This is a genomic window from Ruegeria sp. AA3 (genome assembly GCF_056542905.1).
The window spans coordinates 56,026-166,727 of sequence record NZ_JBQGAQ010000003.1 but is presented as its reverse complement, the minus strand read 5'-3'; the positions used below and the strand labels follow the sequence as shown (position 1 = coordinate 166,727).

The window sequence follows — 110,702 nt, the reverse complement described above, 5'->3', positions numbered from 1 at the left end:
GCTCTGTCCTGCCTTCGACATCAGCCAGTTGCTACGCTTCGATCCATACCGGTGTCACACCGCAAGAGCATGGCTGCACCGGTAATGGCAACGTGTTTCGGCTGTCTCACAAGGACGTCTTCAGTCAGGTACGAGAAGGGGGCGGTGTGACCGGTGCGGTCACGCATAGCTACTGGTCGCAATTCTTCAACCGTCACCCCTTCGACTACGTTCGTGATGTGGAATATGACGAGCCTGACAGCAAGACCATCAACCATGGCAGATTCCATTCGATGACTGGCTACGGCAAAGCCAACCAGATGACGCCATCCGACGTTGATCTGTTCGCCACGCTGACCAACCTCTGCCTTCGGTTTGGGCTGGATTACGGTATTCTACACACCTGCACGCTGGACAGTTTGGGGCACCGTTTCTACCACGACTGTGAGGAAATGGACCACGCCTGTTTCGTCATAGACGAAATGCTGGCACCATTCATCCCGCGTTGGCGGCAGCTTGGCTACGATGTCATCGTAACCGCCGATCATGGCCAAGATGAACGCGGCCATCATGGCGGGCGCGGCCCGCTACAGCAGGAAACGGCTCTTTACTATTTTGGTGACGCCGAAGGGCCTGACACCGAGACCGTGATCGACCAGCTTCAGCTTGCGCCAACCATACTACAGCGCGTCGGTGCGCCTGTGGCAGATACTATGAAGGCCAAATCGTTCCTGAACTGAGGCATTTGTTAGTCGTAAGCCCAGATCCCCTGCCCTAGCGCCTCAATCGCTACCGAGATACGCTCAAAGCTGTCAGCGGCGCGCCTGACCGAAGTTCGGGCGCGCAGATACCCATGAACCAACCCCGGTTCATTAATGCAATGGGCCAACCCACCTGCCGCAGTTATATGCTTACAATAGGCCGGTCCGTCATCCCGCAGTGGATCGCAATCAGCCGTCACAACAACCGTCGGCGGGAGGCCAGAAAAATCATCATCCTGCAACGGAGCGAATGAGGGATCGTTATCCGGTGCAGGCCCACCGCAGCGTACAGTTTGGTAGAACCGGATGTCGTCCAGGGTCAAAAGCGGCGCATTTGCATGTTCGATATACGAACCCTTTGACATGTCACCGCCCAAACCAGGATAGATCAGAACCTGACCCAGCACGTTGTCCAATCGCCCTCGGGCATAATGCGCAACGGTTGCAGCCAGATTACCGCCTGCACTGTCTCCCGCCAGAACGATTGGATCGCCATATTCCTGGACCACCCAGCTCACAGCAGTCCAACTGTCCTGAAACTGCGCCGGGTGCACATATTCAGGGCACAGGCGATAATCGACAGAGATGATCCGATAGCCAGTCTGAACACAGATTTCAGCACAGACATCGTCATGACTGTCCAGACCGCCCACGACGAACCCACCGCCGTGAAAGTAAATCACATTTCGAGTGGGATCACCGGCAGTGTAAACGCGAACAGGCACGCCATCGGCGGACCTGTCCTGAACATCAACACCCGGAGGTCGCGGTTGGCGAAAATCCTGACACATCGTGTCATAGACCCGACGTTGGTCAGCAATGGACATTTCGACTGTATCATCGGGATAGCTCTCGGCAGTACGCCGGATGAAATCCCAGGTCTCTTCGTCGATCAGACGTTCATAGTCCATTGTCCCTCCAAATTATTCAGACCACTCCCACGGTCGGGTAAACGAACCCAGCACCTTGGCCACATCGTCCTCGGACGCGCCGTTCGCGTCAAGCTGCGCGACGAGCCCGCGTTTCTTGTCGTCGATGACAGAAACGACCCGTGCCGCGACGCCGGCGGCTTCCAAAGCACCATTGTATATACGCGTGATCGCGTGCTTGCGCAGATCAGGCTTGAATACTTTGCCTACTGCGGTTTTCGGCAGTTCATCGAGAATGGTCAAATGCTTGGGCTGTGCAGCGCGTTCGTGGACGTGAACCTTGCAGAACTCCAGCAGCTCTTTGTCCGTGGTCGAGGCCCCGTCGACCAGCTCAACAAACGCACATGGCAGTTCGCCTGCGTGTGCATCCGGTTGACCGATCGCGCCCGCAAAGGCGACAGCTTCGTGCCCCAGAAGCGCCTCTTCAATTTCGGCGGGGTCGATATTGTGGCCGCCGCGGATGATCAGGTCTTTGGCCCGACCTGTGATCCAAAGATAACCATCCTCATCAAAGCGGCCCAGATCGCCCGTGCGCAGGTACTTGTCGAAATGGTAGAGATCTACGTTCTTATCAACCTCGGTGTAGGTGTTGCCCGCATAAACGCCAGGGTTCGAGATGCAGATTTCGCCGACCTGATCGACACCGCATTCGGTCGGACCATCTGGCCCGTCCTGCAGGATTTTGACATCTGTATATGGGAACGGAATACCGATCGAACCGATCTTTTTCTCTCCATCCACCGGGTTGCACGACACAAGGCAAGTGGCTTCGGTCAGACCATATCCTTCGACGATGGTCACGCCTGTGGCCTCTTCGAACCGGCGGAAGAGTTCAACCGGCAGCGGAGCCGAGCCCGAAAACGCGGTTTTGACGGATGAGATATCCGCATCCACCGGGCGTTGCATCTTGGCAGAAATCGCGGTGGGCACCGTAATGATGAACGAGACTTTCCAGCGCTCGATCAGCTTCCAGAAATTGTCGAAGACACCGTCACCGCGATACCCCGCAGGTGTCGGGAATATGACATGGGCACCCGACGATACGGCTGCCATCACGATCACATGCACCGCAAAAACGTGGAACATCGGTAGCGGGCACATGATGACGTCATTCTCGTCAAACAGAAGTGTCTGCCCCAGCCAGCCGTTGTAAATCAGACCGGAATACTTGTGCTGCGCCACCTTCGGCATGCCTGTGGTGCCGCCGGTGTGGAAATAGCACGCGACGCGATCTTCCTTGCTGTCTTCGAATGTCAGCGTTTTTGGCTGTTTGTTCAGCTCAGCAATGAAATTCTTATAGGTCGCGTGGGCCAACTTTTCCTTGTCACCCATCTTGGGGCGCAGGAACGGTACCAGCCAGGATTTTGGCGGCGTCAGATAACGGTTCAGGTCGATCTCAAGAATCGTGTGAACGCCAGGTGCGTGGCGCACAGCCTCTTCAACCTTCTGGGCCACGTCCGTTTTGGGGAAGGATTTCAGAGTGACCACGACCTTCGCCTTGGTCTCGCGCAGGATCGCCGCAATCTGTTCGGGTTCGAGCAATGGGTTGATCGGATTCACAATCCCCGCCACCGCTCCGCCCATCATCGTGACCAGGGTCTCGTTACAGTTGGGCAGCACATAGGCCACCACATCCTTTTCGCCGATCCCAAGCGAGCGGAACAGATTGGCCGCCTGATTGACTTTGCCTAGCAGTTCCGACCAGGTCAGCGTCTCTGCTTTGTCGGTCGGGCCAGATAGCAACTGAAAGCTGATCGCCTTGTGGTTCGGGAACCTGCCCGCCGTCCGCGACAAAAGCTGGTGGAAGGTCACAGGCACATCCCGGTCCTCCCATGGCATCTCCTGTTCCATACGCGCCTTGTCTTCGATTCCCACAAAGGCCATGTGGCTCCTCCCCTGATCTCTCTCCCGTGTCACGCCCGGGTTTTCGTTGCCTCCAAGATGGAAGTAAAACTCAACTCGCGCAAGCAAGGGCTTATCGATCAGCTGTGAGAAAATGTAGAATGACGCAACGGCGATTCCGGATGTGCCGGTGCGTCACTTTATTCTGCGGCCACCCCGTCAGTGAACTGCAGACGCGCCAATCGGGCATACAAACCGTCCTGCGACACCAGATCGTCATGCGTTCCCTGCGCCACAATGTGCCCGGCCTCAAGCACGATAATCCGGTCCGCCTTCTTCACGGTCGCCAGACGGTGCGCCACGATCAGCGTGGTACGCCCGGCCCGCATATTATCGACAGCCCCCTGCACCGCGCGCTCGCTTTCTGCGTCGAGTGCCGAGGTGGCCTCATCCAGCAGCAGGACCGGCGCGTCGCGCAGAATGGCGCGGGAGATGGCGATGCGCTGTTTCTGCCCACCCGATAGCATCACGCCGCGTTCACCCACAAAGCTGTCGTAGCCCTCAGGTAGCGCCGAGATGAATTCATGCGCGGCAGCGGCGCGCGCCGCTGCCTCAACCTCGGCATCCGAAGCATCCAGGCGGCCAAAACGAATGTTTTCACGCGCCGAGGCGGCAAATATAACCGGGTCCTGTGGAACCAACGCGATGTGCTGGCGAAAATCGTTGCGGTCTAGTTCGCGCAAATCAAGCCCGTCGAGGCTTACCTGCCCAGAATCCGGATCATAGAACCGCTGGATCATCTGGATCACGGTTGTCTTGCCTGCGCCGGAGGGTCCGACAAAGGCAACGGTTTCACCGGGGGCGATCTGCAGTGAAAACTGATCCAGCGCTACCACGTCTGGGCGTGCGGGATAGTGGAAAGTCACGTCGTCAAAGCGAATCTCGCCCCGCACCGGAGCTGGCAGCGTCTTGGCTTGCGCAGGGTCGTTAACCGTATCCTCTGCGTTTAGAAGTTCGACCAGCCGCTCAGTTGCTCCGGCTGCGCGCTGCAATTCGCTCCAGATTTCCGAAAGGGCGGCGACCGAGCCTGCCATGATGATCGAGTAGATCACGAATTGGATCAGAACACCTTCGGTCATCGCTCCATTGCGCACGTCATTCGCACCCATCCACAGCACGCCGACGATACCAGAAAACACCAGGAAAATTACGATCACAGTAAGGACCGCACGGGTCTGAATACGGCGCAGAGAAACTTCGTACGAAATTTCTGTCATTTCGCCAAATTGCGCACGGCTGGCTTGTTCATGGGTGAAGGCCTGTACAGTTTGCACCGCCCCAAGCGCCTCACCTGCATTGCCAGAAGACGCCGCGATCCAGTCCTGATTTTCCCGGCTGATGGTTCGCAATCTGCGGCCCAGAACCAGTATAGGCACGATCACCGCGGGGATTAGCAACAGGACCATCCCTGTCAATTTGGCCGATGTCAGCAACATCAAAATAAGCCCGCCGACAAACATCAGCATGTTGCGCAACGCGATCGATACCGATGATCCGAGAACCGATTGGATCAGCGTCGTATCGGTCGTGATCCGGCTGAGCACCTCTCCAGTCATGATCCGTTCATAGAACTCGGGGCTCATACCAATCACGCGATCGAACACAGCCTTCCGGATGTCAGCGACAACACGCTCGCCCAGCCGCGTCACCAACGCATAGCGAATACCCGTCCCGACCGCGAGAATGCCTGCAATACCAAGAGCCGCCAGAAAGTACCAATCCAGCAGCTCGCCATCTTCGATGCGAAAATTGTCAACGACCCGGCGTACTGCCAGCGGCAGCGTCAGCGTCATAGTCGCCGTCAAAATCAACGCAAGTGTCGCGCCAATCATCAGTAATCGGTAAGGCTTCATGAAGGGCCACAACGATGCCAGAACACCTATTTTTCTGGATCCCGCGCGCTCTTCCTGAGTGCCCGGAGCCGGTTTGTTCGCTGGACTGGCGGAGCGTGAATTTGCCATGTCTGGCCCTTACGTTGTGGTCATTCGCCCCAAAACGGGCGTCAATCACTGCTTCTTGGCGGCAGCGACGGTTATGGTCAAGCTGAAGGCAGAGATTTGCAGCCCGATAAGGGCCATTTGACGCAACTGGCAGGGGGAAAGAACTGGAGTGGGCGGCGGGAATCAAACTCGCGTCATTAGCTTGGAAGTCTATTATGATAAATGCAAATACGCCAATATTTTCATAGCCTTAGAAAGTAACATGAACATTTTTTGCAGGCGACTTATCGGAAAAGATTTTTTGGAGCGGGCGGCGGGAATCGAACCCGCGTCATTAGCTTGGAAGGCTAAGGTCTTACCACTACACAACGCCCGCTCAACTGGATCGTGACCTAATCCATCGTTTTTTGGGCGTCAACCCCGTTATCTGCAAAGTCACACCTTCCAACAAAAATTCTGATCGAAAACACCCTGACCGTTCATTGAAGAAAGGCGCAACAAACCACTGTTTCGCTCCCCCTCCAGAGCTCCGCCCTTTCACTCAGCATTGCCACGAAGGGCGGAAAGCAGACGTTCGCGGCACCTGCGACGAGTAGGAGCCGTCGCGGCAAAGCGGACATCCAGTTTTTGCCATGACAGCCAAATTGGTTGAACTACCTGAAGGGCACGCATTGTCGCGACTTCGTGACATCCGTTAGACTGCGAACAGGAGGGTCCTATGCAGCGCCGACTCGCCGCGATCATGGCTGCCGATGTCGTTGGGTATTCGTCGTTGATGGGCAGCGACGAGGCAGGGGTATTGTCCGCCCTCAAAACGCTGCGTTCAGAGATTTTTGATCCCACAATTGCAAGACATCACGGGCGCCTCGTAAAGGTGATGGGGGACGGTGCTCTTGTCGAATTTGCTTCGGTTGTCGATGCCGTAGCCTGCGGCGTTGCGATCCAGCGGGCAATGGCTGAGGCCGCTCCGACCCTCGCCAGCGGGTCGCGGTTGCAACTTAGGATCGGGATAAACCTCGGTGATGTCATGATCGCTGATGGGGACCTTTATGGTGACGGCGTGAATGTTGCCTCTCGCATTGAAGGTTTGGCTGATTCAGGCGGTGTCGCGATTTCTGAGAGTGTGGCGCAACAGGCGATGGGCAAGGTGGATGCGGGATTTGAGGATCTCGGTCTGAAAAACCTAAAGAACATCGCTGAACCGGTTCGAATATTCCGCGTCATGCCCGACAGAGCGCCCGCCTCCAAACCGCGATCAAACAAGCTACCATTGAAGACCGGTGCATCGGTGCTGGTTGGTCTGGGCGTTGCGGGTTTGTTAACGTGGTGGATCAGCTTTGGTCCCGAGCCGCCCGACGCCCTGACCATTGATGAAGCCGCTTTGTTGACAGAGCCAACAGGTCCGACCATTGCGGTTCTGCCATTTCAAAACCTTAGCAATACGGACGCCCGCGATTTATTGGCTGTAGGCATTGGTGAAGACATCATTGTTGAGCTGGGGAGCTACCAGGACCTCAACGTACTGTCCCGCCAATCCACCCATTCCGTTGGACCGGACGAAAGTGACCTGCGCAGTATCCGGCAGAAATTCGGCGCGGACTATGTGCTGGAAGGTTCTGTTCGGCAGGTTGCAGATCGGCTGCGCGTGACAGCGCGACTGATAGACACAACCTCGGGGCTTCAGGTCTGGTCTGAGGCGTATGACGAAAGCCTCACGACTTCAAATATTCTGGACGTTCAATTGAACATAACCGAAAAAGTGGCCTCGGCTGTGGGCGACGCGGGCGGAGCGATCAAGCGCATTCACGCTGGTCATGCGCGTGCGAAACCTCCGGAACATCTCTCGTCTTATGAATGCTCCCTACTGCGCGTTGGTTTTCTGAACCGGCGGGATATGCAAGAGCGTGTCCGCGGCTGTATCCTGCGGGTTGTCGAAGACGAACCCGAATATTGGCGCGGGTGGGCGCAATTGGCCGAGGCACTGCTGACGGATGTGAAGCTGTTTACCGGGCTGTATCCAGGGGCGCAGGACGAGAAAATCCAACGCGCTGAAGAGGCGGCGCGGAACGCGGTGTCGCTGAACCCGTATTCTGCGCGCGCTCACTTCCTTTTGGCGCTTGTGCTTCAGATTCAGCGTGATCTTGACGGTTTCTTCTCGTCCGCCGAAACAGCGCTTGCATTGGGGACAGATCGGTATCTGCAAGGGCAGATCGGATACGAGTTCATTTGGTCCGGGCGTCTGGAACTGGGCGCGGCTCTTGTCGAGAACGCAATTGCACTGGACCCAAATGCAGCAGACCCAAACTGGTATCAGTCACTGGCCGAATATCATTTCCTGAACGGAGATTATGAAACGGCGCTGAGTACCTATCGCCAGGGGGCACAGCCGGACATTTGGTGGTCGGTTTCCATTGAGGTTGCAATCTTGGCCGAACTGGGTCCGCGCGATGCTGCCATTGCCGCGCGGGACAGGCTGAACAAAGTCCGTCCGGGTATAAAAATTGCTGACATTGTCTGGATGTATCGGCGCTTTGCGCGCCCGGATGCACACATACTGCCTTTCGTCGAAGCCTACAGAGCTGTGGACATGCCCGAGGGACAGTTTGCCCCGCTTCAGGAGAGTGCAGGCTGAACGACAGGGCGCGGTAAGGCATAGGGTTGCGCCAAGTCTGGCATCGATGCTTATTCGGGAACGCCAGCCCTTTGCAGGCTTGCCAGCCAGATCCGTCGGTTCTCGGGGTGGTTTCTTGATCCTGCGAATTGCCTGCGCATCGCTGAGATTGACAGTTTAGGGTTAATCTCGAGCGCATCGTTAACAGCCTTTTGGGCATCGTCTTGTCTGCCCATCTCAGCAAGAGTGGCCGCGCTCAACAGGTGATGAAACAGCCGCCAAGTATTGCTTGTTGCCACCGCGCCCAATTGCCGGGCTGCGTCCAGCGCTTCTTCGTAGCGTTCGAGGTGAAACAAGATATGACCCTGGTAGAAGTACATGTTTTGCAACATCGGGTCGCGTGGGCTTAGCCGGATCGCCATCTCGATCTCGGGCAGGGCGCGGTCCTGCATGCGGAACCAGTCATAAGTATGCGCCAATTCCAGCCGTATAGCGCCCATTTTATCTTTGCGTCGTTCTGCGAGAGCAGACGCTCGCCTTCCGTGATGGCGGAAATATTAGCGTTGCGAATTTTTTCGAGGCACGACACCAGCGACCCCATTAAGCCAGCGTAGTTTTTGGCGTCCCAGCGAGATACGTCATGCGTATCGCTGTTGCCCCTTTTGTCGCACTGCGGCGGGCCTAAAATGCTTCCGCATCCGCGCCACCTGGATGATCACGTCGCTTGGCGCCTTCATTTCGATCCTCTCAATGACCTCGTATCCGTTAGCGCCATATAGAAGCTCACCAACCGGGGTGGCTATCAATTCCAATTGGGATATCCCTGCCATGCGGGCAGAAGTCTCGCAGAAGGACAAAACACTTTGTCCCAGTCCCCGTCGCGCGTAAGCCGGGTCGGTGTACATTGCCCGGATTCGCGCCTTCCCAGCCTCTTCACTCTGAACTTGCCGAGATTGAGAGTTGGGGTCGTGGATCAGAGGAGACCGGCGGCTCCATCCGCCCGAAGCGCAGAGCACGCCACCGATTTCGAAAACATAATATGTTCCATCCTCAATGAGCCACGGATCAAGCGGCGTGAAGGCCGATGTCGCCTCCCGTTGCTCAGCAGAGAGAAATGGGTTGAGCAATTCTTGGGTGGCGTGACGTGCCAAACACTCTATCGCCGCAAGGTCGGCTCCGGTCGCCGGTCTAATGCAAACCGACGCCGGAGGTTCGTGGGGCGTGCTCCGGTTACCAGATCCGAACGGTTTCAAAACCAGTCTCCGAGAATGTGACCTCGCGATACGTTCCGTTCGCATCGCCTTCGATCGTGAATTCAACAGCGCTTGCGCCGACATAATCGACCTCCCCACCCTGCGCGAGAATGTGCATGCCTCTCTCAATCTCACCTGGGCCGATCTTGATACCCGGCGTGTTCGCAACACGAAGCATAGCTTCTGATACAGCATTGCTGTCTGTTGTTCCGGCCGCTTGCATCGCCAAGGTCAGAACCGCCGCGGCGTCATAAGCCTCGGCGCAAAACGGTGCCTGGCTGGTGATATCGTGCGCCTGCAACATGCGTTCAAATTGATCGGTTCTTTCGTCGTCGCCACCGGGCAAGGTCCCGATCGATCCGACCAACGCCGCACCGAACTCCTCGATCAAGGAATCTGAAACCATGCCGTCAGGCAGCACAAACCGATCAAATGCACCTGTATCAAGAGATGCCTGAATGATGGCGCGACCGCCCTGGTCGGCATATCCGGCAACCAGCAAGATATCGGCACCACTGGCTGCGAGGGTGGCAACTTCAGCTGCGTAGTCCGCTTTGCCATCGACATGAGCAGCTGCCACAAGTACCTCACCACCAAGTTCTTCGAAAGCGGCGGCGAAGGTAGAGGATAATCCGACGCCGTAGTCGTTGGAGGTATAAGTCACCGCAATCTTTCGAATGCCCTTTTCGATCAGCAATTCGGCAATAACCTCACCCTGTCGTGCATCAGATGGAGCGGTACGGAAAAAGAGCCCGTTGTCTTTCGCTTCGGTCAATCCGGGTGATGTGGCAGTGGGCGATATCGTTATAACGCCATTGGGAAGCGCGACATTTGCCAAAACGGCGGCAGCCGCGCCGGAACAGCCTGCCCCAATGATCGCGGAGATATTGTCGGCCGTCACCAACCGTTCGGCTGCCGCAACCGCTAAGGACGTATCCACGCAGGTGCTGTCGGCCCGGACGGGGACGATGTCACGGCCACCTAGAAAGACGTCAGAGCTCGCAGCTTCGCGCAAAGCCAGTTCTGCGGACTCGGCTATAGCAGGCGTCATCGACTCAATCGGCCCGGTAAAGCCAAAGAGAACACCGATATGCACCGGATTTTCTTGGTCTGCGGATGCAACCGAGGCGCTTGCGCATATTGCTGTGGTCAAGAGTAAGTTTTTGGTCATTGAATCCTCGCTTGGGTCGTACGAGAGGCGGCGTGAAGGCCAAAGGAACGCTCTACTCGATGCTGAGCAATCGGAATATTGCCAGTTTGTTGGGAGCCGATCGGCTACGGTTCCAAACTAGTCGGAGCAACCATGTGATGCTTGTAGACGATCTGCAGAATTCCGGGAGAAATCGGGGATTTTTGACCAATCAAATAGGCTGATGATTTCCTATCTCGCATTACACACAGACAGAACGGGCAACCATTTGACGCTTCCGCCGCTGCCTGACAGAATCCCGTCAGATCGGCAGTGCAAAAAACTGGGCGACCCCGAGAAAGCGAAACGTGCTCAGACGGAGCGGACCATGATTTATGGGTTTGGCGACTTCGAACTCGACACAGATGCATTTGAACTTCGCAAAAACGGAGACAAGGTTGCGGTCGAACCTCAGGTCTTTGCCGTCATTCAGTTTCTGATCAAAAACAGAGATCGAATGGTTTCGAAATCAGAAATAATGGATGCCATCTGGAATGGGCGGATCGTTTCTGAGGCTGCAATCAGCAGTCGCATTCGCTCCGCGAGGAAAGCGCTGGGAGATACCGGCAAGACGCGGCAAATGATACAGACGATCCACGGCAGAGGTTTTCGGTTCATCGCCCCAGTGACTGAAGCGGTTTCCTCATCTGCAATTCACTCACAACAAGCCAAACCGACTGCGCATTCCTTGGCATTGCCTGAAAGAAAAGATCGGCCAGCAATCGCAGTGCTACCTTTTGAGAATTTTGGCTCCGACCGCGAAGACGATTATTTTGCTGCCGGATTAACAGAGGAGATCATAGCGAACCTCTCTCGGTTCCGCGACCTCTTTGTCTTTTCGCGCTCGACCACAGCTGCACTCTCGCGCGAGCAGGCAACCATCAGTGACGTCAGGCAAACGCTTGAAGCGGATTTTGTAATAGAGGGAAGCGTACGAAAGTCAGATACGAAGGTTCGCATTACTTTTCAGCTTATTGACACAGAGACAGACGGGCACATTCTTGTCGAAAAGTATGATCGTGCATGCACGCTCGAGAACATCTTCGATATCCAGGACAAGATCGCTTTGCTTATCGCGGCTCGAGTCGCAAATCGGCGCGACTTACTGGACGACGCGGCCACACATTCTGGTCGCCATAGCCGACCAGCAACCTGGCAGACGTATCGATCAATCGCCCAGTACTACGAATATGCCAGAATTCGAGATCCCCGGATGCATGCTGCGGTGCAGGACGAATTGCGCAATGTACTTTCAAAGGATCCAACTTCTTCGGATGCTTGTGCAGCCCTTGCCGTCGTGCTGCTCGACGAATACCGATTTCCAGTTAGGGCAAATGACAGTAGCTCCATTTTGGGTGAGGCCTTTAGATACGCCCGACACTCTGTATCGCTCGATCCGGACAATGCATTTGCCCATCAGGCAATCGCGATTGTTCAGTTCTATCGCGGCGAATTCGAGAACTTCTTAAGCGCGGTGGAAAAGTCAATTGCACTCAATCCCGGCAAGTCGGATGCGATAGCCGAGTTCGGATATTGCTTCTACATGGCCGGCGACATTGATCGCGCGCTTTACTTTCTTGATCGGTCTTCCGAGCTCAACCCACTGGAGGATCGCATCCCACGCCTTTTCCGCGCCGCGTGTTATTTCATGCAGGACAGGTTCCAGGATGCGTTGATCGAAATTTGCAGGTCTCCGATGTCAGGTGCATACTGGTATCACGCTTACGCGCTCGCCATTTCGCATGCAGCCGGCAACCTCAAAAGAGCAAAGAAAGAAGCCGCCAAAATGCGAAAGCACTTCCCGGATTTCATGACGGAACGGTCGGCAATAAATGCAGTGTTGCGTGTCTCGCGCGACGTCGACGAAAAATTCGCACGAATCTGGCAGCTTTATCTTTCCTGAAAATAAACAGCTTTCGGTTGCTCAAATTCGATAATGGCCAAGGTCTCAAGCGCGGCCAAAAGCCAGCCTTCGCTTCACCCGCAACGATTATCGCCCAACTGGATAGGTGGGCATGGAACAGTGGCATAGGAGCAATATACGCAACAGTCACCTTCCAACGGCGTAAGAACCGTTTTGCACGACCTGCACTCGTAGAACCATTGGCAGGCGTCAATCGACATTTCTTCGGTTTCGCCATGCCCACACTTTGGGCAAGTCAATGTGCTTTCAAGCACTACGTTTTGGTCCGTCATTATCTCACTTTTGCACAGTCAGGATATCGTTGATCCGAGCCTCACATAATACGATAACCCAAGACAATCCGGTCGAGGTTGCTATCAACTCCAAGAACCGATTGTTGGTTAATTCCGATTATCTGTCCAATGACTTTGCGAGATCAGCAAGTAGGATAGGCTTCTAATCTTGAATGGATCCCGCTGCTGATATCGACAGTCTGATAGCCTGCGCACAATACCGACACTAAATCACCTTTGGCGGCCTATCCTTTGGGGCGGATCGAAAAACAGTAAGGCTTGGGATAGCCAAATGCCCAATAATTTGGTGGAATGGGTAAAAACTCATTGTTAACTGCCCCTGAGACAAGGTGTCCTTGTCTGCGTCGACTTGCCGCCATTCTAGCCGCTGATGTTGTTGGATTTTCCGCACAGATGTCGCGAGACGAACAAGGCACGTTGGAACAGCTGATCGCTTTTCGGCGAAATTGCTTCGATCCGCAGATTGCCCAGCACAATGGCAGAATTGTTAAACTTATGGGCGATGGAGCATTGGTCGAGTTCGCGAGCGTTCTGGATGCGGTCGCTTGCGCGATTGCCATCCAAATCAACACCAAAGCTCAAAGCGCCGACCGGTTTCAACTTAGAATTGCCGCTGTCATCTACCTCCTCAGGCGCTCCCAAACCAAAATACCCCGTCCTTTCTTTCCTCCGAAAATGACCCCTTCCGCCGTCAATTCCAAAAGCTCGCCGATTGGCGCCATAGTTCGCAACTTATCCTGCCCGGCCCAAGATGCCTCAGTCGCAGCATGAACCCGGTGCCGAACGACTGCGCCTTCTATTGACCAATCACCGCAATACGAGAAGTAGCTGGGGTCTTCACTTGAGTGGGTTCCCTCAACATGCCTGTCGGGGTTCCAAAGGTGAGCCGACATGAACCCATCGCTCGAGTAGACAATCCGGCCTTGCGGGTTGTCGCCATAGGGCAGAAGAGTGAAGCCGTCGTCAAACTCGGTGACGAAACTCTTCAATACCCATGTTCCGATTATCGTGATGGTCTCGCTCATTCTGACAAAGCTAACCCAGCAAATGGTTACACGGCAATGACCGGGTTGAACTCAGAGCTGCGGACGAAGCTGACATTGAAAATGCTCAAACTAACGGTCTCTCACCAGTGAACAGCCTGGTCCAAGATAGATCACCGAATTCCACATCTCTTCCGTCACTTTGCAGTTGTCCGTTCCTCTTCGTTGGTCGTCTGTTGGGCTGAGTCCTCCTGAGGCGGACCTCTTTGGAATGGTCTGCTTTTCAGTGTCGAAAAATATACTCCAAACTGCGTTCATCTTCACTAATACCTCCAGCGGGCTACGTGCCCCTGAAGACTGCGCGACATTTTTCGTTGGGCGTGAGTGGCGGAACAGCTAAAAAGGGGGCAAATTCACCACTTTGGGAATTTTCCCGATGCCATTTTCGGTTCAGATCGTTGCCACCCCTGAAACCAGCGCCTCCAGCGTATTTGGCCTATATGACACTTTGGTTGCCGCAGGGCGGGACTGGGAACATTTGGTGAGCGGCGAGAAACCCATGCCGGTGTTCGACGTCAGTCTCGTTGGCCCGGACATTGAAGGATTTCGTTGCGGAAGTGGCATATGGATCGCGCCAGACCAGACATTTAAGAACGCAGGCGACGCTGATATTGTGATCGTACCTGGACTGACACTTTCACCGCACGACCGGCTCGACCCCGAACAACATCCTTGTTTGGGGTGGCTTGCCAAGCGCGACTTGGCCAAGACGCGTATTGTGTCAGCCTGCACAGGTGCGGTTTATTTGGCGGAAGTAGGTATTTTGGATGGGGTTGAAGCGACCACACATTGGGCTTGGGAAGGCCTTTTTCGAAGGTTCTATCCAAATGCGCGGCTTCGCATCGACCGCGGCCTTTGCTTTGCTGATGCGGCTCGCGGACCTGTAACGTCGGGTGGGACAACCGGGTGGCAGGAACTCGCTACGTTCCTGATCGCGCATTACGGCGGCACGCAAAGGGCGGTGCGGGCAGCAAAAGTCTGGCTTATGGCCAACCGCGGAGAACTCCAGTCACCGTTCAGTTCAATGATTACTACGGCACCTCATGCTGACGCCGTTATCTCACAGGTTCAGTTATGGATTTCTGACAACTACGCCATCGATAACCCAGTCGCAGAAATGGTCAAACGTTCCGGCTTGCCGCCGACTACGTTTGCACGACGCTTCCGCAAAGCCACGAATAAGTCACCGCAAGATTACGTTTTGGCGCTGCGAATTGAAGAGGCCCGGCAGTTGCTTGAAACTACCGACTGCTCCGTGGTGGAGGTCGGAGAAGCGGTCGGCTATGCCGATACGCCGTCGTTTAGAAGGTTGTTCAAGCGAAAGACAGGACTGACCCCTGCCGAACATCGCAAAATGTTCGGCCAGTCTCGGTTTTCTAGCTACTCCTGATGGACGGTGTTCAAGATTGGCAATCCTATTGACCGCTTTGGGGTTCGTGCCGCCGGTCGGACAATTCCGCTCAAAGTCTGCAACGCGGACAGAGTCGCCGTCCACTCAGCATAAAGCAATGAACGCTCTCAGCCCAAAGCGGACCTTCAAAACCGATTTTGAAATATCCGAGATGTGAACAAGTCCGTTTATTCTCATTCACCGCTGCAATACCCGTAACCGGCCCGGCCGAGCATTTTCGGCCAAGCGTCCCTTCGAACAAACGTAAAGCCGTTTCTTAATTGGATATTGAGACAATTACGCTGGTTTCTGGGTTCAAATCATCGTTCGGATCCGTCAAAATGCCGGCTGGAAAGGAAACCGAGATAGGTCGATCTTTAGTATCAAGGCAGAGCATGTGGTTATTGTCCCCGTCACCCAGATCGGCAAGCGCGGCGGGCCTAACTGTGCGTTGAGATCCATCTTCGGCCTCTACGATGATACTATACAGATCACGTTCCACATTGCCAGGTTCCTTACCATTGGCCAGCGTAACGCCACCCGCCCAAGTTACTCTAATGGCTTGTACGATGTTTTCACTTGGACAAAGGCTTCCTCTGGTTCGGCGCGGTCCCAAATTTCCGACCAAAGTCCAATCTTCAACAACCTCGGCAAAGATCAATGACGGCCCGTCTTCCAGCGGAGTCACGGCGACAGTGGCACCTCGAAAATCAAGCGTTCCATCGATGGAATGAAGGTGTCCAATAATCTCGACTTCAACCGGTGGATCCTCGGAAACGTTACCAAAATCCCCGATGAGAAGCACAGTGCGCAATTCACCGGGATCGGTAGCAGGCATCACTGACGCGCAGTGCATTGTTCCGATCTGGCCTGACTTTGTTACGACTCTGAAGTCACCAGCTTGCAAAGTTTCCAGATCTACCTGGGTAGAAAAAATAACAGGCATCCCGTCTTTGCCCCTGGAACCTTTGCAAATCAGATTTGCTACACGGGGCAACGCCTCGAGCCCGTGGAACGCAGAAAGCAACTCGGCCTCTTGCCCTCCAGCTGAACTCGGCAATCCGAGGTTTGGGGTTGTATCTTCAAGTTCACGACTTGAGACGTCCTTTGCGCATAAAGCCGTGCCTGACAAGACAAACGCAGTGGCAGGTGCGAACAATCTGATCGCTTGGCTCCATTTCCTAAACTGCTTCAGCAATTAGGTTTTTCTCCATGTTTGGTCCGCGGCGCTGCGGGCTTTCGAGCTGTTACGTGTAGGAATTCAAGAAACACACGCAAACAAGTTTGGTCTAACTTGCTGCTATGCGGTCGCCAACAACGCATCGGAAAGCTCGTATTCCGAAAGTGCCCCAGGTGCACCTATTGCAACAAGCCTTGTTTCAGGTTTTCGGTGGCCCCATGCGCCGTCCCTTGCGATGTCCATGCGCTTTCCGACAACCTGAACAAGAATGCGATGATCCGGATCCTCCTCGCTAAAAACAAAGCCCTTGAGGCGATAAACGTCGCCCGGAAGCTTTCGAATTGCACTCCGAAGAGAAGACAAGCTTATCGGGCTTTCAGCTTTCATCATAGTTGTTGAGAAGCTGTCCGAGTGATCAGAGTGGTGGCAACCACAATCCGGTCCATGCTCGTGATGATCGGGTATTTCTGTTTCTAGCTGTTCGGCGGCAAAACGACCAACTGAAAGAAGTATATCCAGTGGGACGTCTGCGTTGACAGCTTCGACCAGGCGATATCGACGGAAGCGAGATCCGAGCCAATCGTGCACCCTTTGAACAGCCGCCCTGTCGACGAGGTCGACCTTGTTCAAAATAACCATGTCCGAAAACGCAATTTGACGGAGCTTCAGTTCCATTTGTTCCGGTGCAGCAAATAGTTGTTCCGCATCGACAAGACACATGAGGCTGTCCAAGCGGATCATGTCCCGAAACTTTTGATCTGTAAATGTCATCGCGATTGACGATGGATCCGACACTCCGCTTGCTTCAAGGACGATGTATTCTGGTTTCTCAGGCCGGGCGAGAACGGCTTCTACCGTTTCGATCAGGTCATCTCGGATCGAGCAGCAAACGCAGCCATTCGCAAGGCTCATCACATCATCTTCGAGACCGACGACCAAGTCAGCGTCAACGTTTATTGATCCAAAGTCATTCACCAGAACCGCAACCCGCAACCCGTGATTGCCGGTCAGGATGCGGTTCAAAAGTGTTGTCTTACCGGCTCCAAGAAAGCCGGTAAGGATCGTTACAGGGATTGCGGATGACGACCCAAATTCGATCATGCCGTTACTCCGCCTTCTTCTTGCGATTCGGGATGACGTCATCGACCTTGATTACGAAATCGCTGGGCCACTCGGGATCGGGAGCACGGAATACGTCAGCTGGATAGTATTCTTTCGGATCGATCTCCATATCGCGGTATTTCTGGTCCTGCTGTTCGGCACGTGATGACCGCGGTGCTGGCGGCTTGATTTCATCCGGCAAGGTGATCTTGCCTTCCGCTTCCATCTTGCCCAATTCGCGGAATGGCGCGACCGAACCAGATTTTCCGGGAAGTGTCGCCTTGCGATACCAGATTGCATCTTTGGTGACGTTGACGACAGCGACGTCCAAACCCCAAGCGAACAGCCCATCATAGTGGGCACGGATTCCCGCCAGCATTTCGGCATCGATATCCTCGTCTTGCGTATAGTGGGTTACCATTGCAAGCCGTGGGCGCGCCTCAGCCATCATCTTACCGACCGCATAGTGCGATGTATGATGCGTATCGATTGTGTAGTTGAACAGCTCTTGCGGCAGGCCGTACTTGTAGGTCATCAACTGACCGATATCCTGTCCGGACATTTCGGTCACAAACACATCGACGCCTTTTCCGTATTCAAGGCTCAGTTCATCGGGGCGGCCGTCGCCGGTCCAAACAAAGCTCAGTCCGTTCCAATCCAGCCGATACCCGACTGCACCGTCTTTGGCGTGGCTACGAGGCCAGGACCGAACAGTCACGCCATCTTCGTCATAGACGATGCCGCCTTCTTGACGGAAATCGAATTCGTTAACTTCGATCTCGTAGCCGTCCCCAATCGGGAACACATCGAAGGCCTCAAGATGCCATTTGAGCATCTGCTGCATGCCTTTCACCATTCCGGCTGTACCAAGCTCCGGTGTCCGACCAGAAGGGCCGTGAATGCGCAGCGGCGTGTATCCACCAGACCAAGCCCGGAACGGGTAGATGTAAGGGATGTCTGCATAGTGATCGACATGCAGGTGTGTGATGAAGATGTCGTTGATCAACTGCCCCGGAACCTGCATCCCGATAATGTTGCGGACGCAGCCCGAGCCGAAGTCGAAGAAGAACCTCTTTCCATTACCCAATTCGACCATGATGCAAGTCCCAGCCTGATCTTCGCGGGGCGGAAATGGCGTCGAACCACAGAACGATATCCGCATTTCGTCGGGACCGAGGTCCTCGGAAAGCGGGAAATAGTTCGCATTCGAGCCCGTCATGTATTTGGTAGGACGGAAGTACTCCGGCAGAGTGATGCCTCCGGCAGGCCTGCCGCCGTACGGGTTCTTTAGGCTTTCGCCTAGTGGCCCATCACCGGGGTGCGCCTGTGCAGTTCCTGTACCGTAGCTAACGGCACCGGTTGCGACCGCACCTGCTGCCAGTCCCTGCATAACGTGTCGCCGGGAAGGGTTTTCGATGTCGTCAGATTTCTGGATCTGTTCGTTCTTAAGTTCTTTGCCGTTGTCTTCTTTTGTCATGGCTGTGCCCTTAGTTGGAAATGCTACGAAGGTTGCGCTTCACCATCCGGCGAAGCTCGTTCACGAGTTCGGATCTGATGTGGGCCCATTCCGCGCGTTCTGTGGCTGTGATCGATGTGTCATCCAACAGCGCTGTAACTTTCTTTAGGTCTTCGATTGCCTCGCTGAGTAACGCATCCGTTTCGGTACGCCCTGAAAGCGCATCGGAAAGATCTGGAAGCTCGTCACTCAGTTCCCAAGTCACTAGATAATCCCCGGTTCCCACTATCTATTCTCACATCAAGATGAGTGCGGTTGACGACATGCGCCAAGTGAGTCACCGTGAGTTGGGGGTGAGTTTGCTTTGAACCAAGCTAATGAATTGCCGATAGATCAAAATGTTGCACCGCCATCGCCGGAGCTTGTCCGACAGGCACTTCAGAACGTTGTCTCCAGCGTCGCGTTCCAGGCTTCGCCTCGACTCCAACAATTTCTTACATACGTGGTCGAAGAAACTCTCGCGGGTCGTGGTACCCAGATCCGGGGTAAAGCAATCGCGGTCGAAGTCTACGGTCGGAGTATTGATGGCACTGGTGGTCGAAACCTTGTCCGCGTCGAAGCCAGGCGCCTGCGGCGACTGCTACATGAGTTTTATGAAGATCAATGGGACGGTGAGGGAGTTCGAATTTTTGTTGATTCCGGCGGATACAAGCCACGGTTTTCGCAAGGAAGAAAGACAGGAAGCGACGACTCAACCGCTCAGGACAGCGATCTGATTGGTGGGAATCGACGTCTGGTACAACTGCTGCCAATTGGGCTGGGTTGCCTAGTGTTGATTGCGGTGGCTGGCTTTTGGTTCACTCGGGATAACAAGGTAGCTTTGCCCTCAGCCCAATCTATCGAACAGGCTGAGCGAACTGCTCTTGGTGAGCAATCTTTGACAAGGCTTCAGGCGGCTAATCTTGCGGATCAAGCCCGAGGGATGTTTTTCCCTGTTTTTGATATCAAGCGCCAGCAAATAGCACTGGGAATGTTTCAGCATGCCGCGGAGCTCGACCCCGCACTCTCCGACGGTTATGCCGGATCGGCACAGGTCCTGGCGACTTTGGCCATGCTGTCCCCTGATGAGGCACAAAGAGACGACCTTTTTAGCCAAGCTGCCGAGATGTCGGGAATAGCGCTTGATCTATCTCCCACTGATGCGTGGGCAAACGGTGCAAATGGTTGGGTTTTGGCCGCCCAAAACAATCCAGTCGAGGCTATGAAATACGCAAGACTGTCGGCCAAGCTTGCGCCGAATGATGGTCATATTCTGGATCTTGTTGGCATCACTGCCATCATGGCGGGCGCCCCAGATCTTGCGGCTGAGGTTAGCGATCCAGAAAGACTCAGGTCAGGATCGGGCCGCTTTGGCGCACGAAACATTTGGGGTGTATCGCAACTGATGCTCGGAAATTACGAAGGCGTTGTGGACGCCTTCAAAGGCGCGCCTGCAGCCGGTGCGCCTGTAAGTGCTCCTTCTCTCCTGTTCCAAGCCGTTGCGCAGGATCAGTCGGGACATACCGAAGAAGCTCAGCGACTTATTTCCGAAATGCGCAAAACGTGGCCGGAGTTTCCATCTGAGTTTCTCGTCGGCAGGATTTTCCAAAATGATGACGCAACGCGGCAAGCGATACTGGATACTCTGATCAGATACTGATGAAACGCGTCGCATCGTTGTCGATGCAAAGCGTCATATTTGCTGTCGCAACGCTTGGCTGCTTATTTCCGTAATACGGGCAACGGGCATCATCGGCCAAAGTGGGCTCACACCGGTCATTCGACGAGTTCAGATTAACGACCGAAGTGCGGACTTAGCTGCCGTCAGTATTTGCCCGAAGCCAAGTTTTTGACTCTTGCAACACTTGCCCAAGGCGAACATCTGTGCTGCCTACAATGCACGAATGAATTTTTTTCAAGGTTTCTTGGAGTCGCTGGAGCAACACCTCAAACTCATTTGGTGCAGGCTACCCGAACAACTCGGTCCGCCTCGCATTCGTTTCTCTTGGTGCAATCACCTTCAGAATTTCTACCGCTCTCATAGACACACATAGGTGGATTCGTTGACCAACCCTGCTTCGTGGTGCATTCATCTTTGCCCGTGCATTGCGAGCCTCCACAAGTTTTGGGGCGCCATTGTCTGAGCGACTGATATGTTTTCCATTCACTTGGGCAAGTTCTGCTGGGAAAAGAACATACCGCTTCTCCATTTATCATTTCGGTTAACCCTCCGGCGTTGCTACACTCCACCGCTGTGGCTGCCGCACCGATAGTGGCTGAAACTGCCACAACAAGGAAGAAAGTTCCTGCAGATAGTTTTACCATATAGCACACCACTTTTTTCCCAACGCGATCATACGCAGTACGACAGCAAGAATAAGACCAAGAAAAAGCTCTCAGCCTCACTGTCAATTGGTACCATCAGTGGACGTTCAACAAGACCCGAGCGATACCTGCTCCTCACAAAAATAATCCAATGACCGAATTTTCACTCATCTGTGTGCACTCCGTTCACGCAATACTCAAATCCCAACGACTTGCCCTTTGAGGCTATATAGAATGTACCAGACTTCCTCTTGCTCCCGTTGACCAACGTCGTTTGCCTTTAGTGCGTTCACGGCGTCGTCCAATACTGCGACAAACTCGTCTCCGCTGATGTTCATGTGCCGATGCGCGCTAACCATATCCTTGCCTGCATAGATCTCAGGTCCACCAGAACCAGTAATAAAGAAGTCCCCCGCCATTTGCTTGAGGTGCTTCATATCACTTCCTGCAAATCGAGCAGAGACAACTGGGTTTTTGGAGTGATTGTCCACCAGAGTGTCAACTATTCGCCGAATACCATCCGTCCCTCCCAGGCGATCATAAAGTGTCGCAGACATTGTCTAGACACAAAGCGATGTCGATGCTCGCGTTGCCAATTTGGTCATTCAGTACTTCGACTTTTTCAGAATCAAAACTGCACTTTCTTTGCAACCGCGATCAATGACACAATCCGGGACAAACCCACCGTCTGAGTGTATTTATCGCCGTACAATTCGATCCAAAACAATCAACGCAAATCTGTGTCACGCTGCTCAAGGTCCAGAATAGCATTGAATTCATTCTCCGGGTCCATCCAGGCAACTAGGATCGCGCCTTCGTCGATGTCGTAAGTCTCGATTTCTGCTGGAGTGACATGGATAATGCGCTCATTCCCTAAGAATGCGCCTCCATGGGTTTCTCCGAACACGACGCGGATCATCCGGGACCCTGGAGCAAACATGCGCAGATACGGATCCGCGGGCTTGCCCATGTTTAAAACCTCTGCCTTGCTACGAACCCATTTTTCGCCAGCAATGCTCTGCTCAGGACTTCGCAAAGCCGAGACTGCGCCTTCTGAAACAGAAGCGACGGCTGCTGACAGCATGACCGCACCAATTGCCATCTGGGCTGCACCTGCGTTTGTCCCGCTGTAGTTCGTCCAGGCAGCAAGGCGCATCAAGCGCCGCTGCGGGTGATAGAGCACGTCGACAATGTCGCCGACCTCGACCGCGTTCCAAAGGTCTATCGGAGCGACTTCTTTTAGGGAAAATGCGCGCGGGTCATCCAAAAGTTGGAAGCGCAAAAAGTGACGTTTCGAAGGTTTGGTGCGATTCCGTTCGTCGCGACCAACGTGGCCCTTCTTGACCCATTTGTCGGTCACACGCGCCTGCCCAGGTCGACCGGCTCGCTTCAAATATGTCGAATTCAGATAGTGCCGATAGCCCCGCGCGGTGATGACCAATCCTACTACGCCGAGCGCAACCATCCCAAGAAACGGAAGCCAATTGAAGAGAATGTCAGCCACTGGATCTCCGGGTCGATATATTTCTTGGATCATGCGACTGTCTCCTGCGGTGGCACGGCCGTTAGAAGGTTGCCGGGCGGGCGTAGTCTGGAATGTAGCTAGAAAATGCCACTTCTGTACATGTCCCGGGAGTTAACCTCATATCTATAGGCCAGGTGTGGGCTGAGATCGCTAAAAAACGGAAAATGAAGCTATTACTGGATGTTCATTCACTAGGGCGGGGGCATTGGTTTGCTCCCCGTGCCCGCCCACACGTTTCTAGCGAAGATGGGGGTCATGGTCCTTCACAGACCAGCGGAAAGACCCCGACCTCCGGGATCTTGAGCGTGCCAACGGTGATTTGGTCGTCGCCTTCAACAGCCGTTATCAGCCGCACTGATGCAACAATGCGGTCAAACTCAGGATCGGTGAAATCCAGCAATGTGTGCGTGTTCTCCGCAGCCCCCTGTGCCAAAACAAGGGGTAGCGCACCTTCTGTCTCTGTCATGCTCCAGTCCTGTCCATCGGCGTGGATAGTCGCGCTGACAATCGCAAGGCCGGGTACGGATCCAAAGCCAAATGCTACCGCAACGCCTGACTCATCAGGTGCTTCACAGGACACAAGAAACGTCGCAAAAGAAGGGCTTGCAATGACGCTTGCCACAAACGCGAGTACGATTGTTCGTATAATGATTAGTTCCTCCGTTTGCAGCCCATTTCACAGCCTATGACGTTTTGGTCTCAACATGAACCGCCAATGCACTGTCGCGTTTTTGGCACTGTTGTGACATTAGCGATTAGAGGCAGTTCAAGTGAATACCGAAACTCTGAAATGTCAGCTCCGTGCTCGCATTGTGAGTCCATTTTCGGATAAGTGCTGAGGTTGTCTCTACTGACTGGTTTTGAGGCCGCGTTTCAGCACGAAAATTCGCGCACTTGCAGAAGGATTTGTGCAGCAAGTGCACGTATCGAGAATATTGAATTCACAGCGGGGGCTCGGAGTAGAACTGCGGGCAGTCCGCTTTGACAGCAGCCGTTGGTAGTGGCCCAATTCGGACCTTCACCAAACCGTACTTTCGCTACACCGCGAAAAACCCACCCTGTCGGACCATCGCGGTAGAGACTTTGTAGAAACCAATATGTCCCAGTACTGCCCACCTAAGTCCCATGGGAAAAGTCCAAATGCCAGCCTTGCCCCACATCTATATGGCGGATAGAGCACTCTTCGATTAGCTCTTCGTAGCCTGGGGGAAGGAAAGACTCCTGCCACGTTTCCCCGAACAGCGCTTGCACCGCTTTGATGTCGCGCCATACCGATGTAAAGACGACATAGTCGTCATCCATGCCGACACCGTGGCCGAAGAAATAACCCAAGTTCCCGGGGCGCCCGTGCACTAATTCCGCGGAAGTCACCCCGAATTTCGCGATCAGTTCACCCGCACGGCCAGGCTTTGTTTGGACTTGGAACAACCTCAGTATTGGCCCGGAACTTGCTGATCCATCATTCATTTCGACCTCCAAGCTGGCGTTTTTTTCAGAGCGGCATTCACCCTGCCTCGGGCTTGCGCCACCGTCAAGGACCGGCCCATTGCCGACCTTGAGCATCGTCTTCAAATGCTGCGGATGCAGCCCGCTTTCCGGACATTCGCCGCAACAGCGAACTTCGAGCGACATCAACTCACATTTCGCGAACTTTGCCACCGTTCGTTTTCCCGAACCGAAGGTCCGTTTCATTCAAAATTCTGAAGCGATCCAATCCACGATCCGCTTGATGCGGGTCTGGCCCAAATGGTGCTTTGCCCAAGAGATATAGAGCCCGTCATCAGAGGGGTCAGGATCGACCCAAACCTCCACCAGATTCTTTGACTGGAGATCATTTTCCACCATGTAGGTCGGCGCGATTGCCAGGCCGTGACCCCCGATGGCAGCATCGAGAGCCAAGGCAGATCGGTCGAAGTTGAGTATCTTATGCGTGTCTCCATACCCCGTTTCATCGATCAGCTTTTCCCACCGCCGGTGCGCGTCCTGAAGCAGCGGCAGCGTCAGCAAAGTCTCCAGCCCCATCGGCCAATCAGGTCGCAGAAAATCTGGACTGCATACGGCAATGAGCCGGATATCAGTCAAGCGGCGCGACCCAATCCAATGACCATGCGTGTGCCCGTCAAGCAAATGCCTCCAAAAGATCTGACGACATTCGCACTCTGCTCTCGCATAAGGCCGCAGGACTTGCGACAGATAGGCCTCGCTCAAGAACTCTCGATCTGGGATAGGCAGACCAGGGCATAAATGCGCACCGCGACGTGCTGGCCGTTTTCTTCCGGGTTCGGGAAGCGAGTCGTACCGGTTTTCGAAGCTCCAATCCTTATCGCGCCATTTGAGAAACAGGCGCTGAGTGTGCTCCTGGTGGAGCTTTGCTGCTGCCCCAACTTGGCTTTCAATCTCCGGACGGCACAGAGAGGCAAGACCGCTATGCCACTGCAAGCTCTGTTCACCCAGCGCCGGCGCCAAACGCCCATTCGGTCAGAACCTGCGTATCACGTCTGGAAAGACAGCAAGATCGATCTTCGGTTTATCCAATGCGCGTGCCGCATAGACATGCAAGATCTTATCATAGGGCTCCCGTTTGCGATTTGGTTTACCATCCAGGTTCGCTCGCAATGGTTTTGTTGGGTCGATCTTTCTACCCCCTGACACGGAAGTGGCCTCCCCTTGGCAATCAAAAAATTGTCCGCTCCCGCCTCGCGCGAGCGCTCAGTTCATCGCAAACAGTGTCCATCGCGGGCCTGAGCGCGTCGAGAGACGGTTTCACATAGCGCTGTCCGGTGATCGAAAGCGGTGTGTGGTTCAGCACACGGCCAACTATCTCTTCGAGTATCCCTGCTTCCATTGCCACTGTTGCAAAGGTTCGACGGTGGGCATGACAGGACCATTGCATGCGCTCAGGTCCCTTCAGATGACCTGTGGGGAATTTGGGTGACGGAAACACCCATTGCCGATGCAGACCGCGCACAGGGGCCAGTATCTCGTGATGTACCTGTGAGATGGGAAGAACAAAGCTGCGCCCATTCTTGGTCATCGGGAAATGGATGTGATCTTCATGGATCTGTCTCCATTCCAACGTCAAACCCCCGGTCTTGCGAAAGCCTGTGAACAAAAGCAGCTCGTAGAAAAACTTATGAATGGGGTTGTTGAGATGGTCCACTGTTTGACGCCAGACGCACTGATAATCGATGATCTGCCCTTTCTAGTTTTTCTTCATACCATTCAATGGCCATCGTCGGGCTTTCCAGCAAGTCATGAATATGAAGCGCATAGATCCAGACCGTCTGGAATTACTTCCAAAGGTGGCTTGCCGAAGATGGCGTTGCCGCCATCGCTCTGTGATACTTATCAATCGTCGACTTGTTGATCTCATCCAGTGGCAAGCGCAGCCAATCTTCCAAATGCAGCTCGAACTGCGGGCGCACGCACGACCGGTGAACCTCAGCCCGAAGCTTTGTGCGGGCAAGGTAGATTCCCATGGCTGTCTCTAGCGTCGGCGCTCCGATCTGAATACGCTTACGGGCTCCCCTGCCCCAGTCCAGCGCATATCCCAGTGCACCCTGGCGTTTGGTATCTGCCGAGATCATCGGATGGCGCGCGATTAATACCCGTCGCGTTTGGCCCCCAGCGTCTTTCTGATAGTACCTGGTCTTTGACTGTTTCCCGACAAAGAGAACAAGCTCCTTTATCTCGCCATCTCAGTGTTTGGCGGTGCCCTGTTTTGTCTGCGGAACCTTCAGTGCGAATGTCTCTGTGAGCTTCGACATTTTCTCGGCTTTTTGTCGGAACGGGTATGATAGCAACTGCGACCAATTGATACGCAGTGAAATTGATCATCATTGTATGGAAGAAAAGGTCTTACCACTACACAACGCCCTCTCAGCACGGACGCTGAGTATTCCATGCACTCACGATCGCCAAGAAGCGAAATCATTCCGATACACGCTTTTTCGGACGATATTCGTAGTGCCCCCAAAGCCCCGCTCAAAATGTGCTATCCTTCAAACATCCGCCGACAGGCGCTGCTCGCTCTTCCTCGGCGGATATCACACGGGGGATTGATTGATGACCGAATTTGACCTCGGCACGTATAGTCGTGCCATAACAACTTCATCCGATAAAGCTCAGGAACTTTTCGACCAGGGTCTGGTCTGGTTGTTCGGATATAATCATGAGGCCGCAGCCGCCTGTTTCGAACAAGCACTCACATATGACCCGAAATGTGGCATGGCTCATTGGGGTGTCGCCTATGCCATTGGCCCCAATTACAACAAGCCGTGGGAGTTTTTTGAGCCCGATGAAAAAGCCGCAACGCTCGAGAAAGCCCAACAGTCAATCGAGGCGGCTATGGCTTTGCGCAAAACATCTACGCAGGTCGAGGCCGCTTTGATCGAAGCGATATCACATCGTTTTCCTTCGGACCCCGATATTGAGGATTACACACCTTGGAATGACGCGTTCGCGGACTCAATGCGTGAGGTCTATTCAAACAATCCAGACGATCTTGAGGTCTCATCCGTATTTGCCGAGGCTTTGATGAACCGCACCCCATGGCAGCTTTGGGATTTGAAGAAAGGGATACCTGCCGAAGGGGCTTCGACCAAAGAGGCACAGACCGTATTGGAAACAGCGTTTGATAACCTGCCTAGCGCTTGGGACCACCCAGGGCTGCTGCATATGTATATCCATCTGATGGAGATGTCGCCTACACCCGAAAAGGCCCTGCGACACGGGGATCGGCTGGTCGATTTGGTCCCAGATAGCGGACACCTGGTGCATATGGCCACGCATATCGATGTTCTTTGTGGTGACTACCAGAATGTCGTCTGGCGCAATCATCGAGCCGCAGCCGTTGATCAGAAGTACGAATTGATGGCAGGGGGCGAGAACTTTTATACCGTCTATCGTATCCACAATGTGCATTTCGAAGCCTACGGCGCCATGTTCCTCGGGCAGCCTGAAAAGGCACTCGCTGCATCGGAAGAGCTGATGCGGATGCTGCCTGACAATGTGATCCGGTTCTTCCCAGACCTGTTTGAATCTTTCTATGGCAAGAAGGTCCATGTCATGGTCCGATTTGGGATGTGGCAGGAAATTCTGGATGAACCACTGCCCGAAGATGCCGAACTATACAGCTACACAACGGCCGCGATTCAACAGGCACGCGCGGTCGCACTTGCAAACCTGGGACAGCTGGACGCCGCCAAACAAGCACGTGAAGTGGCTGTTGAGGCGCGCAAGGCGGTGCCCGAAAGCCGTCTGGTCTTCAACAATACAGCCGAGGATGTTTTGATGATTGGCGAAGCCATGATGGATGGTGAGATCGCTTTCAAATCCGGAGACCAGGAAGGCGGACTAACCCATCTACGTCGGTCGGTCGAACTGGATGACGCATTGGTCTATGACGAACCCTGGGGCTGGATGCAGCCGACGCGCCACGCGTTGGGCGCATTGTTGATGGAGGCTGGTCAATTTGACGAGGCTGAAGCGGTCTACCGCGCCGATCTGGGCCTAGACGATACGCTGGCGCGCGCCTGCCAGCATCCGCGCAATATCTGGAGTCTTCATGGCTTGCACGAATGTCTGGTGCAGCGCGGCGAAGAGACTGAAGCGCGGCATATCAAACTCCTGCTGGATCAGGCGGTGGCGCGCGCGACGGTTCCGGTTCACGCATCCTGCTATTGCCGCAGCAAGGTGAGAGCTGCCTAGCCGTCCTCACCTATGTAGTGGTTGTAATTTGTTCAGACCCGTGGGCAAATCTGTACTGGTTTGCCCCCCAACGACGTGTAAAAATTATTTGATAAAACTATTATATTTCTGTCATGTGAGCGCCCTACACCCGCTGAACGAAATTGCATTCCGACAGCCAGGAGCTATCCATGAAAGACTTCGATCCTACAAACATGTCCGCCGATGATTGGGATGAGCTGCACTTCCCTCGCCCCGAGGAAAACGATTTTGATCGCGTCGTCGAAAGTGCTGTCTCTCGCCGCGGATTTCTGGCGGGTGTTGTAGCATTCGGATCGGGTGCTGCAGCCATGGGTGCAGGTCTATTGACCTCAACCGCAGCACAGGCTGTTGGAGCTTCGCGCTTTGCCTTCACCCCGATCCCTGCCCAGACCGATGGCACCGTCCACGTGCCCGAAGGCTATGAGTGGAAGATGCTGATGCGCTGGGGTGATCCGCTGTTTTCGGAAGCGGACGGTTATGATCTGACCGATGGTGGTTCGGTTGAGAACTCTGACAAGATCTTTGGTGAGAACACCGATGGGATGGAAACTTTTTCATTCCAGGGTCACGAGTTGATTGCGATCAACCACGAATATCCGAACCGAAAGATAAACCTGCCTGCTGCACAGGAGGGAGTGCCTGCCAGCGCAGATGACGTTCTGAAACTCCAAAACATTCAGGGCGTGACCGTGATGGAGATCAAGGAAGGCCCTGAGGGCTGGGTGGCAGTCAAGGACAGTCCTTTTAACCGCCGGATCCACCATAATACGCCGATGAGGATCGCCGGCCCTGCTGCGGGGCACGAGTTGCTGAAGACCGAATCTGATCCCACCGGCACCGCGGCGCTGGGTACGATGAATAACTGCGGCTCGGGCAAGACGCCTTGGGGCACCTACTTGACCTGCGAAGAGAATTTCAACGGTTACTTCGGCTCCTCTGACGAAAATGCCCGCTACGACCAGAAGGTTGCAGATGGCATGAAGCGCTATGGCATCAAGGCCAAAAGCTGGAATGGCTACGAGTTGTTTGATCCACGCTTTGACACCTCGAAAAACCCTAACGAACCACATCGCGCAGGCTGGATCGTTGAAATCGACCCGACCAAGCCCGACAGCACCCCGGTCAAGCACACCGGTCTGGGCCGCTTCAAGCACGAAAATGCCGAGGTGACGCTGGCAGCCGACGGTCGTGTCGTGGTCTATATGGGCGACGATGAGCGCGGCGAGTACCTTTACAAATTCGTCTCGAACGCTGCCTACGCTCCCGGTGTCGACAGCGAAAACCTGCTGAATGACGGAACACTTTTTGTCGCCAAATTTAACGACGACATGAGCGGTGAATGGCTGCCTTTGACGCCCGTTTCTACAAGTATGGATGCGGCCGAGATCCTGATCTTTACCCGTATGGCCGCTTCGGCAGTGGGCGGCACCACCATGGACCGCCCGGAATGGGTGGCCTCAAGCCCTGTTGCGGTTGAGGCCTATTGCTGTCTGACCAACAACAAGAACCGCGGCGTGAAGCCAAATGCTGGTGGCGACAATACGTCGGCCAACGGTCCAAACCCGCGCGACGCCAACAAATACGGTCAAATCGTGCGCTGGCGCCCAGCGAATGAGGATCACGCGGCCACTGGCTTTGATTGGGACCTGTATGTCATGGCCGGAAACCCGACCGTACATTCGGACGACCGCGCTGGTTCAGCGAACGTGAATGAGGGCAACCTGTTCAACTCGCCAGACGGTATGGCGATCGACTCGACAGGTCTGGTCTGGATTCAGACGGATGGCAAAGACAACAACGAAGACGATTTCGCTGGCAATGGCAATAACCAGATGTTGGTTGGTGATCCGGTCACCGGCGAGATCGTGCGCTTTATGACCGGTCCTAATGGCTGCGAGGTCACCGGCCTGGCCTGGTCTACCGATCTGCGTACCATGTTCGTGGGCATCCAGCACCCCGGCAGCAATTGGCCCGATGGAGGTACGCCACGCTCATCGGTGATCGCGATCAAACGTACCGATAACGGGCTTGTTGGCTAAACCGGTCCAATGAGTGAGAGCGCCCTCGAACTCGGGTTCGGGGGCGTTTTCAGCTTTGGCTCAGATATCCTCACCCGGCGGGTCAAGTAGCCCCCCCGGGACAAGCAGGGCACGCTCGGATAGCCAGGGATTCAATTCCAGTGCATGGTTCAGCGCCGCGCGTGCCTCATCTAAGCGCTTCAGCCCCAACAGCGACAATGCCCGCCCGCTGAGCGCCGCAACATGGTTCGGCGAGAGCGCTATGGCCCGGTCCAGATCAATCAGAGCCGCCCCATAGTTTTGCTGCAAGTAATTGACAAAGGCGCGCTGGTTGTACCCTTCGGCATATTCAGGACAGTAAGCAACGAGAGCATCGAACTCTGCCAACGCTCCAGCCAAATTCCAGGCCTCACGCATGGACATTCCACGATCCAACAAGGTTTGCGACCTCGCATCCGGAGCATCGGTCCAGAGCTGCCACATCTGGCCGGAGATGCCTCGCGCTTCTTGCTCGGTCGAAGCATCTTGAGCCTGCGCGATCAGAGAGTCGATCCCAGAGATATGGTCGGGTGCGACCGGGCAGTCAGCGGTGGCCTGCACAGCAGAGACGGCAAGCAAAACGGCAAATGCGAGTTTCATCCCCTCTAACCTGACCCCCAGAACCCATAGGTCAACCGTTTTCTAGCGGGGCGAGTAACCCCGTTTCTTTCACCGCCTCCATCGCCACGAAAGTAGAGGTATTCGCAACATGCGGCAGGGATGAGATTTTTTCGGCCAGAACAGTGCGGTATTCCGACATCGAACGGGTACGTATTTTGAGCAGGTAATCGAAGTTTGACGCGATCATGTGGGCCTGTTCAATCTCGGCAACCTTACGCACAGCCGCGTTAAACTCAGCCAGCGCCTTTTCGCGTGTATCCGTCAGACGCACTTCGACAAAGGCAACATGATCAAGGCCCAAACGGATCGGATCAAGCATGGCCCGGTATCCTGTGATGATCCCGTCCGCCTCAAGCCGCTTGAGTCGTGCTTGTGTCGGGGACTTCGATAGGCCGATCTTGCGCGCAAGATCTGTTACCGAAATGCGACCATCCTCGGCCAGCGCCGTGAGGATGGCCTGATCGAACTGATCAAGACCGGACAAGTCGTTTCGCATCATCTGCCCCCGTAAATTCGGTCTATTCGACTATCAGAATAAAAAATTCAGTCCATTCTCCCGCTCAGGACCAGTTATATTAGGCAAAAGCCCCGGAGTACACATGTCACATAGCCTGCGCACCAAAATCGATACCCAAACCTACGTCGAGCAATCCACCGTGCTGGACGCTTTGATCGCTCAAGCCGACCTGTCACAAACTGACCGCGCCGACATCTGTAAGGCGGCAGCGCAGCTCGTGCGCGACATTCGCTCCAGCACGTCGCCCGGTATGATGGAGGTGTTTCTAGCCGAATACGGCCTGTCCACCGATGAAGGCGTCGCGCTAATGTGTCTTGCCGAGGCACTGTTGCGTGTCCCCGATGCGGACACTATCGACGCATTGATCGAAGACAAGATCGCGCCATCGGACTGGGGCAAGCACTTGGGACAATCATCCTCGTCGCTGGTGAACGCCTCAACATGGGCGCTGATGCTGACCGGGCGCGTTTTGGATGAGGACAAGACTTCGCCAGTGGGCGCTTTGCGCGGGGCAATCAAACGTTTGGGCGAGCCGGTGATCCGAACTGCTGTGGGTCGTGCGATGAAAGAAATGGGGCGCCAATTCGTTCTGGGCGAGACCATTCAGTCCGCCATGAAGCGCGCTGTGGGGATGGAGGACAAAGGATACACCTATTCCTACGACATGCTGGGCGAAGCCGCACGGACCGAAGCCGACGCCGCCCGCTATCATCTGTCCTATTCCCGTGCCATCGCCGCCATTGCCGAAGCCTGCACCCACAAAGACATCCGCGAAAACCCCGGTATCTCGGTCAAGCTGTCCGCGCTGCACCCCCGCTATGAACTGGCGCAGGAACAGCGGGTCATGGAGGAGTTGGTTCCCCGCCTTCGGGCTCTGGCACTGCTTGCAAAGGCCGCGGGCATGGGGCTGAATGTCGACGCAGAGGAGGCCGATCGCCTCTCCCTGTCGCTGCAGGTCATCGAAGAAGTCATGGCCGAGCCTGCACTGGCAGGCTGGGACGGGTTCGGCATTGTCGTACAAGCCTACGGTCCGCGCGCCGGTCTCGTGTTGGATACGCTCTACGAGATGGCCGAGCGTCATGACCGCAAGCTGATGGTGCGGTTGGTGAAGGGCGCGTATTGGGACACCGAAATTAAGCGCGCTCAGGTCGAAGGCGTCGATGGGTTTCCGGTCTTCACCCAGAAGGCAGCGACCGATGTGTCCTATATCGCCAATGCCCGCAAGCTGCTGGATATGACCGACCGCATCTATCCGCAATTTGCCACCCATAACGCCCATACGGTCAGTGCAATCCTGCATATGGCTGACGACCAACCGTTCGAATTCCAGCGCCTGCACGGAATGGGAGAGACCCTGCATCAGATCGTTCGCGACAAGCAGAGCGCCCGCTGCCGTATCTACGCACCTGTCGGCGCGCACCGTGACCTGTTGGCCTATCTGGTGCGGCGTCTGCTGGAGAACGGAGCGAATTCGTCCTTCGTCAACCAGATTGTTGATGAAGATGTCGAACCGGAAATTGTAGCGGCAGACCCGTTCCAAGCCGTTCAGACACCTGCAAAACCACTGCCGACCGGACCAGAATTGTTTGCACCCGAGCGTCCGAACTCGAAAGGGTTCGATTTGCATCATACGCCGACACTGGACCGGGTCGACATTGCGCGCGATGCTTACCGCGCCCATCACTGGTACGCCCGGCCATTGCTTTCGGACGACGCTCAGCCCGATTCAGATTTGCCTGTTATCAACCCCGCCCGGCCACAGGACCGCCCGGGCTCAGTCGCTGTTGCCAGTCCGACCGATGTCGAGCTGGCGCTTGCCAGTGCCTGCCCATGGCAGGCCAAGGTAGCCACCCGCGCTGAAGTCCTGAACAAAGCCGCCGACCTCTACGAGGCGCATTACGGCGAGCTATTCGCCCTGCTCGCTCGCGAAGCCGGGAAATCTGTACCCGATGCGGTTGCCGAGCTACGCGAGGCAGTCGACTTCCTACGTTACTACGCCGCCAATATTCCGGCGGCCAAACCTGCCGGGATTTTCACCTGTATCAGCCCTTGGAATTTCCCTCTGGCGATCTTCACGGGGCAAATTTCGGCCGCGCTGGCAACTGGCAACGCCGTGCTCGCCGCCCCTGCCCCGCAAACGCCCCTAATAGCACATCGCGCTGTTCAGTTGATGCACGAAGCAGGCATCCCGCGCGATGTTCTGCAACTGTTGCCCGGAGGACCAAAAGTGGGCGCAGCGCTAACGTCGGACGAACGCGTCTCGGGTGTGGCCTTTACCGGTTCGACCGCAACCGCATTGAAAATTCGGTCTGCAATGGCACAGCATATGCGTCCCGGCACACCTCTGATCGCCGAGACCGGCGGCATGAACGCCATGATCGTGGACAGCACCGCCTTGCCGGAGCAAGCCGTGCAATCGATCATCGAAAGCGCTTTCCAGTCAGCGGGACAACGGTGTTCCGCCCTACGCTGTCTCTATCTGCAGGAGGATATCGCCGAGGATGTTCTGACAATGCTGCAAGGGGCAATGGACGCTCTGCAAGTTGGCGACCCTTGGCTGATCTCAACCGATTGTGGCCCAGTCATTGACGAGCAGGCTCGTCAGGGTATCGCAGATCACGTCGCCAAAGCGCGCGCAGAGGGGCGGGTTCTGAAAGAACTCTCTACCCCACCCGAAGGTACGTTCATCGCACCAACTCTGATCGAAATCCCCGGCATCTCAGCCTTAGAACGTGAAATATTCGGGCCGGTGCTGCATGTCGCCCGTTTCAAGGCGCAAGAGATCGACAAGGTTATCGCAGAAATCAACGCCACAGGATATGGCCTGACTTTCGGCTTACACACACGGATCGACGATCGCGTGCAGCATGTGACCGAAGCGATCCACGCCGGCAATATCTATGTCAACCGCAACCAGATCGGCGCAATCGTTGGCTCACAACCGTTCGGTGGTGAGGGTCTTTCGGGCACTGGGCCCAAAGCGGGCGGACCGAATTATATGGCGCGGTTCTGCGCCACGGATCGGCAGAATTCTTCGGGACACTGGGACAGTGCGGCAGAGATGAACGCACCCGAAGGACAACCTGCCCCACCTCGCACGCAATCGCTGCCCGGCCCAACCGGCGAATCAAACCGATTGACCGAATATGCGCGTGATCCACTCTTGTGTATGGGCCCTGGACCCGATGCAGCCGAGGCACAGGCGCAGGCTGTTATAGGCTTGGGCGGAACGGCAGTCCGGATGGCCGGAGCGCTGGATTTACACCGGCTTGAAAACCTGACCGGTTTCTCCGGCGTTCTGTGGTGGGGCGACGACGACACCGCCCGCCAGATCGAGCAGCATCTGGCCCGGCGCAATGGTCCGATTATCCCACTGATACCCGGTCATCCTGACCGTGCGCGTGTTCTTGGCGAACGCCATGTCTGCGTCGATACGACCGCTGCCGGAGGTAATGCCGCCCTACTCGGAGGTGCGGCATAACCGGGCCTTGACGCTGGGCGGTGAAAAGCCCAGCGTCGCGCCATGTTTCCGATCCGCGATCATAACCCTTCGGGGCGTACTCCGTATGTCGTCTATGCCCTTCTGGCGGCAAATATCCTGATCTTCCTCGGCTATGTAGGGATCATGAACGATGCGCGGGCCATGAATCGGCTCTACTTCGACTACGCCGTCATTCCTGCACGGATCACCGACGGCTATGGGCTCGAGACGCTTGTGACTTCAATGTTCCTGCACGGGGGCTGGATGCATTTGGCCGGGAACATGCTGTTTCTATGGATCTTCGGCGATAATCTCGAAGATGAAATGGGGCATGTTCTGTTTCTTGTATTCTATCTGCTGGCGGGGATCGGCGCGGGGCTTATCCACGTTGTCTCGGCACCTGGCTCTTTGGTGCCGACAATCGGCGCTTCCGGCGCAATTGCTGGGGTCATGGGCGGTTATCTTCTGCTTTTCCCAAAGGCGCGCGTCGATATCCTTTTGATCCTGATTGTCTATATTCGGATATTCACCATCCCGGCTTTTGTCATGCTTGGGGTCTGGCTGGGCCTTCAGTTCTTTGGAAGCCTGTCCAGCAATCCTGATGAGGGTGGCGTTGCCTATTGGGCCCATACCGGAGGGTTCTTTGTTGGCCTGATCCTGTGTGTCCCTCTTTGGCTCAAGCGCGGAGGCCCTGGATTCTGGGACCGCACCCATGGCCATCCTCCACACCCGGGACACAAGTATAAGCTGTCGCAATCACGTATTCCCAAAGTGCCGCGCAAGTAATCGCGGTTCACTGGCTGGGCGATCTACCTCCGCTCAAATGAGTAATCTCCTGTGCCGCCTTACGCACCAGTGTTCCCAACTCAGGCGCGCGTTCGCGGCCGAACCGCACAGTTGGGCCGGACACTGAGATGCCTGCGCAGGGTTCGGCGCGATCATTGAAGATCGCCGCGCCAATGCAGGACATGCCCTCGTAGCGCTCTTCATGATCGTAAGACCAGCCGCGCCTACGGGTCTCCGCCAGATCGTCATGCAGCCCTGCTTGGGGGAGATTGGTGTTCTCGGTAAAGGCAATCAAGTCAGTCCGAGCCAACACCTTGTTTAAACTTTCCTCGCTCAGAGCAGCCAGAATCGCCTTTCCCGTACCCGAAGCATACATTGGAGTTCGCGCACCTGGCGGAAAGAAGGCCCGGATCGGATTTTGTGTTTCAACCTGCCCGACAAAGACAACTTCTGGCCCATCAGGCACCGCCAGATTAGCGGTCTCACCACTGTCCAGCATCAGACGACGAAGGATCGGCCTACCAATCTCGAGAACGTTATTGCGTCGAAGGAAAGATGCACCAGTCCGGTAGGCTTCGATACCGACCATCCACTCTTGCCGCTCTTCGTCGAAACTGACGAACCCGTGCTTCTGCAATGTCACCAGAATACGGTGCGTGGTGGCAGTTGGTACATCGACCACGCGCGCCAGGTCACTTAGCGCGACACGTTCCAGCCCGGCGACGGTTGTAAGTACGCCCAGCGCTCGGTCCAGCGACTGCATGGTTCCGGCTGAGCTTTCCTTGAACATCGATTTCGGCCGACCACGAGGCCTTTTCTGAGACTCCATTTTCTAGCTCACCTTCCGATATTAGCGTCCATACTGATTCAAGTTTTTCAGATCGCTATTCCATGGGAATAAAATTGAGAAACTAAATTCCCATCCATTTCATCGCCTTATCTATTTAATGAATAAAATGAAAATGTTTTTCAAGAAAATTGCAACCTAAGCCAGTTCCAGCGACACTTATTTCCAAAGCAGAGGATTGAGTCATGTCGAACCAAAACCCGGTCTTTATCCCAGGCCCAACCAACATACCTGATCGCTTGCGCCTTGCCATGCAGGTGCAGACACAAGATCACCGCGCCCCGGATTTCGTTGAAACTTTCGCCCCGGTGCTGGAGGATACAAAGAAGGTCTTCGGCACGACCGAGGGTCAGATCATCACCTTCCCCGCCAGCGGCACCGGGGGTTGGGAGGCAGCGATCACCAATACGCTCAGCCCAGGAGACAAGGTTTTGGTTGCGCGTTACGGCGTTTTCAGTCACCGCTGGATTGACCTGTGCGAACGGCATGGGCTGGACGTTCAGATCGTCGAATGCACGTGGGGCACTGGTGCACCTGCAGACCGCTTTGAAGCGATCCTGTCAGCTGACAAAGCGCACGACATCAAGGCCGTTTTGGTAACCCACAATGAAACCGCAACCGGAGTGCGTTCTGACATCAGCTCCGTACGGCACGCTATGAACGCGGCAAATCATCCAGCGATGATGTTTGTGGATTGCGTCAGCTCGCTGGCCTCGATGCCATTTGAATTCGATCAATGGGGCGTCGATATCGCTGTCTCGGGATCGCAAAAAGGGTTCATGCTGGCGACTGGCATGGCAGTCTTGTGTGTTAGCCCCAAGGCGCTGGCGGCAATGGAAACTGCGAAACTGCCCCGGACATTCTTCGATTTTCGTGACATGATGGCGGCCAATGCCTCGGGTGGATTTCCTTACACGCCTCCGTTGCAACTGATCTACGGTATGCGCGAAAGCCTGAAGATGTTGTTCGAGGAAGGACTGGACAATGTTTATGCCCGCCACACGCGCCTGGCCGAAGGGGTTCGACGCGCGGCCAACGCATGGGGGCTGAAACTCGTCGCGCAGACTCCGGACCTATATTCTGATACTGTCAGCGCGATCTATGTGCCCGAAGGGTTCGACAGTAACGAACTGACCGACCATGCCTTTAACTCCTACGGCGTTTCGTTCGGCATCGGGTTGGGAGAGTTGAATGGCAAAGCCTTCCGGATCGGCCATCTGGGCAGTCTGACGGATGTAATGGTTCTGTCAGGTTTGGCCACGATAGAAATGGCGATGGCCGATCTGAATTATCCAATTGAGCTGGGCAGCGGCGTCGCGGCGGCACAAGAATTTTATCGCGCTGGAACATCCGGCCACGCCAAAGCTGCAGCCTGAGGAGGACCATAATGTTGGATCAAATCCCAGTTGCTGACCTGACTATTGAAGATATGCTGGCAGCGCATGAAAGGATCAGGCCACATATTCGGCGCACGCCGGTTATGACGTCTGATTACCTAAATGACCTGACTGGCGCACAGCTGTTCTTCAAGTGTGAGAACTTTCAAGAGGCCGGCGCTTTCAAAGTGCGAGGAGCCAGCAACGCTGTCTTTGGTCTAAGCGATGAGATGGCAACCAAGGGCGTTTGCACCCATTCCAGCGGTAACCACGCTCTGTCACTGTCATATGCTGCGGGTCGCCGAGGTATTCCTTGTAATGTGGTCATGCCGCGAACAGCCCCGCAAGCCAAGAAAGACGCAGTACGTCGCTATGGTGGTACGATCACCGAATGCGAGCCTTCAACCTCTTCCCGCGAAGCAACATTCGCCGAAGTTCAGGCCAGAACCGGAGGTGAATTCGTACACCCTTACAATGACCCGCGCGTCATAACTGGTCAGGCGACCTGTTCGGCCGAGTTGCTGGAGCAAACGGATGGTGTGGATGCGGTAATCGCACCGATCGGGGGCGGTGGCATGGTCTCGGGCACTTGCCTGACTGTGTCAAACCTGGCGCCGGAAACCGCAATCTACGCGGCTGAACCCGAGCAGGCGGACGATGCGTACCGTTCATTCAAAGCAGGTCACATTATCGCGGATGATGCCCCGAAAACGGTAGCGGATGGTCTTTTGGTGCCGCTCAAGGAAAACACCTGGCACTTCGTTTCAAACTACGTGACCGACATCTTCACCGCGTCCGAACAAGAAATCATCGACGCGATGAAGCTCACCTGGAAATACCTGCGGGTGGTGATGGAGCCATCTTCAGCTGTCCCGCTTGCGACCATAATCAAGAACCCCGACACATTCCGAGGCAAGCGAGTCGGAGTGATCATCACAGGCGGCAACGTGGATTTGGACAAACTGCCCTGGCTCAACGGGTAAGGAGAAACAGGATGAATAAACCGATGAACATTGATCAGCTTGAAGTTGGCTACGACATCCCTGCCGCAATCGGCATGGATGAAAGTGAAATTCAGACGCCATGCCTGATCCTCGATCTGGACGCGCTTGAGCGGAACATCAAAAAGATGGGCGATTACGCCAAGGCCCATGGGATGCGCCATCGGGTGCATGGCAAAATGCACAAATCGGTAGATGTGGCGAAGCTGCAGGAAAAGCTGGGCGGTGCCGTTGGCGTTTGCTGCCAGAAAGTGTCCGAAGCCGAAGTGTTCGCCCGCGGTGGTATCAAAGACATTTTGGTGTCCAACCAAGTGCGCGATCCGGCCAAGATCGATCGTTTGGCACGCTTGCCTCAGTTGGGTGCGCGTACGATTGTGTGCGTCGATGACATCGAGAATATCTCCGACCTGTCCGAAGCGGCGCAACGCCACGGGACCGATCTGGAAGTATTCGTTGAAATCGACTGCGGTGCCGGTCGGTGTGGGGTAACAACGACCGAGGATGTCGTTGCCATCGCCAAGGCAGCCGAAGCTGCGCCAAACCTGAAATTCACTGGCATTCAGGCCTATCAGGGCGCGATGCAGCACCTTGATACCTATGAGGCCCGAAAAGAGAAACTGGATGCCGCCATCGCTATGGTCGAAGATGCGTATGACGGCCTAAAGAGCGCTGGTATCGACTGCGAACTGGTCTCGGGCGGTGGGACAGGATCGTATTACTTTGAGGCCAACTCAGGCGTGTATAATGAACTGCAATGTGGGTCCTACGCCTTCATGGATGCCGATTATGGCCGAATTCTCGATAAGGATGGCAACCGGATTGACCAAGGCGAATGGGAGAACGCGCTGTTCATTCTGACCAGCGTGATGAGCCATGCCAAAGCGGACAAGGCGATCTGTGATGCAGGTCTTAAGGCGCAATCAGTCGATAGCGGCCTGCCCTTCATATTTGGACGCGACGATGTGGAATACCTCAAATGTTCGGACGAGCACGGGGTCATCGGTGATCCAAACGGCGCGTTGAAGGTAAACGACAGATTACGGCTTGTACCGGGGCATTGCGACCCGACCTGCAATGTCCATGACTGGTACGTTGGTGTGCGGAACGGAAAAGTCGAAGCGCTTTGGCCAGTCTCGGCACGCGGCAAGGCCTATTGATCATAACAGGAAAGGCAGGCGGCTCAGGTCGCCTGTCTAACCGTAGATCATCAGTACTCACGAAAGGCAAAATAGATGATCATCGTTCCTGAAAAGGAAATCGGCGCTCTGCTGGGCCGCAACGAAAGCTACGAGGCGATCGAACAGGTATTTGCCGCAATGGCGGCGGGAGATGCCTATAATTTTCCAGTCGTGCGCGAAGCCATTGGCCATGCAGATGCGCTTTATGGCTTCAAGGGCGGATTTGATCGGGCGGGCATGACGCTTGGCCTCAAGGCCGGTGGATATTGGCCCAACAATCTGGAGACACACGGGCTGATCAATCACCAATCCACCGTATTCCTGTTTGACCCTGATACGGGCCGGGTGAAGGCGATTGTCGGAGGCAATTTGCTGACAGCCCTGCGCACGGCGGCTGCCTCTTCCGTATCCATCAACCATCTGGCACGTAAAGACGCCAAGGTGATCGGCATGGTCGGTGCGGGTCATCAGGCCAAGTTCCAATTGCGTGCCGCGTTGGAGCAAAGAGAGTTTGAGAAGGTCATCGGCTGGAATCTGCACCCCGATATGTTGCCCAACATCGAAGAAGTCGCGTCTGAGGCTGGACTGCCCTTTGAAGCTGTTGAATTGCCCGGCATGGTCGAGGCGGATGTGATCATCACGATTACATCGTCATTTGCGCCTACTCTGATGTCGGATCATGTATCAGACGGCACACATGTCGCCTGCATGGGCACCGATACGGTCGGCAAACAAGAAGTCGGGGTCGACCTGATCAACCGCGCCACTGTCTTTACGGATGAGGTCGCTCAGTCCATCACACTGGGCGAATGTCAGCACGCAGTCTCCAGTGGATCGAAAAACGAAACCGATATCCGGCAGATTGGTGAAGTCATCAATGGCACACATCCCGGACGGCAATCCGATCAAGAGGTCACACTATTCGATGGAACGGGCGTCGGGTTGCAGGACTTGGCCGTCGCAAGCGCCGTGGTTGAGCTTGCTGTTGAGCAAGGGATCGCGATCGAAGTGGATTTCTAGACAAAAACGCGCGCTCCAATCGGGCGCGCGTTCATCTATGACGCTGGAAGAAGCCGTTCAGCCCCGGATCACTTTGGCAAAATTGTCAAAGATCGGCTCATTCGCACAAATTACTTCGCCATCTTCAAGCACGCTGCCTTCGGGGTTCAGCGCCTGAACGAAACCGCCTGCTTCTTTCACGATGATGATGCCCGCTGCAACGTCCCAAGCGTTGAGCCGGCGTTCCCAGAAGCCCTCATAACGACCTGCGGCGACATAAGCCATGTCCAGAGCAGCAGCACCCCAGCGACGCACACCAGCACAGGCTGGCATCAAACGGGCGAGATCCTGAAGGGTCGCAGGCAGGTCCGAACGGCCGCCGAATGGCAAACCGGTTGAAAAGATCGACTCGATCATGCGGTGCCGTCCCGAGACACGAATGCGCATGTCGTTCATCCACGCACCCTCGCCTTTCTCGGCAAAGAACATCTCGTCCTTGGCTGGGTCATAGATCACACCGGAGACGATCTTGCCCTTGTGTTCGAGAGCGATCGAGACTGCCCAATGCGGCAAGCCGTGCAGGAAGTTGGTGGTCCCGTCCAGCGGGTCAACAATCCAGCGGCGGGTCGGGTCTTCGCCATCAATCGCACCGCCTTCTTCGGCCAGCCAGCCATAAGTCGGGCGGGCACCCAGCAGTTCCTCTTTCAAAATTGCTTCGGCAGCAATGTCGGCTTTGGACACGAAGTCGCCCGCGCCCTTCATCGACACCTGCAGGTTCTCGACTTCACGAAAATCCTTGACCAGAGAGCGCCCCGCTTTCCGCGCGGCTTTGATCATGATGTTGAGATTTGCACTGCCAACCATTTTACATAGGCTCCTGTCCGGTCAAGCCGCGCGTATACTGGGGCAACGCGCCCTTGCCAAGAGGAATGATGCGCATGGCTGATCTGCGTCTGGCGCTATTGCGTCTGCAGCTTGCGCGCCTCAGTCCGAGCCAGTTTTACCAGCTCTTGCACAAAGGGTTTTTCAAGGTCCTCACTGCGAACTGCAGCATAGAGCCTGCGGGTGATCCCGTCTTTGGTCAGTGGGCGGGTTACATAGTCCGAATTGTACTTTACCTCACGCACGACCCAATCCGGCAGAACAGAAATACCTCGGTTCGACGCAACCAACAAAAGGATCACAGCTGTCAGTTCAACCTGACGGATTGAGGCTGGTTCAACACGAGCCGGGATTAGTAACTGGCTGAATACGTCCAGACGTGTCCGTTCGACCGGATAGGTGATCAGTGTCTGACCGCGAAAGTCCTCCGCATCTATGAATGGTTTATCAGCCAGCGGGTGCGAGGACGCCGCAACAAACACGGCTTGATAGTCAAAGAGTTCTATAAACTCGACACCCGGCAAATCTTCAGGGTCGGAGGAGACCACAAGATCTACTTCTTCCTTCTGCAACGCAGGCAGCGCGTCGAACGCGAGACCTGGGCGAATGTCTACATCGACATCAGACCAGGATTTTCGGAAGGCTTCGAGCACAGGGAACAGCCATTCGAAACAAGCGTGACATTCGATCGCAATATGCATACGCCCGGTGCGACCGTCGCGCAGCGATGAAAACTCATCCTGCATTGCCTCGACCTGCGGCAGAATTTGCTCTGCCAGCCGCAACAGTCGCAGACCGGCCGCAGACAGTTTCATTGGCTTAGACCGGCGCAGGAACAATTCAACCCCGGCTTGATCTTCCAAGCCCTTGATCTGATGGCTCAATGCTGACTGGGTAATGTTTAATTGATCAGCAGCACGCGCCAGACCACCACATTCGTGGATGGCTTTGATCGTCCGCAGATGTCGGAACTCAATATGCATATGCTGCGTGACTCATGTTGTTGTTGAATAATATGAGTTTGTCTCACAACGCCTCAGGTGGCACAAGAGCGTAAATGACAGTTACGAGGCCATTATGACCAAGCCTGAGATCTCATTCGAATTTTTCCCGCCCCAGACGCTGGAGGCCTCGTTTCGCCTGTGGGATACGGTGCAGACGCTGGCTCCGTTGAACCCTCGCTTTGTATCCGTCACCTATGGCGCAGGGGGCACGACGCGCGAACTGACACGCGATGCGGTTGCAACCCTGCACAAATCTTCAGGCCTGCCCGTTGCCGCGCATCTGACCTGTGTAGATGCCTCGCGTCAGGAAACCCTTGAGATTGCCGATACGTTCGCACGCGCAGGCGTTCAGGACATCGTCGCGCTTCGCGGCGATCCTCCCAAGGGACATGACCGGTTCCAGCCACATCCGGAAGGATTTGCCAATTCGGTCGAATTGATATCCGCGCTGGCAGAAACAGAAATGTTCAGTATTCGCGTCGGTGCCTATCCTGACATCCACCCCGAGGCACAGAACGCCCGAACCGATGTGGATTGGCTAAAGGCAAAACTGGACGCGGGTGCGGACGAAGCGCTAACCCAGTTCTTTTTCGAAGCCGAGACTTTTTTCCGGTTCCGGGATGCTTGCGAAAAAGCAGGCATTGATAAACCAATCGTGCCCGGAATTCTTCCAATCGAAAACTGGAAAGGGGCACGCAACTTCGCAAAACGCTGTGGAACCCGAGTACCCGAGTGGATCGAAAATGCATTTGAGAAGGCGATCCGCGACGATCGCGAAGACCTTCTGGCCACCGCGTTGTGCACCGAGCTCTGCTCGGACCTGATCGAAGGTGGTGTGGACAAGTTGCATTTCTACACGCTCAATCGCCCTGAACTGACCCGCGATGTGTGTTTCGCATTGGGTATTACACCTCAGACCGAATTGCAGAACGTCGCTTGATCTTGTGGCCTGTCCGGTGGCAAATCTGTCGCTGGGCACACCCACCACTACCGATGTGCGGCACGCCGATTAAAGCGCGGGCGACAATCCAGAATTGATTCCAGAAACTGTTGCTGGGATTAACGCTAATATCTAAGAAAATTTGACAATAATGTGATCGATGGCACTCTGAGCGCAGTGTAGTTTTAATGAGTGTTATCAGTATGGAGCCAGTGAGCAAAGTTAAGGCTCGGGCAGAAGCGTTTCAGGTTCTTGGCCTGCCCACCCACGCCAACGCAAACGACATCAGAGACGCCTGGCGAAATATCGCCTTTCATGATCACCCTGATCATACAGATGGTGACCATTCGGTTTTTTCCAAAGCCAAATCGGCTTACGATTTTCTGCGTAGCGAGGGTCTGACCCGAAAAGGCGTGACGAGTTCGTCGACACCACGTCGTCCACGCCTAAAGAAACGTGTGATCGAACTGGACGCCGATGAGATCAAAGCTTGCCGTGATTTGCTGAATCCCGAATACGTGCTTTCAGATATTTCTGCGATTGACCACGCCGCGACAAGCGACGACCAAGACCAGTCATATGACCATGTGCCAGATGCAATCGGCTGTTTCGGACGTGACCTGACTTACTTCGTCGCGTCTTCTGTCTGTGAGGGTGAAAACCGAGTCGCCTTGCCAACATCGGTTCTGGCAAGTTGCAGAAAAACTGAAACCGAGATTTTGACATTTAAATCCAAAGTTGCGGGTTCGGGTGAAATTGTCATTCCCGACCCCATACGCGAACGGAAGTTTCCCGGTGCTCGAAGCGTTAGGATTCGGTTTGAAGCAGACCAGCAAATGCGGGATTTGTTTGAGTTGGCAGGCTGAGAGAACCTGCCAGAAAAAAAGCCCGGCTGTTAAGGCCGGGCTTATTTTTTTTCACCAATATCAGTTGGACACTGGACCTTCCGAAGTAAATTTCGGGATCACGCTGGTAGACGCCGCGTCGGGTTCGATACCCGGCCAGTTGCCTTCTGCCAAATTGATGTTGCCGGGTACGTCCTCTTCCCAAAAGCCGACGACTACATCGGTGATGTTCAGATACAGTTTGTCATCGACGATCCGCCACAGGTTCGGGTTGGCCGGAACCTTGCCGCCACGCGACACGCCATAGGCGCAGTGTCCATCATATTGCGGCGCATAATAGGCCGGATTTTCGAGAAACTTGTCGCGGTTTTCTTCAGTCGAAAATGCCCAGGTCGCACCGTTATAATCGGCAGTGATGTCAGACTGGCCGCGAACTGCCTCGGGCTGCGATTGACCCACGGCAACTTGATCCAAGTCGCGATAGGCAACGACGTCATACCCTGACACCGCAAATCCGGTACCATCGACATATTGATCTCCTGCGAATGCAGGCATGGCGAAAGCCATAGTCGCTGCAAGGGTCAGTGCAAAGCGTTTCATGTGAATTATCCTCATGTCCTATCGGTGTCTGGGCACCCGTGCTACGGGGCTGCTCAGACAATAGGTGTTTTTGGCCTCGCGCGAAGACCCACTCGCGCCGCTGTGAAAACGAATTGGGAATTGTGAGGTGTATCCGGGGGATTGTTACAAAATTCCCGCGGTGTTTGGGGTTGGACTCCGAGTTCTGCAATATTAGCTGTTGATTTAGCGGTCCATTGGCCAGCAACGCAGGAAAGGCATGATATGAGCGAACAATCCACCTATACCCCTCCTAAGGTCTGGACGTGGGACAGTGAAAGCGGCGGACAATTTGCCAATATCAACCGGCCAATTGCTGGGGCCACACATGATAAGGACCTTCCGGTCGGAAAGCACCCTCTGCAGCTTTATTCGCTCGCTACACCCAACGGCGTCAAAGTCACTGTAATGCTCGAAGAGCTGCTGGCTCTGGGCCACAGTGGGGCAGAGTACAATGCCTGGCTGGTCAATATTGGCGAAGGCGACCAGTTTAGTTCGGGCTTTGTCGGAGCCAACCCCAACTCGAAAATTCCCGCGCTTTGGGATCATTCGAATGAAACACCTGTGCGCGTGTTCGAAAGTGCCTCAATTCTTATGCATCTGGCAGAGAAGTTCGGTGAGTTTCTACCCGCGAGTGGTGCGGAACGGACTGAGGTTATGAACTGGTTATTCTGGCAGATGGGCAGCGCACCCTATCTGGGTGGCGGCTTTGGCCATTTCTACGCCTACGCCCCTGAGAAGTGGCAATACCCGATTGACCGTTTCGCGATGGAAGCCAAGCGCCAGTTGGACGTATTGGATCGGGAACTTGCTGAAAAGACCTATATCGCTGGTGAAGAATACACGATCGCCGATATGGCTATCTGGCCTTGGTACGGACAACTGGTTTTGGGCCGTCTATACGATGCGGCGGAATTCCTTGATGTCGAAAGCTACAAGAACGTAATGCGGTGGGCCAAAGCAATCGACGCGCGCCCAGCCGTTCAGCGTGGTCGAATGGTCAATCGCCCATTTGGCGAACCTCACACTCAATTGCACGAACGTCACGATGCAAGCGACTTTGAGACGCGAACACAGGACAAGCTGGAAGCGGCAGACTAACGCGCTTTGTTATTTCAGGATCGGGGGCCGCTCGGGATCACTGCCTGGGGCGGCCCTTTCAACTTTCGGAGCCTGTGGCTGGGGTAAATCGAACCTAAGCCCGACCTTTGCCAGCGCGGCGGCTGCCGGATCCTCTGCTTCAAAGAACCCGACATCCAATGCACCCGCCTCAATCCCCGAAAATGTCAGCGCCTCAGAAACGGCGCGCGCCAGAGCAGGCTGCGCGTTTTCAACTGCCGAGACAAATCCCAAAAGATGGCCCCGACCGCCATCATCCGTCTTCGTTCCCACTAGAAAAGCCGCAGTGGCGAGGCCTGCTGCAGTCGCCAGCTTGGTATCAAGTGCAGTCAGCAATTTATCTGGCAGACCGGCGGGCGGGTGAAATTCAGTAAGCCTCTGCTGCACTTCTTGCGGGCCGTGCTGCAGCGTGCTTTCCAACCAGCCCAATGCCTCGGTCGGGATCAACATCGATGACGGCGCGGTCTGGAGGTTCAGGCCCAACCCAATTCCCTGCCCTGACAGCATTCCGGATAAAACACGCCCGGACAGAGCAACATAGGGAACCGGATGCCCCGCGAACTCTGCCAAACGTTCCTCAAGATCAAAGGCCAGCACGAAACGGCCATCAGCCACATCGAAGAGCTCAGGCGAAATATTCTCGTCCCTGGCCTCTTCCGACAGCATCAGGAACAGCTCGCTGTCGGCTAACCTTTCAAAGAAACGCAGCCGTGCTGAATCGTCTTCTGGCGCTGCAAGCATAGCGGCATGTGCAGCATCTAAAGCTGTGGTTTCAGTCATTCAGAACCTCTTGCACCCGTTGCCGAAGAACCGGCAAAAGCTCGGCCTCAAACCAGGGGTTTTTCTTCAGCCAAGCCGTATTGCGCCAAGACGGGTGAGGCAAGGCAAAGACCCGCGGCGCATGGTCTCTCCAACGGCTGACAGTCTCGGTGACCGGCGTTTTCACACCCAGATGGTATTTGTGCGCGTGACCGCCAACGAGGATTGTCAGCGGCACCTCTCCCAGCGCATTCATCACTTTTTCATGCCATGTGCGCCCACATATCGGCGGTGGTGGTAGGTCGGCCTTACGCGCATTATATCCAGGAAAGCAAAATGCCATCGGCACAATTGATACACGCGAGCGGTCATAAAAGCCTTGTTCGTCCAGCCCCAACCAATCCCTTAGGCGATCACCCGAGGGATCGGTAAAGGGCTTTCCCGACAGGTGCACCCGAGCCCCCGGTGCCTGACCCGCGATCAGAATTCGTGCACCGGATTGGAACCAGACAACCGGGCGTGGCTTGTGCGCGGTAGCCGTCTGCGCAAACCTGTCCGCGCAAAGTCGGCACTCTGCGATATCCTTAATGAGCGACTTCATCGGATTGAAACGTTCCCGCAATGAACACTCAATCAAGATAGGAATGAACGCGGCCGGAGCCAACAGCACCTAACTTGGCAACACTTCAATGTCATATCGCGGGATCCGCATTGATCATTTGTTTCATATTTCGACATAATGTGGCCAACATGGACCCGTAGCACACACACCTTCGAACCATAGCAAAACAGTACGATGACAGGCCGCAAATGCTGGAATTCGAAAATGTCAGCAAGTCATTCTGGACCGGAACCCGCCGCAAAGTGATTCTGGATCAGGTGTCGTTCCGTGTCGAACTGGGCACCTCCCTTGGGGTCCTGGCCCCGAACGGAACAGGCAAAACCACATTGATCAATATGATGGCAGGGTTGGAAAAACCGGACGAAGGTGTAATTCGACGGGATTGCCGTGTGTCTTTCCCCATGGGCTTCACCGGGGGTGTCGCCAAACGCCTGTCAGCGCTCGAAAACGCGCGCTCGATCGCCAAGATCTACGGCATGGACCCTGATTATGTCGAAGCCTATTGTAAATGGCTGTGCAATCTGGGTGAGTATTTTAACCAGCCGCTTGGCACCTACTCGTCCGGTATGCGCGCCAGATTCACCTTTGCGCTGATGTTGGCTCTGGATTTCGACATGTATCTGATTGACGAAGGGATGCCCTCGACCACAGATGTGGAATTCAACAAGAAAGCCGGCGATATCCTGAAAGAGAAGCTTCGGACAACAACCTTGGTAATCGTGTCACACAATCCATCTACCCTCGAGAAATTCGCGCGCCAAGCTGCTGTTTTGGTAGATGGTCAGCTTTATATGTTTGAAACCTTGGAAGAGGCGAAGCAGCTCTATGACTACCAAGCCCAAGGCTAGAAAATACAACCCTGACCGCGCAGCGCGCGGAGCTGGCACTGCTGAGGCGCGCTCGGATGCGATCGATCGTATTCGCAAGGCGACTCAGGCCTCTGGTTCCGGCACAGACGCGCAGCAGCCGGGGACCGAATTGGACGCAATCAAGCGCGAAGGGTTAACCGGGCGGCAATTGCGGGTCGCCAGACGGCTTGCCCACAAGAATGGGTTGGCGGCAACCTCTGATTATGACGCAGTGCGACTGTTGCGTAAGAAAGGGATTGATCCGTTTCAGCGTTCCAATCTGCTAGATCTTGCAGCTTACGATCAACGCAATTCAACCGACGACAAAGCGACGCAAGATAACATCAAAATTCACTTACCTCAGACCGCCAAAGAAACTCAAAAGAACCTGCCAGGTCCAGAGCTCAGCCCGGCCCAACGCCGCGAATATGAGATCGGGCAAATCCAGAAAGACATCGCCCGCAGACGGCGCCGCAAACTCGTTGCATTATTTGCGCGGCTAACGGCCTTTGTGATCCTGCCTACATTCATTGTGGGATACTATTTCTATCGGGTCGCAACGCCGATGTACGCCAGCGATTCCGTGTTTTCGATTTTGCAAGCCGACGGCGGAGGGGCCTCTTTCGGTGGCTTCCTCGCGGGGACACAGTTTGCAACGGCACAGGATTCGGTATCCACTCAGGAGTTTTTGGAATCCAAGGACGCGCTGGAACGCCTTGAACGGGATGTCGGGTTTGCTGAGTTCTTTCAGCAAGACAATATTGATCCGATCCAACGTTTGCCCTCTGATGCGACGCTTGAAGAAACTTACAAGCTTTTTAAGCGAATGATCACGATCGGGTACGACCCTAGTGATGGTGTCATACGCATGGAGGTCGCCGCGCCCAGCCCTGAAATCTCGGTCGATCTATCCAATCGTCTGATCTCTTACGCTGAGGAGAGGATTAATGGCCTGACCGAGCTGAAACGCGAAGATCAAATGCGTGATGCATTGGCGGGCTTTGAAGCCGCGCAAGAAGCGCGCAGGCAGGCACAGGAAGACCTGATCGAATTGCAGTTGCAGGGTGCCATACTGGATCCGCAAAGCGTGATCGCCAGCTTGCGTGCCAGAATCGATCAGTTTGAAATTGAGCTGCAGGATAAAGAATTGCAGCTGGCCGCCCTTCTTGACAATGCACGGCCCAACAAAGCTAAAGTGGACGGCACGCGTGCAGATATTAAACGGCTGGAGGCCGTGCTGTCAGAATTGAATGCTGAGATGCTGGATGCTTCAGCAGGCGAAAATTCGCTGGCGCGCCTGAGCGTACGTATTCAGATGGCACAGGCCGATCTAGCGGCGCGAGACATGATGCTGCAAACGGCAATGCAGCAAATGGAAGCCACACGGACCGAGGCCAACCGGAAAGTGCGGTATCTGACCGTCTCGGTGAACCCTGTTGCCAGCCAGGAACCCAGCTATCCGCGCAAGTTCGAAAATACGATTTTGGCTTTCCTGTTGTTTGCTGGTATCTACCTGATGATCTCGCTTACCGCGTCGGTCCTTCGTGAACAGGTATCCTCGTAAGACTCATGAAACATGTAAAAATCGCCGACCTGACAGTTGGCAACGACCTACCGCTGACCATCATCGCTGGCCCGTGCCAGCTTGAGACCGCCGATCACGCCCAGATGATCGCGGGCACTATGAAAGAGGCATGTGACGCTGCCGGGGCGCAGTATGTATTCAAGGCCTCGTATGACAAAGCAAACCGGACCTCACTGTCCGGCAAGCGTGGTATGGGCATTGATGCCGGGCTGAAGGTGCTGGACGACATTCGCAAATCCATGGGCATTCCGGTTTTGACCGATGTTCATACCGAAGCCCAATGCGCGATTACAGCCGAGGCTGTCGATATCCTGCAAATCCCTGCGTTTCTGTGTCGTCAGACGGACATGCTGCTGGCGGCAGGCAATACTGGAAAAGCGGTCAACGTAAAGAAGGGACAGTTTCTCGCCCCGTGGGAAATGCCCAATATCGTTACTAAGATCGAAAGCACTGGCAATCAGAACATCCTGCTGACCGAGCGCGGAACTTCGTTTGGCTACAATACGCTGGTCGCGGACATGCGGTCGCTGCCGCAGATGGCGCAAACCGGATATCCGGTCGTCATGGACGCAACCCATTCGGTGCAACAGCCCGGCGGCCAAGGCGGTTCCTCAGGAGGACAGCGTGAGTTTGCGCCAGTGATGGCGCGTGCCGCTGTCTCTCTGGGCGTCGGAGCCGTTTTCATAGAAACCCATCAAGATCCCGACACCGCACCCTCAGATGGGCCGAACATGATCCCTCTGGATCAGATGGGCCATCTGGTTGACACATTGATGCGATTTGATGCGCTGGCCAAAGAAAACCCAATTCAGATTTAAAGATTGAGATTTGTAATGACCAAACCCTTCAGTGAGGTGACCCCAAACACCTGGAGTTTTCTGCGCGACCCGATGATCAAGCCCACGGGCTTTCGCGAATATGATGCGCGGTGGAAATACCCTGACGAGATCAACCTGCCGGGTATGACGGCTCTGGGACTGGGTCTGGGTACCCAGATGCAGAAACGCGGAATCGCACCGGTAATTGCGGTGGGCAATGATTATCGTGATTATTCCCTGTCGATCAAAAACGCGCTGATCGTTGGGCTTATGCAGGCAGGCATTCAGGTAAAGGATATTGGCCCGGCGCTCAGCCCGATGGCTTATTTTGCACAGTTTCATCTGGATGTGCCCGCAGTTGCGATGGTCACAGCCAGCCACAACCCCAATGGCTGGACCGGCGTCAAAATGGGTTTCGATCGCCCTTTGACACACGGGCCTGACGAGATGTCCGAACTTCGCGATATCGTTCTGAACGGCGAAGGCCTCGCGTGCCCGGGTGGGTCATATGAATTCGTGGACGGTGTGAAAGAGGCCTATATCGACGATCTGGTCGGTGACTTCAAAATGTCCCGCCCGCTGAAGGTGGTCTGCGCCACCGGCAATGGAACTGCCGCTGCCTTTGCGCCCGAAATTTTCGAACGGATCGGTGTTGAAGTTGTGCCAAGCCACAACGATCTGGATTATACGTTCCCCAACTACAACCCAAACCCCGAAGCGATGGAAATGCTGCATGACATGTCCGATACAGTCAAAGCCAGCGGCGCCGATCTGGCGCTTGGTTTTGATGGCGATGGGGATCGTTGCGGCGTTGTAGATGACGAAGGCGAAGAGATATTTGCCGACAAGGTTGGCGTCATCATGGCCCGCGATCTGGCCAAGATTTATCCGAATTCGACCTTTGTGGCCGATGTGAAATCTACCGGTCTTTTTGCCAGCGACCCTGAACTGCAAGCTCATGGTGTAAAAGCCGACTATTGGAAAACCGGCCACAGCCACATGAAGCGCCGGGTCAAGGAAATCGGTGCGCTGGCCGGGTTTGAAAAATCGGGCCACTATTTCTTGGCTGAGCCGGTCGGGCGCGGATATGACTGCGGGATGCGCGTGGCGGTGGAAATCTGCAAGCTGATGGACCGCAACCCAGATCAGAGCATGTCGGACCTGCGCAAGGCGCTGCCCAAGACGTGGTCAACACCCACCATGTCACCTTATGCAGCGGATACCGAGAAATATGATATCTTGCAGCGCCTCGTCGATAAGTTGGTCGCAATGGCCGATGCTGGCGAAACCTTTGCGGGCCGAGCGATCAAAGAGGTTGTGACCGTCAATGGCGCGCGCGTCATTCTGGACAATGGCAGCTGGGGGCTGGTGCGCGCCTCGTCGAATACTCCGAACCTCGTGGTGGTTTGCGAAAGCAGCGAAAGCGAAGACGAATTGCGGGCGATTTTCGCCGATATTGATGCCGTTATTCGCACCGAGCCCGGCGTTGGCGAGTACGATCAAACCATCTAGCCCACCTAACAAGGGCGCTGGTTTCAGCGCCCTTGATCGGCGCAATCAATCCCCGCCCAGCAGTTTGAGAAGGCTTTTCTTGGCCTCGTCCTCCAGCTTGTCTTTAAGGGCATCCTCGATCTGACCGGTGTCCGTTACTGTGGTATCAAGTTCCTTCCCGACCTTTTCAAATACCTTTTGCTTGGCGTCATCTTCCAGTGCTTTGACTTTGCCCTCTGCTGCGGCCTCAATGACTTTGGTGAGGTCCGGCTTGATCGACGGGTCACTCCATGGCCCCACGATTCGAACGGGTACCGATATCCCCTCGCCTGCATTGGCGCGTAGAGCCACCGGCGTAAACAGATAGTCGATATCGCGAGCACCAAGACCAATTCGGCCCGTGCCATCCGCCCGAAAATTATCCAGTTTCATCAATAAGTCGTCGTTGTTCAGATCACCATCTTTCATCGTGAAGCTGGCTGTGAGGCTATTGAAAACCGTTGTGCCGCCTGAACCCCCTCCGCGCCCCATAAGGCGGTCCAGATCCACCCCGGAAATGACCCCTTTCCCGACTTCAATATTCCCTTTGCCGCTCAGCGACCGCATGATCTGATCTTCACTCTGCCCCACACCCAGAAACTCTAGATGCCCTGACCCGGTTCCCGACAGGCGCTTGATATCCCCAAGCGTTACAAGGGCTTCATTGATATCGATATTATCGGCTTTCAGATTTCCACCGACCGACAGACCATTGCGATTATTGGCAACCACCTGGCCATTCAGATGCCCTGAAAAAAGCGACGCGGGATGCATTTTCAACACAGCCCTCGAACGATCAAGGCTGAGCGTTAGATCACTTTTGCCAAAGCGCATGCCTGGCACCGAAATCGAATTCGCTTGCAGTCGGATCGTCCCGTTTGCGAGTGCCAGCGATGACGCATCTATTGGGGCTTTGGACCACCCTTCAGTCTCAGAACCGTTGCTTGATGTGTCATCATCCCCACTTGCATTGGACAAATCGAGATCGCCCGCTTTCAGGCGCGCCGTGATTTTTGGCGGATCAGATATCTGAATATCCGCTTCACCCTCAAGCCGATTATTGTCAAGGACAGCAACCATTTTCCGCAGTGAAATCCGCCCGTCTCGGGTATAGGTCATCTGCCCGGATACATTCGCAACCCGGCCCAAGCCTTCGGGAACGGTGACACCTCCCTGACCAAATGCAGCCAACATCTTGTGTGTATTTTTTGCGGTGACAGTAGTCTTGCCGTCCATTTCTCCGGCCAGATTCACCCGGCCGGAAAACTGAATCCCTCCACCGGGTGCAGTCAGACTTAGTTCCAACGGGGTCACCACCCCGCTCGAGAACGCAGGCAGGTCAGGAATGTTCAGGTTAACCTTAACGTTGCCTCCGGGCACCGGCATGCTGGCCTGCATTTCCATCGGGGCAGTCACGTCGGGCCAACGGGCAGATAGATCAACATCGGCGAAATCCATGCTGACCGCGCCATTCTCAATGTAGATCAACCGCGCGTTCTGCAGTTCCAACTGTTCCAGAGTCACCAGCCGACTTTCAACCGCTTGCGCCGACGCACCGGTGTCAGATGAATTTCCGGGTTGGTGCAACTCCCAATTCCCGCGCCCATCCGAACGTTCCAAACGCAGTGTTGGATGATCGGCTAGCACTCTCCTGATCCGGATATCACCCGACAGCAGCGCCGAGGCATCGACCCCTACAGCCAGCCTTTGAGCGCTCAGCATCGGCTCGGACCCGGCCCAGGGCGCATTGCCAAAGGTTACGCGACCGGTTTCCATGCCCAAAACGGGCCAGAAGGATAGTTTGACATCCCCAGACAGTTTTAATTCGCGACCAGTTTGTGCCTTGACCTGCTCAGCCAGGATCGTGGCAAGTTTGTCTCCTGGCATCAGCAGCAAGGCACTAATCACCAGCCCGAAGGCCGCAACCATAAGAAAGAGAATACGAATGAGCCACTTCATGAGTTTGCCTTTCCGGCTTATCTGCTCTGGTACAAGTCAGCCCTGTGTGGGCAGGATTTGCAAGGGGAAGCAATCCCCTCTATATGCCCGGCCATGAGCACGAACCCACCGAACCTCCGCCCCGATCTGGCCCCAGGGGCCCGCATCGCCGAGACACCCCGCCGCGGTCAGCCAACACTTGGAATGGTGTCGCTGGGCTGTCCTAAAGCGCTGGTTGATAGCGAACGTATTCTGACCCGTTTGCGTGCCGAAGGCTACGGTATCTCGCCGGACTATGCCGGAGCCGATGCCGTAATTGTGAACACCTGCGGTTTCTTGGATAGCGCTAAGGCCGAGTCTCTGGATGCCATCGGCGAGGCGCTGGTCGAAAATGGCAAAGTCATCGTGACCGGCTGTCTGGGCGCCGAACCCGATTATATCCGCGAGCATCACCCACGTATTCTGGCGGTGACCGGACCGCATCAATACGAACAGGTACTGGATGCGGTTCATGCCGCGGTTCCCCCGGATCCGAACCCCTATGTCGATCTGCTTCCGGCTTCGGGCGTGAAGCTGACGCCGCGCCACTACAGTTACCTCAAGATATCCGAGGGTTGTAATCATAAGTGCAAGTTTTGCATCATCCCGGACATGCGCGGAAAGCTGGCCAGCCGCCCAGCGCATGCTGTGCTCCGCGAGGCCGAGAAGCTAGTCGATAATGGCGTGCGCGAATTGTTGGTGATCTCGCAGGATACCTCGGCCTATGGCTTGGATCGCAGATATGATCTGAATCCGTGGAAAGATCGCGAGGTGCGCAGCCATATCACTGATCTGGCGCGTGAGCTGGGCCAATTCGATGCTTGGGTGCGGTTGCATTATGTCTACCCCTACCCCCATGTGCGCGATCTGATTCCGCTTATGGCGGATGCGGGCTGTAACGTGCTGCCCTATCTAGACATTCCGTTCCAGCACGCGCACCCGGACGTGTTAAAGCGCATGGCCCGGCCGGCCGCAGGGGCAAAAACTCTGGAAGAGATCTCGGCATGGCGCAAGACCTGCCCCGATATCACTCTGCGTTCGACATTCATTGTCGGATATCCTGGTGAAACCGAAGACGAATTCCAAACATTGCTCGACTGGATGGACGAAGCGCAATTGGATCGTGTCGGTTGCTTCCAATACGAAAATGTAGATGGCGCACGTTCAAACGACCTGCCAGATCATGTTCCAGCTGACGTGAAACAAGATCGGTGGGAACGCTTTATGGAGAAGGCGCAAGCCATTTCTGAGACTAAGCTGATGGCTAAAGTCGGGCAAACGATCGAGGTCATTGTAGATGACATCGATGATGAGGCCGCGACCTGCCGCACCAAATCCGACGCGCCTGAGATCGACGGCAATTTGTTTATCGATGAAGGTTTCAAGAACCTCAAACCGGGGGACATCGTCACCGTCGAGGTGGACGAAGCCGGGGAATACGATCTTTGGGGACGTTTGTGTTCGTCGGTGTGACCGAGACCCGGACTACAACAGCCCAAACAGAATCACGACCCAAGCAACACCAGCGGCAACAGCAGTAAGTGCCACTGCTGCACTTGCCGCGTCCTTGGCCTGCCCCGCCAGCACATGGTGGTCAGTCGAGGTATGATCGACTGCTCGTTCGATGGCTGTATTGAACAGTTCAGCCACCAATACCAGTATACCGAGCGCAAGGATCAACGCTTTTTCAGCGGAATCGAGCGGAAGCAGGAATGCCAAAGCGCCTGAAACAAGATTTGCCCAGCCCCAAGCCCGAAACGAATATTCTTCGCGCCAAGTAGCTGATAGGCCCTGCCAACTCCAGCGAGTGCGATCTTTCAGGTGATCAAATAATTTTCGCATAGGCCTTTCCGATCAATTCCACCTGAACCGACGTTCGCGACCTGCGGCAGAAAGGCAAGAAAAAACCGCCTTTCGGCGGCGGCAGCGGCTTGAATGTGCAGGCGGTCCGAATATATGGACCGCCTGCGAAACGCTTATTGCGTGACCGGATTACACACAGTCTGACCCGCCTCGGTCGTGGCCAGTTCGTAGCCTGCCGAACAGCTGGGCGTGCCATACTTGTCATAGTCGGGTTGGATATAGACCGGGGTCGGTTCCTCTTGCTGCGAGCACGCAGTCAGTACAACGGCCGTGGCGCAGATAGCAGCAAATTTCAGTTTCATGTCCATCAATCCTCTATTACTTTTCTGATATTGCCCAGTTTTTCGGGGCCGGTATCAGAATAGGACCAAGAATTTCATATGGCAACCGAATCGATAACGCTTTCGTGAATTAAGGCGAATCCACGCTGGAAGGCGGATTTTCATTCGCAGACTACCTTTTTTGACAAAGAACCCTAAACTCTGACTTCGACGTTAGCTAAAGACGGAGTAGCCACATGTCAGACGCCCCGATCATCGCCCAGAAATCGCCCTATCCGGTCGAAGTGACCGAAGGGAAAACCTATTTCTGGTGTGCCTGTGGCAAGTCCAAGCGGCAACCATTTTGCGACGGTTCGCACAAAGACACGTCGTTCGAACCAGTAAAATACACGGCTGAGGCCAGCAAAAAGGTGTTCTTTTGTGGCTGTAAGCACTGCGCCAATCCGCCGTTATGCGACGGGACGCACAATAAGCTCTGACGGTCAGGCCAGATCGTTCAGAGCACTGGCATTGGCGCAAAACTGCGGTGCAGCGGATGCTTTTTCCTGCTGATCAGCGAGCCAAAACTGGCATTGCTCGCTGCATCCAGCACTGCGGCACCGGGTCACCATCAGGGCGTATTCTTGAGGCGTGATCCTTCCCTCGGCCATTCCTTCGGTCAGGGATATCCCCATGCAACGCGCCACCGATCGTGTCAGCCAAAAGTGTTTTTCGATCTCACCCAGTCGGGTTCGAGGATCGTGCTCAACCATTGCTTCCTACCTTAATGGCCGCAAACATTGCCCGATTTGGGCGGGCGACTGGTGCCTTCTCTACATTTTCGTTCTTATGCAACCAGTCAGTACAGGCGTGCGCCCATTCGCAACCACGGCATGCGTGGATCATCTGAGCCCAGTCTTGCTGCTCCAGACGCCCATTCCGATGTGCCGCCACAACATCTGCGCCAATTGCCCGCGCCATTCTCTGAACTAGATGGAAATGCGGCATAATCCGCCCAAGTTGCAGCATGAACATGCTCCTCCTTTATGGCGCTAGCCTGTTCAACAATTCCTGGTTACGGCAGTATTCCGGTGCACTGCCCAAGTCGGTGCCCTGGTCCAAAAGGTCCGCGCAATGCCCCGGATTTGGGCATTGGGCACAGCGCAGTACTGCGTCCGAGATTTCATCAAATCGCAAGGCACCGTCAATCGCGGCCTCCTGCAGATCAACCCCGAGCGTTGTAGCCATCTCATCCATCAGACCTGCGTGATATCGCAGTGTTGCTCGGTCAGACATGCGTTTCCCTTTCTTTGCTCGCTGAAGAAAAGGTAGCCCATGCATCAAACGATGCCTTTGACTCAGGTCAATGCCCGGCTTCTAACTGTTCCAGATACACTCGGGTGGCATCTTGTACCCGGCGGAACCTGTCTCCACCCAGTTTCTTGCCGCCATACCAACGCGTCACGATTATGACGTGATCCGAAAGATCCGCGCGCTCCATCATCCGCAAAATGACCATCGCGGCACCGGATTCTCCATCGTCGGCCTTAAGCGCTCCGGTTGGCAACATCGCGGCCCAGGTGTTGTGCGTTGCCTTTGCATAAGCCTTGTCTGATTTAAGCTCTGCTAGCGCTGCATCAACGTCGGAACGGCTGGTAACCTTTGCACCGGTAACTGCATATTTCGACCCGCGATCGCTGAGCACCACGCCCAATCGGTCTAGCTGAATCATTATCGCAATCCCAACTGGCGGGCCGTTTGCAGAACCGCCTCGACCCGTTCAGCATTTGGCGGGTGTGTCGCCAAGAAGCGGTCACCCGGATCTGGAATTCGCTGGAAAAAGACCATTCCAACCATTGGATCATATCCTGCCGCATGGGTGATTTTTGTCCCCAAACGATCCGCCTCAAGCTCGAACACGCGCGTATAGTTCTGCACCCCGACCTCGGCACCCAGAGCCTGTGCACGCTCAATTCCCGCATCATCTGCACCTTGCTTGCGGGCGAGTTCGCCAAAAATGCGCGCGCTCTCCTTGGCATTTTTCGTTTGCCGGGCGATGTGACCCAGAATATGATGGGCTGCTTCATGCCCCATGACAAAAGCCATCTCTTCTGCGTTCGCTGTTGAATCAATCATCGGCCGCGTGAATATAATCAACGGTCGCCCGTCCTCGTCCAGCGTCTGGAATGCATTTGCTGGCGCTTTTGATGACAGATCAACCAGAATGGCAAAATCACAATTGGCAGAATGTGCCTGGCGGCGGCATTCCTTTTCAGCCGACGCTGCAACCGCGCGGCTGACCTGCTCGAATTCCCGTGCCTTTTCGCGAAGAGCCGGTGATGAGGGTTGCCATTCAGCTGCCGGAATCGCGATTACGGACGAAGCGCCGCAAGCCGCCAACAGCAAAACCAGCGACAAGGCAAAACCGCGCATTCCTATTCCTTTCAGTCAACCTGTCGGCAGACAAGCATAACGCGCCCAACTTGCCTGGGCTACTGCCGAATGCCGCTGCAACGGGTTGCATTGCGATCTCTGCCTAGGCACTCTGCCGATATGTTTTCAATTGAACACGAATTCGACTCGACGGTCATTACTCTGGTGGACGAAGGTGCCAAACCATTGCAAGAGGACGTCGTCATCAACAACTTTGCCGAGTGCGTCACGCTTGAGCAGCTGGACCCTCGAACTGATGAGATTCAAAAAATCACCCTGTCACCTGAGCAGGTACGCGATCTGGCGGCGGCTTTGGATTTGCCCGAAGGCGTCTATCAGATTCGTGAGAGCGACGATTTCATGAAATAGCGGTTTCCTTCCGTCTCTTTATCTGATCTCAGGCTGCCTTTCCGATTGAATTAGTCACCTTTTAGGGGGCAATTTGCCCTTGAAAGAAGATGGCATGCCTCCGACATAAGCACTGCCCATGTGAAGGAAGTTAACATATGTCCCTGAAAAACCAAGCTGCGTTGGATTTTCTGCAGGTGCGCCGATCGCGCCCAGCTAAGACGCTTGTGGCACCAGCCCCGACGCGGGAAGAGTTGATGCCTTTGCTCATCGCTGCCGCGCGCAGCCCCGACCACGGAAAGCTTGAGCCCTGGCGCTTTGTCGTTATCGAACATGGGGCCATGCAACGTCTTGCGGCGCTGACCGAAACCTGCGGTCTGGCCATGGGCAAAAGCGCCGAAGATATCGCCAAGGCACGCAGCCAGTTCGACATGGGCCATCTGGCCGTAGCTGTCATCGAAGTGCAGAAACCTTCCGAAAAGATTCCGGCAATTGAACAGACCTATTCGGCAGGCGCCGTTTGTCTGGCATTGTTGAACGCGGCATTGGCTGCGGGTTGGGGCGCGAACTGGCTTTCAGGCTGGCAGTCCCATAACCGCAGCTTTTGCGAGCAAGGACTGGGGTTGTCCAAAAATGAGAAAATAGCAGGCTTCATCCACATTGCGACTGAAGGGACTACCCCTCCCGAGCGACCGCGCCCGGATGTAACTACACTGACGCAATGGGTCTCAGAATGATCATCGTTCAGTCATTTCTGCAGGCTCTGGGTCAGATCGGCGACCCAAGATTTCGCAAGGTTCTTCTGTTGGGTGTTGGCCTGACCTTCGCGCTGTTGGTGGCTGCCTATGCCGGCTTTTTGTGGCTGATAAACGCACTGGTCGGTGATCAGGCCACCCTGCCGATATTGGGTGAGGTGACATGGCTTAACGATCTGCTCAGTGTCTCCTCGTTCTTGTTGATGATGGTGTTATCGGTATTTCTGATGGTCCCCGTCGCCTCGGCCATTACCTCGATGTTTCTGGACGAGGTCGCGCAGGCGGTTGAGGACAAGCACTATCCCACTCTATCTCCTGCCACTCGCATCTCATTCGGCGACGCCCTGCGGGATACGTTCAGCTTTTTGGGGGTTTTGATCGTCGCCAACCTGCTGGCGCTGATCCTCTATGCATTCTTCACCCCATTTGCGTTGTTCATTTTCTGGGGCATGAACGGGTTTCTATTGGGGCGAGAGTATTTCACGTTGGCCGCCATGCGTCGACTGGGGCGCGAAGGTGCACGGAAACTGCGGGCAAAACATGCAACAACAATTTGGGTCGCGGGCGTCCTTATGGCAGTTCCGCTCTCGGTTCCGCTGGTCAATCTGCTGATCCCGATACTTGGTGCCGCGACCTTCACCCATATCTACCACGGCTTATCGGATGACCAACGCTAATTTAGCCGCGTGGTTCCAGTTGGTTCAGCCAATCAAAATCCCTTACGCTGATCAATCCCGATATGATGATGCCTGCAATGATGGCCCACAGAACCACTGAAATCCCGGTGGTGATCCACAGCTTCTTCTTCATGTGATGAACTTCTGGCGCGCCGGCATGGGTTCCCGGAACAATATCGCCCAGATCACCCTGTGTTTTGATGCGAATCGGCAGGACCACAAGCAGGGTCATAAACCAGATAACTGCGAATAGAACAAAAGCTGCAGTGATGGTCATAGGCGTTAAACCTGTTCCAGCTCGACCAGGCAGCCGTTGAAGTCTTTTGGATGCAGGAAAAGAACTGGTTTGCCGTGCGCACCGATTTTGGGCTCACCCGAGCCTAAAACCCGCGCCCCTGTCTCTTTCAGATGATCGCGGGCCGCGATAATGTCTTCGACCTCATAGCAGACATGATGGATACCACCTGAAGGGTTCTTTTCCAAAAACCCATTGATAGGGCTGTTCTCACCCAATGGATACAAGAGTTCAATCTTGGTGTTGGGCAATTCGATGAACACCACGGTGACCCCATGATCTGGTTCATCTTGAGGTGCGCCGACCTTGGCACCCAGCGCATTGCGATACTGGGCCGAGGCAGCCTCGAGGTCGGGAACAGCGATGGCAACATGGTTCAGGCGACCGATCATGGAACTCTCCTTCATTCTGCGCTGCGGCGGTTATGGGGGTTGTCCGGCTAAAGGGCAAGTGCGCCAAAACGCGCGTTAACCCTGTATTAGCCAGAAGTTCCTAGCGTGAGATATCTGCTAATCAGGAGTTCTGCCATGGACGATTCGGAACCTTTCGCTTCTCCGGAGTTGCCAACCAAAATTCGGCCACTACTGGGCCAAACCATCCTAGTGGTCGAAGACAGCCGCTATGCTTGCGACGCGATACGCTTGATGTGCCTGCACAGCGGAGCGCGTATTCGGCGGGCGGATTGCCTGAAATCGGCGCGGCGGCATTTGCAGATCTACCGACCTTCGGTCCTGATTGTTGATATGGGTCTTCCCGATGGTTCGGGCGCAGATCTGATTGCCGAGTTGACCCATGCAGTTCCCCGAATCGGCGTCATTCTGGGGTTGTCTGGCGATGACAACGCCCAATCACTTGCCCTGCGTGCAGGGGCGGATGGCTTTCTGGCCAAACCCCTCAAATCGGTTGCTTATTTCCAGAAAACTATTCTTGCGCTTTTGCCGGAAGACCGGCGCCCCAGTGACCTCGGCACGGTCAAAGACGATATCATTCACCCGGACCCGTTGGCGTATCAGGACGACATGGCCCATATCGCCGATGTACTCACCGGGCCGACGGACCAACGCACGCTAAACTATGCCACGCAGTTTCTGCAAAGCGTTGCGCGAGATGCGAATGACACAACGCTTGCAGAGGCGGTGCATGAGCTTGCCCGGTCGCAATCCAAAGGTGCCCCGATGACAGCACAGACGGCAAGAGTCGCAGGCCTTGTGCAAGACCGCCTGGAACGACAGGAGGCAATCTGACGTGCTGACTGCCTACTTCTTAACGGCCTCGATCCTGAGTGTTTGGTTCTATCGCCGGACACGATTTACCGCTAAAAACATCCGCCGCAAGCGGCGAAACCATGGGAGCCCGTTTGACTGAACCGTGGCAGGTACTTCTAATACGCGACCAACTCGCAATCATCGCTGCGTGTTTGGGTCTTTGCCACCAGCAAGACAAAACCTCCCGCACACGGCGAGCGGTTGGCTTTAGTCCTGTGGAATGATCCTTAGACCCAACTCCATCAGCTGATCCGATGTCGGATCAGAGGGTGCATCCATCATCAGGTCTTCGGCGCGCTGGTTCATCGGGAACATCATCACCTCGCGGATGTTGGCCTCATTCGCCAACAGCATCACGATCCGGTCGATACCAGCCGCGCAGCCACCGTGCGGTGGCGCGCCGTAGTGGAATGCGTTGAACAAAGCGCCAAAGCGGGATTTGACTTCGTCTTCGCCGTACCCTGCCAGTTCAAAGGCCTTCAACATGATCTCGGGCTTGTGGTTCCGGATCGCACCCGACACCAACTCGTAGCCGTTGCAGGCCAGATCATACTGATACCCACGTACGTCCAGAGGGTTGCCCTGCAAAGCTTCCATTCCGCCCTGCGGCATCGAGAACGGGTTGTGTTCAAAATCAATGGCGCCGGTTTCTTCATCCTGCTCGTAGATCGGGAAGTCCACGATCCAGGCAAAGGCAAAACGGTCTTTTTCAGTCAGACCAAGCTCTTCGCCAATCACATCCCGCGCTTTGCCAGCGACCTTTTCAAAGGCCTTCGGTTTACCGCCCAAGAAGAACGCCGCATCACCGACGCCCAGACCCAATTGCTGACGGATTGCCTCGGTGCGTTCGGGGCCGATGTTCTTGGCCAGCGGACCTGCGGCTTCCATACCTTCGCCCTGATCCCGCCAGAAAATGTAACCCATACCGGGCAGACCTTCTTTCTGGGCAAAGGCGTTCATACGGTCACAGAACTTGCGGCTGCCACCGCTCGCCGCAGGGATGGCGCGGATTTCGGTGCCGTCCTGCTCTAGCAGCTTCGCGAATATCGCGAATCCAGACCCACGGAAGTGGTCTGAGACCACTTGCATTTTGATGGGGTTCCGCAGGTCGGGCTTGTCGGTGCCGTACCACAGGGCCGAGTCCTTGTAGGAGATTTGCGGCCACTCCTGATCGACCTTGCGACCACCACCGAACTCTTCGAACACGCCGGTCAGAACGGGCTGGATGGTGTCGAACACGTCCTGCTGCTCGACAAACGACATCTCGAGATCAAGCTGGTAAAAATCGGTCGGCGAACGGTCAGCGCGCGGGTCTTCGTCGCGGAAGCAGGGTGCGATCTGGAAATATTTGTCGAAACCCGACACCATGATCAGCTGTTTGAACTGCTGCGGCGCCTGCGGCAACGCGTAGAATTTGCCCGGGTGCAAACGCGACGGCACCAAGAAGTCGCGTGCGCCTTCGGGTGAGGATGCCGTAATGATTGGCGTTTGATACTCGCGGAAGCCCTGATCCCACATGCGGCGGCGCATGGATGCAACAACGTCCGAGCGCAGGGTCATGTTCTGCTGCATCGCCTCGCGCCGCAGGTCGAGGTAACGATAGCGCAGACGGGTTTCCTCGGGGTATTCCTGATCACCGAAGACCATCAAAGGCAGTTCGTCAGCCGCGCCCAGAACCTCAAGCTCACGCACATAAACCTCAATCTCACCTGTTGGCAATTTCGGGTTAACGAGATCAGCGTCGCGGGCTTTGACGGTACCGTCGATGCGGATACACCATTCGGCACGGACCTTTTCCAGTTCAGAAAACGCCGCGCTATCACCGTCGCAAAGAACCTGCGTTACACCGAAATGGTCGCGCAGGTCGATGAATAGCACACCGCCGTGGTCTCGAACCCGATGCACCCAGCCAGACAGGCGGACGGTTTCACCGACATTGGCGGCGGTCAGAGCGGCGCAGGTGTGGCTGCGATAGGCGTGCATGGATCATATCCCTTCGGGCGCAGAATTCGTCGCGCCGATACACCCCTTTGGGCTAGGAAAGTCAAGGCGGGTCGCGCCGTCAAAACGGCCTTTGCACGTTGCCCGAGTAGAAATAGACACCAAGCCCAGCCGCAAAGATAATATTGCCGGCAATTGCATGCAGAAGAACAGCGTAGAAGAATGACCCTCGCTTGCGATAGGCCCAGGTGAACAGAAGGCCTCCGGCGAAAGTCATGATCGCGACGACCCAGCTCCAATACATCAGGTGCGCAAGCGAAAACAGCCCGGCGTTCAGCAGATAGGCCGTGCGGCCTTGGGGCAGGATCGCGTGGTAGCGTCGGAAAAAGAGAGAGCGGAATAGCAGTTCTTGCGGCAGAGCGGACAACAACGGGTAGCCGATCCAAATGAATATCAGCATCTCCGGGCGATACAGCAGCAGAGCAAAGGCTGCATCTGGTCGTGCCCACAATACTAGCGCGGAACAGAAGGCAGCCATGAACAGGGTAAATGCAACGACTTCCGTCCACGACCAGTTTCGCCAACCATATCGAAGCTCGGCCCAAGAGAATCCGGGCGTATCCTGCAGCAGCAAAATGCCGAGGCCGGTAAACGCAAAGAGAGAAGGAAACATCCAGCTCGGCGGGAACAAAGTCGCGATCAGGACCGGGACGGCGACATAGAATAGTATGAACTCGATCCTGAGGCGTTGGTTGGTTGCTGGGGTATCCACCCACTCGGTGTTTTTGCTCAATGTGCTACAAGCTCCGCCCGGATCAGCCCCCGCAGGGAATTTCCAAAGTAGATAGATTGTGCGTTTTGAAGATCGGTCAAGGTCAGAACAGCTTCGGTAACTTGTTTATTATCCAGTAATTCCTCACGCAGAATACCCGGGAGCAAACCGCAATACAGAGAAGGCGTCAGTTGTCTTCCATCGGGCATGGTCAGGAACAGGTTCGTGATTGTACCTTCGCAAAGCTCCTCCCGTTCGTTGAGAAACAGCAGTTCGTCAACACCCTGCGGCAGCTCTGCCCGCGCCATGTCATAAACGGCCCTGCGGGTCGTTTTGTGGCGCAGCCAGATATCCGATGAAGAGAGCCTCTGTTTGGCCAGATCCACGCGCCAGACGGGGGGATTGGCGGCCAGTCCTCCGGTTGTCAGGTCAAATTTACCATCCGTGTCCAGGGTCAAACGGCAGCGCAATGCAATCTCACCCGAACTCGCGTCCAGAATCATCCGCGCGGCGGTTCGGTCAAACGCAATCCCCAGCTTCTCAGCTGTGCGGGCCATGCGGGATAGATGTCGATCGAGGCGAACAAACCCCTGACCCGGCCTGTAGGCCAAAGTTTCGATCAGACGGAAATCAGACTCAGCTGGTGGGCGAAGCGGGCTTTCCATAGCGCCTCCTCATATTCTGAAGGGGCAGTGCTGTCCCAGACCAGCCCACCGCCGACGTTCAGGGTCGCTTTGTCGTCTTCAACCATAAGAGTGCGGATGGCCACGTTGAATTCAGATCGCCCATCCGGTGCTGCCCAGCCAATGGTGCCGCAATAGGCATCGCGGGGCCACGGCTCAAGATCAGACAGGATTTCCATCGCCCTGATCTTAGGTGCCCCGGTGATCGAGCCGCACGGGAAGAGGGCCGTCAGAATATCCGACAACCCGACGCCGACATGCAATTGCGCCTGCACCAGCGAGACCATCTGGTGCACGGTTGCATAGGTCTCGACCTTGAACAGCTCTGGCACTTTTACCGACCCGGCCAAAGCCACCCGGCTGATATCGTTGCGTAACAGATCAACGATCATCAGATTCTCAGCCCGGTTCTTTCCGTCTGATGACAAGAAAACGCGGCGGCGTTCGTCTTCGACCGGGTCTTCGCTGCGCGGTTGGGTGCCCTTCATCGGGCGCGTTTCGATCCGACCTTCGGCATCGGTGCGGAAGAACAGTTCAGGAGATCGGCTCAGCAAGTCGGGCAAGCCATCCTGCTGGACCAATGCGCCATGACCAACAGGCTGGCCCGCCGCCAGCGTAGCGTAAAGCGCGGCGCTGTCTCCGGTCACTTCAAGGTCTATCGGGAAAGTGAGATTAGCTTGATAGATGTCCCCAGCACCGATGGCGTCATGCACCAACCGAAAGGCTTGGGTGTAGCGCGCCTCGTCCCAACGAGGTTCAAACTCGGTGATACCGCCAGTATTTTGTGACAGGCCAACGCGATCCGGTTCATCAAACACCCCGAAACACAACAACGGCAGGCGACGACCTGCTGGCAATCGATCCGCGAGTCGTGGTTCCAGCACATAGCCAAGTTCGTAACTTGCGTATCCTGCCAGCCAAGCCCCATCCGCGCGCACCTGATCAAGCGCCGCCAGAGCCTGGGGCACCTCTTCCGCGTTGTCCGCGCGGATAATCCGGATTGGACGCTCGAAACGAGTTCCGCGCCCGGCTGGTCCTTGATCGAAACGAATACGCAATTGCATCCTCATTTGCCGTGCTGCGCGGTATAGAGAATAGCGCGCCGAGGGAAAGAGGGGAAAGCGGCAATTTTAAACCCATTTCCGATAGCTCTTGCACCTTTTCGCGCGGTCCCTATAACGCAGGACAATTTGGGCGCTGGGGCGGTGCCCTGACTCGCGGACAATCGAAGGAACAAGGCCATGCCGAGAAGAACCGACATCCAGTCGATCATGATCATCGGGGCGGGGCCCATTGTCATCGGTCAGGCCTGCGAATTCGACTATTCCGGTGCGCAGGCCTGTAAGGCGCTGCGAGAAGAAGGCTACCGGGTCATTCTGGTGAACTCGAACCCCGCGACGATCATGACCGACCCCGGTTTGGCTGATGCGACATATATTGAGCCGATCACGCCCGAGGTTGTCGCCAAGATCATCGAAAAAGAACGCCCCGATGCGCTGCTGCCCACAATGGGTGGACAGACCGGCCTGAACACTTCGTTGGCACTGGAAGAGATGGGCGTGCTGGACGAGTTCGGTGTCGAGATGATTGGCGCCAAACGCGACGCCATTGAAATGGCCGAAGACCGTGCTCTGTTCCGCGAAGCAATGGACCGGCTGGGTATCGAAAACCCCAAGGCCGAAATCGTGACCGCGCCCAAGGATGAGGACGGCAAGAAGGACCTCGACGCGGGCGTGGCGCTGGCGCTGGACACGCTTGAAACCGTGGGCCTGCCCGCCATCATTCGCCCCGCTTTCACGTTGGGCGGCACCGGCGGTGGTGTGGCGTATAACCGCGAGGACTACATCCATATTTGCCGCTCGGGCATGGATGCCTCGCCCGTGGGTCAGATCCTGATCGACGAAAGCCTGCTGGGCTGGAAAGAATATGAGATGGAGGTGGTGCGCGACACCGCCGACAACGCCATTATCGTCTGTTCCATCGAAAACGTGGACCCGATGGGTGTTCATACCGGGGATTCGATCACTGTCGCCCCAGCCCTGACGCTCACCGACAAAGAATATCAAATCATGCGCAATCACTCGATTGCCGTACTGCGCGAGATCGGCGTCGAGACCGGCGGCTCGAACGTGCAATGGGCGATTAACCCGGTTGATGGCCGCATGGTGGTGATCGAGATGAACCCGCGCGTGTCGCGCTCCTCGGCGCTGGCGTCCAAAGCGACCGGTTTCCCGATTGCCAAGATCGCCGCGAAACTGGCCGTGGGCTACACGTTGGACGAGTTGGACAACGACATCACCAAGGTCACGCCCGCGTCGTTCGAGCCGACCATCGACTATGTTGTCACCAAGATCCCGAAATTCGCGTTTGAGAAATTCCCTGGGTCTGAGCCCTACCTGACCACCGCGATGAAGTCGGTGGGTGAGGCCATGTCGATCGGCCGCACGATCCACGAATCAATGCAGAAGGCCCTGGCTTCGATGGAATCCGGCCTGACCGGCTTTGATGAGATTGAAATCCCCGGCCTGAATGTAGGTGTTTGGGAAGAAGCCGACGACAAAGCTGCCGTAATCAAGGCTATCAGCCAGCAGACCCCAGATCGTCTGCGCACCATTGCCCAAGCCATGCGCCACGGCCTGACTGATGATGAGATTTTCGGCGTTACCAAGTTTGACCCATGGTTCCTGGCTCGCATCCGCGAGATTATCGAGGCCGAGCGTCAGGTTCGTAAAGACGGCCTGCCGGTGACCGAGGACGGTATCCGCAAACTGAAAATGCTGGGCTTCACTGATGCGCGACTGGGCAACCTGACTGGTCGCGACGAAGACAATGTCCGTCGTGCCCGCCGCAATCTGGGTGTGAATGCAGTCTTCAAACGCATCGACACCTGCGCCGCTGAGTTCGAAGCGCAGACACCCTACATGTACTCGACCTACGAGGCCCCTATGATGGGTGAGGTTGAGTGCGAGGCGCGCCCGAGCGACCGCAAAAAGGTCGTCATCCTTGGTGGTGGTCCGAACCGGATCGGCCAGGGGATCGAGTTCGATTATTGCTGCTGCCACGCCTGTTTCGCTCTGACCGAAGCGGGCTATGAGACCATCATGATCAACTGCAACCCCGAGACGGTTTCAACCGATTATGACACCTCTGACCGGCTGTATTTCGAGCCGTTGACCTTCGAGCACGTCATGGAAATCCTGACAAAAGAACAGGAAAGCGGCACGCTGCACGGTGTGATCGTTCAGTTCGGCGGACAGACCCCACTGAAACTGGCCAACGCGCTTGAAGCTGAAGGCATTCCGATCCTTGGCACCACTCCAGACGCCATCGACCTTGCCGAAGACCGCGAGCGGTTCCAGGCGTTGGTCAACGATCTGGGCCTGAAACAGCCGAAGAACGGCATTGCTTCGACTGATGAGCAAGCGCTGGAGATTGCCGAAGAGATCGGATTCCCGCTGGTGATCCGTCCGTCCTACGTTCTGGGTGGTCGCGCGATGGAAATCGTGCGCGATATGGATCAGCTGCGGCGTTATATCAACGAGGCCGTGGTGGTCTCGGGCGACAGCCCCGTGCTGTTGGACAGCTATCTGGCCGGTGCGGTCGAACTGGACGTGGACGCCTTGTGCGATGGCACCGATGTTCACGTTGCGGGCATCATGCAGCATATCGAAGAGGCTGGCGTCCACTCGGGCGACTCGGCTTGTTCTCTGCCGCCTTATTCGCTGTCCGACGAGATCATCGAGCAGATCAAAGAACAGGCGTTTAAACTGGCCAAGGCGCTGAATGTCGTCGGCCTTATGAACGTCCAGTTCGCGATCAAGGATGATGAGATTTACCTGATCGAAGTGAACCCCCGCGCCTCGCGTACCGTGCCCTTTGTAGCTAAGGCGACGGACAGCGCGATTGCATCGATTGCCGCACGCGTAATGGCAGGTGAAAAACTGGCGGATTTCCCCAAACGCCCACCTTACAAGACAGTAGACGACACCAAGATCGCCGACCAGATGACTCTGGCCGACCCGAACATGCCCTGGTTCTCGGTCAAAGAGGCGGTACTGCCCTTTGCCCGTTTCCCCGGCGTCGATACGATCCTCGGCCCCGAGATGCGTTCAACCGGAGAGGTCATGGGCTGGGACCGCGACTTCCCACGCGCTTTCCTGAAGGCGCAAATGGGGGCGGGTATGGTGCTGCCATCTTCGGGTCGTGCGTTTATTTCGATCAAGGATGCAGACAAGGGTCCGGATATGCTCGAAGCGGCGCGCGTTTTGGTTGAGCAGGGCTTCGAGCTTGTTGCGACCCGCGGCACACAAAGCTGGCTGGACGGCGAAGGCGTACCGTGCGGCGTGGTCAACAAAGTGTACGAAGGCCGCCCGGATGTGACCGACCTGATGAAGGACGGCGGCGTGCAGTTGGTCATGAACTCGACCGAGGGCGCACAGGCGGTAGAAGACAGCCGTTCAATCCGTTCGATCGCGTTGTATGACAAGATTCCATACTACACCACAGCCGCCGCCAGCTACGCCGCTGCGCTGGCGATTAAGGCGCAGGCCGAAGGCGATGTTGAGGTAAAATCGCTACAAGGATAGACCTTTGCATCCAAATGTATGAATTGACCCCGGCCTCGGCCGGGGTCTTTTTTCTTCCCCTCCTTGCCCGTCGCCCACATGATGGGCGGGGAAGGAGTGCTCATGGACCTTTACACCACATACGGAAGCAACGATCTGCCGCGGGCCATCCGCTTTTATGATGCCATCTTCGCGGTTCTTGGTCAGCCGCGCCTGCCCGGATGGATCGACGGTTGGGCCGGATGGGGCACCGATCCCGACAGCGGGACCGGCTTTTGGATCTGCGCACCTTTTGATGGTGCCCCCGCGAGTACCGGCAATGGCACGATGATCGCCTTTCCCGCCCGAAGTGCCGATCAGGTCCGGCGTTTCCATGCCACTGGTCTAGACAACGGCGGCACAGATGAAGGCAAACCGGGTGTCCGGCCACACTACGAGCCCGGATTCTATGTGGCCTATCTGCGCGATCCCGATGGCAACAAGCTATCCTGTTTTTATTACCATTATGATCCCGAACAGGATGCCGGCAGATGATCAGCCGGCAGCCAGGCGTCGCTTTTCTTCACGGTTGAAAAACAACATGTAGAAGACCGGTGCGGCGACCATGGTCAGGATCGTGGCAAAGGCCAGACCGCCCATGATCGTGACCGCCATCGACACAAAGAACGCATCTGTCAGCAGCGGCGCCATCCCCAGAATCGTCGTGATCGCCGCCAACATCACCGGGCGCAGACGCGAGACCGAGGCCTCGACAATCGCGGGGCGCAGGGCTTTGCCGGTCGCGCGGACCAGATCGATCTCTTCCACCAGTACGATGCCATTCTTGATCAGCATTCCTGACAAGCTGAGCAGCCCCAAAAGCGCTGTAAAGGTGAATGGCAGACCCGTTCCAAGTAGACCGATAACCACTCCATTGACGGACATCGGGACCAAAAGCCAGATGATGACCGGTTGCCTGATCGCGTTGAACAGCAGCACCGAAATTAGCACCATGATCAGCAAGCTCAGCGGCAATTGCCGCCCTAGGCTGGCCTGCGCATCGCCCGAGTCTTCAAACTCTCCGCCCCATTCCATGCTGTAGCCTATGGGCAATTCCATCTCTTCAATGGCGCTGCGCACTTCGGAATGGACCTGTGCGGCGGTCATGTCTGCAGGAATATCTGCGCCAACCGTGATGGTCAGCACCCGGTCACGGCGATGCACCAACGTGTTCAGCGCCTTATAGTCGAACCCATCCACCATCTGTTCAATCGGCACGAACCGTTCCGACTGATCGGAATAGACCACCTGATCGACAATCGAATAGTCTCCATCTGCCGGGCGACGCAGGATAATCGGGATCTGGCGGTCACGTTCGCGCAGAACACCGCCGGTAATCCCATCGGTCGAAAACTGCAGCGTGGCGGCAATATCTTCTCGCGACACACCTGCCGTTTGCGCCCTTTCTGTCGCATAGATTGGCTGCACGGCCAGTTCCTGCTCGCGCCAATCGTGATGCACATGCAGCGCATTCGGGGAGGCCGCTGACATTTTTTGCACGGCTTCTTCGGCCAATTGGCGCAGAATAACCGGATCACTGCCCGAGAACCGCGCCTGGATCGGATCACCTCCGCCCGGGCCAAAGATCAGACGCTTGGTTCGGAACTCTCCTTCGGGGAATTGGGCTGAGCCGAATGCTTCGAGATCTGCCTGCAAGGCGGGGATATCGTCGAGCGTTTCGGTGCGAATGATCATGTGGCCATAGCTTGGGTTGGGCTTCTCAGCGGCGTAGGTCAGCATAAAACGCGTGGCCCCCTGCCCTACAAACGTGGCGACTGAGACGACGTCATCACGTTCAGCCAACCAATCCTCAAACACAGCCATATCTTCCGCCGTACGGGCAATCGGCGTGCCTTGCGGCAGTTTGTAGTGTACGAAGAACAGCGGCGTGTTTGAGTTGGGGAAGAACTGCTGTTTCATTAGGCCGAACCCTGCGAAGCAAGCGACCGTGATCGCTATCAATCCTGCCACTACCAGCCAACGGAACCGCAGCGCCCAGTTCAGGACTGCTCCGTAGACGCGGAACAGAATGCCGCCATAGGCGTCAATCTCGCCCTCTTTGCCCTGCTTGAAGAAATAGTGGCCGAGCAATGGTGTCACTGTGATCGCCAGAACCCAGCTAAGCAAAAGTGAGATGCCGATCACGGCGAATAGCGAGAACAGGAACTCACCGGTCGCATCAGGGCTGAGCCCGATCCCCGCGAAGGCCATAATCCCGATCACCGTCGCGCCCAGCAGCGGGATTTGCGTTTTCGAGGCCACATCTTCTGCCGCATCACGAGAGTTTTTGCCCCGCAACATCGAGATCTGCATCCCTTCGGCCACAACGATGGCATTATCGACCAACATTCCCATCGCGATGATCAAAGCACCCAGTGAGATGCGCTCCATCTCGATCGAGAACATCGACATAAAAAGCAGCGTGCCCACAACGGTCAGCAACAGGGTGGAACCCACGACGATTGCCGCACGCCAGCCCATAAAAATGCCCAGAACAGCGACCACGATGCTGACTGACATGGCGAGGTTCAGCAGGAAGGCGTTCGAGGCCTCATCGACAACAACATGCTGCTGATAGATGGGCAGGATTTCGACACCAAAGGGGATCTCGGAATTCAGCTCAGCCAGTTTCGCGTCTGCACGCTGGCCAACTTCGACGATGTTTTCGGTGGCCTGCCCGGCAATACCTAAAGTGAAGGCCTCGGTCCCGTTGAAGCGGATCATGATATCGGGATCGTTCTGCCGCCCACGATAGACATCGGACATATCGAACAGGTTGATCACCTGCCCCTGCGAACCAACCGAAAGCCCGGCTATGGCCGACACGCTGTCCGAGCCTTCGGCAGTCAGGATCGTTGTCCGATCGCCTTCCGACCGCAATGAACCCGAGGCGTTGACTGAATCCGCATTTGCGATGGCCTCGTTGATCGCCTGTAAGGGCACGTTCTGATTGACCGAGATCGACAGGTCGGGCTCGATAAAGATCGCCTCGTCCGGCAGACCCTGCACTTCGACATCAGCCACACCGCTGACCGTCAGCAATTCGCGGCGCAGGAAGGTGGCCAGTTCGTGCTTTTCGGCGTCCGAGAACCCATCTGCCGTCACCGCATAGAACAGGCCAAACACATCCCCGAACCCGTCATTCACATAGGGCACACCGACGCCCGAGGGCAGTCCGCGTGCCGCATCGCGCACCTTGGCGCGTAGGCGGGTCCAGATGTCCGGCAATTCGCTGCCGTCATAGGTTGACTTTATCTCGACCTCGATCAGCGATTGGCCGGGCCGATTGACCGAAGTGATGACGTCCACCTCGCCCATCTGCTGTATCGCGGATTCCAGCGGTTCCGAGACCTCTAGCGCCACCTGTTCAGCAGTCGCACCGGGATATTGCGTGGCGATCACCGCCTGTTTGATTGTGAAAGCCGGGTCTTCAAGGCGACCCAGCGACGTGAAGCCCCAGATGCCGCCGAACAAGGCAATCAGGATGAACAGCCACGTATAAAGTGGCCGGTCGATCGAAGCGCGTGCGATGCTCATGAAACCGCCCTCAGTTCGAGAAGCCGACAAAGCGGCGGACGGTTTGACCTTCGGTCAATGCACCCCCACCCGCGACGACGATTTCTTCGCCATCGGTCAGGCCGGTGAGCACACGGACATCGCCGCTCTGCGTTGGTTCGATCGTAACTGGAACCCGGCGGACCGTGCCTTCGTCGGCGCCAACCGGCGAGAAAACCATAACGCCCAGCGCGCCGCTGGCATCAGCTACTATAGCCGTTGGTGGGATGATGATCCCGGTACGCTCATCCTGCACCTGCACCGTAACCGTGACGGAGGAGCCGGGTAGAATTTGCAACCCCTCTGGCGGGGTCAAACCAAACTGGATGCGGAACGTCTGGCCCACGCTTGAGGATTCGGCATCGAATTCTCGTATCTCCAGCGGAAAAATCTCGTCGCTGACCGGGAACTTGGCGGTAATCGTGATATCATCCTGCTGCCCAGAGCGCTGAAACAGGATTTCAGGCACATCAACCTCAATCCGCAGTTCAGACATATCGTGGAGTCGCACGATGGGGGTGCCCGCTGAAACAGTCGTAAACGCTTCAACAGCGCGGCTTGACACCAGCGCGTCAAAGGGAGCCGTCAGAGTTGCGTGCTCTAACGCGTACTCGGCGTCCCGTACGGCAATCGCAGCCAATTGCGCCGCTGTTTCGGCATCGTCAACGGCCACTTGGCTGGCTGCCGTTCCACGCAGTCGAGACAGACGGGCAAGGGTGCGGTCCGCCTGATCTTTCTGCAGGCGCGTGCGGTCAAACTGCAGCTCAAACGGTTCCTGATCGAGACGGGCAATCAGTTCACCTTTGGGGATAACAAAACCTTCGGTCACAGGCATCTCGACGATCTGCCCCGCGACCTGAAACGCCAGATCAACGGTCTGACGCGCGGCGATCCGACCAAAGAACTGGCGCGAAAAGCCGGGGGAAGTTTCGCTGACCTGCATCAGTTTCACAGGCTTTGCAGGCTCTTGCGCCATAGCTGGGGCAGTCAACAAGGACAGTGCGAGGCAAACAGAGGTCAGGAGTTTCATTTCGTCAATCCCTCGGGAATTCCGGTTTTCAGAATATTATCGCGGATTTTGCGCGCCAGTCGGGCAAATTCAGCGGTTTCTTCGGCGTTCAGGCCAGAGGCGCTGCGAAACAGTTCTCCGGCCACGGCCACAAGCATATTGCGGGCCTCTTCGCCTTGTTCGGTCAGGACCAAAAGCCAGGCGCGGCGATCTTCCGGGTCACGCTGACGGGTCAGATAGCCTGCCTGTTCTAACGCGTCCGCAGTCGCAGTGATCGTAGACGGAACGGTCAGCATATCCGCCGCCAACACCCCCATACGTTTGGGCGCATCCAGCTTGATCAGCATGTGACATTCCTGATGGCTCAGGTCCGTTTCGATGCAATCAAAACTCTCTTCCAGTTTCCAATAAAGCGCATAAACCCCCATCATCGCCTGAATCTCAGGGCTGAGGCGGCCTAGTCGGGTGCTGATTTCGTCAGACATGGGTCTCTTCCATCCGAATCGCGGCGAAATATACTTCGAATAATGAACTATTCAAGTTCTGAAGCGGCCGCGCGTGCATTCCCTTGGGTCAACACATCTTGATCAATACCGGCTGGGGCTGCATTTTGTTCAGATCATGAAATCAGGACCCGCCATGTATACCCCTGCCATCACCGGTACCGGCGTCTATACGCCCGAGAACATCATCACCAACGCCGAACTGGTGGAAGCGTTCAACGCCTATGCCGACCGGATGAACGCCGAATATGCGGATGCGATTGCAGCGGGTGAGATGGAACCGATGCAGCATTCCTCGGAAGAATTCATCGTCAAAGCATCGGGGATTGAAAACCGGTATGTGATGGATAAGACCGGCGTTCTGAACCCCGAGATCATGCATCCAGCGCTGCGCCAGCGCAGCGACGACGAACCGGGGATCATGACCGAGATGGCCGTGGATGCGTGCCGCAAAGCCCTGGCTCAGGCTGGACGCGATGCCGAGCATGTCGATCTGGTGATCTGCGCCGCCTCGAACCACGAACGCGCCTACCCGGCGATTGCCATCGAGATTCAACAGGCACTTGGGATCGAAGGGTTCGGGTTTGACATGAACGTGGCCTGTTCCTCGGCCACCTTCGGCATTCAGGCGGCGGCTGATATGGTGCGCTCGGGATCGGTACGTGCGGCGCTGGTGGTGAACCCCGAGATTTGCTCCGGCCATCTGGAGTGGCGCGACCGGGATTGCCACTTCATCTTTGGTGATGTGGCCACAGCAACACTGGTCGAACGCCGTGACGATGCAAATGGCCCGCATTTCGAGATCATCTCGACCCGCTGCGCCACATCATTTTCCAACAATATCCGGAACAATAACGGCTTCCTTCGACGCTCTCGTCCAGACGGGGTTAAGGATCGCCGCGACATGCAGTTTATGCAGAACGGGCGTAAAGTGTTCAAGGAAGTGCTGCCCATGGTCAGTAAGCATATCAGCGACCATATGGAGGCCCAGGGTATCAGCAGCGATAACCTCAAGCGCCTGTGGCTGCATCAGGCCAACAAGACTATGAATGATTTCATCGGCAAAAAAGTTCTGGGCCGTGAACCTGAGGCGGAAGAGCAACCTAATATTCTACAAGACTATGCCAACACATCCTCGGCAGGATCGATCATTGCTTTTTCGAAACACTCAGATGATCTGATTGATGGCGATGTGGGGCTAATCTGCTCATTTGGCGCCGGGTATTCCGTAGGATCGGTGATTGTGAAGCGGCACCAATAAACGGCATATATTAATTTCTTTGCCTACCCGTTCATCTCGGCCTGCACCGTTTCAGCCTGAAATTGTTGCTTGAAAATTTCTTCAGATAAGCCCCACCGATCCTTCATCTTCGATCAACACTTCATACACGGGTGCCCCGAGCATCCGAGTGGAGTATTGATGGGAGCCCTAAGGTATGGGAAAATCGACGAAAACTGGGGTGACCGCGCTGGTTGCTGCGCCATTCATCGGAGTCATGTTCAGCAGCGCGGCTGTTGCCGAGGCTCAGGTCTGTACAGTCAACACAGCGCGCAGCGCCGCGAATAGCGGTGACTATGGATCGCTTTGCGACTGCTCACATGTCACGCCCGGTTTTATCAAACATCTGCAAAAACGCCCGGACCTGCCGGATATCTTGCAGAACACGTCAGCGCTATGCCCAGGGCTAACCAATTTGCTTGTCGATCTTCCAACGGCGTCTGTCACCGGCGCATCGACGGGGGAGGATCGCGGCCGTGATCCGAATTTAAGGTCTGCCGTAGCTGAAAAAGATGAAGACGCAGGACCAAATACAGGCGAAGGCCCTGGTTCTGGCGAAGGAGATACGCCTGGAAACGGCGGGGGCGAACCCGGAGATGGAGGAGACAACCCTGGCGATGGAGGCACCAATCCCGGTGATGACGGTGACAAGCCCGGAAAAGGTGGCGACAAACCCGGCAAGGGTGACGGCAAACCCGGCAATGGTGGCGACAAGCCCGGTAAGGGCGGTGGCAAAGGTGGCCATGGCGGTGATAAGCCCGGAAAGGGCGGGGCCAAAGGCAACAATGGTAGTGGGAATGGCTCAGAAGGGGCCAGCCCCGGGCGTGGTAAGAATGCCAACAACGACGAAGGCTGAATGAAGGGGCTCAATACGAAGAAAGGCGGCCTGCGTGCCGCCTTCTTCAACAAGAAATCATTGCAAATCCATGCAGAGACTAAGCACCAACAAGTGCGGATGCGTCAGCTGACGCTTTCTTCTTCAAGGTGAAGCTTCATCTCGATCAGCACCTGCTGCAGCATGCTGGTCTCTTTCAGCAAGCGCTTTGCCTCGTTGACGGTGATGATGCCATCTTCGATTGCGGTCTGATATTCGGACATCAGCATCGCAAAGCGTTGGCTTAATGCAATGACGTCAGAATTCACGCCACCGGTACGAGGGCCTTCTGAATTCCGACCGTTATAAGACAGGGTGATACCCTGCAAATCGGCCAGTGCCGAGGTGACATGCGGGTAAGCTGCGGCGTTTTCCAGTTGCGCAACAGCATCCACAGGCATGAAGCGGTCAACGTGTTCGGCATTATCAGAATAATATCTTCCCAGGGTGGCTTTGGATTTACCAGTGATTTCGCACGCGGCTTCGATCCCGACATCCTTTACCAATGCCTCGGTGTGCTTTTTCAGATAGGCCCCGATATCTGCCATGTTGCTACCCTTGTTACCTGCGCTCCTTTCCCCCGCCTGTCCGTGCCGGGGGAAAGGGTAGGGAAATTTCCCATATTCGAGTCATAATTGAAATGCCATAAATTGACTATCCCTCAGATATGCAGGGATTTTGTGAGTGAGTGGCGGCCGTTCGTGCCGGTAAAGAGTGATTGCAGGGCAATATTACCGCCTTGCAAAGTAAATAGGCCAACTATAGGCCGAAGACGCCGCTGTTGCGGACGCGAGGTTATCCATCCCCAAGAGCATCTGCTCGACCTCTGCTGCTGTAGCGGCGGCGTCGCTTTCCCCGTACATGAGACCGCTTGCCCAGACCGATCAGGCGAATTAGACCCACGGCATGGCAAAGCTCTATTTCAACTATTCGACCATGAACGCGGGCAAATCGACCGTGTTACTGCAGGCCTCGCACAACTACCGTGAACGCGGTATGGATACCTATCTTATGACCGCTGCCATCGATGGGCGCGCGGGTGAGGGGCAGATCGCCTCGCGAATCGGAATTTCCGAACAGGCGGATAAATTTCACCCCGCCGACGATGTGTTTGCCATGATCGAAAACCGTCTGAAACAGGGGCAGATTGCCTGCGTGTTCATTGATGAGGCCCAGTTTCTGTCGGAAGAACAGGTCTGGCAGCTTGCGCGTGCTGTAGACGACCTGAAAGTTCCCGTGCTGACATACGGATTGCGGGTGGATTTTCAGGGCAAGCTCTTCCCGGGATCTGCCACACTTTTGGCATTAGCTGACGAGATGCGCGAAGTGCGAACCATCTGCGAATGCGGCCGCAAGGCGACCATGGTGATTCGTCAGGACGAGAACGGGAACGCCATCACCGAAGGGGCCCAAGTTCAGATCGGCGGGAACGAGACCTATGTTTCGCTCTGCCGCAAACACTGGCGCGAGGTTGTCGGCGACTAGACCGGGTTGGGCAAGGCTCGCCCCGCAACAAATGCCGCCACATTGTCCAGCGCCATATGGCCCATATCGGTGCGCACCTCTTCCGTTGCCGTACCCAGATGCGGCAACAGCGTCACATTCTGCATCTCGCGCAAAGTAAGTGGAACTTCGGGTTCGAATTCGTAAACGTCCAATCCGGCGCCAGCGATCTGCCCTTCTTGCAAAGCAGCAATCAACGCTGTCTCATCTATGACTTCACCGCGTGCGATGTTGACCAGAATTCCATCGGGTTTCATCGCCTCCAGCACTTCGGCGTTAACCAGATGGCGCGTTTCAGTCCCGCCGGGAACGGCTAATACAAGAAAATCTACAGACGCCGCCAATGCGTCGAGATTGGGAAAGTACTCAGTTGGAAAATCCACCTGCTTTGGGCTGCGCGATTGATACGCGACGCTCATGCCAAAACCAAAATGACAGCGTCGAGCAATCGCCTGCCCAATCCGCCCCATACCCACGATACCCACCTTCTTACCGCTTACATGATGGCCCAGCATTTGCGTCGGGTGCCATCCTTCCCAGCCGCCTGATCTAACCAGACGCTCCCCCTCACCCGCACGGCGCGCGGTAGCCAACAGCAGAGTCATGGCAATGTCTGCCGTGGCATCTGTAACAGCGCCGGGCGTGTTGGTCACCAAAAGGCGTGCTGCCCGCGCTGCGTCCACATCAATATGATTGTAGCCAACGCCAAAATTTGCCAGCAGTTTACAGCGTGGCTCAGGCGTTTGGGCAAACACCTGTGCCGAAAACTGATCTCCGAGCGTGGGGACAACGACATCAAATTCGGTCAGCGCGCGCACCATCTCGTCTTGTGTCAGAGGCGAGGTCGCCTCACGAATTTCGACGTCGAACTCTGCTCGGGCACGGGCTTCGACAGCCTCAGTCATTGGGCGGGCAATCAGCAATTTCATTAGTGCATCCGCCCCCCGGTAGGAACTTCTCCGTCCGGCCCGATCAGGACGATCTCTCCGTTTTCGTCCGGAAGACCCAGCACCAGAACCTCGGACATGAACTTGCCGATCTGACGCGGCGGGAAGTTCACAACAGCCATCACTTGCTTGCCCACCAGCGTCATCGGGTCGTAATGGGCGGTGATCTGGGCAGACGTCTTGCGCTCACCTATCTCATCACCAAAGTCGATCCACATCTTGATCGCGGGCTTGCGAGCCTCTGGATATGGTTCAGCACGGACGACCTCGCCAACACGAATGTCGACTTTGAGAAATTCGTCGAATGTGATCTCACTCACGAGACAGCTCCTTGGATCGGTTGGTTGCGGCTTTGACGGCACGATGCAGCAGGTCTGGGAACCCATCCTCTTCGTGCATAAGCACCTCTAGCGCTGCCTGCGTGGTGCCATTGGGCGAGGTTACATTGACCCGCAATTGCGAGGGATGCTCATCTGCGGCCATCGCCAACGCCCCTGCCCCGGCTACGGTTGATTTGGCCAACTTCATCGCCAGCTCAGGCGGCAAGCCATGTGCTTCACCTGCTTGTGCCAGCGTTTCAATTAAGTGGAAAACATAGGCCGGACCTGAGCCACTAACGCCAGTGACGGCATCCATCTGCGTCTCATCATCAAGGCGCACCGTTTCGCCAATCGCCGAAAGCAATCCCTCGGCCAATACAATATCGGCATCCGAGGCTTCCGAATTACCAATCAGCGCCGTAATCCCCTGCCGAACCGCTGCAGGTGTGTTTGGCATTGCTCGGATGATGGGTGTGTCCGCACCCAGAACGTTTTCGAAAGTGGCCAAAGATGTGCCGGCAGCGACCGAAATGAACAGACTATCGCCACCGCCAAGCGCCTGAATGGCAGGCAACGCCTCACCCATCATTTGCGGCTTAACGGCCACCAAAACCACCGCGGGGGATTCGGGAAGGGGCGTGTTTATGTTGACGCCCTGCGCCTTCAGCCAGTCAGAGGGATAAGGATCGATCACCCAAACCGACGCTGCGGGCAGGCCATGTTCCAACCAACCCGCAAGCATCGCTGAACCCATCTTGCCGCATCCCAGAAGCACCAACCCCTGTTCGGCAACGCGCGAGATATCCATGATTGCCCCTCCCCTATGGTTTGGGGCAAAGCTTTACGCGCGGCCGTAAGCCTCTGCAATGGCGACTTGCATTGCCTCTTCCGGATCACGGTTGCCCCAGGTCACCAGTTGGATTGCGGGATAGTAGCGCTCGGCGCTCAGTACCGCTGCGGTGATCATGGTATCGATTTGTTCCGGGCTGGCGGTCTGACCACCGGCCAGTACCAAGCCATAGCGATAGACCATCAATTTTTGATTGGCCCAGTAGGTAAACGCCCCGGCCCAACACTGATCATTCATCTTGTTCAGCAATTCATAAAGCTCGGTTTCGCGCTCAGCTGGAGGCTCCATTTCGAACGAACATACCATACGCAGCGTTTCGTCGTAATTCGACCAGGCCAGTGTGATCGAGTACGTGCGCCACTGTCCTTCAACAGCCATGGCAATCTGATCATCCCCGATCCGGTCAAAATCCCAGTCGTGATGTTCTGCAAGATGTTCAACAATGTCGATCGGATGAAGGTCTTCTTCGAGATACTGCTCGGAAAGGGCCATAATGCCACCTCACTAATCTCTAGCAATTTGGGGCTGGCAGCGCCCCAGCGCTAGTTGCCTGCTCTACAAGCCGGGCTTCCCCAGTCTGTCTGTACTAAATATGGTGCGACGCACGCCGGGTTCTGGCAACCCTAATTATTGGGGATAACAGCAATAAGTTGTGGACAGTTGGCAACGCCGATCAAAATATTGGCGTCTCACGCAGCTTTGTCTTGATTATTTTCTGCAAGGCGGCATCATACACGACACCGCTCAATCCAAGTCTGGATTGCGCGGCTGATTGTCTTTGCCTGAAATTTGCAATTCAGTCGGACTTATTTGTCCAGCTTCGCTTCAAGTGCGGCAATACGCTGTTCAAGCGCGGCATTTTCTTCGCGCGCTTTCTGCGCCATGGCCCGCACGGCATCAAATTCTTCCCGGGTGACAAAGTCGCGATCAGCCAGCCAGCGATCCATCATCGACTTCATCGCATTTTCAGCTTCTTCCCGCGCCCCTTGCGCCACGCCCATGGCGTTGGTCATGAGTTGAGACATATCGTCCAGAATCTTGTTACGGGTTTGCATGGGCTTTCTCCGATTTCACGATTGCTCTCTATATGGGTAAAGAATGGCCCGGGCTCAAGGTTGACTTGCCCCGTAAACCCCGGGCAATGAGACGCACATGCAGGCTGTACTGAATTTTCCCGATCTGTCACCCGACGTTTTCTCGATCTCTGTGTTCGGGATGGAGTTTGCGCTGCGCTGGTATGCGCTGGCCTATATCGTTGGCATTCTGATTGCTTGGCGCGTGGCGCTGATCGCGCTGCGGCGACCTGGGCTTTGGACGGACGAGACACCCCCGATGCGCCCCGACCAGCTTGAGGATTTAGTGACCTGGATCATCGCGGGTGTCATCCTTGGGGGCCGCTTGGGTTTCGTCCTTTTTTATCAGCCCGCCTACTACCTATCGCACCCGCTGGAAATCCTGATGGTCTGGCAAGGCGGCATGGCGTTTCATGGCGGCCTGCTGGGCGTGATCATCGCCAGTTATCTGTACGGTAAGCGCCACAAGATTCCGCTTCTCTCGCTAGCCGATCTGGTCGCCCACACGGTGCCACCCGGGTTACTGCTGGGGCGGCTCGCGAATTTCAGCAATGCCGAACTTTGGGGGCGGCCCAGTGAGCTGCCATGGGCGGTGATCTTTCCCGGCAGCGCGGCACAGGATTGTCCCGGCGTTGTGGCCGGAATGTGCGCCCGCCATCCTTCGCAGCTGTATGAAGCAGCACTTGAGGGGCTGCTTCTTGGTGCACTACTGATCTGGTTGGCCTATCGGCGTGGCGCGTTTCAGAAACCCGGTCTGATTATGGGCGTGTTTCTTGCGGGCTACGGCGCTTCACGGTTCCTGGTCGAGTTCTTTCGCCAGCCGGACGCCCAATTTATCACCCCCGGCAACCCGCTGGGGCTTGCATGGCATGTGGGTGGGTACGGCCTGACCATGGGGCAACTTTTATCATTGCCGATGATTGCACTTGGCCTTTGGTTTGCGCTGCGGGCGCGGCGTAGATCATGAATCTGAAGGATCTTCTGCTCCTCCGCGTTCAAAATGATGGCCCCATGACCATCGCCGACTACATGACCGAATGCCTGATGCATCCCGAGCATGGCTATTACGCGACCCGCGACCCGCTGGGCGCCCAAGGTGATTTCATCACTGCTCCGGAAATCAGCCAAATGTTCGGCGAGTTGATCGGTTTGTGTCTAGCGCAATGCTGGCTTGATCAGGGCAAACCCGAACGCGTCGCACTGGCAGAGCTTGGCCCCGGTCGTGGCACGCTAATGGCAGACATCTTGCGCGCGACAAAAGGTGTTCCCGGATTTCATAACGCGATCGAGATTATGCTGTTCGAGGCCTCTCCGGTCTTGCGCAGTATCCAGTCCAAAACCCTGCAGAACTATAAACCCCAATGGGTCGCGGCCATTTCTGATCTACCGGATATTCCGCTGTATCTGGTGGCGAACGAATTCTTCGATGCCCTTCCCGTACGTCAGTTCCTGCGTGACGGCGAAGGTTGGCGCGAGCGATTGGTCGGGGGTGACGGCTCCTCACTTGCATTCGGACTGGGCGCGCAGACCCCTCAGGGTGCACTGAACGAACGATTACAGGATACACAGGATGGCGATCTGGTCGAGTTATGCGCTGCTGCATCCTCCATTCTGAGCAGCGTCGCGGGGCAGATTTCACGGAATGGCGGGGCTGGGCTCATCATCGATTATGGCGACTGGCGATCTCTTGGAGACACCTTGCAAGCCTTGCAGACACATAAAACAGTCGACCCATTGGACCAACCCGGCCAGGCTGACCTGACAGCGCATGTCGACTTTGAGGCATTGGCGATTGCGGCGCGCGCTGCGGGCTGTGTCCATTCAAGGTTGACACCGCAAGGGGTGTTTCTTGAACGACTAGGGATCACCGCGCGTGCTCAGTCTCTTGCTAGCCGGCTCAGCGGGTCACAGCTTGAGGCGCTGATATCCGCACATCGACGGTTGACGCACCCGGATGAAATGGGAAACCTATTCAAAGTACTGGGCCTATATCCGCAACACGCTGCACCGCCACCGGGACTGGAACCATGACATTGGAAATCCTCACCTCTGATATTCTGTCCCCAGTGCGACACGGGTTCTTCAGTCGTCGTGGCGGCGCCTCGTCCGGCATTTATGCCGGTCTCAATTGCGGAACCGGTTCAACTGATCTGGCCGAGGCCGTAGCCTTGAATCGTAGGCGCGTCGCCCAGGCCATGGAAGTCACCCCAGAGGGCTTGATCGGCGTGCATCAGGTGCATTCTCCAACCGTAATCACCGTGGACGGACCAATTAATGGCGAGAAGCCCAAAGCTGACGCGGTTGTTACGGCGACGCCAGGCCTCGCCCTGACGATATTGACGGCGGATTGTCAGCCAGTTCTATTGGCTGATTCTGACGCAAAAGTGATCGGTGCGGCGCACGCGGGTTGGCGCGGAGCGTTAGACGGCGTTCTAGAGGCAACTCTAGATGCGATGGAGGGATTGGGGGCCACACGGGCAAACACTGCAGCGGTCATTGGTCCAACCATTTCGCAACGTGCATACGAAGTTGGCCCGGAATTTCTGGACAGCTTTGTCGCTGACTCGTCGGAAAACACGCGATTCTTCGCAAATGGCGAAGGCGACCGCCTGCACTTTGACTTACCCGCGTTTGGCCTGCACCGTTTGCGTCAGGCCGGTGTTGGACAAGCCGAATGGATTAAGCACTGCACGTATTCTGACCCTGATAGGTTTTATTCCTATCGGCGCTCAACCCACGCCAATGAGGTCGACTACGGCAGGTTGATTTCAGCGATCAGGCTGTAGATCTAGCCCGAATTAAGGCAATATCGCCCAGATTCTGCCACATTTATTGTGTTTATCTGTCACAGAATCGTCTCAAATTTTCACCAATGCTCAGACGGTTACCCGAAATTGGGGCAACTGAGCGTTGGCGTATGTAGCCAAGAGGTAACTAAAACCTTCTTATTGTCCTGAATTCATCCCGGATCAGCCTTATCGGTGCCGCAAAGCCGCATCACATTTGGTCGCCATACAGGAACCGGGCGTTTCGCCCCAACGAAGCAGGATGATGAATATGAGAATGAAATCGCGCTTTCTGAATGCCGTGCTTACGGCCCTTAAGGATCAGGAACCAGAAATGCCCTGGAAGCGGGTTTCAAGTCACTCTGTCAGAGTCGCGCGCCGTCTGGCGGCCAGACGCTGACATGCAACCCCATGGGACCAGCTGCCGGTCTCAACGGGCAAGACACATACCGGGTAATGCTCTGGTTCGGTATGTGGGGTCGCGATCGAGATTGCGACCATGTTTCGGAGCGTGTGCGTGCGGGTAATTGAAGCCTGCAGTTTACGAGTTTGTCTGGGGGGTCACGAAATTGACCATGAACATTGGTGTTTACTTTTCGCGGCGCTGCGCACTTGCAGCATCGGCCGGTGTTTATCCCTTTGATTAAAGACAAAGAACATAGCCGTTTGGCGCAGTTGCACGGGGGTTCAAAATGCCCGGACGGTATTTAGAGGAGACGGAATATATGGCTATTCCAAATTCTCTGGCACAAGCTGCCAGAAACGCGGTCGAGACATCAGCGCTGTTGCGCGATGTGCCTGGACCGTCAACAAAACCTAAGGCCCAGCTTCGAAGGTACGAAGTTTCTTGCCTGCTGGAAAATGGGGATGTTTCACAGACAAGGCATATCGCACCGGCCTTACCGATGTTCGAAGATGCGTTTTGCGCCTTTACACGTGGCTCGTTGGTCGAGACAACGCATGGTCCGATGGCCATTGAAGACCTGTTGCCCGGTGATGATGTTCTTACTCAGAACGGATCATCCGAAACGGTGCTTTGGAAGGGGTCTGTAACACTAATCCCGGGGCGCGAAGATTCGCGTGGACGGACCCGTCCGCTGACCCGAATTATGGCCGACACCTTTGGAATGCAGAAACCAATGTCGGGCGTTATCGCTGGTCCCGCAGCACGCCTGCTCGCGACACCAGCGCATATGCGCCATTTGCATGCCGGCCAACCTATGCTGACACCCGTGAATGAGTTCCAAGACGGTACGAGCGTAATTGAAACGCTACCGCCGACTCCGGTTGAGTTGTTCCATATCTGCGTCGCGCGACATTCGGTCATCAAGGTTGATGGTCTGCAATTCGAAACCTACCATCCTGGCGTCAATGCTGTACGTATGATCAGCCACTCTTTGCGATCGATCTATCTGAATCTATTCTCACATATCGAATCACTGAACGATTTTGGCCCATTACTCTTGCCAAGGGCCGGAGATGGTGAAATTAACGCTCTAACAGCGTGAAATGGTTAACGATTACTGCAAGTGTAGAGGCATCATGCAGATATTAGTAATTTGGGCACTATCCCTGGCTGTGGCAGCGGTGCTGTCACCATGCGCGGTGGAACAATCTGGCATCAGGGTCAGGCCGTCTGGTTCATCCGGTCTTCCAGTACGTCAAATGGTACGCCTGGCTCGTCTTTTGCGCCTCGGATAACAAGCGAGGTTTTCACGCTGGCCACGTTTGGCGTAGTCAGCAGCTCTCCCGTAAGAAATTGCTGAAAACTGCTGAGATCCGGTGCAACGCATTTCAGGATGAAATCCACCTCGCCGTTCAGCATATGGCATTCACGGACTAAAGGCCATTCGCGGCAACGGTCTTCAAAGGCACTGAGTTCGGATTCAGCCTGGCTTTCCAACCCGACCATCGCAAAAACCTGCACCTCGAATCCAAGTTCGCGGGCGTTCACATCCGCATGGTAACCATGGATATAGCCCGAATCCTCCAATGTCCGCACCCGTCGCAGACAGGGTGGAGCCGATATTCCAACGCGTTTGGCAAGTTCAACATTGGTCATTCGGCCGTCGGCCTGCAGCTCCGCAAGAATCTTGCGGTCGATTTCATCCAATCGGGTCGCGACCATCGAATGCTCCTAAATTTTTCAGGTTGTTATATCAGCAGCCCCGGTGGGCGCAATAATATTTCACGACTGAGCAATTTTCGTTATCTCAAATGTATGTTCGCCAGATTAACCTGTCATCAGTCGCATCACGCGCTCGCAAAATGAAAGGGCTTTAAGCTCTGCGTTGTGGTCGCTATATCGATCCGGATTGGAAAATTGCCCTAAAAGGCAGATCGAGTGGGGATACCATGGCTGAAACACGACACACAAAGGTTTTGATCATCGGATCAGGACCGGCCGGATACACTGCTGGCGTCTATGCAAGCCGCGCCATGCTGGAGCCGATTCTAGTGCAGGGGATCGAGCCTGGAGGGCAACTGACCACTACTACCGAAGTCGAGAACTGGCCCGGTGACACCGAGGTGCAAGGGCCGGATCTGATGGTGCGGATGCAGGATCACGCCAAGGCCATGGGATGCGAGGTCATCGGTGACATCATCAACGATCTGGACCTCAGCCAGCGCCCCTTCACGGCCAAGGGTGACAGCGGCACAGTTTATACTGCCGATGCAGTAATCCTGGCCACAGGCGCGCGGGCCAAATGGCTCGGCCTGCCATCCGAGGAAAAATTCAAAGGCTTTGGCGTCTCGGCCTGTGCAACCTGTGACGGGTTCTTTTATCGTGGGCAGGAAATTGTGGTTATCGGGGGCGGGAACACCGCAGTGGAAGAGGCGCTGTTCCTGACCAATTTTGCCAGCAAAGTCACGCTGATCCACCGCCGCGATGAGCTGCGCGCCGAGAAGATTCTGCAGGACCGGCTGCTCAAGAACGAAAAGATCGAGCCGCTGTGGTTCCATGAATTGGACGAGGTCCTTGGCACCGATGCTCCGCTGGGCGTCGAAGGCGTCAAGGTCAAGAACGTCAAAACCGGAGAGATCACCGAAATCCCGTGCAAAGGCGTGTTTGTCGCAATCGGTCACGCCCCGGCGAATGAACTGGTTAAAGACACCTTGGAAACCCACATGGGGGGCTACGTCATTACCAAACCGGGCACGACCGAGACCTCGGTTCCGGGCGTCTTCGCAGCCGGGGACTTGACCGATCATGTGTATCGTCAGGCTGTAACGAGCGCTGGCATGGGTTGCATGGCTGCGCTGGACGCCGAGCGGTTCCTGGCGGAGAACGACTAGAATGATCACAGAGTTTTCCGGCCCGGTCTGGAGAATTCTGTTCCGCAGCCAATTGGGCATCCCATTGGCACCTGCCCGCGCACCCGAAGGCCGGTTTCATCATTCCGGCCAATTCGCCCTGTATGCTTCACTAAGCGCAGAAGGAGCTGGGATCGCCATACGGCGCTATGTCTCGCCATGCGATCCGCCGCGTGTAATTCAACAGTTTCAGGTTTCCGCAGCGCATTTGATGGACTTGCGGGGGCACGCCGATGTCTCGATTGTCTGGCAAGACCTGCGGGACAACGGCACCCCTTCCCCAACTTGGCGATTTTCGGATGAAGCACGCGCAGTTGGCGCGGACGGGCTGTTGTACAGTTCGCGTTCGCGGCCCGAACTTAGCCATCTCGTGTTGTTCAGTACTGGGGTCAATTTGATACAGCCGGCTAGCACGCCTAACGATTGGCGTCCCGAAAGGTAACCTTGACCGGCGCACACCGCCGTATCAGGATCGATTCAAACAACGCGACGAACAGGTAAGCTTTTGGATAACGCACTTTGGCGCGGCGGATGGATGAGCCGGCTCAGGATCGCAAGCGGCCTCGTGCTGTTTGTCTTTGCGTTCTTTCACTTCATCAATATCGGCTTGGGTCTGTTTCACACCGATCTGCTGCATGGAATGCAGGACGGGCGCAAGACCGTTAGCCGCCACGGGATCGGAACCGTTCTGCTGTATGCCGCGCTGCTGGTTCACGCGGGGTTGGCTCTGATCTCGATCGCACAGCGCCGCACCCTAAGGATGCCTTTCAGTGTCGCTCTGCAAGTCGTTTTAGGTCTTCTAATCCCGCTTCAGCTGATCTCGCACCTAGTCCAGACCCGATATGCCCATGAAATATTCGGAGTAAACGACGAGATGGGCTATATCATTGTCTTGATGTGGCCGAACAGTGCGATCTGGATGCAAAGCCTGCTGCTTCTGCTGGTTTGGGTGCATGGCTGCATTGGACTTCATATGTGGCTGCGTCTGACGTTTTGGTGGCGCAAATTGACACCTTACCTGATCGGCGTTGCTGTTTTTATACCCGGCTTCGCGCTGGTTGGGCTATTGACGGAAGGTCGTCGCATCTGGTCTGATTTCGCTGATCCAGATCTGCGCGAGCAATATATTGAACATTACAATTGGCCTTCACCCGAGACATTTCAGGATCTGTTCGCAGTAAAAGACAATACGTTGTTGGTATTTTGGGGAGCGCTTGCACTCACCGGCGTGATCTATGTTGGGCGCAAGCTGTGGCGGCGGCGTCACTCGGTCCGTATCCGTTATGTGAATGGACCTGAAGTTGTATCCGAGAAGGGTATGACCCTACTTGAGATGTCGCATGCAAACGGCATCCCACATACCGCCCTGTGCGGTGGCAAGGGTCGCTGCACAACCTGTCGTGTTGTCGTTGAAGAAGGGGGAAACCAGCTGCATCCACCCACAGAAATCGAAGCCCGTAGTCTGAGAGCCATAGGCGCCCCGGACGGCACGCGCCTGGCCTGTCAGATGCGCCCAACGGACCCAGTTACTGTATTTCGCGTGTTCAGACCTGATGGCGCGCGTGATCGAGCCCACGCCAGTCAGGGGCAGGAAAGGCAATTGGCTGTCCTGTTCCTTGACATGCGTGGATTTACAGCCCGCACAACCGGACAATTACCTTATGACATCGTGTTCCTTTTGAACCGTTTCTTCGACGCGATTGTGCCTGCCATCACTGCTCAGGGTGGGGTAGTCGATAAATATATGGGGGATGGTTTGTTGGCCATGTTCGAAACGGCAGACACCAAAAGTTCCGCCCTTGCCGGGCTTCAGGCAGCCGCTGAAATTGGTCAGGCGTTAAAGAGATTCAACCAACAACTTGAGGCCGAGGGCAGCGCAGCTGTACGCATCGGCATGGGCCTGCATATAGGAGATCTTGTGTTGGGCGAAATCGGTGCCGCAAAGCACGCCCCACGCACCATCATCGGGGACGCAGTGAATGTCGCCAGCCGTCTGGAGGCCGAAACCAAAGCGCTGGGCGTCGAGCTACTTGTATCAGACAATGTACTTCAAGCGGCGGGACTGCAATGCGACCCAAGCGATTTACGTGATTTCAACTTGCGAGGCGTTACCGAACCTGTGCCCGCCTTGCCCGTCCAGAACGCATTCGAACTTGAGTCGCGGATCTTACCGCTGGAACAGATTGCCTGATTGACTACCCCAAATCAAATATCTGCGGAAATTTCTCGGCGCTGGAAAGCAATAACCAGAAAATCGTTCCATTTCGGGAAAAAACCGCGCATATCCTCCTTTGTTTCTACCGGTCTATGGACATCGCACCGAGGTCGGGTCAAATGCCTCACCAGCACCTCTGAAACAACAGCAAACAACACTGCGATAAGAGATTTCCTATGACGATGCTAAGCAATCTGGCCCCGATCCCTGAATTATACGTTTCTTACGAATCCGCACAAAAACTGAAGGTCGAAGCAGCCGACCTAACCAGCTGGGACCTAAGCCCCCGTCAAATCTGCGATTTGGAACTGCTTATGAATGGCGGGTTCAACCCGCTCAAAGGTTTCCTGAGCGAAGCCGACTACGACAACGTGGTCGAAAACATGCGCCTGGCCGATGGGACGCTGTGGCCGATACCGATCACACTGGACGTTGATGAGGAATTTGCGGCGACCATCGAACTGGGTCAGGACATTGCCTTGCGTGATCAGGAAGGCGTCATTCTGGGCACCATGACCGTGACCGACCGCTGGACGCCGGACAAAGCGCGTGAGGCGGAAAAGGTCTTTGGTGCCGATGATGATGCGCATCCGGCTGTGAATTACCTGCATAATGTAGCGGGCAAAGTTTATCTGGGCGGCCCGGTCACTGGCATTCAGCAGCCCGTGCATTATGATTTCAAAGCCCGCCGCGACACGCCGAACGAGCTGCGCGCGTATTTCCGCAAAGTGGGCTGGCGCCGGATCGTAGCATTCCAGACCCGCAACCCCTTGCACCGTGCGCATCAGGAATTGACCTTCCGCGCGGCGAAAGAGGCACAGGCCAACTTGCTGATCCATCCCGTGGTTGGCATGACCAAACCGGGTGACGTGGATCATTTCACCCGCGTGCGTTGCTATGAAGCAGTGCTGGACAAATATCCGGCCTCAACCACCTCGATGTCGCTACTGAACCTTGCGATGCGCATGGCTGGCCCGCGCGAGGCAGTCTGGCACGGGTTGATCCGCGCAAACCACGGTTGCACCCATTTCATCGTTGGTCGTGACCACGCCGGTCCGGGCAAAAACTCGGCTGGTGAAGATTTCTATGGCCCCTACGACGCGCAGGACCTGTTCCGAAAATATCAGGACGAGATCGGCGTCGAGATGGTCGACTTCAAACATATGGTTTACGTGCAGGAACGCGCGCAATACGAGCCGAATGACGAGATTCTGGACAAGGACAACGTCACGATCCTGAACATCTCGGGCACCGAACTGCGCCGCCGTCTGCGCGAAGGGCTGGAGATTCCAGAATGGTTCTCGTTTCCCGAAGTTGTACAGGAATTGCGCAATCGTTTCCCGCCGCGGTCTCAACAGGGTTTCACAGTGTTCTTCACGGGCTTCTCGGGCTCGGGAAAATCGACAATTGCCAATGCTTTGATGGTCAAACTGATGGAGACCGGGGACCGTCCTGTCACCCTGCTTGACGGGGATATCGTGCGAAAGAACCTGTCCTCTGAGCTGGGCTTCTCAAAAGAGCACCGCGACCTGAACATCCGCCGCATCGGCTATGTGGCCAGTGAGATCACCAAAAACGGCGGTATCGCCATCTGTGCGCCGATTGCACCTTATGCCACAACCCGGCGCGCCGTGCGCGAAGAAATCGAACAATTCGGTGCGTTCTGCGAGGTGCATGTGGCCACCAGCATTGAGGAATGCGAGCGCCGCGATCGCAAAGGCCTTTATAAGCTTGCGCGGGAGGGTAAAATCAAGGAATTCACAGGAATTTCTGACCCTTACGATGTCCCCGAGAACCCTGAGCTTAGCGTCGAGACCGAGAATGTCGAAGTCGATAACTGCGCCCATCAGGTTCTGCTGAAACTGGAAAGCATGGGATTGATCGCTGCCGGTTGAGCACCTCGTAAAAGTCACGGCAGCCTCAGTCATTCGGAGGCTGCCACATTCGTCTGAAACACCCCACGTTGCCGGATCTGGTGAAAACCGAATATAGATTGAGCAATCTAATGATTGGGTGTGGTCACTGAATGGCGCAGCCTCTGCCAACTATCGCCGGCTTCTGGTACGGTTCGAATTTATCCTGGATCGAGGCGCTTTGCATCCAATCCTATCTCGATAACGGTCACGAGTTCGTTCTATACACCGCCGAACAGATCGATGGTGTACCAGACGGTGCCGTAATTCGCCCTGCATCTGACATACTCTGGCCTGCTCCGTTCGATCTTGAGAATAACGACAGACATCAGATCGCAGTTTTCTCAGACATCTTCCGGCTGCATCTGATGCGGAAATCCAGTTCTATCTGGGTTGATCTGGACGCGTACTGCATCAGGCCATTTGAGTTCGAAGGCCCTTATGTCTTTGGATCCACTTCCTCTGGATCACTTCCCAACGGGGTTCTCCGGCTGCCTAGTGAGTCTCAGGCACTGACGCAGATGTTGGAATTTGTGGCAGCCGAAAACCCAACCCAACCATGGCGTGGACCGCGCTTGCACCGAAAGAACCGCGATCGTTCCATGCGTGGAGAAACATGGGGGATCGAGACGCTACCCTGGGGATGTTCCGGCCCCAAGGCGCTGACTCATTTCATGAACAAGACGGGTGAGGATCGCCAAGCAAAACCGCCAGATGCGTTTTATCCACTTGAACGGCAAGAGCTTTGGAAACTGCACGCCCCGAACATCGCGCTGACAAAGTTTGAGGGTGAGCAGACCTATTCAGTTCATATCTACGGCCATCAAAAGAAATGGCTCGCAAGTCAAAATGCAGGCCTGCCGCAGAGAGGGTCATATCTGGAAAGGATCTGCGAAAGGCATTCGATTGATCCGGCTTCGCGACCAATCATTCAGGCAGATTGGATGAAGCAGTAAGCTGCGACAGACCCAATGCGCTATGACACCCCGTCAGGCAGGTCCACCTGCCCACGCATCAGCACATGGCCGCGCCCGGCAACTTTGATTCCAGTCATGGCTTGGGAGGGCCCAACCTTCGTAACGCGCGCCTGGCCGGGCCGCCCCATATCGTGCCCCTGCTCAGCGATAAAACAGTCCTTCTTCATCAAATCATATTTCCACAGATAGGCCGCCATCGCGCCAGTCGCCGAACCCGTAAACGGGTCTTCAGAAGGACTTGGCGGTGCCATCAAAAGGCGCGAAAATGTATCACCTTCCGCCGTTGCGCCATCGAGCGTGACCAGAAACGGCTCGGCCATGTCGGACCCCGAGAATCCAGCCCTTTCAGCAATTCTTCCAAGCGAATCCACGTCAAGCTTAGCCGCACGCAGCGCTGCGTGATCGCGCAAAACCGTGATGCAGAACGGCAGCCCGGTCGAAACGAATTGAGGTGGAGAGACAATTGCAGCCTCAGGCAACCCGATAGCAGCAGCAACCAATTCGGCCGGCACCTGATCACCAAATTGCGGAGCGACCTGCGTCATCTCAATTTCATCGCCATTAAGATCGATCGATACGATCCCTGCCCCGGTTTCCAGCGTCAGCGCGTCGCCTTCGAACAGGTCACGCGAACGCATTGCCGCAACGGTTGCGATTGTCGGATGCCCAGCAAACGGGATTTCCCGGCTGGCAAGAAAATATCGGACTCGGACGTCGGCAACATCTGATGGCCCTGTGAAGGTGCATTCAACCAATGAGGTTTCGCGCACGTAAGACATGCAAACCTCATCCGTCAGGCTGGCCCCGCCATGCACGACTGAGCAGCCGTTACCGCCAAAGGCCCGATCACTAAATGCGTCCACCCAGTCAAAATCATACCAGCTCATGATGCACACTCCTGCTTTGCCGACTGCGGCAAGATCACCGTAGTCGAGGCAAATGTCACGTCATTTCAGCAGAGTGCGGAGCCGGTTCAGTGAACGGCCACGGGCGAAAGATCATGCTCCCGTGCAAGCACAAAGGCCAGTTTGCGGTCGGCCACCAAAGCCAGTTGCTGACCATCGGAATCGTGAACCGCATAAAGCTGATCCAAGTCGCCTGCCTGCTCGCGCACGTCGCGCGGCAAATCGGCCACATCGACCGCCTTCACATAGACAATCCGGTTGCCTTCGGTGTTTATCTCAATCGGTGTGTTCATTGCTCTTACCCCTTCTTGATGTTGATTGTCTGAACCACGGTTTCTGGCACGGCGCGGGTCAGATCCACATGCAGCAGACCGTTCTCCATGATCGCCTCGCCCACTTCGACACCATCTGCCAGCACAAACATTCGCTGGAATTGACGGGCCGCGATGCCGCGATGCAGGAAAATGCGCCCTTCACTGTCGTCGCGTTGACGGCCCCGGATCACCAGTTGGCGATCTTCGATGGTAATCGACAGGTCCTCTTCCGCGAAACCGGCCACTGCCAGTGTGATGCGATAGGAAAAATCCGAGGTCTGTTCGATATTATAGGGCGGGTACCCTTCATTTCCGGCCTTTGCAGAGCGTTCCAGAAGGCGTTCCAACTGCTCGAACCCCAAAAGATGCGGGTATGAGCCTAAGGTAAGTTTCGACACGTATTTTCGTCCTTCTTTGTCAAAGCGACGTTTTGTGCGGCCCCGTTCTGGCAACCGCGTATTATAGAATATGGGAAGATACAGGGATGTCCACAAGGTCTGGCCGGATAAAGCCTGACACACTATCTTGTGTGTAAAGCACCACATGAGCTACTGAGTCGCCAATGAACGCGCCCACCGATCTTTCGATGAAAACCGATGAAGTCCTGCGTGTTGAGTTGGAGGTTTTTCGCCGCCAGCACCGCGATCTGGACGAGGCAATTGAAGCTCTGCAGGCCAAGGGAACCTCAGACCAGCTGACGATCAAACGACTGAAAAAGCAGAAACTGCGCCTGAAAGACATTATTCGTCTGATCGAAGACCGTTTAACCCCAGATATCATCGCCTGAAGCGCGTGTACCGCATTGCCACATAAGTGGATTTGGCTATAGTGCGCGCTCTTTCCGAAGGCAGGGGCACAGTAGCTATGAGCGATGTGAAAGTAGGGATCATCATGGGCAGCCAGTCCGACTGGCCCACGATGAAAGAGGCCGCCGACATTCTGGATGAATTGGGCATCGCATATGAGGCACGCATCGTCTCGGCTCATCGCACGCCAGATCGTCTTTGGGACTATGGAAAATCCGCTGTTTCGCGCGGCTTAAACGTGATTATCGCAGGTGCAGGCGGCGCAGCGCATCTGCCCGGCATGATGGCGTCAAAAACCCGCGTACCGGTGATTGGTGTGCCTGTGCAGACACGCGCACTGTCGGGTGTGGATTCGCTCTATTCGATCGTGCAGATGCCCAAAGGCTTTCCGGTGGCGACCATGGCGATCGGCTCGGCCGGTGGGGCCAATGCGGGGCTGATGGCTGCGGGAATACTAGCGCTACAGGATGCGGCACTGGCGGATCGGTTGGAGGCTTGGCGCGAGGCGCTCTCGGCCTCGATTCCCGAGGAACCGCAGGGATGAGCCGCATCGGCATCATCGGCACCGGCCACATCGCGGCGCCGATTGCACGATTAATGGCTTCAAAAGGGCATGAAATTTGTGTCACCGAGCGCAACGCGCAGGTTTCCGAGGCCTTGAAGGCAGAGCTTGGAGTCGGCGTCGGCACTCCGCAGGAGGTACTTGATGGCTCAGACATCGTGTTCCTCTGCCTGCGCCCACATATTGCAGAAGACGTTCTAAGCCCGCTGACCTTTCGCTCTGATCAGCAGATCGTATCTGTGATGGCTGCGGTGCCTCAGACCCAGCTTGCAACACTATGCGCTCCAGCATCAAATTTCGTGCAGACTATCCCGTTGGGATTTTTGCAGACCGGAGGATGCCCACTCGCCGCCTACGGCAATGATCGCTTGCTGGCCGAGTTGTTTGAGCCAGAAAACCCCGTGGTAAAAGTCGCTGACGAGACGGCATTGAACGCCCATTTCGCAATCTGCGCCATGGTGCCAGGCCTACTGGATCTGATGGCAACCGGTGCAGGATGGCTGGCCGAGCAAACCGGCGACGAACACGGTGCCGAGTTCTACACCACTCAACTGATGTCAGGTTTCCTTGAAGCCACGCAGAAAGGGCAAGCGGGTCAATTAGCTACAGAGCGCGACGCACTTGCGACCGAAGGCACGCTAAGCCTTCAGATGACAGATACCTTGCAGTCCGAGGGCGCGCATGATGCTTTGCGCAGCGCTCTTACAGCGATTGGCAAACGATTGGAGACGTAACGATGGCAGATATGCTCCCGACCGGTGCAACGATCGGAATACTGGGCGGTGGCCAGCTGGGCCGCATGCTGTCGGTCGCCGCAGCACGACTGGGGTTCAAGGCTCATATCTTTGAACCAGGTACGAACCCGCCCGCCGGACAGGTGACAGATCGTGTCACAACCGCTGCGTATGATGATGAGAACGCTCTCAAGGCCTTTGCGGAATCGGTAGACGTCATCACCTATGAATTCGAAAACATCCCCACTCAGGCGCTGGATCTGCTTGAAGCACATCGCCCAATCCGCCCCGGCCGTGAGGCGCTGCGGGTCAGTCAGGACCGGCTGACTGAGAAGACCTTTCTGCGAGGTCTCGGCCTTAAAACTGCGCCCTTTGTAGACATCACCGATCTGAACAGTCTGCAGGCTGCAATTGATGAAATCGGCACCCCTGCGATCCTGAAAACCCGCCGCTTTGGATATGACGGAAAAGGGCAAGCCCGCCTGCGTGGGCCCGGCGACGCCGAGGCAGCTTTGGGTGATATGGCAGGTGCGCCGTCCATTCTGGAAGGGTTCGTGGAATTCAGCGATGAAGTGTCGGTTATCGCAGCGCGTGGCCTCGACGGTCAGGTCGCCTGTTTCGATCCCGGAGAGAACGTGCATCGTGACGGTATTCTGCATACGACCACAATCCCAGCACGCCTGTCGCCGGCGCAACGAACAGACGCTGTACTACTCGCGGCCAATATCCTGAACGCGCTGGATTATGTTGGCGTGATGGGAGTTGAACTGTTCGTGACACCTGAAGGCTTAATCGTGAACGAAATCGCACCTCGGGTTCACAACTCGGGTCATTGGACGCAGAATGGTTGTGCCGTAGATCAGTTCGAGCAGCATATTCGAGCAGTGACAGGTTGGCCATTGGGCGACGGGCAAAGGCACTCGGACGTTGTGATGGAGAACTTAATTGGTCACGACATGGACCGCGTGCCCGAGCTTGCGCGTGAGCGGGATATCGCGCTGCATCTCTACGGCAAGACCGAGGTCAAGGTGGGCCGCAAGATGGGGCATTTCAATCGTATCGTGCGTTAGAAGTAATCGCGCTGACGCGCGATGCCTCTGGCGGGGATACTTTGGGCCAGATGAAGCTGGGATCAGCTTAGAAACCGCGTAGCGATATCGCCGGACATGTAGCTGACGCGCCCACCTGACAAAGTGGCCGCGACACGTTGGGTTGCTGCATCCAATATTACAAGATCAGCCCGTTTTCCGGGCTGCAGTGCTCCACGATCCTTGAGGCCCAGAACTTCTGCGGGACCCGAAGAAACCAATGCCCAAGCATTTGTGAGATCCAGCAAACCGGATTTTACCAGCATCAACGCAGCACGACGTGGGCTGGGGTAGTGGTAATCCGATGCCAGCGCATCACACAGACCCATTGCGATCAGGTCCAAAGCACTGGCATTTCCCTTATGCGAACCGCCACGAACGACGTTTGGCGAACCGAGGATGATGTGATCACCACCCGCTCTGGCGGCTTCGGCGGCTTCAAGCGTTTCGGGGAATTCCGAGATCATGACACCGCGATCGCGCCAGACCGTACGATCCTGAGAAGTGGAGTCATCATGGCTGCCCAGTCGTATGCCTCGTTCTGTGAGTTTAGCGCAAAGCCCATCCAATGCAGCTGGCACCTCGGTACTGCGTGCGTGCATTGATAGCAGCATGTCAAAATGGGTTTCCGGATTACGCCCCGCCTTCAACGCCTGCCCCGTCAGACGCGGTGGTTTGCGCCCTTCCGCCAACCGATCATGAGGCAGATGATCGTTTAGGACCACGTAGGGGACCTGCCAGCTTTCAATGCGCTCTGGCAGCACCTCATAGTCGTCCAGCATATGGGTTTCAAAGCGTAACTGTGGGATCAGATCTGTCGCCACATCATCACGGACCGCCGATATGGCCTCGAAGACTTGCCCGGCAAATTCGGGTCCGCGCACGCCACCTTCCCAGCTGTGAAACTGCGCCAGAACAGCGGTCGTAATTCCGTTTGCCGCCAATTCCGCCTCAACCGATAAAATGCCCTCTGCCATCTGCTTCATCGCGCCACGACGCGGTGCGATATGGCGTTCGAACCCGTCGCCATGCAGATCTATAATCCCGGGCAGAACAAAATAGCCCGACAAATCAATCTGCCTCCCCGCCCTGCCCGACTGTACAAGACCGTCTGCGATGGATAATTCACCGCTCGTAAGCCCATCCTCCGGCAGCAGAACATCTGCGCCGGTCAATGTCAGTTCCAATGAGCTCATTGAGTGCGCTCCGATTCGGGTTCCGAGCAGTCTTCGCCCAGACAGATCTGATCGATGATATCCATCACCCCATCAAGCCAAGTGATCTGGGGATCAAACTGTCCGAATTCGATGAAATGCAGTGTCTGCGCCATGACGCGTGGGTTATTCATCATGAACGTATGGGTAACCGGCAGGACAATATGATCTGACATACCCTCAACTTTTGTTGTCTCAATTGAGACCTTGCCGTCATCGGGCCCGTCAATAAGGGACGAAAAAAGCGGATTTAAAGAATTCTCTCCCGCAATCACCCCCAGATCGAAGTCGACAGGCGGCAAGCGGCGCGGAATGCCCTCGGGGCCTGTTCCCAATGCCAGACCGGCGGGTCCATTCAGAAAACCGAACACCTCCCAAGCGCCAAGCTCATCTACCAGTTGGCTGCCTTGGTTCGGGGGGCCAAGCATAACGACGCGCCCAAGTTTATCGGGTTCATTATCCTGCAACCAATACCGTAACAGAATGCCTCCCATCGAATGGGCCACGACGTTCACCGTGTCGTCACCACAGGCCTCGAAAGCATCGGGCAATGTCTGGTTGGCGAGCTCGGGTATCGGCAAATCTGTCGATGGGTAACCCGGCCTGATTACCGTATAGTCATGGGCATGGAAAAGCTGCTCCATGACGGTAAACGAAGCCTCGGTACGCGCAAGCCCGTGGAGCAGCACGACGCATTTCGCCTGTACCGCCACAGGAGCAATAGTAAGAAAGATCGCTGCTACAAACTTCATACCCGCCAAATAAGACTTAACCAAAGTTGAGAAAACCCCTAGTCGCCGCGCCGCCGCGTCACTGCCAGCGCAATTCCGCCCAGCACAAAGCTTGCTCCTAGCAACAGCCGTAGGTTCGCAACCTCTGATAGCAGAATGATACCGGCGGCAATGGCGATGACCGGAACGCTGAGTTGTACGATCGCGGCGACAGCAGGCGAAAGCTGCGGCACAACGCGATACCACAGTGCATAGCCCAGACCGGACGTGACGCCTCCGGATAACGCCGCCAATACATAGCCTAGCGTCGTCATATGCCAGTCACTGCCCATTAGGAACAAGGCGAGTGCCGTAAATGGCAAAGCCACAATGAAGTTTGCAGCAGTTCCCGACAACGCGTCTGGTTCTGATCGCCCAGAGATGGAATAGATAGCCCATCCAATCCCGGCAGCCGTCATCATACTCGCACCCAACGGATCGACTTGCACCGGCCCGGCAGGCCAAAGGACAAATACCAGACCGCCCAGCGCAACCCCGGCACCGAGTAGCTGCCGCATCATGGGTACCGAGCCAGTCAAAGCCCCGATGGCGAACATCGTGATCTGCACCACTCCAAATAGGATCAACGCGCCAAGCCCTGCATCGAGCGTCAGATAGGCGACGGAGAATCCGATCATGTAGAGTAATAGCGACCCTGCCCCAGCTATGCGCCGGCGGCTAAACACTGGGATTGTGCCGCCTCGCATAACCACCAGTGCAGCCAAAACCAAAGCACCAGACAATACTCGAAAGACCGCAAATCCCGCCGGACCACTGGCACCGCTATCAATCGCGAGCCGATTTAGGATCGAGTTCGCCGCGAAGGCGCACATGGTCAGTGAGGTCAAAAGAAACAGGCGCATATCAACGGCATAGAGGTTTCAACGCGGTTTGCACACTCACTTTTCTGCGCGAACACAGCACGCGGCTCGCCGTGTTTACCAGCGCAAACTAAAACGGGGCCGCCCAAAGGCGACCCCGTCGATAAGCGCTATGGCTTGAGCAGCTTACATCATGCCGCCCATGCCGCCCATGTCGGGCATGCCGCCGGCAGGTGCGCCACCGTCTTTGGCAGGCTTGTCGGCAACCATTGCTTCGGTGGTGACCAGCAGGCCAGCAACCGATGCCGCGTCTTCCAGAGCGGTACGGACAACTTTGGCCGGGTCGATCACACCGAACGAGAACATGTCGCCATATTCTTCGGTCTGCGCGTTGAAGCCGAATGCTGCGTCGGAAGATTCACGAACCTTGCCTGCAACAACCGCACCGTCGACACCTGCGTTCTCGGCGATCTGACGCAGCGGCGATTCAATAGCCTTGCGCACGATGTTGATGCCTGCGTTCTGGTCAGCGTTTGCGCCTTCCAGAGTTTCCAGTGCTTTACCAGCCTGAACCAGAGCAACACCACCGCCGACAACGACGCCTTCCTGAACGGCAGCGCGTGTTGCGTTCAGAGCATCGTCCACACGGTCCTTACGCTCTTTCACTTCAACTTCGGTCATGCCGCCGACGCGAATAACGGCAACACCGCCTGCCAGTTTGGCAACGCGCTCTTGCAGCTTCTCACGGTCGTAGTCCGACGAGGTTTCTTCGATCTGTGTACGGATCTGAGCAACACGTGCTTCGATCTCGGCTTTCTCGCCAGCACCGTCGACGATGGTGGTTTCGTCTTTGGTGATTTCGATTTTCTTGGCGGTGCCGAGCATGTCCATGGTGACGGACTCGAGCTTCATGCCCAGATCTTCGCTGATGACCTGACCGCCGGTCAGGATTGCGATGTCCTGCAGCATGGCTTTACGGCGATCGCCGAAGCCCGGTGCTTTGACCGCAGCAATTTTCAGGCCGCCGCGCAGTTTGTTGACAACCAGAGTTGCCAGCGCTTCGCCTTCAACGTCCTCAGCAATGATCAGCAGCGGTTTTTGCGACTGGATCACCTGCTCGAGCAGCGGAACCATCGGCTGCAGCGAGGACAGTTTCTTTTCGTGTAGCAGGATCATGCAGTCGTCGAGTTCTGCGATCATCTTATCTGCGTTGGTGACGAAGTAAGGCGACAGGTAGCCACGGTCGAACTGCATACCTTCGACAACATCGGTCTCGGTTTCCAGACCTTTGTTTTCTTCGACGGTGATAACGCCTTCGTTGCCAACTTTCTGCATCGCGTCAGCGATCTGCTGGCCAATCTCGGCTTCGCCGTTGGCCGAGATGGTGCCAACCTGAGCAACTTCTGCCGAGTCTTTAACTTCACGCGAGGCGTCTTTGATGCCTTCAACAACCTTGGCAGTTGCCAAGTCGATGCCGCGCTTCAGGTCCATCGGGTTCAGGCCAGCTGCAACCTGCTTCAGACCTTCGCGAACGATGGCTTGAGCCAGAACGGTTGCAGTGGTGGTGCCGTCGCCGGCTTCGTCATTGGTGCGGCTGGCGACTTCTTTCACCATCTGCGCGCCCATGTTTTCGAACTTGTCTTCCAGTTCGATTTCCTTGGCAACCGAAACACCGTCTTTGGTGATGCGCGGTGCGCCAAAGGATTTGTCCAGAACCACGTTACGGCCTTTGGGGCCCAGGGTCACTTTAACAGCATCGGCCAGAACATTTACACCGGCCAGCATGCGGTTACGGGCATCGGTGTCAAACTTGACGTCCTTTGCAGACATGTTGTCTCTCCTTGAGAAAATCTATTGAGATGAAGATCAGAGAAAGCGCTTGGGCTTACTCGATGATCCCCATGATGTCGCTTTCTTTCATCATCAGCAGCTCTTCGCCGTTGACCTGAACCTCGGTGCCCGACCATTTGCCGAACAGGATCTTGTCACCAGCTTTTACAGCCATCGCGATCAGTTCGCCGCTATCCTTGCGCGCGCCTTCGCCGGTTGCGACGACTTCGCCTTCGCTGGGCTTTTCTTTTGCGCTATCGGGAATGATCAGGCCGCCTGCGGTTTTTTCTTCGCTTTCGGTACGGCGAACCAGTACGCGGTCATGAAGCGGTTTCAATGCCATCTTTGCAGCTCCTTGGGCTCAAAGTTTGTTTATCCTCCCCTCGCCGACTGACGAGGCGTTAGCACTCGGGTCTCATGAGTGATAACGACGCATAGCTAGGGAGTAACCGAAAGTGAGTCAACAAGCTGCATGAATATTTTTTGCAGCTTAAAGAATCCAGAATAATTGGTTTACTCAAAACCCCGGCAGACTAATCTGGTCGCACCCTTGATTGAGGCGGAAACTTTGATGCCTAGATGCCAGTTCCTTGCCGCCTCGAATGTGCTTTCACTTGCTCTGATCATCTGTTTCGCCGCTACGGCGCAGGCCCAAACCCTTATCCAAAACACCCGATTATGGGAGCACCGCTTGGACGCGCGAATTGGCGTCCTTCTGTATGAAACTGACGCTGCTTGGGAAGTCTCGCATCGGGCCGATGAGCTGTTCCCGATGTCCAGTACATTCAAGCCACTCTTGTGCGGCGCGATTTTGGCAGGTGTGGATTCTGGTGCAGTAGACCTGTCAGAAAATGTGGCAATTCAGACATCAGACCTTGTGGAATATTCACCTGTTACGAGCGAACACGTTGAGACGGGAATGACAATTGGTGCGTTATGTCAGGCAACCATGACAATCAGCGACAACGCAGCGGCCAACCTCTTGTTAAAACAACTGGGCGGGCCAGCCGGGCTGACCGAGTTCCTCCGGGCAACGGGCGACGGCACTACACGCCTGGATCGTTGGGAGACTGCCCTGAACGAAGCCACCCCTGGCGACCCGCGTGATATAACGACACCACGGGCAATGCTGGAGACAATAGAACGGCTGTTATTCGACGAGGTGCTTTCACCCGCCTCAGCCGCGCAGCTTGGGCAATGGATGATTGATGATCAGGTGGCCGACGGGCTTATCCGCGCTCATCTGCCAAAAAGTTGGATAATTGGGGACAAAACCGGAGCAGGAGGTTACGGCAGCCGCGCGATCATCGCCTTTTTGCAGACACCTGAACCACGAACATATATGGCAGCCATCTATCTGACTGAAAGCAATGCGTCATTTCCTGAACGCAACGCGGTGCTCTCGGACATTGGCCAAGCGATGATCGCCGAGATTAGCGCACGGATTGACTGATCACCTTCAGCACGCGGCAAGTCGGCTATTCCGCTTCTTCCCAGCTATATGCCCAATGTTTCAATCCTTCGACCCCCGTGGCAGATAGGGCATATACGCCTTTCTCCACCTTCTCGAACCAGCCGTAGTGGTTGTCATACATCAGGCGCGTGGCTGTTTGGACCCCCGTCGCCTTTGCCACCGTTGCCCCTTTGACCGCGCCATGTTCAGCCAGATGTGCCGCGCATTTAAGCGCATCTTGCCGATAGGCCGTCACAATACCATGGCGCGTGGCACCGCCTGCATTCGGATCACCCTGCAGCCGTTCAAATTCCCGCAGCAATCGCTTGGCTTTCACCTTGTCATTGCGTGGCGTATATGGGCCAGGGTCGCATTGAACCTCAACCGTACCATCCGGGCGCACGGTGATCAGGCCCAGGCCCAAACGGCGACACATCGCCAGATTGTCCTTCAAAGCCCGTCGCGCCATTCGCCCTTTAGGCTTACAGACCCCGATGTAGACTTGATCGGTCACTTTCAGGCGCGTGATGGCCTGATGAAACAGCGCAAGGTTAAAGCGCAGTTTGAGTTCAACGATCACCAAGTCTTCGCCATCGCGTACGGCCATGATATCGGCAGCGCCGACCTCTCCTTTCACGGTATAGCCCTGTCGTTCCAACAACGCTTTGATTGGAGGGTAGAGATCTTGCTCAAGTTTCATGAGGCCATGCTATGCGGTTTCGCGCAGATTGCCAGCCGCTGCTTGATAACAAACCACGTTGCAGGCGGTAAGAAGGCAGGGGTATGAATTGGGCATCGTCGCAAGCTGCGGAAGGAATCCCATGCGTCTGCTCAGCATTTGTCTTTGCCTATTATTTCCAATCACCGCGCAAGCAGCATGTGAGGGGCGAGATCTGAGGCTTGATCTGTCGACCGAAGCTCAGGCTGAGCTGGACGAGACGCTTCGCGCTATTCCATTTCCGGAAGGCAATCACTGGATCGCCACTAAGGACGACACTGTGCTGCATTTGATCGGCACTCTGCACACCAACGATGCGCGAATGGGGCCAGTGGTTGATAGATTGGCGCCAATCCTGAGCCGGGTCGACGCGTTCTACTTTGAAGTTACAAAGACAGAGATGGAGGCTTTCGAGAAAGACCTGGCCGAGGACCTCAGCCCGGTATTGATCACATCAGGGCCAACTTTGATCGATCTGATGTCAGAAGAAGATTGGGCCGCGTTGTCGGAAACGCTGGCTGATCGCGGGATTCCCAGTTGGATGGCTGCGAAGATGCGCCCTTGGTTCCTGAGCATGATGCTTGGCATTCCGCCTTGCCTGATGAATACCCCCGATTTCGATCGGGGCATGGATACGCGCTTGACCGAATTGGCCGTTGAACATCAAATTCCTCAGTATTCGCTCGAACGCATCGAGGACTTGATTATCATGTTCGACAGTCATTCGTTGGAAGATCAGGTTGCCTCGCTGACCCGGATGTCAGGCGCACTGGAGGCGGGTGACGATCAAATGATCACCATGGCGAATGCGTATATCGAGGAACAGCACGCTGCAATCATGGAATTGGCCAAGATACAGGGGCTTGAAGCATCAGGACTGACACCCGAGGAGTTTAACGCCGAATGGCAGAGTTTTGAGGATCAGCTTCTGGTACAGCGCAACGCAAATTGGATGGAAATGATTTTGAGCCTGAAGGATCAGACCGCAGTCATCGCTGTTGGGGCCGGACATCTAAGCAATGACTACGGCTTGCTAAACCAGTTGCAGCAGGCGGGATACACCTTAGAGCGCGCTGAATTCTAGGAAATCAGACCAAGGGTCGCAGCACCTTTCCTTCCGGGTGACATCCGGGATTGACCACCCTATAAGGCGCGCAAATCCACATTCCTCAGGACACGCGACATGACAACGCTAGTTTTTGGCCATAAATCTCCCGACACCGATTCCACCGGCTCTCCGATCCTGTGGTCCTGGTATCTGAACGAAGTGAAGGGTGAGCAGGCCCAGCCTGCATTGCTGGGTGAACCCAACACCGAAGCGGCGTTCATGCTGGAACGCTGGGACCTGCCCAAGCCTCAGATCATCGAGGACGTGGCAGAAGATGCGCCCGTTATCATCGTCGACACCAACAATCCGGCTGAGTTGCCGGCCAGCATCAACAGCGCCGACATCCGCGCGATCATCGACCACCACAAGCTGGTTGGCGGACTTGAAACCAAAGGCCCGATCGATATCACCGTGCGCCCACTGGCCTGCACGGCAACCATCATGGTCGACCTGATGGGTGACGATGCCGCCAAGATGCCTGACGCCATCAAAGGTGCAGCGCTGACCTGCATCCTGTCGGATACGCTGGAGTTCCGCTCACCCACCACCACCGCCCATGATCGTTCCGTGGCCGAGAAATTGGCGGCTGAGCTTGGTCTGGATGTCGCGGTCTACGCCGCCGACATGTTTGCAGCGAAATCGGATGTCTCGTCTTTCTCGGACGCCGAACTGATCCGCATGGATAGCAAGGAATACGAAGTCGACGGCACCAAGTTCCGGGTTTCGGTTCTGGAAACTACAGCACCCGGCGTCGTGCTGGATCGCAAGGACAGCATCGTAAGCGCGATGACCGATGTGGCCAAAGAAGACGGCGTTGATCAGGTGTTGCTGTTCGTGGTCGACATTCTGAGCGAAGAGGCGACCCTGCTGGTTCCAAACGATCTGGTCAAAAGCGTCGCCGAGAAAAGCTTTGGCGCTACCGTAGACGGCGACGCGGTTGTCCTGCCAGGCATCATGAGCCGGAAAAAGCAGATCATTCCAAACCTCAAGGTCTGAGTTTAGATCATCAAACGCGCTCGAACCGGGCGCCTTTCTTTTTGCGAGGCTCTGCCTCGCGCTCCGGGATATTTGTGGCCAGATGAACAAGGGAATCCTATTCCCTTCAACATGCCCAAAGCGGGACCTCTGGCAAATCTGGCCGGGCTCTGCCATAGGCTTGGTATCTTGCATTCCCTGTTCCACGAGGCGCGCCATGACCCAAATCGTTTCTTCACTTGCGGAAATCTCCGACAGGTACAAAGCGCTGTTCGTTGATTTGTGGGGGTGCGTTCACAACGGGATCACCGCCTACCCCGAGGCCGTGGCTGCCCTGCAAGCTTATCGGCAAAAAGGCGGCACTGTGGTTCTGGTGACCAACTCTCCCAAGCCCCGAGCCGGTGTTGCAGTGCAGCTAACGCAATTCAACGTACCCGCGGACGCCTATGACACCATCGCGACCAGTGGCGATTCGGCACGTTCTGCGATGTATCGCGGGACGGTTGGTCATAAAGTCTATTTCATGGGCGAATGGCAACGTGACGCGGGATTTTTTGAACCGCTGAAGCTGTTGGATCATCCTATCCATATCGAGCGCGTGGCGCTGGACGAAGCTGAAGGCATTGTGTGCTGCGGCCCGTTCGACCCGATGGCAGACCCGGATGTAAACCGGCCCGACTTTCTGTATGCCAAGCAGAAAGGATTGAAACTGCTTTGCGCCAACCCCGATATCGTCGTGGACCGAGGCGAAACACGCGAGTGGTGCGCAGGAGCTTTAGCCCGGCTTTACAGTGAGATGGGAGGTGAAAGCCTGTATTTCGGCAAGCCACACCCGCCGATCTATGATCTGGCACGACGAAGGCTGCAAGCAATCGGAGTCGACGTCTCTGACTCCGAGATACTGGCGATTGGTGACGGGCCCCAGACAGACATCGCGGGGGGCATGGGTGAAGGCATTGACACCTTGTTCATCACCGGGGGGCTGGCCGCGGCTGAAACCAAAACCGCACATCACCCGGATGAGGATGCATTGCGGGTCCATAACGAAAAAGAACAGATTAACCCTACCTTCTCGATTGGCCGTTTGAGATAGCAAAAAAGACTTGATTTTCTGCGACTGCGAAGTAATAAAGTTGCCGACGAGCGGCAAATGATGGTCTTTTGTTGCTCTTTCGATCTCGGATGAGGGCAGCATGTTGGACAACCTTCCACGCGGAACGATTTGTATCGAAGACATCGAAATGGGCATGTCACGGCATCTGCGCAAAGTGGTGACAGATGAAGACATCGAGATGTTTGCCCAGGTGTCGACAGACCGTAACCCTGTTCATCTGGATGATGATTATGCCCGCGATACAATTTTCGAAGGGCGCATTGCGCATGGCATGCTGACCGCTGGCCTGATCTCTGCCGTGATCGGGGAGCAGCTGCCGGGACATGGGACCGTATACATGGGTCAATCGCTCAAATTTCTGGCGCCGGTGCGTCCGGGGGACATGGTTTATGCCGAGGTCAAGGTGATCGATATCGATTTCGCCAAACGCCGGGTTAAGCTGGATTGTCACTGCGCAGTCGACGGTAAGAAAGTGCTGGTGGGTGAGGCCATGGTGCTGGCACCAAGCCGCAAGTTCGACTGATCACGCAGCTTAGCCGATCTGCGGCTTGAACCTGACGGTCAGTCCCGCTAGGCAATCCTCATGCAGATCATTCGTGACTTCCAGTTTGTCGAGCCAGAAGATCGTGGTGCCAGCGTCGCCATTGGAAACTTTGACGGCGTCCATTTAGGGCATCAATCCGTCATTGAACTTGCGCGCAATGCTGAATTGAACGCGCCGCTGGGAGTCATGACCTTCGAGCCGCATCCACGAGAGTATTTTGCCCCAGAGGCTCCGCCCTTTCGTCTGATGCGCGGCAATGCGCGCGCGCACCGGCTGGAAAAGCTCGGCGTGCAGAAGCTTTATGAACTTCCCTTCAATTCGGCGCTGGCGGGAATGACCCCTGAAGCTTTCGCCAGAAACGTCATATGTGATGGACTGGGGCTGTCTCATGTTGTTGTGGGCGCTGACTTTTGTTTTGGCAAAGGGCGCAGCGGCAGCCCTCAGGATCTGGTTCGCTTCGGCGAAGATATGGGGTTCGGTGTAACCATCGCGCCCCTGTTGGAGCGAACCGAGAATGTGGTTTCATCGACCGCAATCCGCACAGCTTTGACCGAAGGGCGTCCGCGTGATGCGGCAACAATGCTGGGTCACTGGCATCGGATCGAGGGCGAGGTCGTTGGAGGCGAGCAACGTGGACGCGACTTGGGATACCCGACGGCCAATATGTCGATCGAAGGGCTGCACCCTCCGAGATTCGGTGTTTATGCAGTTCTGGTCGACGTCCTGGATGGCCCACATCAGGGCAGCTATCACGGGGCGGCATCGGTCGGGACCCGGCCAATGTTCCAAGGTGAGGTTCCCAACATCGAAACATTCCTGTTCGATTTCTCAGGCGATCTTTACGGCGCGACGCTGTCCGTTGGTCTGGTCGACTATCTGCGGCCCGAAATGACATTCGACGGCCTTGACGGGTTGATCGCGCAGATGGATGCCGATTGCGCGCGCGCCCGAGAGATACTGGCTAGTACATGACCACGGATCCAATCGATCGAGCTGGCCTCGCGCCTCGGTTCTGGGAACGCAAGCCACTACGCAAGATGAACCAGCGTGAGTGGGAGGCCCTGTGCGATGGCTGCGGCAAATGCTGCCTGAACAAACTGGAAGACGAAGATACCGGCGAGGTCGCCCTGACATGTGTTGCCTGCCGTCTTTTGGATGACGAAACCTGCCGGTGCACGCAATATGACATCCGGCACCAGTTCGTACCCGAATGCATCGTCATGACACCCGATAACATCGACAGTCATGCCTATTGGTTACCCCAGACCTGCGCCTACCGACTGCTGTGGGAAGGCAAACCACTTTACGACTGGCATCCTTTGGTATCAGGTACGCCAGACAGCGTTCATACCGCCGAAGTTTCCGTGCTGGGGCGAACCGTATCTGAATTCGAAACACCCATGGAAGAATGGGAAGACTACATCATCGAGGAGCCGAGTTGATGCATTTTGCCTCCGACAATTCCGGGCCTGTTCATCCCGAAGTTCTGACCGCGTTGGCCGAGGCCAATCAGGACTATCAGATGGCTTACGGCGCGGACACTTTGATGAACGAAGTCCGTGATCAAATCCGCGGGATCTTTGAGGCGCCCGGCGCGGCCGTCTATCTGGTGGCCACGGGAACAGCCGCAAACTCGCTGGCGTTGGCGACGCTGAGCAAGCCGTGGGAAACCGTATTCTGCTCACCCGTTGCTCATATTCATGAGGATGAGTGCAACGCGCCCGAATTCTACACCGGCGCAAAGCTAACAC

General features: G+C 55.7%; 114 protein-coding genes and 1 tRNA gene (2 of these 115 only partly in view). 53 read left to right on the top strand and 62 right to left on the bottom strand.

Going from position 1 to position 110,702, the window contains the following annotated elements:
- Nucleotides 1–719, top strand: the 3' portion of a protein-coding gene (locus ACR0JR_RS07385; RefSeq protein ID WP_480455629.1) for an alkaline phosphatase family protein. The gene continues 118 nt to the left of window position 1, outside the view; 719 of the gene's 837 nt are visible here — the last part of the coding sequence; its start codon lies off the left edge, out of view; the stop codon is at nt 717–719.
- An 8-nt stretch (nt 720–727) separates the two neighbouring features.
- Here the strand turns inward: ACR0JR_RS07385 and ACR0JR_RS07380 are convergent, their stop codons facing one another.
- The 4 genes from ACR0JR_RS07380 to ACR0JR_RS07365 form a co-directional block, all read right to left on the bottom strand.
- Entirely contained in the window at nt 728–1,651 is a 924-nt protein-coding gene (locus ACR0JR_RS07380) for an alpha/beta hydrolase (protein ID WP_480455628.1), read from the bottom strand.
- 12 nt (nt 1,652–1,663) lie between these two features.
- A complete protein-coding gene (locus tag ACR0JR_RS07375; protein ID WP_480455627.1) occupies nt 1,664–3,553 on the bottom strand; it encodes an acyl-CoA synthetase in 1,890 nt (629 codons plus the stop codon).
- 158 nt (nt 3,554–3,711) lie between these two features.
- Nucleotides 3,712–5,532, bottom strand: a complete 1,821-nt coding sequence (locus tag ACR0JR_RS07370) for an ABC transporter transmembrane domain-containing protein (protein ID WP_480455626.1) — start codon at nt 5,530–5,532, stop codon at nt 3,712–3,714.
- Between the two features lie 281 nt (nt 5,533–5,813).
- Nucleotides 5,814–5,887: transfer RNA gene (locus ACR0JR_RS07365), tRNA-Gly, on the bottom strand.
- A gap of 342 nt (nt 5,888–6,229) precedes the next feature.
- Between ACR0JR_RS07365 and ACR0JR_RS07360 the strand changes: the two genes are divergently transcribed.
- Nucleotides 6,230–8,143: an adenylate/guanylate cyclase domain-containing protein gene (locus ACR0JR_RS07360; RefSeq protein WP_480455625.1), complete on the top strand. Its 1,914-nt coding sequence runs from the start codon at nt 6,230–6,232 to the stop codon at nt 8,141–8,143.
- Between the two features lie 50 nt (nt 8,144–8,193).
- On the opposite strand, the gene ACR0JR_RS07355 is transcribed toward ACR0JR_RS07360, so the two are convergent.
- From ACR0JR_RS07355 to ACR0JR_RS07345, 3 genes are all read right to left on the bottom strand, one after another.
- A complete protein-coding gene (locus ACR0JR_RS07355; protein WP_480455624.1) occupies nt 8,194–8,622 on the bottom strand; it encodes a hypothetical protein in 429 nt (142 codons plus the stop codon).
- A 138-nt stretch (nt 8,623–8,760) separates the two neighbouring features.
- The gene (locus ACR0JR_RS07350; RefSeq protein ID WP_480455623.1) at nt 8,761–9,273 is read right to left on the bottom strand and encodes a GNAT family N-acetyltransferase; all 513 of its coding nucleotides are present in this window, start codon (nt 9,271–9,273) and stop codon (nt 8,761–8,763) included.
- Between the two features lie 79 nt (nt 9,274–9,352).
- A complete protein-coding gene (locus ACR0JR_RS07345) occupies nt 9,353–10,546 on the bottom strand; it encodes an ABC transporter substrate-binding protein (RefSeq protein ID WP_480455622.1) in 1,194 nt (397 codons plus the stop codon).
- 346 nt (nt 10,547–10,892) lie between these two features.
- Between ACR0JR_RS07345 and ACR0JR_RS07340 the strand changes: the two genes are divergently transcribed.
- On the top strand, nt 10,893–12,467 hold the full coding sequence (locus tag ACR0JR_RS07340) for a winged helix-turn-helix domain-containing protein (protein WP_480455620.1): 1,575 nt from the start codon (nt 10,893–10,895) through the stop codon (nt 12,465–12,467).
- Nucleotides 12,468–12,541: 74 nt separating this feature from the next.
- On the opposite strand, the gene ACR0JR_RS07335 is transcribed toward ACR0JR_RS07340, so the two are convergent.
- The 3 genes from ACR0JR_RS07335 to ACR0JR_RS07325 form a co-directional block, all read right to left on the bottom strand.
- On the bottom strand, nt 12,542–12,760 hold the full coding sequence (locus ACR0JR_RS07335; protein WP_480455619.1) for a GDCCVxC domain-containing (seleno)protein: 219 nt from the start codon (nt 12,758–12,760) through the stop codon (nt 12,542–12,544).
- A gap of 381 nt (nt 12,761–13,141) precedes the next feature.
- Nucleotides 13,142–13,381, bottom strand: a complete 240-nt coding sequence (locus tag ACR0JR_RS07330; protein WP_480455618.1) for a hypothetical protein — start codon at nt 13,379–13,381, stop codon at nt 13,142–13,144.
- 20 nt (nt 13,382–13,401) lie between these two features.
- Nucleotides 13,402–13,806, bottom strand: a complete 405-nt coding sequence (locus tag ACR0JR_RS07325) for a lipocalin-like domain-containing protein (protein WP_480455617.1) — start codon at nt 13,804–13,806, stop codon at nt 13,402–13,404.
- Nucleotides 13,807–14,200: 394 nt separating this feature from the next.
- On the opposite strand from ACR0JR_RS07325, the gene ACR0JR_RS07320 reads away from it, so the two are divergent.
- Nucleotides 14,201–15,214 (top strand): GlxA family transcriptional regulator, encoded by a 1,014-nt coding sequence (locus ACR0JR_RS07320; protein ID WP_480455616.1) that lies wholly within the window; start codon nt 14,201–14,203, stop codon nt 15,212–15,214.
- A 277-nt stretch (nt 15,215–15,491) separates the two neighbouring features.
- On the opposite strand, the gene ACR0JR_RS07315 is transcribed toward ACR0JR_RS07320, so the two are convergent.
- The 4 genes from ACR0JR_RS07315 to ACR0JR_RS07300 form a co-directional block, all read right to left on the bottom strand.
- On the bottom strand, nt 15,492–16,052 hold the full coding sequence (locus ACR0JR_RS07315) for a hypothetical protein (protein WP_480455615.1): 561 nt from the start codon (nt 16,050–16,052) through the stop codon (nt 15,492–15,494).
- 462 nt (nt 16,053–16,514) lie between these two features.
- Nucleotides 16,515–17,495 carry a CobW family GTP-binding protein gene (locus ACR0JR_RS07310; protein WP_480455614.1) on the bottom strand — a complete coding sequence of 327 codons (981 nt, stop codon included), beginning with the start codon at nt 17,493–17,495 and terminating at the stop codon, nt 16,515–16,517.
- 4 nt (nt 17,496–17,499) lie between these two features.
- Nucleotides 17,500–18,972 carry a guanitoxin biosynthesis MBL fold metallo-hydrolase GntH gene (gntH, locus tag ACR0JR_RS07305; protein ID WP_170473967.1) on the bottom strand — a complete coding sequence of 491 codons (1,473 nt, stop codon included), beginning with the start codon at nt 18,970–18,972 and terminating at the stop codon, nt 17,500–17,502.
- Between the two features lie 10 nt (nt 18,973–18,982).
- Nucleotides 18,983–19,216, bottom strand: coding sequence for a hypothetical protein (locus ACR0JR_RS07300; protein WP_170473965.1), 234 nt, complete (start codon nt 19,214–19,216; stop codon nt 18,983–18,985).
- Nucleotides 19,217–19,535: 319 nt separating this feature from the next.
- Between ACR0JR_RS07300 and ACR0JR_RS07295 the strand changes: the two genes are divergently transcribed.
- Together ACR0JR_RS07295 and ACR0JR_RS07290 are read left to right on the top strand one after the other, a co-directional pair.
- The gene (locus tag ACR0JR_RS07295; protein ID WP_170473962.1) at nt 19,536–19,727 is read left to right on the top strand and encodes a hypothetical protein; all 192 of its coding nucleotides are present in this window, start codon (nt 19,536–19,538) and stop codon (nt 19,725–19,727) included.
- 254 nt (nt 19,728–19,981) lie between these two features.
- Entirely contained in the window at nt 19,982–20,650 is a 669-nt protein-coding gene (locus ACR0JR_RS07290) for a tetratricopeptide repeat protein (RefSeq protein ID WP_480455613.1), read from the top strand.
- 862 nt (nt 20,651–21,512) lie between these two features.
- Here the strand turns inward: ACR0JR_RS07290 and ACR0JR_RS07285 are convergent.
- The 7 genes from ACR0JR_RS07285 to ACR0JR_RS07255 all read right to left on the bottom strand — a co-directional run bounded on the left by ACR0JR_RS07285 (nt 21,513) and on the right by ACR0JR_RS07255 (nt 26,427).
- The gene (locus tag ACR0JR_RS07285) at nt 21,513–21,872 is read right to left on the bottom strand and encodes a group I truncated hemoglobin (protein ID WP_480455612.1); all 360 of its coding nucleotides are present in this window, start codon (nt 21,870–21,872) and stop codon (nt 21,513–21,515) included.
- Between the two features lie 170 nt (nt 21,873–22,042).
- Complete coding sequence (locus tag ACR0JR_RS07280; protein ID WP_480455611.1) at nt 22,043–22,852, bottom strand: hypothetical protein; 810 nt, start codon at nt 22,850–22,852, stop codon at nt 22,043–22,045.
- A 241-nt stretch (nt 22,853–23,093) separates the two neighbouring features.
- On the bottom strand, nt 23,094–23,306 hold the full coding sequence (locus ACR0JR_RS07275; RefSeq protein ID WP_480455610.1) for a hypothetical protein: 213 nt from the start codon (nt 23,304–23,306) through the stop codon (nt 23,094–23,096).
- Between the two features lie 650 nt (nt 23,307–23,956).
- Nucleotides 23,957–24,472: an antibiotic biosynthesis monooxygenase family protein gene (locus tag ACR0JR_RS07270; RefSeq protein ID WP_480455609.1), complete on the bottom strand. Its 516-nt coding sequence runs from the start codon at nt 24,470–24,472 to the stop codon at nt 23,957–23,959.
- Between the two features lie 60 nt (nt 24,473–24,532).
- Nucleotides 24,533–24,967, bottom strand: a complete 435-nt coding sequence (locus tag ACR0JR_RS07265; RefSeq protein WP_480455608.1) for a LysR substrate-binding domain-containing protein — start codon at nt 24,965–24,967, stop codon at nt 24,533–24,535.
- 547 nt (nt 24,968–25,514) lie between these two features.
- Entirely contained in the window at nt 25,515–26,000 is a 486-nt protein-coding gene (locus ACR0JR_RS07260) for a tyrosine-type recombinase/integrase (RefSeq protein WP_480455607.1), read from the bottom strand.
- Nucleotides 26,001–26,130: 130 nt separating this feature from the next.
- Entirely contained in the window at nt 26,131–26,427 is a 297-nt protein-coding gene (locus tag ACR0JR_RS07255) for a hypothetical protein (RefSeq protein WP_480455606.1), read from the bottom strand.
- Nucleotides 26,428–26,905: 478 nt separating this feature from the next.
- On the opposite strand from ACR0JR_RS07255, the gene ACR0JR_RS07250 reads away from it, so the two are divergent.
- Both ACR0JR_RS07250 and ACR0JR_RS07245 read left to right on the top strand, forming a co-directional pair.
- On the top strand, nt 26,906–28,549 hold the full coding sequence (locus ACR0JR_RS07250; protein WP_480455605.1) for a hypothetical protein: 1,644 nt from the start codon (nt 26,906–26,908) through the stop codon (nt 28,547–28,549).
- Between the two features lie 170 nt (nt 28,550–28,719).
- The gene (locus ACR0JR_RS07245; RefSeq protein WP_480455604.1) at nt 28,720–30,609 is read left to right on the top strand and encodes a PhoX family protein; all 1,890 of its coding nucleotides are present in this window, start codon (nt 28,720–28,722) and stop codon (nt 30,607–30,609) included.
- Between the two features lie 60 nt (nt 30,610–30,669).
- Here the strand turns inward: ACR0JR_RS07245 and ACR0JR_RS07240 are convergent, their stop codons facing one another.
- Both ACR0JR_RS07240 and ACR0JR_RS07235 read right to left on the bottom strand, forming a co-directional pair.
- The gene (locus tag ACR0JR_RS07240; RefSeq protein ID WP_480455603.1) at nt 30,670–31,227 is read right to left on the bottom strand and encodes a tetratricopeptide repeat protein; all 558 of its coding nucleotides are present in this window, start codon (nt 31,225–31,227) and stop codon (nt 30,670–30,672) included.
- A 31-nt stretch (nt 31,228–31,258) separates the two neighbouring features.
- Nucleotides 31,259–31,744, bottom strand: a complete 486-nt coding sequence (locus tag ACR0JR_RS07235; protein WP_260022948.1) for an Lrp/AsnC family transcriptional regulator — start codon at nt 31,742–31,744, stop codon at nt 31,259–31,261.
- Between the two features lie 103 nt (nt 31,745–31,847).
- Between ACR0JR_RS07235 and putA the strand changes: the two genes are divergently transcribed.
- Nucleotides 31,848–35,246, top strand: a complete 3,399-nt coding sequence (gene putA, locus ACR0JR_RS07230; RefSeq protein WP_480455602.1) for a bifunctional proline dehydrogenase/L-glutamate gamma-semialdehyde dehydrogenase PutA — start codon at nt 31,848–31,850, stop codon at nt 35,244–35,246.
- 42 nt (nt 35,247–35,288) lie between these two features.
- The gene (locus ACR0JR_RS07225) at nt 35,289–36,032 is read left to right on the top strand and encodes a rhomboid family intramembrane serine protease (RefSeq protein ID WP_480455601.1); all 744 of its coding nucleotides are present in this window, start codon (nt 35,289–35,291) and stop codon (nt 36,030–36,032) included.
- Between the two features lie 7 nt (nt 36,033–36,039).
- On the opposite strand, the gene ACR0JR_RS07220 is transcribed toward ACR0JR_RS07225, so the two are convergent.
- The gene (locus tag ACR0JR_RS07220) at nt 36,040–36,861 is read right to left on the bottom strand and encodes an IclR family transcriptional regulator (protein WP_480455599.1); all 822 of its coding nucleotides are present in this window, start codon (nt 36,859–36,861) and stop codon (nt 36,040–36,042) included.
- 203 nt (nt 36,862–37,064) lie between these two features.
- Between ACR0JR_RS07220 and bhcA the strand changes: the two genes are divergently transcribed.
- The 4 genes from bhcA to bhcD all read left to right on the top strand — a co-directional run bounded on the left by bhcA (nt 37,065) and on the right by bhcD (nt 41,454).
- The gene (bhcA, locus tag ACR0JR_RS07215; RefSeq protein WP_480455598.1) at nt 37,065–38,255 is read left to right on the top strand and encodes an L-aspartate--glyoxylate aminotransferase BhcA; all 1,191 of its coding nucleotides are present in this window, start codon (nt 37,065–37,067) and stop codon (nt 38,253–38,255) included.
- An 11-nt stretch (nt 38,256–38,266) separates the two neighbouring features.
- Nucleotides 38,267–39,238: a beta-hydroxyaspartate dehydratase BhcB gene (gene bhcB, locus ACR0JR_RS07210; RefSeq protein WP_480455597.1), complete on the top strand. Its 972-nt coding sequence runs from the start codon at nt 38,267–38,269 to the stop codon at nt 39,236–39,238.
- 11 nt (nt 39,239–39,249) lie between these two features.
- Complete coding sequence (gene bhcC / locus ACR0JR_RS07205; RefSeq protein ID WP_319545027.1) at nt 39,250–40,413, top strand: 3-hydroxy-D-aspartate aldolase BhcC; 1,164 nt, start codon at nt 39,250–39,252, stop codon at nt 40,411–40,413.
- Between the two features lie 75 nt (nt 40,414–40,488).
- Complete coding sequence (bhcD, locus tag ACR0JR_RS07200; protein WP_260022951.1) at nt 40,489–41,454, top strand: iminosuccinate reductase BhcD; 966 nt, start codon at nt 40,489–40,491, stop codon at nt 41,452–41,454.
- Between the two features lie 57 nt (nt 41,455–41,511).
- Here bhcD and ACR0JR_RS07195 read toward each other — a convergent pair whose 3' ends face one another.
- Nucleotides 41,512–42,297, bottom strand: a complete 786-nt coding sequence (locus ACR0JR_RS07195; protein WP_170472801.1) for an inositol monophosphatase family protein — start codon at nt 42,295–42,297, stop codon at nt 41,512–41,514.
- Between the two features lie 95 nt (nt 42,298–42,392).
- The gene (locus ACR0JR_RS07190; protein WP_170541201.1) at nt 42,393–43,298 is read right to left on the bottom strand and encodes a LysR family transcriptional regulator; all 906 of its coding nucleotides are present in this window, start codon (nt 43,296–43,298) and stop codon (nt 42,393–42,395) included.
- A gap of 94 nt (nt 43,299–43,392) precedes the next feature.
- Here ACR0JR_RS07190 and metF point away from each other — a divergent pair, with 94 nt between their 5' ends.
- Together metF and ACR0JR_RS07180 are read left to right on the top strand one after the other, a co-directional pair.
- Nucleotides 43,393–44,259 (top strand): methylenetetrahydrofolate reductase [NAD(P)H], encoded by an 867-nt coding sequence (gene metF / locus ACR0JR_RS07185; RefSeq protein ID WP_170541204.1) that lies wholly within the window; start codon nt 43,393–43,395, stop codon nt 44,257–44,259.
- A 203-nt stretch (nt 44,260–44,462) separates the two neighbouring features.
- Nucleotides 44,463–45,125 carry a J domain-containing protein gene (locus ACR0JR_RS07180; protein WP_480455811.1) on the top strand — a complete coding sequence of 221 codons (663 nt, stop codon included), beginning with the start codon at nt 44,463–44,465 and terminating at the stop codon, nt 45,123–45,125.
- A gap of 60 nt (nt 45,126–45,185) precedes the next feature.
- Here the strand turns inward: ACR0JR_RS07180 and ACR0JR_RS07175 are convergent, their stop codons facing one another.
- The gene (locus ACR0JR_RS07175; protein ID WP_480455596.1) at nt 45,186–45,704 is read right to left on the bottom strand and encodes a YHS domain-containing (seleno)protein; all 519 of its coding nucleotides are present in this window, start codon (nt 45,702–45,704) and stop codon (nt 45,186–45,188) included.
- 243 nt (nt 45,705–45,947) lie between these two features.
- On the opposite strand from ACR0JR_RS07175, the gene yghU reads away from it, so the two are divergent.
- Nucleotides 45,948–46,823, top strand: a complete 876-nt coding sequence (gene yghU / locus ACR0JR_RS07170) for a glutathione-dependent disulfide-bond oxidoreductase (RefSeq protein WP_480455594.1) — start codon at nt 45,948–45,950, stop codon at nt 46,821–46,823.
- Between the two features lie 9 nt (nt 46,824–46,832).
- Here the strand turns inward: yghU and ACR0JR_RS07165 are convergent, their stop codons facing one another.
- A complete protein-coding gene (locus ACR0JR_RS07165) occupies nt 46,833–47,621 on the bottom strand; it encodes an SseB family protein (RefSeq protein ID WP_480455593.1) in 789 nt (262 codons plus the stop codon).
- Nucleotides 47,614–48,201 (bottom strand): uracil-DNA glycosylase family protein, encoded by a 588-nt coding sequence (locus tag ACR0JR_RS07160; protein ID WP_480455592.1) that lies wholly within the window; start codon nt 48,199–48,201, stop codon nt 47,614–47,616. Before ACR0JR_RS07160 ends, ACR0JR_RS07165 begins: the two co-directional genes overlap by 8 nt.
- A 209-nt stretch (nt 48,202–48,410) precedes the next feature.
- Between ACR0JR_RS07160 and ACR0JR_RS07155 the strand changes: the two genes are divergently transcribed.
- Genes ACR0JR_RS07155 through ACR0JR_RS07140 form a run of 4 tightly spaced genes read left to right on the top strand, consistent with a single transcriptional unit; the run spans nt 48,411 to nt 52,985 of the window.
- The gene (locus ACR0JR_RS07155; RefSeq protein WP_480455591.1) at nt 48,411–49,070 is read left to right on the top strand and encodes an ABC transporter ATP-binding protein; all 660 of its coding nucleotides are present in this window, start codon (nt 48,411–48,413) and stop codon (nt 49,068–49,070) included.
- Nucleotides 49,048–50,634, top strand: coding sequence for a KpsE/RkpR family capsule polysaccharide export protein (locus tag ACR0JR_RS07150; RefSeq protein ID WP_170472815.1), 1,587 nt, complete (start codon nt 49,048–49,050; stop codon nt 50,632–50,634). The genes ACR0JR_RS07155 and ACR0JR_RS07150 overlap by 23 nt, the downstream gene beginning before the upstream one ends.
- Nucleotides 50,635–50,639: 5 nt before the next feature.
- Nucleotides 50,640–51,473 carry a 3-deoxy-8-phosphooctulonate synthase gene (gene kdsA, locus ACR0JR_RS07145; protein WP_319545035.1) on the top strand — a complete coding sequence of 278 codons (834 nt, stop codon included), beginning with the start codon at nt 50,640–50,642 and terminating at the stop codon, nt 51,471–51,473.
- A 15-nt stretch (nt 51,474–51,488) separates the two neighbouring features.
- Nucleotides 51,489–52,985, top strand: coding sequence for a phosphomannomutase/phosphoglucomutase (locus ACR0JR_RS07140; RefSeq protein ID WP_480455590.1), 1,497 nt, complete (start codon nt 51,489–51,491; stop codon nt 52,983–52,985).
- Nucleotides 52,986–53,030: 45 nt separating this feature from the next.
- Here ACR0JR_RS07140 and ACR0JR_RS07135 read toward each other — a convergent pair whose 3' ends face one another.
- Nucleotides 53,031–54,962 (bottom strand): AsmA family protein, encoded by a 1,932-nt coding sequence (locus ACR0JR_RS07135; protein ID WP_480455588.1) that lies wholly within the window; start codon nt 54,960–54,962, stop codon nt 53,031–53,033.
- Nucleotides 54,963–55,055: 93 nt separating this feature from the next.
- Between ACR0JR_RS07135 and rimO the strand changes: the two genes are divergently transcribed.
- Entirely contained in the window at nt 55,056–56,453 is a 1,398-nt protein-coding gene (gene rimO, locus ACR0JR_RS07130) for a 30S ribosomal protein S12 methylthiotransferase RimO (RefSeq protein WP_480455587.1), read from the top strand.
- A 12-nt stretch (nt 56,454–56,465) separates the two neighbouring features.
- Here rimO and ACR0JR_RS07125 read toward each other — a convergent pair whose 3' ends face one another.
- Both ACR0JR_RS07125 and ACR0JR_RS07120 read right to left on the bottom strand, forming a co-directional pair.
- Entirely contained in the window at nt 56,466–56,822 is a 357-nt protein-coding gene (locus ACR0JR_RS07125) for a diacylglycerol kinase (protein ID WP_010441833.1), read from the bottom strand.
- A gap of 134 nt (nt 56,823–56,956) precedes the next feature.
- Nucleotides 56,957–57,145, bottom strand: coding sequence for a hypothetical protein (locus tag ACR0JR_RS07120; RefSeq protein WP_010441832.1), 189 nt, complete (start codon nt 57,143–57,145; stop codon nt 56,957–56,959).
- 215 nt (nt 57,146–57,360) lie between these two features.
- Here ACR0JR_RS07120 and ACR0JR_RS07115 point away from each other — a divergent pair, with 215 nt between their 5' ends.
- Nucleotides 57,361–57,603 (top strand): CDGSH iron-sulfur domain-containing protein, encoded by a 243-nt coding sequence (locus ACR0JR_RS07115; RefSeq protein ID WP_010441831.1) that lies wholly within the window; start codon nt 57,361–57,363, stop codon nt 57,601–57,603.
- Nucleotides 57,604–57,606: 3 nt separating this feature from the next.
- Here ACR0JR_RS07115 and ACR0JR_RS07110 read toward each other — a convergent pair whose 3' ends face one another.
- From ACR0JR_RS07110 to ACR0JR_RS07090, 5 genes are all read right to left on the bottom strand, one after another.
- Nucleotides 57,607–57,876 carry a DUF6455 family protein gene (locus ACR0JR_RS07110; RefSeq protein ID WP_010441830.1) on the bottom strand — a complete coding sequence of 90 codons (270 nt, stop codon included), beginning with the start codon at nt 57,874–57,876 and terminating at the stop codon, nt 57,607–57,609.
- A complete protein-coding gene (locus ACR0JR_RS07105; RefSeq protein ID WP_480455586.1) occupies nt 57,869–58,132 on the bottom strand; it encodes a DUF6455 family protein in 264 nt (87 codons plus the stop codon). Before ACR0JR_RS07105 ends, ACR0JR_RS07110 begins: the two co-directional genes overlap by 8 nt.
- Nucleotides 58,133–58,147: 15 nt before the next feature.
- Nucleotides 58,148–58,399, bottom strand: coding sequence for a DUF6455 family protein (locus ACR0JR_RS07100; RefSeq protein WP_480455585.1), 252 nt, complete (start codon nt 58,397–58,399; stop codon nt 58,148–58,150).
- A gap of 67 nt (nt 58,400–58,466) precedes the next feature.
- A complete protein-coding gene (locus ACR0JR_RS07095; protein WP_170472842.1) occupies nt 58,467–58,835 on the bottom strand; it encodes a YigZ family protein in 369 nt (122 codons plus the stop codon).
- A complete protein-coding gene (locus tag ACR0JR_RS07090) occupies nt 58,835–59,536 on the bottom strand; it encodes a M48 family metallopeptidase (RefSeq protein WP_480455584.1) in 702 nt (233 codons plus the stop codon). Before ACR0JR_RS07090 ends, ACR0JR_RS07095 begins: the two co-directional genes overlap by 1 nt.
- A gap of 120 nt (nt 59,537–59,656) precedes the next feature.
- Between ACR0JR_RS07090 and ACR0JR_RS07085 the strand changes: the two genes are divergently transcribed.
- From ACR0JR_RS07085 to ACR0JR_RS07075, 3 genes are all read left to right on the top strand, one after another.
- Nucleotides 59,657–59,905: a hypothetical protein gene (locus tag ACR0JR_RS07085; RefSeq protein ID WP_170472848.1), complete on the top strand. Its 249-nt coding sequence runs from the start codon at nt 59,657–59,659 to the stop codon at nt 59,903–59,905.
- A gap of 137 nt (nt 59,906–60,042) precedes the next feature.
- Nucleotides 60,043–60,621, top strand: a complete 579-nt coding sequence (locus ACR0JR_RS07080; RefSeq protein ID WP_480455583.1) for a nitroreductase family protein — start codon at nt 60,043–60,045, stop codon at nt 60,619–60,621.
- The gene (locus ACR0JR_RS07075) at nt 60,618–61,316 is read left to right on the top strand and encodes an EI24 domain-containing protein (protein WP_480455582.1); all 699 of its coding nucleotides are present in this window, start codon (nt 60,618–60,620) and stop codon (nt 61,314–61,316) included. Before ACR0JR_RS07080 ends, ACR0JR_RS07075 begins: the two co-directional genes overlap by 4 nt.
- Nucleotide 61,317: 1 nt before the next feature.
- On the opposite strand, the gene ACR0JR_RS07070 is transcribed toward ACR0JR_RS07075, so the two are convergent.
- Nucleotides 61,318–61,593 (bottom strand): DUF1467 family protein, encoded by a 276-nt coding sequence (locus ACR0JR_RS07070; RefSeq protein ID WP_170472854.1) that lies wholly within the window; start codon nt 61,591–61,593, stop codon nt 61,318–61,320.
- A gap of 5 nt (nt 61,594–61,598) precedes the next feature.
- The gene (mce, locus tag ACR0JR_RS07065; protein ID WP_010441821.1) at nt 61,599–62,003 is read right to left on the bottom strand and encodes a methylmalonyl-CoA epimerase; all 405 of its coding nucleotides are present in this window, start codon (nt 62,001–62,003) and stop codon (nt 61,599–61,601) included.
- A gap of 135 nt (nt 62,004–62,138) precedes the next feature.
- On the opposite strand from mce, the gene ACR0JR_RS07060 reads away from it, so the two are divergent.
- On the top strand, nt 62,139–62,855 hold the full coding sequence (locus ACR0JR_RS07060; protein ID WP_480455581.1) for a response regulator: 717 nt from the start codon (nt 62,139–62,141) through the stop codon (nt 62,853–62,855).
- Between the two features lie 228 nt (nt 62,856–63,083).
- On the opposite strand, the gene aspS is transcribed toward ACR0JR_RS07060, so the two are convergent.
- The 4 genes from aspS to ACR0JR_RS07040 all read right to left on the bottom strand — a co-directional run bounded on the left by aspS (nt 63,084) and on the right by ACR0JR_RS07040 (nt 67,336).
- On the bottom strand, nt 63,084–64,859 hold the full coding sequence (gene aspS / locus ACR0JR_RS07055) for an aspartate--tRNA ligase (RefSeq protein WP_480455580.1): 1,776 nt from the start codon (nt 64,857–64,859) through the stop codon (nt 63,084–63,086).
- A 79-nt stretch (nt 64,860–64,938) separates the two neighbouring features.
- A complete protein-coding gene (locus ACR0JR_RS07050) occupies nt 64,939–65,610 on the bottom strand; it encodes a CPBP family intramembrane glutamic endopeptidase (RefSeq protein ID WP_480455579.1) in 672 nt (223 codons plus the stop codon).
- A complete protein-coding gene (locus ACR0JR_RS07045; protein WP_480455578.1) occupies nt 65,607–66,254 on the bottom strand; it encodes an aminotransferase class IV family protein in 648 nt (215 codons plus the stop codon). The genes ACR0JR_RS07050 and ACR0JR_RS07045 overlap by 4 nt, the downstream gene beginning before the upstream one ends.
- Nucleotides 66,209–67,336 carry an aminodeoxychorismate synthase component I gene (locus tag ACR0JR_RS07040; protein WP_480455809.1) on the bottom strand — a complete coding sequence of 376 codons (1,128 nt, stop codon included), beginning with the start codon at nt 67,334–67,336 and terminating at the stop codon, nt 66,209–66,211. The genes ACR0JR_RS07045 and ACR0JR_RS07040 overlap by 46 nt, the downstream gene beginning before the upstream one ends.
- Before the next feature lie 177 nt (nt 67,337–67,513).
- On the opposite strand from ACR0JR_RS07040, the gene carB reads away from it, so the two are divergent.
- Both carB and ACR0JR_RS07030 read left to right on the top strand, forming a co-directional pair.
- A complete protein-coding gene (carB, locus tag ACR0JR_RS07035) occupies nt 67,514–70,858 on the top strand; it encodes a carbamoyl-phosphate synthase large subunit (RefSeq protein ID WP_480455577.1) in 3,345 nt (1,114 codons plus the stop codon).
- Between the two features lie 102 nt (nt 70,859–70,960).
- The gene (locus tag ACR0JR_RS07030; protein ID WP_480455576.1) at nt 70,961–71,371 is read left to right on the top strand and encodes a VOC family protein; all 411 of its coding nucleotides are present in this window, start codon (nt 70,961–70,963) and stop codon (nt 71,369–71,371) included.
- On the opposite strand, the gene ACR0JR_RS07025 is transcribed toward ACR0JR_RS07030, so the two are convergent.
- Genes ACR0JR_RS07025 through ACR0JR_RS07015 form a run of 3 tightly spaced genes read right to left on the bottom strand, consistent with a single transcriptional unit; the run spans nt 71,372 to nt 75,925 of the window.
- Entirely contained in the window at nt 71,372–74,413 is a 3,042-nt protein-coding gene (locus ACR0JR_RS07025; protein ID WP_480455575.1) for an efflux RND transporter permease subunit, read from the bottom strand.
- 10 nt (nt 74,414–74,423) lie between these two features.
- Nucleotides 74,424–75,461: an efflux RND transporter periplasmic adaptor subunit gene (locus ACR0JR_RS07020; RefSeq protein ID WP_010441812.1), complete on the bottom strand. Its 1,038-nt coding sequence runs from the start codon at nt 75,459–75,461 to the stop codon at nt 74,424–74,426.
- The gene (locus ACR0JR_RS07015) at nt 75,458–75,925 is read right to left on the bottom strand and encodes a MarR family winged helix-turn-helix transcriptional regulator (RefSeq protein ID WP_319545052.1); all 468 of its coding nucleotides are present in this window, start codon (nt 75,923–75,925) and stop codon (nt 75,458–75,460) included. Before ACR0JR_RS07015 ends, ACR0JR_RS07020 begins: the two co-directional genes overlap by 4 nt.
- Nucleotides 75,926–76,079: 154 nt before the next feature.
- On the opposite strand from ACR0JR_RS07015, the gene ACR0JR_RS07010 reads away from it, so the two are divergent.
- Both ACR0JR_RS07010 and ACR0JR_RS07005 read left to right on the top strand, forming a co-directional pair.
- The gene (locus tag ACR0JR_RS07010; RefSeq protein WP_480455574.1) at nt 76,080–77,204 is read left to right on the top strand and encodes a beta-ketoacyl-ACP synthase III; all 1,125 of its coding nucleotides are present in this window, start codon (nt 76,080–76,082) and stop codon (nt 77,202–77,204) included.
- Between the two features lie 175 nt (nt 77,205–77,379).
- Nucleotides 77,380–78,078: a hypothetical protein gene (locus ACR0JR_RS07005; RefSeq protein ID WP_480455573.1), complete on the top strand. Its 699-nt coding sequence runs from the start codon at nt 77,380–77,382 to the stop codon at nt 78,076–78,078.
- A gap of 104 nt (nt 78,079–78,182) precedes the next feature.
- On the opposite strand, the gene ACR0JR_RS07000 is transcribed toward ACR0JR_RS07005, so the two are convergent.
- Nucleotides 78,183–78,644, bottom strand: a complete 462-nt coding sequence (locus ACR0JR_RS07000) for a hypothetical protein (protein ID WP_170472887.1) — start codon at nt 78,642–78,644, stop codon at nt 78,183–78,185.
- 358 nt (nt 78,645–79,002) lie between these two features.
- On the opposite strand from ACR0JR_RS07000, the gene ACR0JR_RS06995 reads away from it, so the two are divergent.
- Nucleotides 79,003–79,581: a thymidine kinase gene (locus ACR0JR_RS06995; protein ID WP_010441806.1), complete on the top strand. Its 579-nt coding sequence runs from the start codon at nt 79,003–79,005 to the stop codon at nt 79,579–79,581.
- Here ACR0JR_RS06995 and ACR0JR_RS06990 read toward each other — a convergent pair.
- The 5 genes from ACR0JR_RS06990 to ACR0JR_RS06970 all read right to left on the bottom strand — a co-directional run bounded on the left by ACR0JR_RS06990 (nt 79,578) and on the right by ACR0JR_RS06970 (nt 82,771).
- Nucleotides 79,578–80,528: a 2-hydroxyacid dehydrogenase gene (locus tag ACR0JR_RS06990; RefSeq protein ID WP_480455572.1), complete on the bottom strand. Its 951-nt coding sequence runs from the start codon at nt 80,526–80,528 to the stop codon at nt 79,578–79,580. The two genes, ACR0JR_RS06995 and ACR0JR_RS06990, sit on opposite strands and share 4 nt — an antisense overlap.
- A complete protein-coding gene (locus ACR0JR_RS06985; protein ID WP_170472910.1) occupies nt 80,528–80,866 on the bottom strand; it encodes a tRNA-binding protein in 339 nt (112 codons plus the stop codon). Before ACR0JR_RS06985 ends, ACR0JR_RS06990 begins: the two co-directional genes overlap by 1 nt.
- The gene (proC, locus tag ACR0JR_RS06980) at nt 80,859–81,674 is read right to left on the bottom strand and encodes a pyrroline-5-carboxylate reductase (protein WP_480455571.1); all 816 of its coding nucleotides are present in this window, start codon (nt 81,672–81,674) and stop codon (nt 80,859–80,861) included. The genes ACR0JR_RS06985 and proC overlap by 8 nt, the downstream gene beginning before the upstream one ends.
- Before the next feature lie 33 nt (nt 81,675–81,707).
- A complete protein-coding gene (locus ACR0JR_RS06975) occupies nt 81,708–82,208 on the bottom strand; it encodes a type III secretion system chaperone family protein (protein ID WP_010441802.1) in 501 nt (166 codons plus the stop codon).
- A gap of 314 nt (nt 82,209–82,522) precedes the next feature.
- Nucleotides 82,523–82,771, bottom strand: coding sequence for an accessory factor UbiK family protein (locus ACR0JR_RS06970; protein WP_010441801.1), 249 nt, complete (start codon nt 82,769–82,771; stop codon nt 82,523–82,525).
- 97 nt (nt 82,772–82,868) lie between these two features.
- Between ACR0JR_RS06970 and lgt the strand changes: the two genes are divergently transcribed.
- The 4 genes from lgt to ACR0JR_RS06950 all read left to right on the top strand — a co-directional run bounded on the left by lgt (nt 82,869) and on the right by ACR0JR_RS06950 (nt 87,083).
- Nucleotides 82,869–83,756, top strand: coding sequence for a prolipoprotein diacylglyceryl transferase (gene lgt / locus ACR0JR_RS06965; protein WP_170541301.1), 888 nt, complete (start codon nt 82,869–82,871; stop codon nt 83,754–83,756).
- Nucleotides 83,753–84,820, top strand: coding sequence for a class I SAM-dependent methyltransferase (locus ACR0JR_RS06960; RefSeq protein ID WP_480455570.1), 1,068 nt, complete (start codon nt 83,753–83,755; stop codon nt 84,818–84,820). Before lgt ends, ACR0JR_RS06960 begins: the two co-directional genes overlap by 4 nt.
- Nucleotides 84,817–85,575 (top strand): peptidoglycan editing factor PgeF, encoded by a 759-nt coding sequence (gene pgeF / locus ACR0JR_RS06955; protein ID WP_170779529.1) that lies wholly within the window; start codon nt 84,817–84,819, stop codon nt 85,573–85,575. Before ACR0JR_RS06960 ends, pgeF begins: the two co-directional genes overlap by 4 nt.
- Nucleotides 85,576–86,300: 725 nt before the next feature.
- Entirely contained in the window at nt 86,301–87,083 is a 783-nt protein-coding gene (locus tag ACR0JR_RS06950; RefSeq protein WP_480455568.1) for a Hint domain-containing protein, read from the top strand.
- 119 nt (nt 87,084–87,202) lie between these two features.
- Here the strand turns inward: ACR0JR_RS06950 and ACR0JR_RS06945 are convergent, their stop codons facing one another.
- Complete coding sequence (locus tag ACR0JR_RS06945; protein WP_010441796.1) at nt 87,203–87,703, bottom strand: Lrp/AsnC family transcriptional regulator; 501 nt, start codon at nt 87,701–87,703, stop codon at nt 87,203–87,205.
- A gap of 227 nt (nt 87,704–87,930) precedes the next feature.
- On the opposite strand from ACR0JR_RS06945, the gene trxB reads away from it, so the two are divergent.
- From trxB to ACR0JR_RS06920, 5 genes are all read left to right on the top strand, one after another.
- On the top strand, nt 87,931–88,872 hold the full coding sequence (gene trxB / locus ACR0JR_RS06940; RefSeq protein ID WP_480455567.1) for a thioredoxin-disulfide reductase: 942 nt from the start codon (nt 87,931–87,933) through the stop codon (nt 88,870–88,872).
- 1 nt (nt 88,873) lies between these two features.
- Nucleotides 88,874–89,332 carry an RES family NAD+ phosphorylase gene (locus tag ACR0JR_RS06935; protein ID WP_480455565.1) on the top strand — a complete coding sequence of 153 codons (459 nt, stop codon included), beginning with the start codon at nt 88,874–88,876 and terminating at the stop codon, nt 89,330–89,332.
- 93 nt (nt 89,333–89,425) lie between these two features.
- A complete protein-coding gene (locus ACR0JR_RS06930; protein WP_480455563.1) occupies nt 89,426–91,081 on the top strand; it encodes an adenylate/guanylate cyclase domain-containing protein in 1,656 nt (551 codons plus the stop codon).
- A gap of 200 nt (nt 91,082–91,281) precedes the next feature.
- Nucleotides 91,282–93,000 carry a bifunctional sulfate adenylyltransferase/adenylylsulfate kinase gene (locus ACR0JR_RS06925; protein WP_480455562.1) on the top strand — a complete coding sequence of 573 codons (1,719 nt, stop codon included), beginning with the start codon at nt 91,282–91,284 and terminating at the stop codon, nt 92,998–93,000.
- Nucleotides 93,001–93,131: 131 nt separating this feature from the next.
- On the top strand, nt 93,132–93,974 hold the full coding sequence (locus ACR0JR_RS06920; protein ID WP_480455560.1) for a glycosyltransferase family 32 protein: 843 nt from the start codon (nt 93,132–93,134) through the stop codon (nt 93,972–93,974).
- A gap of 20 nt (nt 93,975–93,994) precedes the next feature.
- Here ACR0JR_RS06920 and ACR0JR_RS06915 read toward each other — a convergent pair whose 3' ends face one another.
- From ACR0JR_RS06915 to ACR0JR_RS06905, 3 genes are all read right to left on the bottom strand, one after another.
- Nucleotides 93,995–94,882, bottom strand: a complete 888-nt coding sequence (locus ACR0JR_RS06915) for a PhzF family phenazine biosynthesis protein (protein WP_010441790.1) — start codon at nt 94,880–94,882, stop codon at nt 93,995–93,997.
- A gap of 86 nt (nt 94,883–94,968) precedes the next feature.
- Nucleotides 94,969–95,193, bottom strand: a complete 225-nt coding sequence (locus ACR0JR_RS06910) for a DUF1150 family protein (RefSeq protein ID WP_010441789.1) — start codon at nt 95,191–95,193, stop codon at nt 94,969–94,971.
- A 5-nt stretch (nt 95,194–95,198) separates the two neighbouring features.
- Nucleotides 95,199–95,612 carry an Hsp20 family protein gene (locus ACR0JR_RS06905; protein ID WP_010441788.1) on the bottom strand — a complete coding sequence of 138 codons (414 nt, stop codon included), beginning with the start codon at nt 95,610–95,612 and terminating at the stop codon, nt 95,199–95,201.
- A gap of 164 nt (nt 95,613–95,776) precedes the next feature.
- On the opposite strand from ACR0JR_RS06905, the gene ACR0JR_RS06900 reads away from it, so the two are divergent.
- The 4 genes from ACR0JR_RS06900 (at nt 95,777) to ACR0JR_RS06885 (ending at nt 98,386) form a co-directional block, all read left to right on the top strand.
- On the top strand, nt 95,777–96,001 hold the full coding sequence (locus ACR0JR_RS06900; RefSeq protein ID WP_010441787.1) for a YdcH family protein: 225 nt from the start codon (nt 95,777–95,779) through the stop codon (nt 95,999–96,001).
- Between the two features lie 77 nt (nt 96,002–96,078).
- Nucleotides 96,079–96,564: a 5-(carboxyamino)imidazole ribonucleotide mutase gene (gene purE / locus ACR0JR_RS06895; RefSeq protein WP_010441786.1), complete on the top strand. Its 486-nt coding sequence runs from the start codon at nt 96,079–96,081 to the stop codon at nt 96,562–96,564.
- The gene (locus ACR0JR_RS06890) at nt 96,561–97,316 is read left to right on the top strand and encodes an NAD(P)-binding domain-containing protein (protein ID WP_480455559.1); all 756 of its coding nucleotides are present in this window, start codon (nt 96,561–96,563) and stop codon (nt 97,314–97,316) included. The genes purE and ACR0JR_RS06890 overlap by 4 nt, the downstream gene beginning before the upstream one ends.
- Nucleotides 97,317–97,318: 2 nt before the next feature.
- Entirely contained in the window at nt 97,319–98,386 is a 1,068-nt protein-coding gene (locus tag ACR0JR_RS06885) for a 5-(carboxyamino)imidazole ribonucleotide synthase (protein ID WP_480455557.1), read from the top strand.
- A 62-nt stretch (nt 98,387–98,448) separates the two neighbouring features.
- On the opposite strand, the gene ACR0JR_RS06880 is transcribed toward ACR0JR_RS06885, so the two are convergent.
- From ACR0JR_RS06880 to groES, 5 genes are all read right to left on the bottom strand, one after another.
- The gene (locus ACR0JR_RS06880; protein WP_480455556.1) at nt 98,449–99,600 is read right to left on the bottom strand and encodes an alpha-D-ribose 1-methylphosphonate 5-triphosphate diphosphatase; all 1,152 of its coding nucleotides are present in this window, start codon (nt 99,598–99,600) and stop codon (nt 98,449–98,451) included.
- Complete coding sequence (locus ACR0JR_RS06875; protein ID WP_480455555.1) at nt 99,597–100,370, bottom strand: alpha/beta hydrolase; 774 nt, start codon at nt 100,368–100,370, stop codon at nt 99,597–99,599. Before ACR0JR_RS06875 ends, ACR0JR_RS06880 begins: the two co-directional genes overlap by 4 nt.
- 38 nt (nt 100,371–100,408) lie before the next feature.
- Nucleotides 100,409–101,251, bottom strand: coding sequence for a DMT family transporter (locus tag ACR0JR_RS06870; RefSeq protein ID WP_480455554.1), 843 nt, complete (start codon nt 101,249–101,251; stop codon nt 100,409–100,411).
- A gap of 144 nt (nt 101,252–101,395) precedes the next feature.
- Nucleotides 101,396–103,039: a chaperonin GroEL gene (groL, locus tag ACR0JR_RS06865; protein ID WP_480455553.1), complete on the bottom strand. Its 1,644-nt coding sequence runs from the start codon at nt 103,037–103,039 to the stop codon at nt 101,396–101,398.
- Between the two features lie 55 nt (nt 103,040–103,094).
- On the bottom strand, nt 103,095–103,382 hold the full coding sequence (gene groES / locus ACR0JR_RS06860) for a co-chaperone GroES (RefSeq protein ID WP_039523824.1): 288 nt from the start codon (nt 103,380–103,382) through the stop codon (nt 103,095–103,097).
- A gap of 228 nt (nt 103,383–103,610) precedes the next feature.
- Here groES and bla point away from each other — a divergent pair, with 228 nt between their 5' ends.
- Nucleotides 103,611–104,492 carry a class A beta-lactamase gene (gene bla / locus ACR0JR_RS06855; RefSeq protein WP_480455551.1) on the top strand — a complete coding sequence of 294 codons (882 nt, stop codon included), beginning with the start codon at nt 103,611–103,613 and terminating at the stop codon, nt 104,490–104,492.
- A 25-nt stretch (nt 104,493–104,517) separates the two neighbouring features.
- Here the strand turns inward: bla and ACR0JR_RS06850 are convergent, their stop codons facing one another.
- Nucleotides 104,518–105,192 (bottom strand): DUF2161 domain-containing phosphodiesterase, encoded by a 675-nt coding sequence (locus ACR0JR_RS06850; protein ID WP_480455550.1) that lies wholly within the window; start codon nt 105,190–105,192, stop codon nt 104,518–104,520.
- Between the two features lie 121 nt (nt 105,193–105,313).
- Between ACR0JR_RS06850 and ACR0JR_RS06845 the strand changes: the two genes are divergently transcribed.
- From ACR0JR_RS06845 to ACR0JR_RS06815, 7 genes are all read left to right on the top strand, one after another.
- Nucleotides 105,314–106,294: a TraB/GumN family protein gene (locus ACR0JR_RS06845; RefSeq protein WP_480455549.1), complete on the top strand. Its 981-nt coding sequence runs from the start codon at nt 105,314–105,316 to the stop codon at nt 106,292–106,294.
- Nucleotides 106,295–106,393: 99 nt separating this feature from the next.
- A complete protein-coding gene (locus tag ACR0JR_RS06840) occupies nt 106,394–107,314 on the top strand; it encodes a manganese-dependent inorganic pyrophosphatase (RefSeq protein ID WP_480455548.1) in 921 nt (306 codons plus the stop codon).
- Between the two features lie 196 nt (nt 107,315–107,510).
- On the top strand, nt 107,511–108,386 hold the full coding sequence (locus ACR0JR_RS06835) for a TIGR01459 family HAD-type hydrolase (protein ID WP_480455547.1): 876 nt from the start codon (nt 107,511–107,513) through the stop codon (nt 108,384–108,386).
- 100 nt (nt 108,387–108,486) lie between these two features.
- Nucleotides 108,487–108,930 carry a MaoC family dehydratase gene (locus ACR0JR_RS06830; RefSeq protein ID WP_074736482.1) on the top strand — a complete coding sequence of 148 codons (444 nt, stop codon included), beginning with the start codon at nt 108,487–108,489 and terminating at the stop codon, nt 108,928–108,930.
- Between the two features lie 60 nt (nt 108,931–108,990).
- Nucleotides 108,991–109,923, top strand: a complete 933-nt coding sequence (locus ACR0JR_RS06825; protein WP_480455546.1) for a bifunctional riboflavin kinase/FAD synthetase — start codon at nt 108,991–108,993, stop codon at nt 109,921–109,923.
- Nucleotides 109,920–110,393: a YcgN family cysteine cluster protein gene (locus ACR0JR_RS06820; RefSeq protein ID WP_170779495.1), complete on the top strand. Its 474-nt coding sequence runs from the start codon at nt 109,920–109,922 to the stop codon at nt 110,391–110,393. Before ACR0JR_RS06825 ends, ACR0JR_RS06820 begins: the two co-directional genes overlap by 4 nt.
- Nucleotides 110,393–110,702: the start of a threonine aldolase family protein gene (locus ACR0JR_RS06815; protein WP_480455545.1), read on the top strand. Its footprint extends 725 nt past the window's final position; only the first 310 of its 1,035 coding nucleotides appear in the window; its start codon is at nt 110,393–110,395; its stop codon lies off the right edge, out of view. The genes ACR0JR_RS06820 and ACR0JR_RS06815 overlap by 1 nt, the downstream gene beginning before the upstream one ends.

What these genes read in the sequence shown, in the direction of transcription:
- ACR0JR_RS06850 (WP_480455550.1), bottom strand. Translation starts at nt 105,192, where the DNA reads ATGAAACTTGAGCAAGATCTCTACCCTCCAATCAAAGCGTTGTTGGAA.
- ACR0JR_RS07335 (WP_480455619.1), bottom strand. Translation starts at nt 12,760, where the DNA reads ATGACGGACCAAAACGTAGTGCTTGAAAGCACATTGACTTGCCCAAAG.
- ACR0JR_RS06990 (WP_480455572.1), bottom strand. Translation starts at nt 80,528, where the DNA reads ATGAAATTGCTGATTGCCCGCCCAATGACTGAGGCTGTCGAAGCCCGT.
- ACR0JR_RS06890 (WP_480455559.1), top strand. Translation starts at nt 96,561, where the DNA reads ATGAGCCGCATCGGCATCATCGGCACCGGCCACATCGCGGCGCCGATT.
- ACR0JR_RS06830 (WP_074736482.1), top strand. Translation starts at nt 108,487, where the DNA reads ATGTTGGACAACCTTCCACGCGGAACGATTTGTATCGAAGACATCGAA.
- ACR0JR_RS06885 (WP_480455557.1), top strand. Translation starts at nt 97,319, where the DNA reads ATGGCAGATATGCTCCCGACCGGTGCAACGATCGGAATACTGGGCGGT.
- gntH (WP_170473967.1), bottom strand. Translation starts at nt 18,972, where the DNA reads ATGACAAAAGAAGACAACGGCAAAGAACTTAAGAACGAACAGATCCAG.
- ACR0JR_RS07075 (WP_480455582.1), top strand. Translation starts at nt 60,618, where the DNA reads ATGATCATCGTTCAGTCATTTCTGCAGGCTCTGGGTCAGATCGGCGAC.
- bla (WP_480455551.1), top strand. Translation starts at nt 103,611, where the DNA reads ATGCCTAGATGCCAGTTCCTTGCCGCCTCGAATGTGCTTTCACTTGCT.
- ACR0JR_RS07060 (WP_480455581.1), top strand. Translation starts at nt 62,139, where the DNA reads ATGGACGATTCGGAACCTTTCGCTTCTCCGGAGTTGCCAACCAAAATT.
- ACR0JR_RS07000 (WP_170472887.1), bottom strand. Translation starts at nt 78,644, where the DNA reads ATGGCAGATATCGGGGCCTATCTGAAAAAGCACACCGAGGCATTGGTA.
- ACR0JR_RS06995 (WP_010441806.1), top strand. Translation starts at nt 79,003, where the DNA reads ATGGCAAAGCTCTATTTCAACTATTCGACCATGAACGCGGGCAAATCG.
- ACR0JR_RS07045 (WP_480455578.1), bottom strand. Translation starts at nt 66,254, where the DNA reads ATGGAAAGCCCGCTTCGCCCACCAGCTGAGTCTGATTTCCGTCTGATC.
- ACR0JR_RS07345 (WP_480455622.1), bottom strand. Translation starts at nt 10,546, where the DNA reads ATGACCAAAAACTTACTCTTGACCACAGCAATATGCGCAAGCGCCTCG.
- aspS (WP_480455580.1), bottom strand. Translation starts at nt 64,859, where the DNA reads ATGCACGCCTATCGCAGCCACACCTGCGCCGCTCTGACCGCCGCCAAT.
- ACR0JR_RS07040 (WP_480455809.1), bottom strand. Translation starts at nt 67,336, where the DNA reads ATGCAATTGCGTATTCGTTTCGATCAAGGACCAGCCGGGCGCGGAACT.
- ACR0JR_RS07140 (WP_480455590.1), top strand. Translation starts at nt 51,489, where the DNA reads ATGACCAAACCCTTCAGTGAGGTGACCCCAAACACCTGGAGTTTTCTG.
- ACR0JR_RS06835 (WP_480455547.1), top strand. Translation starts at nt 107,511, where the DNA reads ATGACCCAAATCGTTTCTTCACTTGCGGAAATCTCCGACAGGTACAAA.
- carB (WP_480455577.1), top strand. Translation starts at nt 67,514, where the DNA reads ATGCCGAGAAGAACCGACATCCAGTCGATCATGATCATCGGGGCGGGG.
- ACR0JR_RS07375 (WP_480455627.1), bottom strand. Translation starts at nt 3,553, where the DNA reads ATGGCCTTTGTGGGAATCGAAGACAAGGCGCGTATGGAACAGGAGATG.
- ACR0JR_RS07320 (WP_480455616.1), top strand. Translation starts at nt 14,201, where the DNA reads ATGCCATTTTCGGTTCAGATCGTTGCCACCCCTGAAACCAGCGCCTCC.
- ACR0JR_RS07100 (WP_480455585.1), bottom strand. Translation starts at nt 58,399, where the DNA reads ATGTCTGACCGAGCAACACTGCGATATCACGCAGGTCTGATGGATGAG.
- ACR0JR_RS07280 (WP_480455611.1), bottom strand. Translation starts at nt 22,852, where the DNA reads ATGATCCAAGAAATATATCGACCCGGAGATCCAGTGGCTGACATTCTC.
- ACR0JR_RS07160 (WP_480455592.1), bottom strand. Translation starts at nt 48,201, where the DNA reads ATGAAGTCGCTCATTAAGGATATCGCAGAGTGCCGACTTTGCGCGGAC.
- ACR0JR_RS07090 (WP_480455584.1), bottom strand. Translation starts at nt 59,536, where the DNA reads ATGCGCGGTTTTGCCTTGTCGCTGGTTTTGCTGTTGGCGGCTTGCGGC.
- ACR0JR_RS07240 (WP_480455603.1), bottom strand. Translation starts at nt 31,227, where the DNA reads ATGAAACTCGCATTTGCCGTTTTGCTTGCCGTCTCTGCTGTGCAGGCC.
- metF (WP_170541204.1), top strand. Translation starts at nt 43,393, where the DNA reads ATGACCAAGCCTGAGATCTCATTCGAATTTTTCCCGCCCCAGACGCTG.
- ACR0JR_RS06900 (WP_010441787.1), top strand. Translation starts at nt 95,777, where the DNA reads ATGAACGCGCCCACCGATCTTTCGATGAAAACCGATGAAGTCCTGCGT.
- ACR0JR_RS07235 (WP_260022948.1), bottom strand. Translation starts at nt 31,744, where the DNA reads ATGCGAAACGACTTGTCCGGTCTTGATCAGTTCGATCAGGCCATCCTC.
- ACR0JR_RS07245 (WP_480455604.1), top strand. Translation starts at nt 28,720, where the DNA reads ATGAAAGACTTCGATCCTACAAACATGTCCGCCGATGATTGGGATGAG.
- pgeF (WP_170779529.1), top strand. Translation starts at nt 84,817, where the DNA reads ATGACATTGGAAATCCTCACCTCTGATATTCTGTCCCCAGTGCGACAC.
- ACR0JR_RS07275 (WP_480455610.1), bottom strand. Translation starts at nt 23,306, where the DNA reads ATGACAGAGACAGAAGGTGCGCTACCCCTTGTTTTGGCACAGGGGGCT.
- ACR0JR_RS06840 (WP_480455548.1), top strand. Translation starts at nt 106,394, where the DNA reads ATGACAACGCTAGTTTTTGGCCATAAATCTCCCGACACCGATTCCACC.
- ACR0JR_RS07070 (WP_170472854.1), bottom strand. Translation starts at nt 61,593, where the DNA reads ATGACCATCACTGCAGCTTTTGTTCTATTCGCAGTTATCTGGTTTATG.
- ACR0JR_RS07380 (WP_480455628.1), bottom strand. Translation starts at nt 1,651, where the DNA reads ATGGACTATGAACGTCTGATCGACGAAGAGACCTGGGATTTCATCCGG.
- ACR0JR_RS06920 (WP_480455560.1), top strand. Translation starts at nt 93,132, where the DNA reads ATGGCGCAGCCTCTGCCAACTATCGCCGGCTTCTGGTACGGTTCGAAT.
- ACR0JR_RS06915 (WP_010441790.1), bottom strand. Translation starts at nt 94,882, where the DNA reads ATGAGCTGGTATGATTTTGACTGGGTGGACGCATTTAGTGATCGGGCC.
- ACR0JR_RS07165 (WP_480455593.1), bottom strand. Translation starts at nt 47,621, where the DNA reads ATGACTGAAACCACAGCTTTAGATGCTGCACATGCCGCTATGCTTGCA.
- ACR0JR_RS07085 (WP_170472848.1), top strand. Translation starts at nt 59,657, where the DNA reads ATGTTTTCAATTGAACACGAATTCGACTCGACGGTCATTACTCTGGTG.
- ACR0JR_RS07355 (WP_480455624.1), bottom strand. Translation starts at nt 8,622, where the DNA reads ATGGGCGCTATACGGCTGGAATTGGCGCATACTTATGACTGGTTCCGC.
- putA (WP_480455602.1), top strand. Translation starts at nt 31,848, where the DNA reads ATGTCACATAGCCTGCGCACCAAAATCGATACCCAAACCTACGTCGAG.
- ACR0JR_RS07270 (WP_480455609.1), bottom strand. Translation starts at nt 24,472, where the DNA reads ATGTCGCTCGAAGTTCGCTGTTGCGGCGAATGTCCGGAAAGCGGGCTG.
- ACR0JR_RS07180 (WP_480455811.1), top strand. Translation starts at nt 44,463, where the DNA reads ATGGAGCCAGTGAGCAAAGTTAAGGCTCGGGCAGAAGCGTTTCAGGTT.
- ACR0JR_RS06935 (WP_480455565.1), top strand. Translation starts at nt 88,874, where the DNA reads ATGATCACAGAGTTTTCCGGCCCGGTCTGGAGAATTCTGTTCCGCAGC.
- ACR0JR_RS07225 (WP_480455601.1), top strand. Translation starts at nt 35,289, where the DNA reads ATGTTTCCGATCCGCGATCATAACCCTTCGGGGCGTACTCCGTATGTC.
- ACR0JR_RS07095 (WP_170472842.1), bottom strand. Translation starts at nt 58,835, where the DNA reads ATGATTCAGCTAGACCGATTGGGCGTGGTGCTCAGCGATCGCGGGTCG.
- proC (WP_480455571.1), bottom strand. Translation starts at nt 81,674, where the DNA reads ATGGATATCTCGCGCGTTGCCGAACAGGGGTTGGTGCTTCTGGGATGC.
- ACR0JR_RS07175 (WP_480455596.1), bottom strand. Translation starts at nt 45,704, where the DNA reads ATGAAACGCTTTGCACTGACCCTTGCAGCGACTATGGCTTTCGCCATG.
- ACR0JR_RS07290 (WP_480455613.1), top strand. Translation starts at nt 19,982, where the DNA reads ATGTTTCAGCATGCCGCGGAGCTCGACCCCGCACTCTCCGACGGTTAT.
- ACR0JR_RS06975 (WP_010441802.1), bottom strand. Translation starts at nt 82,208, where the DNA reads ATGGCCCTTTCCGAGCAGTATCTCGAAGAAGACCTTCATCCGATCGAC.
- purE (WP_010441786.1), top strand. Translation starts at nt 96,079, where the DNA reads ATGAGCGATGTGAAAGTAGGGATCATCATGGGCAGCCAGTCCGACTGG.
- bhcD (WP_260022951.1), top strand. Translation starts at nt 40,489, where the DNA reads ATGATCATCGTTCCTGAAAAGGAAATCGGCGCTCTGCTGGGCCGCAAC.
- ACR0JR_RS06960 (WP_480455570.1), top strand. Translation starts at nt 83,753, where the DNA reads ATGAATCTGAAGGATCTTCTGCTCCTCCGCGTTCAAAATGATGGCCCC.
- ACR0JR_RS07295 (WP_170473962.1), top strand. Translation starts at nt 19,536, where the DNA reads ATGGCACTGGTGGTCGAAACCTTGTCCGCGTCGAAGCCAGGCGCCTGC.
- ACR0JR_RS07030 (WP_480455576.1), top strand. Translation starts at nt 70,961, where the DNA reads ATGGACCTTTACACCACATACGGAAGCAACGATCTGCCGCGGGCCATC.
- ACR0JR_RS07125 (WP_010441833.1), bottom strand. Translation starts at nt 56,822, where the DNA reads ATGCGAAAATTATTTGATCACCTGAAAGATCGCACTCGCTGGAGTTGG.
- ACR0JR_RS07010 (WP_480455574.1), top strand. Translation starts at nt 76,080, where the DNA reads ATGTATACCCCTGCCATCACCGGTACCGGCGTCTATACGCCCGAGAAC.
- ACR0JR_RS06875 (WP_480455555.1), bottom strand. Translation starts at nt 100,370, where the DNA reads ATGAAGTTTGTAGCAGCGATCTTTCTTACTATTGCTCCTGTGGCGGTA.
- ACR0JR_RS06825 (WP_480455546.1), top strand. Translation starts at nt 108,991, where the DNA reads ATGCAGATCATTCGTGACTTCCAGTTTGTCGAGCCAGAAGATCGTGGT.
- ACR0JR_RS07115 (WP_010441831.1), top strand. Translation starts at nt 57,361, where the DNA reads ATGTCAGACGCCCCGATCATCGCCCAGAAATCGCCCTATCCGGTCGAA.
- ACR0JR_RS07025 (WP_480455575.1), bottom strand. Translation starts at nt 74,413, where the DNA reads ATGAGCATCGCACGCGCTTCGATCGACCGGCCACTTTATACGTGGCTG.
- ACR0JR_RS07310 (WP_480455614.1), bottom strand. Translation starts at nt 17,495, where the DNA reads ATGATCGAATTTGGGTCGTCATCCGCAATCCCTGTAACGATCCTTACC.
- ACR0JR_RS07020 (WP_010441812.1), bottom strand. Translation starts at nt 75,461, where the DNA reads ATGAAACTCCTGACCTCTGTTTGCCTCGCACTGTCCTTGTTGACTGCC.
- ACR0JR_RS07120 (WP_010441832.1), bottom strand. Translation starts at nt 57,145, where the DNA reads ATGAAACTGAAATTTGCTGCTATCTGCGCCACGGCCGTTGTACTGACT.
- ACR0JR_RS07195 (WP_170472801.1), bottom strand. Translation starts at nt 42,297, where the DNA reads ATGGTTGGCAGTGCAAATCTCAACATCATGATCAAAGCCGCGCGGAAA.
- ACR0JR_RS07360 (WP_480455625.1), top strand. Translation starts at nt 6,230, where the DNA reads ATGCAGCGCCGACTCGCCGCGATCATGGCTGCCGATGTCGTTGGGTAT.
- bhcB (WP_480455597.1), top strand. Translation starts at nt 38,267, where the DNA reads ATGTTGGATCAAATCCCAGTTGCTGACCTGACTATTGAAGATATGCTG.
- ACR0JR_RS07220 (WP_480455599.1), bottom strand. Translation starts at nt 36,861, where the DNA reads ATGGAGTCTCAGAAAAGGCCTCGTGGTCGGCCGAAATCGATGTTCAAG.
- ACR0JR_RS07005 (WP_480455573.1), top strand. Translation starts at nt 77,380, where the DNA reads ATGGGAAAATCGACGAAAACTGGGGTGACCGCGCTGGTTGCTGCGCCA.
- ACR0JR_RS07190 (WP_170541201.1), bottom strand. Translation starts at nt 43,298, where the DNA reads ATGCATATTGAGTTCCGACATCTGCGGACGATCAAAGCCATCCACGAA.
- ACR0JR_RS06950 (WP_480455568.1), top strand. Translation starts at nt 86,301, where the DNA reads ATGGCTATTCCAAATTCTCTGGCACAAGCTGCCAGAAACGCGGTCGAG.
- ACR0JR_RS06845 (WP_480455549.1), top strand. Translation starts at nt 105,314, where the DNA reads ATGCGTCTGCTCAGCATTTGTCTTTGCCTATTATTTCCAATCACCGCG.
- ACR0JR_RS06945 (WP_010441796.1), bottom strand. Translation starts at nt 87,703, where the DNA reads ATGGTCGCGACCCGATTGGATGAAATCGACCGCAAGATTCTTGCGGAG.
- lgt (WP_170541301.1), top strand. Translation starts at nt 82,869, where the DNA reads ATGCAGGCTGTACTGAATTTTCCCGATCTGTCACCCGACGTTTTCTCG.
- ACR0JR_RS07155 (WP_480455591.1), top strand. Translation starts at nt 48,411, where the DNA reads ATGCTGGAATTCGAAAATGTCAGCAAGTCATTCTGGACCGGAACCCGC.
- ACR0JR_RS06925 (WP_480455562.1), top strand. Translation starts at nt 91,282, where the DNA reads ATGACGATGCTAAGCAATCTGGCCCCGATCCCTGAATTATACGTTTCT.
- ACR0JR_RS07015 (WP_319545052.1), bottom strand. Translation starts at nt 75,925, where the DNA reads ATGTCTGACGAAATCAGCACCCGACTAGGCCGCCTCAGCCCTGAGATT.
- ACR0JR_RS06880 (WP_480455556.1), bottom strand. Translation starts at nt 99,600, where the DNA reads ATGAGCTCATTGGAACTGACATTGACCGGCGCAGATGTTCTGCTGCCG.
- ACR0JR_RS06820 (WP_170779495.1), top strand. Translation starts at nt 109,920, where the DNA reads ATGACCACGGATCCAATCGATCGAGCTGGCCTCGCGCCTCGGTTCTGG.
- ACR0JR_RS07080 (WP_480455583.1), top strand. Translation starts at nt 60,043, where the DNA reads ATGTCCCTGAAAAACCAAGCTGCGTTGGATTTTCTGCAGGTGCGCCGA.
- ACR0JR_RS07340 (WP_480455620.1), top strand. Translation starts at nt 10,893, where the DNA reads ATGATTTATGGGTTTGGCGACTTCGAACTCGACACAGATGCATTTGAA.
- trxB (WP_480455567.1), top strand. Translation starts at nt 87,931, where the DNA reads ATGGCTGAAACACGACACACAAAGGTTTTGATCATCGGATCAGGACCG.
- groES (WP_039523824.1), bottom strand. Translation starts at nt 103,382, where the DNA reads ATGGCATTGAAACCGCTTCATGACCGCGTACTGGTTCGCCGTACCGAA.
- ACR0JR_RS06910 (WP_010441789.1), bottom strand. Translation starts at nt 95,193, where the DNA reads ATGAACACACCGATTGAGATAAACACCGAAGGCAACCGGATTGTCTAT.
- groL (WP_480455553.1), bottom strand. Translation starts at nt 103,039, where the DNA reads ATGTCTGCAAAGGACGTCAAGTTTGACACCGATGCCCGTAACCGCATG.
- ACR0JR_RS07135 (WP_480455588.1), bottom strand. Translation starts at nt 54,962, where the DNA reads ATGAAGTGGCTCATTCGTATTCTCTTTCTTATGGTTGCGGCCTTCGGG.
- ACR0JR_RS06930 (WP_480455563.1), top strand. Translation starts at nt 89,426, where the DNA reads ATGAGCCGGCTCAGGATCGCAAGCGGCCTCGTGCTGTTTGTCTTTGCG.
- rimO (WP_480455587.1), top strand. Translation starts at nt 55,056, where the DNA reads ATGAGCACGAACCCACCGAACCTCCGCCCCGATCTGGCCCCAGGGGCC.
- ACR0JR_RS07285 (WP_480455612.1), bottom strand. Translation starts at nt 21,872, where the DNA reads ATGTCTGCGACACTTTATGATCGCCTGGGAGGGACGGATGGTATTCGG.
- ACR0JR_RS07325 (WP_480455617.1), bottom strand. Translation starts at nt 13,806, where the DNA reads ATGAGCGAGACCATCACGATAATCGGAACATGGGTATTGAAGAGTTTC.
- yghU (WP_480455594.1), top strand. Translation starts at nt 45,948, where the DNA reads ATGAGCGAACAATCCACCTATACCCCTCCTAAGGTCTGGACGTGGGAC.
- kdsA (WP_319545035.1), top strand. Translation starts at nt 50,640, where the DNA reads ATGAAACATGTAAAAATCGCCGACCTGACAGTTGGCAACGACCTACCG.
- ACR0JR_RS07370 (WP_480455626.1), bottom strand. Translation starts at nt 5,532, where the DNA reads ATGGCAAATTCACGCTCCGCCAGTCCAGCGAACAAACCGGCTCCGGGC.
- ACR0JR_RS06970 (WP_010441801.1), bottom strand. Translation starts at nt 82,771, where the DNA reads ATGCAAACCCGTAACAAGATTCTGGACGATATGTCTCAACTCATGACC.
- ACR0JR_RS07250 (WP_480455605.1), top strand. Translation starts at nt 26,906, where the DNA reads ATGACCGAATTTGACCTCGGCACGTATAGTCGTGCCATAACAACTTCA.
- ACR0JR_RS07105 (WP_480455586.1), bottom strand. Translation starts at nt 58,132, where the DNA reads ATGCTGCAACTTGGGCGGATTATGCCGCATTTCCATCTAGTTCAGAGA.
- ACR0JR_RS06870 (WP_480455554.1), bottom strand. Translation starts at nt 101,251, where the DNA reads ATGCGCCTGTTTCTTTTGACCTCACTGACCATGTGCGCCTTCGCGGCG.
- mce (WP_010441821.1), bottom strand. Translation starts at nt 62,003, where the DNA reads ATGATCGGTCGCCTGAACCATGTTGCCATCGCTGTTCCCGACCTCGAG.
- ACR0JR_RS07150 (WP_170472815.1), top strand. Translation starts at nt 49,048, where the DNA reads ATGACTACCAAGCCCAAGGCTAGAAAATACAACCCTGACCGCGCAGCG.
- ACR0JR_RS07315 (WP_480455615.1), bottom strand. Translation starts at nt 16,052, where the DNA reads ATGCCTGCTACCGATCCCGGTGAATTGCGCACTGTGCTTCTCATCGGG.
- ACR0JR_RS07110 (WP_010441830.1), bottom strand. Translation starts at nt 57,876, where the DNA reads ATGGTTGAGCACGATCCTCGAACCCGACTGGGTGAGATCGAAAAACAC.
- ACR0JR_RS07255 (WP_480455606.1), bottom strand. Translation starts at nt 26,427, where the DNA reads ATGATCTCGGCAGATACCAAACGCCAGGGTGCACTGGGATATGCGCTG.
- bhcA (WP_480455598.1), top strand. Translation starts at nt 37,065, where the DNA reads ATGTCGAACCAAAACCCGGTCTTTATCCCAGGCCCAACCAACATACCT.
- bhcC (WP_319545027.1), top strand. Translation starts at nt 39,250, where the DNA reads ATGAATAAACCGATGAACATTGATCAGCTTGAAGTTGGCTACGACATC.